Origin of the sequence: Streptomyces sp. CAU 1734, assembly GCF_039888735.1 — a bacterium.
Classification (GTDB): domain Bacteria; phylum Actinomycetota; class Actinomycetes; order Streptomycetales; family Streptomycetaceae; genus Streptomyces.
Genome location: NZ_JBDQQP010000019.1, coordinates 1 through 115,343, shown reverse-complemented (window position 1 = coordinate 115,343; position 115,343 = coordinate 1). Strand labels below are relative to the sequence as shown.

101 protein-coding genes, 1 pseudogene and 4 CRISPR repeat arrays (1 of these 106 running past the window's edge) are annotated in these 115,343 nt (G+C 69.2%); of the genes and pseudogenes, 55 read left to right on the top strand and 47 right to left on the bottom strand.

From position 1 onward, the window contains the following. Both AAFN69_RS29995 and AAFN69_RS29990 read right to left on the bottom strand, forming a co-directional pair. On the bottom strand, positions 1 to 995 hold the 5' portion of the coding sequence (locus AAFN69_RS29995) for a hypothetical protein (RefSeq protein ID WP_347732019.1). It extends 175 nt beyond the left edge of the window; only the first 995 of its 1,170 coding nucleotides appear in the window; it begins with the start codon at positions 993 to 995; its stop codon lies off the left edge, out of view. Between the two features lie 242 nt (positions 996 to 1,237). Then, complete coding sequence (locus tag AAFN69_RS29990) at positions 1,238 to 1,675, bottom strand: hypothetical protein (protein ID WP_347732018.1); 438 nt, start codon at positions 1,673 to 1,675, stop codon at positions 1,238 to 1,240. Between AAFN69_RS29990 and AAFN69_RS29985 the strand changes: the two genes are divergently transcribed. Further along, positions 1,653 to 2,273 carry an SMI1/KNR4 family protein gene (locus AAFN69_RS29985; protein ID WP_347732017.1) on the top strand — a complete coding sequence of 207 codons (621 nt, stop codon included), beginning with the start codon at positions 1,653 to 1,655 and terminating at the stop codon, positions 2,271 to 2,273. The genes AAFN69_RS29990 and AAFN69_RS29985 overlap by 23 nt on opposite strands. Before the next feature lie 273 nt (positions 2,274 to 2,546). Here AAFN69_RS29985 and AAFN69_RS29980 read toward each other — a convergent pair whose 3' ends face one another. Continuing rightward, a complete protein-coding gene (locus AAFN69_RS29980; RefSeq protein WP_347732016.1) occupies positions 2,547 to 3,434 on the bottom strand; it encodes a helix-turn-helix transcriptional regulator in 888 nt (295 codons plus the stop codon). 143 nt (positions 3,435 to 3,577) lie between these two features. Here AAFN69_RS29980 and AAFN69_RS29975 point away from each other — a divergent pair, with 143 nt between their 5' ends. Next, positions 3,578 to 4,357 carry an NAD(P)H-dependent oxidoreductase gene (locus AAFN69_RS29975; RefSeq protein WP_347732015.1) on the top strand — a complete coding sequence of 260 codons (780 nt, stop codon included), beginning with the start codon at positions 3,578 to 3,580 and terminating at the stop codon, positions 4,355 to 4,357. On the opposite strand, the gene AAFN69_RS29970 is transcribed toward AAFN69_RS29975, so the two are convergent. The 16 genes from AAFN69_RS29970 to AAFN69_RS29895 all read right to left on the bottom strand — a co-directional run bounded on the left by AAFN69_RS29970 (position 4,354) and on the right by AAFN69_RS29895 (position 17,142). Beyond that, positions 4,354 to 4,479: a hypothetical protein gene (locus AAFN69_RS29970; protein WP_347732014.1), complete on the bottom strand. Its 126-nt coding sequence runs from the start codon at positions 4,477 to 4,479 to the stop codon at positions 4,354 to 4,356. The two genes, AAFN69_RS29975 and AAFN69_RS29970, sit on opposite strands and share 4 nt — an antisense overlap. A gap of 192 nt (positions 4,480 to 4,671) precedes the next feature. Beyond that, positions 4,672 to 5,433, bottom strand: a complete 762-nt coding sequence (locus AAFN69_RS29965) for a hypothetical protein (RefSeq protein WP_347732013.1) — start codon at positions 5,431 to 5,433, stop codon at positions 4,672 to 4,674. A 211-nt stretch (positions 5,434 to 5,644) separates the two neighbouring features. Further along, on the bottom strand, positions 5,645 to 8,194 hold the full coding sequence (locus AAFN69_RS29960) for an FtsK/SpoIIIE domain-containing protein (RefSeq protein WP_347732012.1): 2,550 nt from the start codon (positions 8,192 to 8,194) through the stop codon (positions 5,645 to 5,647). A gap of 165 nt (positions 8,195 to 8,359) precedes the next feature. Continuing rightward, entirely contained in the window at positions 8,360 to 8,878 is a 519-nt protein-coding gene (locus AAFN69_RS29955) for a hypothetical protein (RefSeq protein ID WP_347732011.1), read from the bottom strand. A gap of 44 nt (positions 8,879 to 8,922) precedes the next feature. Next, a complete protein-coding gene (locus tag AAFN69_RS29950; protein WP_347732010.1) occupies positions 8,923 to 9,417 on the bottom strand; it encodes a hypothetical protein in 495 nt (164 codons plus the stop codon). A gap of 2 nt (positions 9,418 to 9,419) precedes the next feature. Beyond that, positions 9,420 to 9,788 (bottom strand): hypothetical protein, encoded by a 369-nt coding sequence (locus AAFN69_RS29945; RefSeq protein WP_347732009.1) that lies wholly within the window; start codon positions 9,786 to 9,788, stop codon positions 9,420 to 9,422. Between the two features lie 299 nt (positions 9,789 to 10,087). Continuing rightward, positions 10,088 to 10,351 (bottom strand): hypothetical protein, encoded by a 264-nt coding sequence (locus AAFN69_RS29940; protein WP_347732008.1) that lies wholly within the window; start codon positions 10,349 to 10,351, stop codon positions 10,088 to 10,090. 60 nt (positions 10,352 to 10,411) lie between these two features. Further along, a complete protein-coding gene (locus AAFN69_RS29935) occupies positions 10,412 to 10,696 on the bottom strand; it encodes a hypothetical protein (RefSeq protein WP_347732007.1) in 285 nt (94 codons plus the stop codon). Further along, entirely contained in the window at positions 10,681 to 10,884 is a 204-nt protein-coding gene (locus tag AAFN69_RS29930) for a hypothetical protein (RefSeq protein WP_347732006.1), read from the bottom strand. The genes AAFN69_RS29935 and AAFN69_RS29930 overlap by 16 nt, the downstream gene beginning before the upstream one ends. A gap of 102 nt (positions 10,885 to 10,986) precedes the next feature. After that, on the bottom strand, positions 10,987 to 11,151 hold the full coding sequence (locus tag AAFN69_RS29925; protein WP_347732005.1) for a hypothetical protein: 165 nt from the start codon (positions 11,149 to 11,151) through the stop codon (positions 10,987 to 10,989). Between the two features lie 193 nt (positions 11,152 to 11,344). Then, entirely contained in the window at positions 11,345 to 14,536 is a 3,192-nt protein-coding gene (locus tag AAFN69_RS29920) for a hypothetical protein (RefSeq protein ID WP_347732004.1), read from the bottom strand. 144 nt (positions 14,537 to 14,680) lie between these two features. After that, on the bottom strand, positions 14,681 to 15,058 hold the full coding sequence (locus AAFN69_RS29915) for a hypothetical protein (RefSeq protein ID WP_347732003.1): 378 nt from the start codon (positions 15,056 to 15,058) through the stop codon (positions 14,681 to 14,683). Positions 15,059 to 15,251: 193 nt separating this feature from the next. Next, positions 15,252 to 15,407, bottom strand: coding sequence for a hypothetical protein (locus tag AAFN69_RS29910; protein WP_347732002.1), 156 nt, complete (start codon positions 15,405 to 15,407; stop codon positions 15,252 to 15,254). Further along, the gene (locus tag AAFN69_RS29905) at positions 15,404 to 15,619 is read right to left on the bottom strand and encodes a hypothetical protein (RefSeq protein WP_347732001.1); all 216 of its coding nucleotides are present in this window, start codon (positions 15,617 to 15,619) and stop codon (positions 15,404 to 15,406) included. The genes AAFN69_RS29910 and AAFN69_RS29905 overlap by 4 nt, the downstream gene beginning before the upstream one ends. Before the next feature lie 204 nt (positions 15,620 to 15,823). Further along, positions 15,824 to 16,159 (bottom strand): hypothetical protein, encoded by a 336-nt coding sequence (locus AAFN69_RS29900; RefSeq protein WP_347732000.1) that lies wholly within the window; start codon positions 16,157 to 16,159, stop codon positions 15,824 to 15,826. Between the two features lie 581 nt (positions 16,160 to 16,740). Continuing rightward, complete coding sequence (locus AAFN69_RS29895) at positions 16,741 to 17,142, bottom strand: hypothetical protein (RefSeq protein WP_347731999.1); 402 nt, start codon at positions 17,140 to 17,142, stop codon at positions 16,741 to 16,743. A 262-nt stretch (positions 17,143 to 17,404) separates the two neighbouring features. On the opposite strand from AAFN69_RS29895, the gene AAFN69_RS29890 reads away from it, so the two are divergent. The 3 genes from AAFN69_RS29890 (at position 17,405) to AAFN69_RS29880 (ending at position 19,927) form a co-directional block, all read left to right on the top strand. After that, entirely contained in the window at positions 17,405 to 18,157 is a 753-nt protein-coding gene (locus AAFN69_RS29890) for a GntR family transcriptional regulator (RefSeq protein ID WP_347731998.1), read from the top strand. A 181-nt stretch (positions 18,158 to 18,338) separates the two neighbouring features. Then, complete coding sequence (locus AAFN69_RS29885; RefSeq protein ID WP_347731997.1) at positions 18,339 to 19,376, top strand: AAA family ATPase; 1,038 nt, start codon at positions 18,339 to 18,341, stop codon at positions 19,374 to 19,376. Continuing rightward, complete coding sequence (locus tag AAFN69_RS29880) at positions 19,373 to 19,927, top strand: guanylate kinase (RefSeq protein WP_347731996.1); 555 nt, start codon at positions 19,373 to 19,375, stop codon at positions 19,925 to 19,927. Before AAFN69_RS29885 ends, AAFN69_RS29880 begins: the two co-directional genes overlap by 4 nt. Positions 19,928 to 19,934: 7 nt before the next feature. On the opposite strand, the gene AAFN69_RS29875 is transcribed toward AAFN69_RS29880, so the two are convergent. Together AAFN69_RS29875 and AAFN69_RS29870 are read right to left on the bottom strand one after the other, a co-directional pair. Continuing rightward, on the bottom strand, positions 19,935 to 20,774 hold the full coding sequence (locus tag AAFN69_RS29875; protein ID WP_347731995.1) for a DUF1932 domain-containing protein: 840 nt from the start codon (positions 20,772 to 20,774) through the stop codon (positions 19,935 to 19,937). A gap of 4 nt (positions 20,775 to 20,778) precedes the next feature. After that, entirely contained in the window at positions 20,779 to 21,429 is a 651-nt protein-coding gene (locus tag AAFN69_RS29870) for an HAD-IA family hydrolase (protein WP_347731994.1), read from the bottom strand. A gap of 114 nt (positions 21,430 to 21,543) precedes the next feature. Here AAFN69_RS29870 and AAFN69_RS29865 point away from each other — a divergent pair, with 114 nt between their 5' ends. The 10 genes from AAFN69_RS29865 to AAFN69_RS29820 all read left to right on the top strand — a co-directional run bounded on the left by AAFN69_RS29865 (position 21,544) and on the right by AAFN69_RS29820 (position 36,996). After that, positions 21,544 to 21,852 carry a helix-turn-helix transcriptional regulator gene (locus tag AAFN69_RS29865; protein ID WP_347731993.1) on the top strand — a complete coding sequence of 103 codons (309 nt, stop codon included), beginning with the start codon at positions 21,544 to 21,546 and terminating at the stop codon, positions 21,850 to 21,852. A 952-nt stretch (positions 21,853 to 22,804) separates the two neighbouring features. Next, entirely contained in the window at positions 22,805 to 25,399 is a 2,595-nt protein-coding gene (locus AAFN69_RS29860; protein WP_347731992.1) for a hypothetical protein, read from the top strand. A gap of 784 nt (positions 25,400 to 26,183) precedes the next feature. Next, a CRISPR array of direct repeats spans positions 26,184 to 27,004; the repeat unit is 28 nt; unit sequence GTCCGCCCCGCCCGCGCGGGGGTCGTTC. Between the two features lie 60 nt (positions 27,005 to 27,064). Beyond that, complete coding sequence (locus tag AAFN69_RS29855) at positions 27,065 to 27,649, top strand: SMI1/KNR4 family protein (protein WP_347731991.1); 585 nt, start codon at positions 27,065 to 27,067, stop codon at positions 27,647 to 27,649. A 285-nt stretch (positions 27,650 to 27,934) separates the two neighbouring features. Next, positions 27,935 to 28,243: a transposase gene (locus AAFN69_RS29850; RefSeq protein ID WP_347731990.1), complete on the top strand. Its 309-nt coding sequence runs from the start codon at positions 27,935 to 27,937 to the stop codon at positions 28,241 to 28,243. Positions 28,244 to 28,284: 41 nt separating this feature from the next. Continuing rightward, on the top strand, positions 28,285 to 29,160 hold the full coding sequence (locus AAFN69_RS29845) for an IS3 family transposase (RefSeq protein ID WP_347731989.1): 876 nt from the start codon (positions 28,285 to 28,287) through the stop codon (positions 29,158 to 29,160). A gap of 2,134 nt (positions 29,161 to 31,294) precedes the next feature. Continuing rightward, the gene (locus AAFN69_RS29840; protein ID WP_347731988.1) at positions 31,295 to 31,474 is read left to right on the top strand and encodes a hypothetical protein; all 180 of its coding nucleotides are present in this window, start codon (positions 31,295 to 31,297) and stop codon (positions 31,472 to 31,474) included. A 776-nt stretch (positions 31,475 to 32,250) separates the two neighbouring features. Next, the gene (locus tag AAFN69_RS29835) at positions 32,251 to 32,802 is read left to right on the top strand and encodes a Uma2 family endonuclease (RefSeq protein ID WP_347732059.1); all 552 of its coding nucleotides are present in this window, start codon (positions 32,251 to 32,253) and stop codon (positions 32,800 to 32,802) included. Between the two features lie 1,360 nt (positions 32,803 to 34,162). After that, positions 34,163 to 34,434: direct repeats of the CRISPR family, unit length 28 nt; unit sequence GTCGTCCCCGCCCGCGCGGGGGTAGCTC. Between the two features lie 161 nt (positions 34,435 to 34,595). Then, a complete protein-coding gene (locus AAFN69_RS29830) occupies positions 34,596 to 34,922 on the top strand; it encodes a hypothetical protein (RefSeq protein WP_347731987.1) in 327 nt (108 codons plus the stop codon). A 163-nt stretch (positions 34,923 to 35,085) separates the two neighbouring features. Then, positions 35,086 to 35,556, top strand: coding sequence for a GNAT family N-acetyltransferase (locus AAFN69_RS29825; RefSeq protein ID WP_347731986.1), 471 nt, complete (start codon positions 35,086 to 35,088; stop codon positions 35,554 to 35,556). Between the two features lie 333 nt (positions 35,557 to 35,889). Further along, positions 35,890 to 36,344: direct repeats of the CRISPR family, unit length 23 nt; unit sequence GTCCGCCCCGCCCGCGCGGGGGT. Between the two features lie 187 nt (positions 36,345 to 36,531). Continuing rightward, on the top strand, positions 36,532 to 36,996 hold the full coding sequence (locus AAFN69_RS29820; RefSeq protein ID WP_347731985.1) for a hypothetical protein: 465 nt from the start codon (positions 36,532 to 36,534) through the stop codon (positions 36,994 to 36,996). 61 nt (positions 36,997 to 37,057) lie between these two features. Here AAFN69_RS29820 and AAFN69_RS29815 read toward each other — a convergent pair whose 3' ends face one another. The 3 genes from AAFN69_RS29815 to AAFN69_RS29805 form a co-directional block, all read right to left on the bottom strand. Further along, a complete protein-coding gene (locus AAFN69_RS29815; protein ID WP_347731984.1) occupies positions 37,058 to 38,311 on the bottom strand; it encodes a hypothetical protein in 1,254 nt (417 codons plus the stop codon). A gap of 1,831 nt (positions 38,312 to 40,142) precedes the next feature. Continuing rightward, positions 40,143 to 40,976 carry an endonuclease domain-containing protein gene (locus AAFN69_RS29810; RefSeq protein WP_347731983.1) on the bottom strand — a complete coding sequence of 278 codons (834 nt, stop codon included), beginning with the start codon at positions 40,974 to 40,976 and terminating at the stop codon, positions 40,143 to 40,145. A gap of 125 nt (positions 40,977 to 41,101) precedes the next feature. Continuing rightward, on the bottom strand, positions 41,102 to 41,851 hold the full coding sequence (locus tag AAFN69_RS29805; RefSeq protein WP_347731982.1) for a hypothetical protein: 750 nt from the start codon (positions 41,849 to 41,851) through the stop codon (positions 41,102 to 41,104). Between the two features lie 206 nt (positions 41,852 to 42,057). On the opposite strand from AAFN69_RS29805, the gene AAFN69_RS29800 reads away from it, so the two are divergent. From AAFN69_RS29800 to AAFN69_RS29760, 9 genes are all read left to right on the top strand, one after another. Beyond that, positions 42,058 to 42,591, top strand: coding sequence for a hypothetical protein (locus AAFN69_RS29800; RefSeq protein WP_347731981.1), 534 nt, complete (start codon positions 42,058 to 42,060; stop codon positions 42,589 to 42,591). Between the two features lie 202 nt (positions 42,592 to 42,793). Continuing rightward, positions 42,794 to 44,160: direct repeats of the CRISPR family, unit length 23 nt; unit sequence GTCCGCCCCGCCCGCGCGGGGGT. Between the two features lie 227 nt (positions 44,161 to 44,387). Further along, positions 44,388 to 47,369, top strand: coding sequence for a CRISPR-associated helicase Cas3' (cas3, locus tag AAFN69_RS29795; protein ID WP_347732058.1), 2,982 nt, complete (start codon positions 44,388 to 44,390; stop codon positions 47,367 to 47,369). Between the two features lie 75 nt (positions 47,370 to 47,444). After that, a complete protein-coding gene (casA, locus tag AAFN69_RS29790; RefSeq protein WP_347731980.1) occupies positions 47,445 to 49,193 on the top strand; it encodes a type I-E CRISPR-associated protein Cse1/CasA in 1,749 nt (582 codons plus the stop codon). Then, positions 49,190 to 50,317, top strand: coding sequence for a type I-E CRISPR-associated protein Cse2/CasB (gene casB / locus AAFN69_RS29785; protein WP_347731979.1), 1,128 nt, complete (start codon positions 49,190 to 49,192; stop codon positions 50,315 to 50,317). The genes casA and casB overlap by 4 nt, the downstream gene beginning before the upstream one ends. A 206-nt stretch (positions 50,318 to 50,523) precedes the next feature. After that, on the top strand, positions 50,524 to 51,750 hold the full coding sequence (gene cas7e / locus AAFN69_RS29780) for a type I-E CRISPR-associated protein Cas7/Cse4/CasC (protein ID WP_347731978.1): 1,227 nt from the start codon (positions 50,524 to 50,526) through the stop codon (positions 51,748 to 51,750). Next, a complete protein-coding gene (gene cas5e, locus AAFN69_RS29775; protein ID WP_347731977.1) occupies positions 51,750 to 52,535 on the top strand; it encodes a type I-E CRISPR-associated protein Cas5/CasD in 786 nt (261 codons plus the stop codon). The genes cas7e and cas5e overlap by 1 nt, the downstream gene beginning before the upstream one ends. Positions 52,536 to 52,539: 4 nt before the next feature. After that, positions 52,540 to 53,334, top strand: coding sequence for a type I-E CRISPR-associated protein Cas6/Cse3/CasE (gene cas6e / locus AAFN69_RS29770; RefSeq protein ID WP_347731976.1), 795 nt, complete (start codon positions 52,540 to 52,542; stop codon positions 53,332 to 53,334). Between the two features lie 496 nt (positions 53,335 to 53,830). Then, positions 53,831 to 54,331, top strand: coding sequence for a DUF6420 family protein (locus tag AAFN69_RS29765; protein WP_347731975.1), 501 nt, complete (start codon positions 53,831 to 53,833; stop codon positions 54,329 to 54,331). Between the two features lie 164 nt (positions 54,332 to 54,495). Then, positions 54,496 to 54,828: a hypothetical protein gene (locus AAFN69_RS29760; protein WP_347731974.1), complete on the top strand. Its 333-nt coding sequence runs from the start codon at positions 54,496 to 54,498 to the stop codon at positions 54,826 to 54,828. 1,217 nt (positions 54,829 to 56,045) lie between these two features. Here the strand turns inward: AAFN69_RS29760 and AAFN69_RS29755 are convergent. After that, the gene (locus AAFN69_RS29755) at positions 56,046 to 56,408 is read right to left on the bottom strand and encodes a hypothetical protein (protein ID WP_347731973.1); all 363 of its coding nucleotides are present in this window, start codon (positions 56,406 to 56,408) and stop codon (positions 56,046 to 56,048) included. 122 nt (positions 56,409 to 56,530) lie between these two features. Beyond that, positions 56,531 to 57,055 carry a hypothetical protein gene (locus AAFN69_RS29750; RefSeq protein ID WP_347731972.1) on the bottom strand — a complete coding sequence of 175 codons (525 nt, stop codon included), beginning with the start codon at positions 57,053 to 57,055 and terminating at the stop codon, positions 56,531 to 56,533. 666 nt (positions 57,056 to 57,721) lie between these two features. Between AAFN69_RS29750 and AAFN69_RS29745 the strand changes: the two genes are divergently transcribed. Beyond that, positions 57,722 to 58,042, top strand: coding sequence for a hypothetical protein (locus AAFN69_RS29745; protein ID WP_347731971.1), 321 nt, complete (start codon positions 57,722 to 57,724; stop codon positions 58,040 to 58,042). 92 nt (positions 58,043 to 58,134) lie between these two features. Here the strand turns inward: AAFN69_RS29745 and AAFN69_RS29740 are convergent, their stop codons facing one another. Together AAFN69_RS29740 and AAFN69_RS29735 are read right to left on the bottom strand one after the other, a co-directional pair. Continuing rightward, positions 58,135 to 58,935, bottom strand: a complete 801-nt coding sequence (locus tag AAFN69_RS29740) for a GNAT family N-acetyltransferase (RefSeq protein WP_347731970.1) — start codon at positions 58,933 to 58,935, stop codon at positions 58,135 to 58,137. Continuing rightward, positions 58,932 to 59,486: pseudogene (locus AAFN69_RS29735) on the bottom strand (N-acetylmuramoyl-L-alanine amidase); the annotation flags it as partial. The pseudogene AAFN69_RS29735 and the gene AAFN69_RS29740, both read right to left, overlap by 4 nt. A gap of 905 nt (positions 59,487 to 60,391) precedes the next feature. Here AAFN69_RS29735 and AAFN69_RS29730 point away from each other — a divergent pair. Next, complete coding sequence (locus AAFN69_RS29730; protein ID WP_347731969.1) at positions 60,392 to 60,523, top strand: hypothetical protein; 132 nt, start codon at positions 60,392 to 60,394, stop codon at positions 60,521 to 60,523. 152 nt (positions 60,524 to 60,675) lie between these two features. On the opposite strand, the gene AAFN69_RS29725 is transcribed toward AAFN69_RS29730, so the two are convergent. The 4 genes from AAFN69_RS29725 to AAFN69_RS29710 form a co-directional block, all read right to left on the bottom strand. Next, entirely contained in the window at positions 60,676 to 61,236 is a 561-nt protein-coding gene (locus AAFN69_RS29725) for a hypothetical protein (RefSeq protein ID WP_347731968.1), read from the bottom strand. Positions 61,237 to 61,263: 27 nt separating this feature from the next. Continuing rightward, the gene (locus AAFN69_RS29720) at positions 61,264 to 61,791 is read right to left on the bottom strand and encodes a hypothetical protein (protein WP_347731967.1); all 528 of its coding nucleotides are present in this window, start codon (positions 61,789 to 61,791) and stop codon (positions 61,264 to 61,266) included. Between the two features lie 478 nt (positions 61,792 to 62,269). Next, positions 62,270 to 62,881, bottom strand: coding sequence for a hypothetical protein (locus AAFN69_RS29715; protein ID WP_347731966.1), 612 nt, complete (start codon positions 62,879 to 62,881; stop codon positions 62,270 to 62,272). 580 nt (positions 62,882 to 63,461) lie between these two features. Continuing rightward, positions 63,462 to 66,743, bottom strand: coding sequence for a GDSL-type esterase/lipase family protein (locus AAFN69_RS29710; protein WP_347731965.1), 3,282 nt, complete (start codon positions 66,741 to 66,743; stop codon positions 63,462 to 63,464). A 342-nt stretch (positions 66,744 to 67,085) separates the two neighbouring features. Here AAFN69_RS29710 and AAFN69_RS29705 point away from each other — a divergent pair, with 342 nt between their 5' ends. Continuing rightward, positions 67,086 to 69,458 (top strand): helix-turn-helix domain-containing protein, encoded by a 2,373-nt coding sequence (locus AAFN69_RS29705; protein ID WP_347731964.1) that lies wholly within the window; start codon positions 67,086 to 67,088, stop codon positions 69,456 to 69,458. A gap of 188 nt (positions 69,459 to 69,646) precedes the next feature. Here the strand turns inward: AAFN69_RS29705 and AAFN69_RS29700 are convergent, their stop codons facing one another. Next, positions 69,647 to 70,222, bottom strand: coding sequence for a hypothetical protein (locus AAFN69_RS29700; protein ID WP_347731963.1), 576 nt, complete (start codon positions 70,220 to 70,222; stop codon positions 69,647 to 69,649). 494 nt (positions 70,223 to 70,716) lie between these two features. Between AAFN69_RS29700 and AAFN69_RS29695 the strand changes: the two genes are divergently transcribed. The 5 genes from AAFN69_RS29695 (at position 70,717) to AAFN69_RS29675 (ending at position 73,297) form a co-directional block, all read left to right on the top strand. Further along, positions 70,717 to 71,442 carry an HNH endonuclease family protein gene (locus AAFN69_RS29695; protein ID WP_347731962.1) on the top strand — a complete coding sequence of 242 codons (726 nt, stop codon included), beginning with the start codon at positions 70,717 to 70,719 and terminating at the stop codon, positions 71,440 to 71,442. Positions 71,443 to 71,671: 229 nt separating this feature from the next. Continuing rightward, positions 71,672 to 71,947, top strand: coding sequence for a hypothetical protein (locus tag AAFN69_RS29690; RefSeq protein ID WP_347731961.1), 276 nt, complete (start codon positions 71,672 to 71,674; stop codon positions 71,945 to 71,947). A gap of 26 nt (positions 71,948 to 71,973) precedes the next feature. Then, entirely contained in the window at positions 71,974 to 72,222 is a 249-nt protein-coding gene (locus tag AAFN69_RS29685; RefSeq protein WP_347731960.1) for a hypothetical protein, read from the top strand. Between the two features lie 38 nt (positions 72,223 to 72,260). Next, positions 72,261 to 72,632 (top strand): transglutaminase domain-containing protein, encoded by a 372-nt coding sequence (locus tag AAFN69_RS29680; RefSeq protein ID WP_347731959.1) that lies wholly within the window; start codon positions 72,261 to 72,263, stop codon positions 72,630 to 72,632. Between the two features lie 245 nt (positions 72,633 to 72,877). Then, a complete protein-coding gene (locus tag AAFN69_RS29675; RefSeq protein ID WP_347731958.1) occupies positions 72,878 to 73,297 on the top strand; it encodes a peptidase inhibitor in 420 nt (139 codons plus the stop codon). 919 nt (positions 73,298 to 74,216) lie between these two features. Here the strand turns inward: AAFN69_RS29675 and AAFN69_RS29670 are convergent. Together AAFN69_RS29670 and AAFN69_RS29665 are read right to left on the bottom strand one after the other, a co-directional pair. Further along, positions 74,217 to 74,885, bottom strand: a complete 669-nt coding sequence (locus tag AAFN69_RS29670) for a nucleotidyl transferase AbiEii/AbiGii toxin family protein (RefSeq protein WP_347731957.1) — start codon at positions 74,883 to 74,885, stop codon at positions 74,217 to 74,219. Continuing rightward, the gene (locus tag AAFN69_RS29665; RefSeq protein ID WP_347731956.1) at positions 74,882 to 75,250 is read right to left on the bottom strand and encodes a hypothetical protein; all 369 of its coding nucleotides are present in this window, start codon (positions 75,248 to 75,250) and stop codon (positions 74,882 to 74,884) included. The genes AAFN69_RS29670 and AAFN69_RS29665 overlap by 4 nt, the downstream gene beginning before the upstream one ends. 418 nt (positions 75,251 to 75,668) lie before the next feature. Between AAFN69_RS29665 and AAFN69_RS29660 the strand changes: the two genes are divergently transcribed. Further along, positions 75,669 to 75,878: a hypothetical protein gene (locus tag AAFN69_RS29660; protein ID WP_347731955.1), complete on the top strand. Its 210-nt coding sequence runs from the start codon at positions 75,669 to 75,671 to the stop codon at positions 75,876 to 75,878. On the opposite strand, the gene AAFN69_RS29655 is transcribed toward AAFN69_RS29660, so the two are convergent. Continuing rightward, entirely contained in the window at positions 75,850 to 77,082 is a 1,233-nt protein-coding gene (locus AAFN69_RS29655; protein WP_347731954.1) for a hypothetical protein, read from the bottom strand. The two genes, AAFN69_RS29660 and AAFN69_RS29655, sit on opposite strands and share 29 nt — an antisense overlap. Positions 77,083 to 77,229: 147 nt before the next feature. Next, positions 77,230 to 77,376, bottom strand: coding sequence for a hypothetical protein (locus AAFN69_RS29650; protein ID WP_347731953.1), 147 nt, complete (start codon positions 77,374 to 77,376; stop codon positions 77,230 to 77,232). Between the two features lie 203 nt (positions 77,377 to 77,579). On the opposite strand from AAFN69_RS29650, the gene AAFN69_RS29645 reads away from it, so the two are divergent. Further along, on the top strand, positions 77,580 to 77,807 hold the full coding sequence (locus tag AAFN69_RS29645; RefSeq protein WP_347731952.1) for a hypothetical protein: 228 nt from the start codon (positions 77,580 to 77,582) through the stop codon (positions 77,805 to 77,807). On the opposite strand, the gene AAFN69_RS29640 is transcribed toward AAFN69_RS29645, so the two are convergent. Beyond that, positions 77,765 to 79,627, bottom strand: a complete 1,863-nt coding sequence (locus tag AAFN69_RS29640; protein ID WP_347731951.1) for a zeta toxin family protein — start codon at positions 79,625 to 79,627, stop codon at positions 77,765 to 77,767. The two genes, AAFN69_RS29645 and AAFN69_RS29640, sit on opposite strands and share 43 nt — an antisense overlap. Positions 79,628 to 79,697: 70 nt before the next feature. Continuing rightward, entirely contained in the window at positions 79,698 to 79,955 is a 258-nt protein-coding gene (locus AAFN69_RS29635) for a hypothetical protein (RefSeq protein WP_347731950.1), read from the bottom strand. A 378-nt stretch (positions 79,956 to 80,333) separates the two neighbouring features. On the opposite strand from AAFN69_RS29635, the gene AAFN69_RS29630 reads away from it, so the two are divergent. Next, positions 80,334 to 81,080 carry a phage Gp37/Gp68 family protein gene (locus tag AAFN69_RS29630; RefSeq protein WP_347731949.1) on the top strand — a complete coding sequence of 249 codons (747 nt, stop codon included), beginning with the start codon at positions 80,334 to 80,336 and terminating at the stop codon, positions 81,078 to 81,080. 9 nt (positions 81,081 to 81,089) lie between these two features. Here AAFN69_RS29630 and tcmP read toward each other — a convergent pair whose 3' ends face one another. Continuing rightward, positions 81,090 to 82,256 (bottom strand): three-Cys-motif partner protein TcmP, encoded by a 1,167-nt coding sequence (gene tcmP / locus AAFN69_RS29625; RefSeq protein ID WP_347731948.1) that lies wholly within the window; start codon positions 82,254 to 82,256, stop codon positions 81,090 to 81,092. A gap of 67 nt (positions 82,257 to 82,323) precedes the next feature. Here tcmP and AAFN69_RS29620 point away from each other — a divergent pair, with 67 nt between their 5' ends. The 8 genes from AAFN69_RS29620 (at position 82,324) to AAFN69_RS29585 (ending at position 99,400) form a co-directional block, all read left to right on the top strand. After that, positions 82,324 to 82,662 carry a hypothetical protein gene (locus AAFN69_RS29620; RefSeq protein WP_347731947.1) on the top strand — a complete coding sequence of 113 codons (339 nt, stop codon included), beginning with the start codon at positions 82,324 to 82,326 and terminating at the stop codon, positions 82,660 to 82,662. A gap of 161 nt (positions 82,663 to 82,823) precedes the next feature. Further along, the gene (locus AAFN69_RS29615) at positions 82,824 to 83,168 is read left to right on the top strand and encodes a hypothetical protein (protein ID WP_347731946.1); all 345 of its coding nucleotides are present in this window, start codon (positions 82,824 to 82,826) and stop codon (positions 83,166 to 83,168) included. Between the two features lie 579 nt (positions 83,169 to 83,747). After that, a complete protein-coding gene (locus AAFN69_RS29610; protein ID WP_347731945.1) occupies positions 83,748 to 84,356 on the top strand; it encodes a sigma-70 family RNA polymerase sigma factor in 609 nt (202 codons plus the stop codon). A 7-nt stretch (positions 84,357 to 84,363) separates the two neighbouring features. Then, positions 84,364 to 85,089: a hypothetical protein gene (locus tag AAFN69_RS29605; protein ID WP_347731944.1), complete on the top strand. Its 726-nt coding sequence runs from the start codon at positions 84,364 to 84,366 to the stop codon at positions 85,087 to 85,089. Between the two features lie 404 nt (positions 85,090 to 85,493). Then, a complete protein-coding gene (locus AAFN69_RS29600; protein WP_347731943.1) occupies positions 85,494 to 87,065 on the top strand; it encodes a VCBS repeat-containing protein in 1,572 nt (523 codons plus the stop codon). 67 nt (positions 87,066 to 87,132) lie between these two features. Then, positions 87,133 to 90,888, top strand: coding sequence for a LamG domain-containing protein (locus tag AAFN69_RS29595; RefSeq protein ID WP_347731942.1), 3,756 nt, complete (start codon positions 87,133 to 87,135; stop codon positions 90,886 to 90,888). 187 nt (positions 90,889 to 91,075) lie between these two features. Continuing rightward, the gene (locus tag AAFN69_RS29590) at positions 91,076 to 98,026 is read left to right on the top strand and encodes a polymorphic toxin-type HINT domain-containing protein (protein WP_347731941.1); all 6,951 of its coding nucleotides are present in this window, start codon (positions 91,076 to 91,078) and stop codon (positions 98,024 to 98,026) included. 1,236 nt (positions 98,027 to 99,262) lie between these two features. Then, positions 99,263 to 99,400 (top strand): hypothetical protein, encoded by a 138-nt coding sequence (locus tag AAFN69_RS29585; RefSeq protein WP_347731940.1) that lies wholly within the window; start codon positions 99,263 to 99,265, stop codon positions 99,398 to 99,400. Between the two features lie 87 nt (positions 99,401 to 99,487). On the opposite strand, the gene AAFN69_RS29580 is transcribed toward AAFN69_RS29585, so the two are convergent. Further along, positions 99,488 to 99,865, bottom strand: coding sequence for a DUF6233 domain-containing protein (locus AAFN69_RS29580; RefSeq protein WP_347731939.1), 378 nt, complete (start codon positions 99,863 to 99,865; stop codon positions 99,488 to 99,490). Between the two features lie 5 nt (positions 99,866 to 99,870). Then, positions 99,871 to 100,227 (bottom strand): hypothetical protein, encoded by a 357-nt coding sequence (locus AAFN69_RS29575; RefSeq protein ID WP_347731938.1) that lies wholly within the window; start codon positions 100,225 to 100,227, stop codon positions 99,871 to 99,873. 395 nt (positions 100,228 to 100,622) lie between these two features. Here AAFN69_RS29575 and AAFN69_RS29570 point away from each other — a divergent pair, with 395 nt between their 5' ends. After that, positions 100,623 to 100,919, top strand: coding sequence for a hypothetical protein (locus tag AAFN69_RS29570; RefSeq protein ID WP_347731937.1), 297 nt, complete (start codon positions 100,623 to 100,625; stop codon positions 100,917 to 100,919). Positions 100,920 to 101,579: 660 nt separating this feature from the next. Here AAFN69_RS29570 and AAFN69_RS29565 read toward each other — a convergent pair. Continuing rightward, entirely contained in the window at positions 101,580 to 101,840 is a 261-nt protein-coding gene (locus AAFN69_RS29565) for a hypothetical protein (protein WP_347731936.1), read from the bottom strand. A gap of 68 nt (positions 101,841 to 101,908) precedes the next feature. On the opposite strand from AAFN69_RS29565, the gene AAFN69_RS29560 reads away from it, so the two are divergent. From AAFN69_RS29560 to AAFN69_RS29520, 9 genes are all read left to right on the top strand, one after another. Next, on the top strand, positions 101,909 to 102,235 hold the full coding sequence (locus tag AAFN69_RS29560; RefSeq protein ID WP_347731935.1) for an Imm21 family immunity protein: 327 nt from the start codon (positions 101,909 to 101,911) through the stop codon (positions 102,233 to 102,235). Positions 102,236 to 102,345: 110 nt separating this feature from the next. Further along, the gene (locus AAFN69_RS29555) at positions 102,346 to 102,864 is read left to right on the top strand and encodes a pyridoxamine 5'-phosphate oxidase family protein (protein ID WP_347731934.1); all 519 of its coding nucleotides are present in this window, start codon (positions 102,346 to 102,348) and stop codon (positions 102,862 to 102,864) included. A 320-nt stretch (positions 102,865 to 103,184) separates the two neighbouring features. Next, on the top strand, positions 103,185 to 105,431 hold the full coding sequence (locus AAFN69_RS29550) for a helix-turn-helix domain-containing protein (protein ID WP_347731933.1): 2,247 nt from the start codon (positions 103,185 to 103,187) through the stop codon (positions 105,429 to 105,431). A 12-nt stretch (positions 105,432 to 105,443) separates the two neighbouring features. Then, positions 105,444 to 106,004, top strand: a complete 561-nt coding sequence (locus tag AAFN69_RS29545) for an XRE family transcriptional regulator (RefSeq protein WP_347731932.1) — start codon at positions 105,444 to 105,446, stop codon at positions 106,002 to 106,004. 728 nt (positions 106,005 to 106,732) lie between these two features. Then, positions 106,733 to 107,320: a terminal protein gene (locus AAFN69_RS29540; RefSeq protein ID WP_347731931.1), complete on the top strand. Its 588-nt coding sequence runs from the start codon at positions 106,733 to 106,735 to the stop codon at positions 107,318 to 107,320. Between the two features lie 91 nt (positions 107,321 to 107,411). Beyond that, entirely contained in the window at positions 107,412 to 108,170 is a 759-nt protein-coding gene (locus AAFN69_RS29535) for a hypothetical protein (RefSeq protein ID WP_347731930.1), read from the top strand. Positions 108,171 to 108,808: 638 nt separating this feature from the next. Next, complete coding sequence (locus AAFN69_RS29530) at positions 108,809 to 109,258, top strand: DUF2199 domain-containing protein (RefSeq protein WP_347731929.1); 450 nt, start codon at positions 108,809 to 108,811, stop codon at positions 109,256 to 109,258. 333 nt (positions 109,259 to 109,591) lie between these two features. After that, positions 109,592 to 109,825: a hypothetical protein gene (locus AAFN69_RS29525; RefSeq protein WP_347731928.1), complete on the top strand. Its 234-nt coding sequence runs from the start codon at positions 109,592 to 109,594 to the stop codon at positions 109,823 to 109,825. Between the two features lie 5 nt (positions 109,826 to 109,830). Beyond that, on the top strand, positions 109,831 to 110,133 hold the full coding sequence (locus tag AAFN69_RS29520; RefSeq protein WP_347731927.1) for a hypothetical protein: 303 nt from the start codon (positions 109,831 to 109,833) through the stop codon (positions 110,131 to 110,133). 58 nt (positions 110,134 to 110,191) lie between these two features. Here AAFN69_RS29520 and AAFN69_RS29515 read toward each other — a convergent pair whose 3' ends face one another. Then, a complete protein-coding gene (locus tag AAFN69_RS29515) occupies positions 110,192 to 110,563 on the bottom strand; it encodes a hypothetical protein (RefSeq protein ID WP_347731926.1) in 372 nt (123 codons plus the stop codon). Positions 110,564 to 110,624: 61 nt separating this feature from the next. Further along, the gene (locus AAFN69_RS29510) at positions 110,625 to 111,188 is read right to left on the bottom strand and encodes a DUF6262 family protein (protein ID WP_347731925.1); all 564 of its coding nucleotides are present in this window, start codon (positions 111,186 to 111,188) and stop codon (positions 110,625 to 110,627) included. 282 nt (positions 111,189 to 111,470) lie between these two features. Here AAFN69_RS29510 and AAFN69_RS29505 point away from each other — a divergent pair, with 282 nt between their 5' ends. Both AAFN69_RS29505 and AAFN69_RS29500 read left to right on the top strand, forming a co-directional pair. Beyond that, complete coding sequence (locus tag AAFN69_RS29505) at positions 111,471 to 112,229, top strand: MerR family transcriptional regulator (protein WP_347731924.1); 759 nt, start codon at positions 111,471 to 111,473, stop codon at positions 112,227 to 112,229. A 632-nt stretch (positions 112,230 to 112,861) separates the two neighbouring features. After that, positions 112,862 to 113,590 (top strand): hypothetical protein, encoded by a 729-nt coding sequence (locus AAFN69_RS29500; protein ID WP_347731923.1) that lies wholly within the window; start codon positions 112,862 to 112,864, stop codon positions 113,588 to 113,590. A gap of 381 nt (positions 113,591 to 113,971) precedes the next feature. Here AAFN69_RS29500 and AAFN69_RS29495 read toward each other — a convergent pair whose 3' ends face one another. Beyond that, positions 113,972 to 114,436, bottom strand: a complete 465-nt coding sequence (locus tag AAFN69_RS29495; RefSeq protein WP_347732057.1) for a helix-turn-helix domain-containing protein — start codon at positions 114,434 to 114,436, stop codon at positions 113,972 to 113,974. 5 nt (positions 114,437 to 114,441) lie between these two features. Next, positions 114,442 to 115,218: a hypothetical protein gene (locus tag AAFN69_RS29490; protein ID WP_347731922.1), complete on the bottom strand. Its 777-nt coding sequence runs from the start codon at positions 115,216 to 115,218 to the stop codon at positions 114,442 to 114,444. Positions 115,219 to 115,343 lie beyond the last annotated feature (125 nt).

Sequence of the window (115,343 nt, the reverse complement as noted above, 5' to 3'; positions counted from 1 at the left end):
GGGTGGTCCGGGTTGTCCTCAAGGTAGTCGGCGTTGAGCGCGGGAGGACGGAAGCCGGCCAGGGCGTCGTGCCAGGAGGGGAGGACGATGGCCAAGGTCAGGGCCTCGGCGAGGGACTCCGCGATGAGGGAAGCCTGGCCCTCGGAGTCGGTGTAGAGGACGGGGCGGACGCGGCCGGAGCCGGCCGGGCCGCAGAGGTAGAGGGTGCCTCCCGCGTTGCAGCCGGCCACGGGCTCCACCGGCAGACCGGCCGGCAGGGCGATCGACTCGATGGGGTCGGTCCGCGTGAGGTCGAACTCGCCGTCGCAGGCGAGGTACGCCTCGACGTCGGGCTCGGCGGCGATCCGGCGGAGCAGGGCCTCGTCAGAGAGCACGGCCGGGTTGAGGCCGCGGGCGGCTTCGGGGGTCAGGGGGTGGCCCGCGAGGACGTGGCGGACGGTGTCGAGGGGGACGGGCCGCCCGTAGTCCTCCTCGAAGTGCGCCTGGACGGCCTCGGGGGAGCGATCGGTGAGGAGGCGGAAGAGGTACCCGGAGCCGTCCGGGTCCGGGCTGCCCGAGGGGAACTCGATGCCCGAGCCGGTGCGCCAGGCGCTGCCGCCGGTCTCCCACCACAGGCAGGCGGTGACCCGCGGGGCGCCGAGGCCCTCGTCGACGAAGGCCGGGTCGTCCAGGAGCGGGCGCAGCGCGGCGGGCACCTCGTCGATGACACCGGGCCAGACCTGTTCGTCGTCCGTGCCGTACGGGCTCATCTCCGACTCGTGGTCGAAGCCGCGGACGAGCACACCGGCCGGGGTGAAGAGGACGGAGAAGTCGTCACCCGAGCCGTTGTCCATCAGGGCCGCCTCCGTCCCAGGCCCCCAGGTGGTGGAGAAGGAGTAGCGGGAGAACCGCGGGTCGCGGCAGATCGCCTGGTCCAGCACGGCCAGCGCACGCAGGTACGCGCGGAGCTCGGCGGGGTCCGGGAGGAGGGCGGCGGTAGTGTGCACGGTGTCCATGGGCTCATGTAAGCAGCCGGCACTGACGTCCAGGGCGGCGGTTCGGTCACACCCGCTCTCTCACTCAGGGAACGAAAAGCCCAGCTCACGCAGGCGGGGCAAGCACATTGCGAGGCATTGCTCCACAGACGCGGCATCGGTTCGCACAAGGACGTCCTCGCGCAACGGCGCTCCACTGGCGACGAGGGTCCATGGCTTGTCCCTCTCTGCCATCCGCTCAGCGTCGGCCTTGAACAGCACCGTTACGTCCTGTTCAGCCAGTGCTTCCATGCGATGCCGGTGGCGACGGTGCGACTGCTGTCCGGCGCGGTCTGCCGGATCATGGCGACACTGGCCGCACCCCAGGTGATCCAGAGGGTGCGGGCGGCGGTGATGCGGATGAACCCGGCGACCAGGCCGACCAGGCCCGTGATCTGCCAAAGGGCGTACGCGGTGGCGGCGTCGACCGGGAGGCCCTGGGTGTGGGTGGTGAGGTAGGTGCGGACGGGGGGGGCGACCGTGGTGAGGACTGCGGCGGCGTCGGCGGCCAGGTCGATGACGAGCGCGAGGCCGACTGCGGCGGTCAGGGCGTTGATCCAGGTGGTTCTCCAGACATCCGGTGATGTCTCATGCGGGTGCGCCAGTAGAGTGGCGGCGGACGAGAGAAGAGATCCTCCGATGGACTCCCGGATATCGCGCATACGCTCCAAGCTGGCGAAGGTGCCGTACCAGGTGCAGCGCAGCCACTCGACGGGTGCTGAGCGCCACGCTTTTCGCCTTGGCCCGCGCATCAGTTCCGTGCAGGCGGACGTCTTCGAGGGCGAACACCACATCGAATTGCCGTTGGCCTACCGCGAGTTCCTGGTCGAGCTCGGGGGCAGCGGTGCCGGCCCCTTCTACGGTCTGCTTCCGCTGGAGGAGTGCAGGCTGTTCACCATGGACCGCCAACCGCCGGACGGCAGCCCGCGGGGATTCCATCACGTGAACCACCCGAACGCACTGCGAGGAGACCTGTTCCTCCACATCATCGAGATGGGCTGCACAGACCTGTGCCTCATCGGCGTGACTGGACCCCTCACGGGCCGCATGCTCACCGGTAACGCGGATGGCTTCTGGCCCCCAAATGTCTCTTCGGCCCGGGACTTCCTCTCCTGGTACGAACGCTGGCTGGACCACATGCGGGATGGCAAGGACAACGGCGCTCTGGGGCTCACCTCCCCAGCGACCGTCGCCAGCGCCCCCTGGGGCCCCCGGGCCAGAGCCCGGAACACTCTGTGGCCGCAAGCCGCAGAGCATTGAGGCAACCGAACTCGAATCCGGGGTGCGGGGCCGGGCGGCCTGTCCCGTCCCCGGCCGCCACGGGTGCGGTTCGGGGGCGGGGCGGGCGGTCGGGCCAGCCGTGGAATCGGTTGCGGCGGAAGACAGCGCGGCGGATGTTCACCGTGGTGCCGGCTGCCCCGGGATCGCTCCCTGCGCAGGGAGGGACGATCAACGGCTTGACCCGGCACGTCCCTGATCGCAAAGGAGGCTGGGCCCCAGCGTTCGGTGGAGGGCCGGCCTCCTGGATTCGGGCTAGCGGCCGCCGGACGGCCCCCGCGAACAGGTGTTTTCAGTCTCCGACGGGGTGCAATCGGCTTCGGTCTGCGCGTCATCGCTTTCCGCGCCCAGTCTCGCGAGCAGGCGCAGCCCGTCCTCAGTGGGGCTGTCGGGGGCCGCGGAGAGCACCAGTAGCTCCATGCCTGATTCGTTCGGTAGTGCGAAGTTCTCCTGGTGTAGTTCCAGCAGTCCGACCAGCGGGTTTCTGTACGCTTTGCGTCCGTGTGTGCGGGCGCGTACGTCGGCACGGGCCCAGAGGCGGCGGAAGCGTTCGCTGCCCATCGCCAGCTCGCCGATGAGCGAGGCCAGGCGGGGGTCCTCGGGGTACTTCCCGGCGGCCAGGCGCAGGTGCCCGACCACGTCGAGGGTGCATGTCTCCCAGTCGGCGTAGAGGCCGCGTTCGTCCTCCTCCAGGAAGATGTGCCGTGCGGTGTTCAGGCCCGGCATCGGCCGACCGAAGAGGAGCCCGGCTAGACGGTTGCCGGCGAGCACGTCGAGGCGGTGGTCCATGATCAGCGCGGGTGCATCGGCGACCAGGTCGAGGACGCGCAGCAGCTCCGGCCGCATCCGCCCTCCCGGTGCCTTCGCGAGGCGGCGGCGCTGCCGGGTGAGCCGGTGGAGGTGCCCGCGTTCGGTCTCGTCGAGGCCGAGAACGCGGGCGAGCGCGTCGAGGATCTGCCCGGAGGGCTGGGTCGCGCGGCCCTGCTCCAGGCGTACGTAGTAGTCGACGCTGACTCCGGACAAGTGCGCGACCTCTTCACGGCGCAGTCCTTCGACCCTGCGGCGACTGTCGGTGAGGATACCGACGGCCGCCGGGTCGATCTGGGAACGCCGGGTCCGCAGGAAGCCCGCAAGATCGTCCATGCCCCCAGTATGGCCTCGGCGCGGCAGGTGAGGGTGGTCCTGCCGTTACCAGGAAGTCCCGTCCGGCGGAAGCGGCGCCCCTGTACGACGCGGCTTCGGCGGCCGAGCATCCATGGCTACAGACCTTGTTGGAGGGAACAGCCATGAAGACGCTCATTGTCTATGCCCACCCCGAGCCGCGTTCGCTGAACGGCTCACTGAAGGGCATCGCCGTGTCCACTCTCGAAGCCGCGGGGCACGAAGTGCGGGTGAGCGACCTGTACGCGATGGACTGGAAGGCGGTGGTGGACGGGGCGGACTTCGGCGAGCACGCTACGAGCCCACTGCGGGTGGTACCGAGTTCGGCAGGGGCATTTGACGCCGGCGCGCTCACGCCCGATGTGGCGGCCGAGCAGGAGAAGCTGCTGTGGGCCGACACGCTGGTCTTCCAGTTCCCGATGTGGTGGTACACGATGCCGGCGATCCTCAAAGGGTGGGTGGATCGGGTGTTCTCCTTCCGCTTCGCCTACGGCGTCGGAGTGCACGACGAGACCCGGTACGGCGAGCGTTTCGGTGAGGGGACGCTGCAGGGAAGGCGGGCGATCCTGTCGGTGACCGTCGGGGGACCGGAGTCCCACTACACCGATCGTGGGATCAACGGCCCGATCGAGGACCTGCTGTTCCCGATCCACCACGGGATCCTGTACTACCCGGGCGTGGAGGTGCTGCCGCCGTTCGTGCTGTACGGCACCGACAAGATCACCGGCGGCGACTTCGAGGACGCCGCGACAGCGTGGAAGGAGCGGCTGCTGTCGCTGGAGACGACCGAGCCGATTGCGTTCCGGCGCCAGAACTTCGGTGACTATGAGATCCCGTCACTGCGGTTGAAGGAGGGCCTGGAGGTACCGGGCCGCAGAGGATTCGGCCTGCACGTGCGCGGTTAGCCGCGGGCGCGGTTCGGGGCTTCGGTGGCCGAGGCCGCCTTGCCGGTGAAGACGTGCACACCGTGCAGTGCGCGGTCGTTGGTGTGTATCGGGACGTCGACCTCGAAGTAGGGCAGGGGCATGACGCCCATCTCCTCCCCTGGTGGGTTGAGGGGCCACTGCGACCGCCCCGGGCTCCGGCAGGTGGCGGGGTTCGGGGCGGCACAGAGTGCGCTCAACTCAGGCGAGCGAGCGTTCAGCTGGCGGTCTCGATGCCGTCGCGAAGACGGTGCGCGCCCGGGCCAGGAGTGTGGGCTGGTCGGCGCCGGGGTCGGTCAGTGCGTCGGTGAGGTAGGTGACGGCGGCGTCCAGTTCCTCGCCGGCGTCCTGCCACTGGCCGATGCTGGATGAGGCGAGGATGTCGCGGACTTCTTCGACAGATCGATGAAGTCGTTCGGGGTGGTGCCGCGCTCGGGATGGTCTCCGATGAGGGCGGCGAGGTCGGCGGCGAAGCAGTCGCGGAGCGCGGCGAAGGTGTCGGCCTTGGTCTGGGCGGTCATGAAGGACTCCTTGTCAGTGGTCGAGCCGGATGGTGATGGGACGTCGGGGATCCCCGGCGCCGGTGGGATGGTGCGGCGCGGGCGGCGAGGCTGGCGGCACCGGCCTGGTGCCCGCCGTCCGGCTCGGCGTCCGGCTCCTGCCGTGGCGAGTTCGGAGGCCAGGTGGACGGTGGCGAAGCCTTCGTCGAGCAGTTGCTCGCGGGTGGGCGTCAGGTCATGGAGTTCGCGTACGACGTGCGCCCGGACCACCCGGTCGCGGGAGGCGTTCTGCGCCTCCACCGTGGCGAGCGGGATGTCGAACAGGACCGCGACGGCGGGGCGCTGCCAGTAGCGGGCGCGGGCCAGAAGTGCGTGAAAGAGCCCCTTGACGGTGTCTGTGCGGGTGATGTGGGCGGTGTCCTCGCCCTCCCGGGCGGGGTGGAGGGGGGCGCAGGGGCGGGGCAGTTGGCTGGCCGGTCGTCGGCCGGTCAACGGGTGCCAGAGGACGTGGATCCAGGGCCGGTGGCGTGCCGGGATGTCGTGGTGTTCACACTCCATCTCTGGTGACTGTGTGTGAGGTTGTATGGGGTGTTGGGGTTGTTGGGGTTGGGGCCGGGTGTATGGGTTGTCTGGGGCCCGGCAGGCGGGATTCCGTGGGGACTCCCTGACCCCAGACAACCCATACACGCAGGTCATGACCCCTTACAGGTGCGGCATCCCAGACGGGCCGTCTGGGATGCCGCTGTAGGGGTTGTCTGGGGTGCGGTGGTCACTTTCGGTATCGGTCGATGGCGGTGGCGAGGGTGTCGGCGTAGTAGCCGAGGCCGGGTTTGTCGGTGCCGGGGACGCGGAGCTGGCCGCCCGCCGGACGCTCGACGCCGACCTCCCGCAGGAGGCTGTTGAGGGTGATCCCGAGCTTGCGCGAGTCCTCGTGTCCGAGCGCCTGGGCGAGCGGTCCGGTGTGCATCCGGCCGCCGGCATCGAGCAGCGTCCGGTGTGCGCGCAGCAGCAGGATGGGGACGCCGTCGGCGGAGACGGCCTCGTCGTCCCCGGCACCGTCTTCGGTGCCGGTGTCGTCCTGCCAGTCCTCGGTCTCGGGGCCGAGCTCGTCGTCCAGGCCGTCCAGGCCGTCCGGGTCATCGCCGGGTTCGTCGTCCGGATCGGTGGGGGAGGCCGGTCGCGGTGGCGCGGTGTGTCCGGGAGGCGGGGTGCTGAGGTTGCGCATCGCGGCTTCGATCGGGTCGGCCCACTGCCCGCGCATACGGCCGGCCGTGGTGCGGATGCGGGTGATGGTGTCGATCAGCGTGAGGAGGTCGGGGCCGTCGAGCCAGAGAGAGCGGATGCGGCGGTAGCGGTCGGCGAGGAGGATGCCCATGCCCCGGATCGCCGGGTCGAGTTTGGAGGCGTCCCAGCCGGCCTTCGCCGCGCCCTGGGACAAGGCCATGTTGGACTCGGTGGTCTCGGTGACCCGCATCGCCCATTTCCAGGTGATGTTGCCGGTGACCAGGCGGGGCAGGACGCCGTCGTTGCCCTTGGTGACGACCTGGGTGGCGATGACGAGGATGATGCCGAACGCCAGCCCGCGGGCGGCGAGCGCGCTGAGCGCTTCCTTGATCGCCGGGCCGTGCTTGCGGTCTCCGGTGACGGCCGCGGCTTCGTCGACGACGACCAGTTCCAGCCCGCCGAGTTCGGCGATCAGGGCGGGGTCGTCGATCTGTTCCATCCCGTACCGCTTGAGGATCGAGGCCCGGCGTTCCAGGTCGGCGACCAGGGCCTCCAGCAGAGCGCGAGTGCGCTTGGCTCCCTTGGTGCCGGATTCGTCGACGAAGGTGGCGGCCAAACGCCTCCACCGGTCCTGCCCGGGTGCCTTGCCGTCGACCAGGCGCAGGTTCACCCGAAGGTCCAGCAGGGCTCCGGCGATGATGCCGCGCAGGGCCGCGCCCTTGCCGGAGCGGGAGGCCCCTCCGATCGCCAGGCTGGTGTCCTTGAGGACGAGGTTGACCAAAGCGCCGAAGGCGTCGAAGGCGACCGGGATGCCGTCGCTCCAGACATCGACCGCCTCCATGCCAGGCAGGGGAGAGGGTCGCGGGGCGGTGAACGGGTCCTGGTGGAAGGCCGCGACGGCGATCGTCTTGGCGTTGCCGCCGGCAGAGGCGTGGACCGGGTCCATGAAGAACCGCGCCCGGTCCAGTCCCATCTCCCCCGCGATCTGGCCCAGTTTGGGCAGGACGGTCTCTGCGGTCACTCCGTCGCCCGTGGGCAGGACAAGGTGGGCGAGCCACCCCCCGGGCACGCGGGTGATCGAGCCGGGCCGGGCGAGACGGACGGCGCCCTCGCTGATCGCTCCGGCGGCGAGCATCGCCTCGGTGAGCTGGTCGCTCTCCTCGCAAGTCAGCTCTCCCCCGGCCGGCCCGGCCGAGGCGTGGGTGGTCGAGGGGGCGTCGGCCGGTGTCCAGGACGCGGTGAAACCGGGCGCGGCAGCGACCGGGTTGGTGAACGCCGGACCTGCCGGACCGGTCTGGCCGGGGACGAAGGGAGTCGCCCCCGGGCCCGCTGCAACAGACGTGGGGGTGGCCGGGGCGGCGTAGTCGAGCTGGGGGACCTCCGGCGGGGCGGCGCGCCAAGTGCTGAAACGGCCCTTCGCCCAGCCGACGGCCACGAGTGTGCCCAGGATGCCGCCCAGCAGGCCGGGACCGCCGGCCTGGAGCATGCACCACCCGGCAGCCAGGCCGATCGCGATCGACTTCCACCGGCGGCGGTTGGCCATCCGCTTGCGGTGCCCGGCAAGCTCGGCGGCGGTGGGCTCGCGGTGCCCGGTGTAGGGCTGGGCCTCGATCTGCCGGATCCGCTCGCGCCACGCGGCAGCCTCCGAGCGCAGCCTCTCGGCATCCGCGCCAGCGCGCTTGTGGTCGCCCGGGCCTGCGTCGTCGGCGCTGCCCCCGGCCTGCTTCGCGTCGGCGGACTTCTCCAGCGCCTCTGCCTTCTCGGTCAGGCGCTGCGCCTCGCGGGCCTGTTCCTGCTGCCAGGTGGCGTAGCGGTCGTTGAGGAGGTCGGCGCGGACGTGGGCGTCGGTGACCAGGGTGCTGTCGCTGTTGAACCACCCCGACCGTTCGGCCACGAGGACGCGCAGGCCCTCGCGGACGGCGGTGATCTGGTGGGTGACGGCCGCGCTGAGGAAGGTGGCGGCGCGGCCGGCCGGGCCGGGCCTGCCGACACCGGACCCGGACTCGTTGCCGTCCGCGGCCGTGGTGGTGGTCGGCTCGTCGTCCTCGACGAATTCGGCGTCGAGGATGATCCGGTCGGGCAGATGGGGTGTCACGGTGCTCCTCAAAAGGGGGGGCGGACGGGCGAGGTGGCCGGGGCCGGGCGGTGACGGCCGTCCGCACACACCGGGGGCCGCCCCTGGCCGCCAGGGGCGCAGGAGCGGTGTGCCGGGGGTGCGGGCGGCCGATGGCGCCGGGAAACGGCAAAAAAAAAAGGGGGGTCAGCCGATGGCGCCGAGGAGCCGTGCGCCGAGGTTGTTGACGGCGGGGATCACGCTGACGGCCACCGCGCCGCCGAGGACGGCGGAGAGACCGAGCAGGACGCCGGCGACGATGCCGCGGGTGGCGAACTTCTTCTCGGCGGAGTTGATCGCCTTCCACAGGCCGAGAACAATGATGGTCAGGAGAAACATCAGGATGTTGCCCTCGGCGGACAGCTCGACCGGGGTGACGCGGACGCCCCGGGTGGTGTTCCCGCCGGTGACGCCCCACATCGCCAAGGATCCGGCGCCGTTGCCGAGCCACGTGATCGCTCCGGCGCCGAAGGCGATCAGGCCGCCGGTGCACATGGAGGCCATGCCGCCGTAGGCGACGCCGCCGGCGAAGGGGACGAGGGTCTTCCAGTCCTTCTTCTTCGACTTGAGGTTGGCCTTGAGCCAGTGGGCGAGGAAGTGGAGCGGGATGGCGAGACCGACGGCCAGGCCGCCGGCGGTCAGCGAGGACGCGGGGATGTTGAGCACGGAAGTGACCTCCGACGTGAAGTGGTGCGGAACGGCTGGGCGGGCTATTGGTAGGCGGCGGCGACCTGGCTGAGGAGGTGGTCGCCGAGAGCGTTGACGGAGGGCATGAGCGCCACGGCGGACAGGCCGGAGATGCCGCCCGCCAGGCCGAGGGCCGAGGCGGAGACGGCGCCGGCCGCGATCTGGCGGCGCAGCTGGTTGTCGCAGCAGCGCCAGGCCAGGACGACGACGAGGAGCAGGAGCGTGGTGGCCACGCCGCCGCCCGCGGTCATTCCCGCCGGGGCGGCGTCGGCGAGCAGGGCCTCGGTGCCGGTCATCCGGTCGCCGAGCGGATTGGTGGCCTCGGCGGTCAGCCAGTGCGCGGCGAGGCCGAGGAGGCCGCCGGAGCACAGGGCGCTGAGGAGGCCGATCAGCAGGCCGCCGCTCAGCGCGGCGGCGCCGGGCATCTGACGGCCGGTGCGCCACCAGCGTGCGGCGGTCAGGACGAGGACGGCGACCGCCAGGCCCAGGCCGCCGTAGGAGAGCTGGATACCGGTCACCGTCAGGCCCCCGTGAACAGGTAGGCGAGGGCGTGGATCCCGGCCGGGGTCAGGAAGCCGATCTGCACGACGTGCCAGGACAGCACCCGTACCGGCCAGCCGCTGCGCCGGTGCTTCATGCGAGCCCCCAGCTCACCGACGACGGCGATGGCGGCCGCGGCGTAGACAACGCCGAAGTGGTCGACGTCCAGTTGGCCGGTGACCGGTACCAGGAGCAGCCCAGTCAGGGCGGCGGTGCCGTTCCAGACCGGGCGCAGCCGGCTCAGAGAGAAGCGGGCCGGGGCGGTCTGAGTGGCGGGATAGAAGTGATTGTGCGTCACGTAGGTGACCGGCGGGGCCGCCACGTACACCGGGGCGGGAACCGTCGCCACCCTGCCGTCGTCCCCGCCGCCGCGCCACCAGTCCTGGGGCTCGGGCAGGCCCGGTCCTCCACCATCTGACGGAGGCAGCGGGGGAGGAGGCACGGCGGGCGGCCCGGCCGGAGGCGGAGTATCGCGCCGTGGCGGCGGGAGGAACTCATCCCCGCTCCCGGCCAGCGCGTCCGACGGAGACAGGGGAGCGGGCGGGACCGAAAGCGGGGGTGGGGGCGGTGCCTTACGGTCGTCGGTACGCTCCCCGGACATCTCGATCCTGGTCGGCTCGATCGGCTGACCGCCGCTGGAAGGGCTGGTCATCGCTGGTCACCCCCGGGCCGGTGCGCGGTGCGGCGGATGTGGGCGGTGTCGGTGCGGCCGTGCTGGTCGTGGTGGAGCCAGATGCGGACCCGCATCTCGTCCGCGCCAACACCCGCCACCAGAACCTGCCGGGTGCCGTGCGGGGTGAGGCGCGGGGGGAGTCGGGTGAGGGTGCGCGGCGCGGTCGGGGCGGTGGCGGCGAGGCGGCGCAGGTGCCGCAGGCGCCGGGGCCGGCGGATGAACAAGCGGCTGAGCAGCACTGAGAACTCCAGAGGGAAGACCGACCGGCCGGGCCCGTTGGGCCCGGCCCGGTGCAGGGGTCAGGAGGAGGCGCCCGTGAGGGTGCGGACGGTGACGCGGAATCCGCAGGTGGCGCGCAGCGGGCAGGTGTCGCAGACGGCGGCGGCCTCGATGCGGATGACGGGGGAGGCGTTCTCGTTCTCCGCCGCATCGAACAGAGCCCAGCGGCCGGTGCACGCGGCGGCGCCGTGGCGGGCGGAGCGGACCGTCTTGACGGCCTTGCGTGCCCGCCGGGTGCGGCGGGTCATGACCGTCTTCGCATCCGGCACGGGCCGGGGCTGGGGTGTGGTCACTGGGATCGCCACCAGCCGCTGCGGTCCTGGCGGCGGCGCTCGCCGTCCTCCCACGCCTGTCCCTGCCGGTCCACAGCGCGGGCGCTGCGGTGGTGGGCGGCGCGGCGCTTGCGGGCGGTCTTCTCGCTCGCGGACTCCCGCTCGCAATAGGTGGTGTCCGCCATCTGGCGGTCGTTGCCGATCAGGCCGAAAAAGGCCATGGTGAGGTGCCTCCTGAAGCAATTTCGGAGTGCGGAGGGGGTGCGTCGGCCGGGCCCTGGAAAGCGGGCCGGCGCACCCCCGGTTCATGCACGGCGGAACGGTCAGGCGCTGTTGCGGTCCGTCTCGATCCGGCTGGCGACCGCGTCGCCGAGCGCCTGGTGGGCGGCCTGGACCTGCGCCATCACGTCCGCCGGGGCGGCCGGACTGGTCTGGTCCGGGCCGGTGCTGCCGGAGGTCTCCGTGCTGGCCGAGTAGTTGTCACCCATGTGCTGCTCCCTTGTCCGGGGTGCGGAGTGGTTCCCCTGGTGCTGCGGCGGGCCCTGGAAAGCGGCCGCAGCACTCGGGTCGGCCTGGCGGCCGTCGCCATCCCCGCCCTGCTGACCGCAGGGCGGGGGTGACGACGCGGCGTCAGGAACGGTCCGGACCGCGCCCGGACCGTGTGCGGTCCGGACCGGTCGGTCAGAAGGCGGCGGTGCGCTGTTTGAGTGCGGCGGCGATCTGTCCGGCCCGGTCCGTGGCGATGGTCCCCCCGGCGGTCCGGACCTCGGCGGCGATGTTGGACCGGTTCAGCGGCAGGTCCTTGGACCGGAGCCGGTCCAGCGCCGTGCGCTCCAGGTCCGTGAGCGTGATGACGGTCCGGTCCGGACCGCCGCGCCCGGACTGGTCCGTCTCCAGGTCCGGGTGCGTACGCGGTCCGGACCGGTCTGCGGCAGATGCGGCCGGTCCGGAGTCGGCGGTGCGGACGGTCAGGCCGTGTCCGGCGGGGCCGGTCCCGGTGGCGGGCAGCGCCCGCGCGTTCCGGTCCGGACCGTCCGTCCGGTCCAGGTCAGCGCCGGTGTGGTGGTCCGGACCGGCTTCGAGTGCGAGCGCCGGACCGCTCTCACGGTCCGGACCGAACGCGGTCCGGACCGGCCCGTGGACCGCGTGTTCGCCCCACAGACCGGGGCGGACCGGACCGGCGTTGTGCGGACCGGGGTGGACCGGGCCGGCCGTTCGGAGGGTGTGGGACGGTCCGGACCGGTCCGTGCGGGTGAGGGTGAGGACCGCGGGGATGGCGGCCGGACCGTGATCGCCGGTCCGGACCCGGGGGACCACCACGCGCTGGAGGGTATGTCCGGACCGGACCGCCCTGCGGTCCGCGAGCTTTGCCCGGCGGACCGACCTGCGGTCCGTGAGCCGGACCTGAGCCGCGGTCCACGCCCGGTCCAGTGTGGTCAGCTCCGCGTCGGTGATCGCCAGCGACCACGCGGTCCAGGCGTGCTTCGGGTAGCGGAACCAGCGCACGATCCCGATGGAGGGCCGGGCGGTGGCGACCTTGCCGTCGGCGCGGAGCTTGCGACGGTGGATCAGGGAGGCGTACAGCTCCCACAAGATCATTCCCACGATGCTCATGGCGGCGAAGGCCACCGCCTTCGGGGTGAAGTGCCAGTAGGTGATCTGCTCCGTCCAGATCTCCTTCTTCGCGTCCCAGACCCGGGTGCCCTCCTCCGGCATCCCGGAGGCGTGCCAGTAGTTCATGACGGCCGCCCCGAGGGCGAAGATCCACGTGCTGATGCGGTAGACGGTGCCAGCGTCGGAGTCCTTGCGGGCCTGGTGGTACATCCACCCGACGAAAGCCGTGCTCAATTCCCATGCGGCGGCAAACAAGATGGTGAACGGCATGACCCAGCCGAGGATGTCCTCGGCAAACCCGGCCTGGCCCGTCCACGCAACGGCCATCGGGGCGGTGATCGGACCGACCACCATCAGCCGCTCGGCGTTGACCTTCACGAACTGTTTCACGCGGTCCGCGACGGCTGGCCTCCCGACACGATCCGCGGCCCGTAGCTCCCGGACCTTCGCCTTGCGGGCCTCCTTCGCGTCCCGGCGCTCCCCTCTGGCCTGGAGCTTGAGGCGCTTGCGTTCCAGTGCCCGCTCGGTGCGGTCGGTGGCGCGCTTCATCCGGGCGGCGGCCTCGGCAACCATGTCGTCGGCGGCCTTCAGCGTGACGTCCGCGTCCGCTTCCCGCAGCCGGGCCCGCGCCAGGGCCTGCTCGGCTTCCTCAAGGTCCGCGTCCCGCTTGGTACGGGCCGCGGTCAGGAGGCGGTCGGCCTCCTCACGGGCGGTGCGGGTCAGCCGCTCGGCGTCCTCGGCCGCCGTCGCCCGCAGCCGGCCGATGTCCTCCTTGGCCAGCGCGCGTGTACGAGCCGCGTCTGCACGGGACACCTCCCGCTCGCGGGCGGCGTCCTCACGCAGCTCGGCCGCCGCCTTCTCCGCACTGGCCTTCACCTGCGCGGCCTGGGCGTCCACGCTCTCGCGCACCCGGTCGGCCTCGCCCCGCGCCTGCTCCAGGAGCTGTTCGGCGTCGGTGGCCGCGCGGGCGCGGGTCTCCCTGACGGTGCGCTCCGCCGCCTCGAGAAGTTCGGTGCGCGCGGTCTCCGCGTCGGCGAGGGCCTTCGCCGCGGACTGCGTGGCCTCGGTGCGGACCCGCTCCGCCTGCGCGGCCGCCGTGGTGGTGACCTCTTCGGCCCGGCGGCGCGCGTCGGCAAGCAGCCGCTCCGCCCCGGCCGCGACCTCATCGGCCGCGGTCCGTGCCTCGGCAAGCAGCCGGTCGGCCTCGGTCCGGGCTGCGGAAAGCAGCTGATCGGCGCGGGCCGCGGCGGCCGCCGTCGCCTCATCGGCGTGCTGGCGCGCGTCTGCGCGCAGCCGGGCCGCGTCATCCTCGGCACCGGCCATCAGCGCGCCCGCTGCTGCCTGTGCCTCACCGCGGATGCGGTCTGCGTCGGCCCGGCATTCGTCGGCCGCGCTGTTCGCCTCTGCGGTGAGCCGCTGTGCTTCGGCGGCTGCGGACTCCAGGACGGTGCGGGCCCGGTGTTCGGCACCGGCGAGCAGCCGGTCGGCCCCGGTCCGGGCGGTCGTGCCGAGCTCGTACGCCTGGCGGGCTGCGAGGATCCGGTGACGGGTGGCCTTCTGGGCCGCTTCCGCGCGCAACACGCTGGCCTCCGCCAGCAGCGCGTCAGCCTGGCTCCGGGCCGCGGACAGGGCCCGGTCCGCGTCCTCGCGGGCGAGCCCGGTCTGCTCGGCGAGGGTCCGGGCGGTGTCGGCCACGAGGTCGGTGATGTCCGCCGCACGGTCCCGCGCGTCGGCCAGGTACTCGACGGCGCCGGCCCGGGCGGTGTCGGCGGCGTCCCGGGTGATGCGCTCCGCGTCGGCCACCACCAGGAGCGCCCGGTCGTGGGCGCTGTCCAGGAGTTCGGCCGCGCGGGCCTCGCCGTCGGCGAGCAGCTGCTCGGCCGTCGCGTCAGCCTCGGCACGGACTTGGTCGGCGTCGGACTGGGCGGCGGCCAGGAAACGGGACTGCTCGCTCGCGGCGGTCTCGGTGATCGAGGCCGCCTCGGTGCGGGCGCCGTCGAGCAGCTCGGCGGCTTGCTGCTCGCCGTCGGCGACGATCCCTACGGCGGTGTCGGCGGCCTGGTCGCGGATGTCGGCGGCGCGGTCGGCGGCGTCGGCCCAGACCGGGTCGGCCTCCGGGTACACCAGCACCGTCTCCTCGGGAGCAGCGGCCTGGGCGGGGATGGAAACCGGCGTCGAAGCCTTGGCGCGCGAGTTGCGGGGCTTCGTGGCCGGGGCGGCCTGGCGCTGGCGGCGGGGGGTGGCGGTCTTGGGGGCCACAGGCTTGTCCTCTCTTTTTTGTTGTGGCGCCTCCGTGCAAGAGGCCACCGTGGTTCGGTGTCGGTGGGTAGGGTCGTGACCAGGTCCTCCGGATCCCCGGCAGCTTGAATGCCGGGGATCCGGAGGGCCGTCTGCGTGAGGTGGTCAGTGCCGGGCGGGCAGCGTGCTGCTGTCCTGTCCGAGGTGCCGGCGCAGCCAGGCGACGGCGGCCGGGGTCATCGCCCCGGTGTCCGGCTCGCTCAGCGGCGCGGTGTCGATGTCGTGCATCGCGTCCGCCGCCGGGAGCGGCCGCATGTAGTCGGGGTCGATCCCGGCGCGGACGCGGCTGGCGCTCAGCTCCACCAGGTCGTAGAGGAGCTTGCCGGTGTCGGCGTGCCGCCAGGAGCGCTCCACCCGGCCGACGAACGTGTGGCCGGGCAGGCCGAGCCAGAACCGTTCGGCGTCTCGGACCAGGACCATGTCGCCCTTGATGTAGGCGGCTCGCGCTGTCGCGGCCTGCTGTGTGTGCGGCTGGTCGGCCATGTGTGTCCTTCCGTAGGAGTGCACCGGATCCGGGCATATCCCGGGCCGGAGGTGCGTAAAAGCCGGCCGCCCGTCAGGCGGGCGGCCGGCCGGCCTTCCAGTGGTGCAGGGAAGCGGACAGGAATCTGTGATCCGCTCCCGCCAGGCGGGCCCGGTCAGTCGCGGGCCAAGCGGCGGGGGAAAAGGCAGTTGGTCAGCCGAAGTTCGGGGTGCCGGTGTCGAGGCGGTTCAGGACTGCGGTCTCCAGCGCCTGATGGACCCCGGCGAGGACGGTGTCCACCGCAGTGCCGGAACTCGGGCCGGTATCCGCGTCGGGTTCCGGCACGGGGACCGTGCTGGGATCGGTCATGAGTGCTCCAGAGGTCGGGGCGGGGGATGGAGCGCGGCGACGCGATGTCCGGCGTCCCACGCCCTGGCGGCCGTCGTGGCGGCGAGCGCGAGCAGGGCGTGGGTGGCCGGGTGGGCCAGGCCGTGGAGGGCGATGGCCCGCAGCGCGTGGTGCTGGGCATCCCGCGCGGTGACGATGGGGATCAGCAACCGTCCGGAATGCAGAAGGCGCACGAGTCGCTGCTGTCGCCGGTGTTGAGGCAGTTGCAGTTCGGGCACGTCCACGATCCGAGGGCCCGGATGAGTCGACGGATGGTCGTCAGCATGGTGAGTCCTCTCGGAATCAGTGGTTGGGGCAGCGCTTGAGGTGGTCGTCGACCTGGTTACGGCACATCCAGCACTGCCATGCCAGGGTCGCCAGGCGGCGGAGCCGACGGTTCACCGGACGGCGGCTTCCGTGCCGGGGCGGGCCCACATCTCATCGAGGGTGCGCCGGGCCTGGCGGCCGAGACGGGCCGCCCGCCGGTCGCCGTCGGCGACGAGGTGCCGCACGAGACGGTGGAACCGGGCCTCGGGCTCCGGCTCGTTGCTGTAGCCGGTGCCGTCGGGGCCGCTGGTGTCCTCCTCTCGCTGGATGGCCTCTCCCGTCTCCCCGAACGTCGCCCCGGCTCGCACGCCGAGAGTGACCAGGGAAAAGGGGTTGGAGTCGCGGAGCGGGGTGCCGCTGAAGGGGGAGACGGCCGGAACCGGCCGTGAGAGCATCGTTGTCTGCACAGGTGTTCCTTTCGAGGGTTGGCCTGTGCGCGCCGCCCCGGGCTCCTATCCCAGGGCGGCGCACCTGTGTTCGGGGTGTCCTGCTGTACCCCCCGCGGGCACCAGACACGAATCGCGGCTGGTGCCCGCAGGTAGCGCAGGGCTACCTGGGTGGATGGCGCGGCAGCGGCTGCTCCCCAGCAGCCGCTGCCAGATCTCGGGGAGACGCGGACCGCGGGCCGTCCGGGAGATCCGTCCGGGCGGTCAGTGCGGTAAAGGTGTGCCGCGTCGTTCTTGACGTCGCGAGGGTGTCGACCCTCGCGATGGGTCTCCACTCATCCCCGGCCGGTGCATTCACGGCCGGTACTGCGGTGGTGGATGAATCACACTGTGGAGTTCTCAAAGAACGAACGCTTCCTTCGGACCCTTCCGAGGGCCCTCCGGGCGTTTCCGCCTGCTCTCGTCTCTGGGCTCGCGCCTGGCGTGGCCCGCCGACGATGGGTCGGTCTGCGCAGGTGGGGACCGAGATCCGGCTCCCTCATCCGGCGCCGCCAGGGGCGGTTCCGGGTGGGAGAGCCGGGTCCGCGAGGGACCCGGCTGAGCTATGCCGCGAGCGGCAAGGACGTGACACCGGCCGACGGTGTGATGCACAGGTGCGCGGCGTGGGGGAGGAGCACGTCGACCAGGAGCTCGCGCACCAGCTCGGTGATCGACGGGTCGGCCGCAAGGATGTCCCGCGCTGCCTCCCGCCGCGCCCTGGACTCCGCGATGACCTCGTCGCGGGCCTTGGTCTTGCCCTTCTTCACCGCAGCCGCGACGTCCCATCGGGCCAGCTCGTCCGTGGTCACCAGGCTGTACATCTCCAGCGGCGTTCCGAAGGCGATGTCCATGTCCACGTGGTCGAAGTTGGCGAGCGGCACATCGACCGCTTCCAAGAGCACGAGCGTCTCTGCGTCGAAGGTCTCGGTGGCGAGGCTGAGGGCGGGGTGGCGGGTGACGTTCATGGGGTGGTGCTCCTCTCTGACGTGCTGAGCTCGGAAGGCGTCCCGATGGCGAGTGGACAGAGCGAAGCAGCGCCCTTCGGCGCCCCCGCTCTCACCTCGTTAGCGAGGTTCGCATTGCTTCAGTACAGCGAAGCTCGTTAACGATGTCAAGGAGCACGTTAACGAGGTACGCTCTCCCGGTAACTTTGCCGTACGCCGAGACACCCTTGCCGGGTCCTCGATAGCCAGCCGCCGTAGGATCGCTAACGAGGTAGGGAGACGTATGGCGAGTGAGACGGGCCCGCAGCGGCCCAAGTACCAGCGGATTGCCGACGACCTGAAGGCAGCGATCGAGTCGGGCGAGTACGAGCCTGGCCATCGATTGCCAGGCGAGAGCGCGCTCGCTGCTCGGTACGAAGTTGCCGTTCTCACCGCCCGCCAGGCGCTCAAGATCCTGCGGATCGAGGGCTTGGTGGAATCGAAGAAGGGCGCCGGTGCCCGCGTCATCGAGTTCCGCCCAATCCGACGCCATGGCATCCAACGACTCGCGCGTGAGCAGTGGGGTGCTGGCAAATCCATTTGGTCCGCCGACGAGGAACGGCCCGTCACGATCGATGTCCGGGTCGACAGCGTGCCAGTCCCCGCGCACATCGCCCGCATGCTGGAGCTCGATGAAGACGAGCCCGTATGCGCCAGGTCCCGTCGCTTTGTGCTGGACGGTAGGCCGGTCATGCTCGCGACCTCCTACCTGCCTCTTGAGCTGGCCGAAGGCACCGCGATCATGCGTGTCGACACTGGAGAAGGCGGTACGTACGCCCGGCTCGCTGAGCTTGGCCACGGACCTATGCACTTCCGCGAGGAGATCCGCTGCAGACTCCCCGTCGCTGAAGAAGCCGAGGGACTGGCCATGCCCCTGGAGCGTCCCGTCATCAAGCTCTGTCGAACGGCCTACGACGCAGACCTCCGCGCGGTCGAGGTGAACGAAATGACCATGGACAGTGCGGCATACGTCTTGGAGTACGCGTTCGACGCCTGAGCCCTGGAACTCGCCCACTGCAACCCCTTCATAACTGCTCGCCGTGTGGGGGCCATCACACTCGCGCTGGGCATGACGCAACATCACAGCGGCTTGTCGAAGCCTGTGCACACCCGCATTCACGGGTTTTCAACATCCGCGTACACATGAGATTCGAGGCCAGCGCCCTAGGCTCGCGGCCATGACAATGACGGAGGGGCAGAGGGTGGGGAAGCACCGAGCGGGATGGCGGCCAGACCGGTTGCGTGAACAGCGCGAGGCTCATGGCCTGACGCTAGAGAAGGCCGGCGAACGCCTTCGCCAGGTGGCCGAGCAGGCCAGGCTCAAGGGCATTCCGGCGGCGAATCCCCAGACTTTGTGGCAGCACGAGCAGGGCGAGGTCTACCCGGGTCCGCATTACCGGCGTGCCTACTGTCTTCTCTATCGGGCAACCGAGCCCGACCTTGGCTTCCGCACCGCTCTGCCAGGTGAGGAGAGCTCCTTCAAGATCACGCCGATGGACGACCGGCTCAATGGCGCGCACGTCTTGGCCGTTGAGCGGGCGATTCACCGCATCGCGCCTGGCAGTGAAGAAGCTGACCACTTCGCTCTGCAGCAGCGGATCATCGATGCCTGGAAGCGCCGTCACACCGGCGGCGACCCGCATCGACCGGTACTGATCCTCGTCGGAGGGTACGCGGGCAGTGGAAAGACCGAGCTGGCCCGCTTCTTGGTGCAGCTCACGGGATGGCCATTGCTGGACAAGGACCCGCTGACCCGCCCGCTGGTGGAACGCCTCTTGGTCGCGCTGGGCGGCGACGCGAATGACCGGCACACGGATCTCTACCGGAAGAACGTTCGGCCGGTGGAGTACGACTGCCTGATGCAGGCGGCCATGGCAAACATCCGGTGCGGAATCAGCACGGTGCTGAGCGCGCCGTTCATCGCGGAATTGACAGATCCGGCCTGGATGCAGCGCTTGGCCAATCGCGCGGGGTCATTGGGCGTCGACGTCTTCCCGGTGTGGGTCCGCTGCGACGAGGAGTCGATGCGCGAGTACATCGGATTCCGCTCTGCGGCCCGGGACGCGTGGAAGCTGGCGCGGTGGGAGGAGTACATGGCCACGATCGATCTGGAGCTGCGTCCGGCGGTTCCGCACCTGGTGGTGGACAACAGGTTGGGGACTGCGGTGACCCTCGCGGACCAGGCCCGGCAGGCGATAGGGGCGATGAACGCGTGAAGCCGAAGCAGGGCGTGATCCTGTACGGCCCGCCGGCGGCGGGCAAGGACACCGTGACCGCCGCGCTCACCGAGCTGCACTCGAGGTACGCGCAGTTCGCACGGCTCAAGGTGGGGGCGGGCAAGGCCGCCGGCTACCGGATGGGCACAGCGGAGCAGCTGCGCGCACTGAAGGCCGCGGGCGACGTCGTCTATGCGAACGCGCGGTACGGCAACACGTACGTGATCGACCGGCCCGGCGTCGACGCGGCGTTCACGGCCGGGGTCCCCGTGGTGCATCTCGGCCAGGTCGATGGCATCCGCGCGCTGGTCGAGGGCTACCCTGCCGACTGGTCGGTGGTGCTGCTGTGGTGCCCGCGCGAGGTGACCGAGCAGCGGTCGGCGGGGCGCGGCGACAGCGACACCGCGGCGCGCCTGATGGCGTGGGATGCGACCCGTGAGGACTTGGACGCGCACCCGGGCATGACCTGGGACCTGACTGTCGACACCACGGCGGCATCTCCGCAGGACGCAGCGCGGCTCATCGAACAGCTGCTGGCGCAGCAGGCATGAGCGCGGGCTACGGCTGGGCGAGTCGGTCTAGGGCGTCGGTGAGCGTGAGCTCGCCGTCGTCCTTGGCCTCGTGCCACCGTGCCAGCGTGGACGCGGCCGCGCGCAGCATCTCCGACGGAAGGCCAGCGGCCGTAAGCGCGTCGGCGGCTTCCTCCAGCTCCGGGCCCCATCGCCAGGCGCGGGCTGCGGTCTTGGCGACGTACTGCGGCTCGGAAAGGTACGAGTCGGTGCGCCGTGAGGCGACCTCGATGAGCTCCTGGTCGACGCCATACTCGCGCGCCATCCCGAGGGCGAGCGCCACCAGCACCCGTGAGGTCTTCTGGAACGCGGCGTACGACAGCTTCAGCGCGGATGCCTTCCCCACCTCTGTGCCCAGCATCGCTGTCCGGACGGCGGTGCCCGTGAACAGCGCCTCGATGCGGGCGGTCGCAGCGGCGGGCCCGGAGAGGTGCAGGGTCGGCGTCTTGCCGCCAACCGGTGGGGAGCCGACGACGCCGCCGTCCACGACGGTCGCGGCCGGTTCGAGCAGCGCGGCGATCCGCTGTGCCCGCTCGGGATTGATGGCGTTCGCCTCCACGTATATCCCGGTGAAGGAGTGAGCGGCGACGTCGCGGGCCACGTCTTCGGCTGCGGCTGGCGGGCAGAGGCTGATGACGATGTCGCTGCGGTCCAGCAGTTCGGACAGCGCGCCCACGGGCGTCAGGCCGAACCGAGTGGCTCGTTCTACGGACGCGGCGCTGCGCCCGGTCTCGCACCAGAGGACTGCGTCAGCGTTGGTCGCGGCGCAGGCGGCGACGGCGGCGCCCATGCTGCCGGGGTGGAGGATGCCGACGGTCGGCTGGTCCACGGTGCTACTCCGGGGTCTCGTTGAGCAGGATGGTGATGGCGTCGGTGGCGTCATCGACGACGTGGTGTGCAGCGGGAAGTCCGTCGGGCCATGGTCGGCCGCGCAGCCAGATGGTGCGCAGGCCGGCTTGGTGGCCGCCTCCGATGTCTCCGATCGGGTTGTCGCCGATCATCCAGCCGCCGTCCGCGAGGCTCCGACCGCACCGGGTGGCCGCGAGTTCGAAGAGTCGCCGGTCCGGCTTGCGGATCCCAAGGTCGCCCGAGGCGGCGACGCCGTCGACCAAGTCGGAGAGACCGGTTCCGGCAAGTTTGGCGCGCTGGATGTCGCTGGCCCCGTTGGTGACGATGCCGATTGTCCAGGCGGCCGCGCGCAGGTGGGCCAAGCCCTCAAGGACGTCGGGGCGGCAGGTGACGGCGGCCGACATGAGGTCGACGTATTCCTGCCACAGATCCGCAGCCGACGCCTCCAGGCCATAGGTGTCCCGCAGCCGGGCGAAGTCGTTGACGGTCGCGCGATCGGCCAGCTCGATGCGCAGCCACAGTTCGGCGTCTGGGGAGAGAGCGCGGGATCGGCACAGGCGTGTCAACGCGTCGCTGAGCGCCGACTGCCGGTCGGCCAGCGTCCCGTCCAAATCGAAAAGCGCGAGTCGGTGCACGGTCCCGGACCCTACCGGGCGTCGGACGCAGCACCGTTCACGGCAGCGGCGCACCTTCACCGGAGATCAAATGGTGTATGTTTCAGAGATCGATCGATCATGGGAGCCTGCGCTATGTCCGACCCGGACCGCCTGAAGCGGGTTGATGCCCTGCTCGACGGCCTGGACGATGTCCTGCCGCCGCCACTCGTTCGCGCTCAGCTACGCCTCGCCGCGAACCTCACGCAGCAAGACATCGCGGACGCGGTCGGCGTGAAGCGCCTGGCCGTAGTGCGTTGGGAACTGGGCAAGAGCAACCCCCGGCGCCCGCAGCGCACTGCTTACATCCACCTGCTCAAGCGGCTCGCAGAGCGATTCCCCAGGGCCGCTGAGCTGAATGAGGGCACGCCGACGCCAGCCTCGGATTCAAGGGGGTCGGGGTGACGTAGACGCCACCGGCCGCGCGGCCATCTTGCGGACTGACAATCCGCTTCGGCCAGCGCGGCCCTTCACACCGACTGGGCGTGACACCTCAGTTCGGCTACTCAATCCCGGTTGACGCCGGTCCTGAGCTTCGGCTCATCGAGCCAGTTCATCTCTGTACTACCCCGCCTTCGACAAGCGGGTCGGCCCCCTGACAAGGGCCTTGTAACACCAGCACGACCCGGCCGCTGACAACGGCCACGTCCCGCCGATCTGCGGGGCCCCGTGACAGGGGCCCTGCGGTTCACCGAGATCAAGAGGAGAGGAGAAAACTCCCACCACCCGATCCAGGCCCGCCCTCATCTCACGAAGGGGGCGGTACCCGACACATCCACACATCCGGTTCGGCCGAGCCCAAGGGCTCTGGTCGGTCCAGCCATATGGAGAGCAGGTTGTTTCTCATAGTGCCTGAAGTGGTGTCCCCTTGTCAGCTTGACCTTGTCCGTTTCAGCCCTGTTCAGGCGCGGCGGCCTTCCCGTGTGACGGAATCGGCGTACGGTTCATCCACTTTTTTCCGTTTCATGCCGGAAGAGGGTTTTCCGGTAGGAAGCTACAAGCGGGGTGCTTTCGGAGGGGGCGCACCGGGCTCGGTCGCGGCGTCGGCCGTCCGGCTCGTGCACCCGCTCGCGGACGTCGTCCGCAACTCCGTCGGCGGGAGCTTCCTCGGGGGCGGCTTCCCGTGTGGCAGGACGCGATCCGAGGTTGTTGCCCGCCCGGCGGGAGGGACGGGGGCAATCGGAGCTCACCAGCTTCAGTCCACAGGGCTCCTGGTGCAGGGTCGTCGCGTGGATCAGGAGTCGAGCGTTTCGGCTGCTCAGAGGAGTGTCCGCCCCGGCGTGCAGACCGGCCCCGTGCAGACGCAGAAGATCGCCGCCCGTACGACTTCCGGTGCCCTCGCCGGGGCGGTGGGCCGGTGAGCGCCGTGGCGGCAGCGGCCGCACTCCCGCGGCCCCGTATTTTCGCCAGCGAGGCTGCGCGCCGTCGGCTGCGGTCGGTCCCGGATCAGGCCGGGCCGGTCGTGCCGCTGAAGGTGGGCAACCCGCTCCAGCTGACGGAGACGATGCGCACCCGGCTGCTCACCGCAGTACGCGCCCTGGTGTCCGACCCCGCCCTGGACGGGGCGGGTGACCCCGCGCGCCTGGCGGCGGTGGTGCTGATGGCGAAGGCTCAGGTCGCGAAGGACTACTGCACCACGATCACCGCGAAGGAGCTCGGTCGGTGGGTCGGACTGAAGCCGTCCCGGATCGCCCACCACGTCCTTCCGCAGCTGCGCGACCGTGGCGTGCTCGGGTCGAACGAGACGGTCAGCCCGGCTGGCAGAATGACGGGCCTGGAGTGCTGGGTGATCCCGATGTACCGGGCGCAGCACGGCGGGGACCGTCGGCACGCCTTGGCCCTGTCGCGGGTGGAACTGATCGTGCTCCTGAAGCTGATCGAGACCCTGTTCGCGCCAGGCTGGACGCACAAGGACGGCCGGACGACTCCGGCCGGGATGCTCGCGGACCGTACGGGGCGCGGGGCGGCGACGGACCGGCTCGGGCTGCTGCTTATGGTGCTGTCGTCGAACGCAAAGGGCTGGCTGCGGCTGTGCTCGGGCAGCGTGGACACCGAGCGGGGCCGTCCGGCGGCGACGGCTGCCCGGCTGCTGGGCTGCTCGCCGGCGGGCGGGGCGAAGCTGCTGTCCCGGCTCCAGGAGCAGGACGTGCTGTCGGTCGACCGGCGCGAGACCGTGTCGGGACTGAACACCCGTAGCCGGGTCCGGCTACTGCCGGTCGCCAGAGCGCACGGGATCGCCGTCCGGGAGGCCCGGAAGGTCGCCGACGCCATGTTTTCAGACCTCGCCGTTACTGCATCCGGAGATCATGAGGCGACGGTTGAGGCTGTGCCCCCTGTGGTTACTTGCGTCCGGGGCGCCGGGGCGGGCTTGGAGGCCGATTCGGCAGACCGCGCCGATGCTGCACACCTTCACGCCTCTCACGCTTCTGTGGTTACTCCCATCTTTTCCCTCTCGCTCTCTGGTGGTTTTTCCGGCGAATGCCGTGGTGCGAAGAGCCGTCGGCCGGAGCGCGTGTGCGCGGGCGAGGGCCTGGCCATCGACGGCCAGGCCGCCGTTGCCGGGAACGGCAAGCCAGTGGCTCAGGGCGGCCCGCTGCGCGGGGAAAAGCCGGGGGAGTCCCCCGTTGTTGAGCGGGTGGGGCAGCGGGCTGCCGGGGCTGGCGCCGGTGGCCGGCCGAAGGCGGGAGGGTGGGAAAACGCGCAGCAGCGGAAGCGGGGGGCCCTGCCTGCCGCTCTTCGTCTGCGGGTGGCTCTGGAGCCGGTGGCGTGGCTGTGGGAGCGGCTATCGGGGTGGCAGCAGGACCAGGTGGAGGCCGCCGCGAGGGCGGAACTGGCACAGCTGGCGGGCCTGGGAGTGGCGCCGGAGGGTGCGCCGCGGCTGCTGGCCGACCGGCTCACCAACCGGCTGGCGGAGACCGGCGGCGAGGCCTTGGTCGGCAAGCCGTTCCCGTGGCTGATCCGGCGGGGTCTGCCCCAGCGGCAGGCGTGCTCGCACCGCAAGTGCGACGACGGGATCCGGCTCGACACCGGGCAGGACTGCGAGAACTGCGCCAACGTCATCCACATCCGCCGCGGCTGGCGGACCCGGGCCGCAGCCGATGTCGACCGGGAACAGCCCGGTCTCGGTGAGAACGCACGCTCGCACGCCGTCGAGGCCCGCCTGCGTGAGTACGCCGCGCTGGAGGCGGAGGACTTCGCCTGGCGTCAGGAGCAGGCCCGCGCGGAACATACCCGGCGCGATGAGGCCCGTGCGGCAGCCGCTGAGAAGCAGGAGCGCGAACGCGCGGCCACGGCCGCCGCCGACGTGGTCCGCCAGGCGCTGGCGTGCCAGGACTGCGGGCGCGGCCGGTCGGCCGGGCTGTGCGAGGAGTGCGACCACCGCCGTCAGACCGAGGCCCTGATCGATGAGGCCGGTCTCCTCGCGGCGGCCGGGTCCGCCGATCTGAGCGACCCGGGCAGCATCGCGGCTGCCGTTGCCGGGGCCCGCACGGCCATCGGCGCCCGCAGCGCCGCCGCGTGGCAGGAGTTCCTGCAGATCACCGACGTGGCCACCCTGGAGGCCAATCCTCAGGCCGCTGAGGACGCGTACGCGTTCACCGCGTTCCAGGCCGCACAGCAGGCCGTCGGCGAGTACCAGGACGACGCTCTGGCGATGCTGGGCCGCGCCCAGGAGGCCGAGGCCGAGGCCCGGCGTGCGTACCAGACCGAGCAGAACCGGCGCTGGTTCCAGCGCAACCCGAACGGTGCGGACGCTGTTGCCGCGGCGACGAAGGCCGCCGATATGGCGAGGGAGCGTGCTGCCGAGTACCTGCTGACGGCACGGCTGAAGCAACTGCGCGAGCGGTCCGCCGACCGCACCGAGCAGACCGCAACCGTGTCGTGGACGGACCGGCTGCCCGAACTCGCCGCCCGGCCACTGGATGGCCACACCACCGGGGCGATGATCGCATAACCACCGAGCTGAGCCGCGTCGACCTCACCCGCCAGGCCCTGACCGTCGCCTGGGAAGCGACGAGGCCAGCTGGAACTCCCTGCCCCCGTCCCTGCTCTGTTTTGCTCTGCCGAGTAGGGGAACTGACGGCACAGCGGCCATCCGGATGGATACCGTGCTACAGAACCCGGTGACACTCACACCGACACAGACACCTGGGAGAGGGTTCTGAAGCATGTAAAGCAAAACAGCATGATCACGTGACAACACCCCAGGTCACGAAGTGTCGTCCCCGCCCGCGCGGGGGTAGTTCTTCCCCTTCCAGGACGCGGCCCGCGCCTTCGCCGTCGTCCCCGCCCGCGCGGGGGTAGTTCCGGCACGGCGCCACCGGCACCGGCAGCGGCCGGGTCGTCCCCGCCCGCGCGGGGGTAGTTCTCAGTGCGGTCAGAGAGCCGATGGTGAGCGACAGTCGTCCCCGCCCGCGCGGGGCTCGTTCGGCCGGTCGCTTCAGTCGCTGCCGGCCCGGTGGTTCGTACCCGCCCGCGCGAGTTGGCTCCAGGACGTCATGCTGTCGCCACCAGGCGATTTCCGTTCCGTGGGTCGATCGGCTGGCAGAGCTCGGCGCCGGCCCTCTGGACGACAACACCACCGGGACAGTGGCTGTCCGACCGGCGACTTGGAGACGAGTATTCGCCGAGTTCACTCCCAGGGAGTGCCACGGACGCCGGGCCCAGTAGGCTCGACCCGCGCAACCCAAGTGCATGAAAACAGCATGATCACAATGCAACACCCCAGGTCACGAAGTGTCCGCCCCGCCCGCGCGGGGGTCGTTCCCCGGACCACGTCGAGGACTTCTCCAGTCCGATGTCCGCCCCGCCTGCGCGGGGGTCGTTCTCCTGCGCGGCCCACAGCGGCAGCACGCGGCACGTCCGCCCCGCCCGCGCGGGGGTCGTTCCTGACGCACCATCAGAGAACGTCCGGCACACCAGTCCGCCCCGCCCGCGCGGGGGTCGTTCCATGCAGGTCAGCGAGGGGGAACCGGCCCGGAAGTCCGCCCCGCCCGCGCGGGGGTCGTTCTCGCCGCGGACCGCCGGTACAGCATCGTGAACAGTCCGCCCCGCCCGCGCGGGGGTCGTTCGGGCATCACCGCCCTTGAGCTGGCCGCCATCGCGTCCGCCCCGCCCGCGCGGGGGTCGTTCTCTGCATGTGCTCCTCGATGGCGGGCTCACGCAGTCCGCCCCGCCCGCGCGGGGGTCGTTCTCCGGACCGGTATGAAGGTGCTCGTCGGGCGGGGTCCGCCCCGCCCGCGCGGGGGTCGTTCTGCACCCCCGGCCGTCCGGGGTGCCCCTCAGGTGTCCGCCCCGCCCGCGCGGGGGTCGTTCGCGGCGGCGCGTGGTACCCGGCCCTCACCCATCGTCCGCCCCGCCCGCGCGGGGGTCGTTCGACGATCGCGAAGAATCTCGGCGCCCGCCTTGAGTCCGCCCCGCCCGCGCGGGGGTAGCTCCACGTCACGGTCGTACCCGGTGCGCACCGGCCCGTCCGCCCCGCCCGCGTGGGGGTAGCTCGGACACTTATGCCCGATCTGCCGCCGGGCAGCAGTCCGCCCCGCCTGCGCGGGGGTAGCTCAGTCGCGAAGAAGCGCCGAGCCTCCGAAGCAACAACCCTTCCCCACTACAGTTCCGGCTCGTGACCGATGCCACCCACCGCACTGCTGCGGACGACGACGCGCTTCTGGAGAAACTGCACGCACTCGCATGGGGCGCCGGAGGCGCAATCCCCTCCCGCAGAAGCCTCCCCGACAAGCCCTTCCCGCCTGTCACGCTCGCCGAAGTCGAGCACGCGGAACAGAAGCTCGGGTATCGGCTGCCCGAGTTGCTTCGGCGCATCTACACCGAGATCGGTGACGGAGGATTCGGGCCGGATGGCGGCCTAGCATCACTGATACCGCGCAGCATTCCGCACTGGCACGTCCAGGACTGGCACTGCGCAACCGCCGTCCACGACCAGCGGCCAGAATGGGGGCCACCGGCGTCGTGGTTCTTCCTGACGGGTGGCGGCTGCACCATGGAGTGGCACGTCTCCCTGATAGCGATCGACAACCCAGTGCTCCTCTGGGACGCCGACGGTTGGGAACCAGACTGGGGCCAGAACCCTCACGATGGCCTGCGCTACGCGGCACCGTCTCTGCGCCAATGGCTGTGGACCTGGGCGGATGGAAGGGACGTGTGGGACGAGGCGCTGGTGCAGATCAAGAAGGACGTCAGCAACTGAACGTGACCCACGCGGCGATCCCCATGGGCAAGGAAAACGCAGAGTAAGTCTGCACAGAGCACCCTCCTCACAGGTCGAATCACTTTGCGTTCCTGAGGTCACAGCCCCTTCTGAATGCAGAGATAAATCTCATGGGACACGCGCCCCCGGCCCGCCGGCGCTGGATGCTCGCTCCGCCTGCGCGGGGGTGGCTCCAGGACGATCGTGCTGTCGCCATGAGGTTCCCCCGGGATGCGGGAAGTGGTGACAGGGGGTCAGATGGGTGTCATGAGAGGAGCTCAGACGATGCCTGCACCGAGGAAATATCCGCCGGAGTTGCGTGAGCGTGCTGTCCGGATGTATCGCACCACCGAGCCGAAGCCGGTGATCCGGCGGATGGCCGAGGAACTCGGCGTGCACCACGAGGCCCTGCGGAACTGGATCCGTCAGGCTGAGGCCGACGCCGGTGAACGAGGCGACTTGCTCACGACCGCTGAGCGCGAGGAACTGGCCGTTCTGCGGAAGGAGAATGTCCAGCTCAAGCGGGCGAACGAGGTCCTGCGGACGGCCTCGGCTTTTTTCGCGGCCCAGCTCGACCCGACCCGGCCCAGGTAACCGCGCTCCTCGACGAGCACCCGCACCTGGGGGTCGAGCACGTGCTCCGGGAACTTCACATCCCCTCCACCACTTACTATCGCCGGCGCCGGGCCGAGTCCGAGCCGTGCGAGCGACGCCGGCGGGACGTCGAGCTGACGGAATGGATCCGCAAAATCCACGACGACTCCGGCGGGATCTACGGCTCCCCGCGCGTTCACGCCGTCCTCAGACGCGAGGGCACCCGCGTGGGCCGCAAACGCGTGGAGCGTCTCATGCGCCAGGCCGGCCTCGCCGGGATCAGCCCCCGTCGGGCCAAAGGATTCACCCGCCGCGACCCGAACGCGGAACTGGCCCCCGACCTGGTCGAGCGTGACTTCACCGCAGCCGTCCCGAACCGGCTCTGGGTCACCGACCTGACCATGATCACGACCCTGGAGGGCCCGCTGTGGCTCTCCGCGATCCGCGACGCGTTCTCCCGCCGGGTCGTCGCCTGGGAAACCTCCGCCCGCGCGGACGCGGACCTGGTCCTGACCACGCTGGAGTACGCCCTGGCCAGCCGCGAAGTCACCCCCGGCGAACTCATTCACCACGCCGACCACGGCTGCCAATACACATCCGTGAAACTCACAACACGCCTGGTCAGAGCCGGTATCCAGGCATCCATGGGCTCGGTCGGCGACAGCTACGACAACGCCCTCGCGGAGAACCTGTGGATGCTCATCAAGACCGAATGCGTCCGCGACCGCGTCTTCGCCACACGAGCCGAGGCAAACCTCGCGCTCTTCCGGTATCTCGACGGCTTCTACAACCCACGCCGCATCCAGAAACGACTCGGCTACCTCAGCCCCATCGAATTCGAGGAGAAGCACTACGCCAACCAGGCAACGACCGAACCAGTGAACCTGAAACCACGTCAACCCATCCCGACCAGCTAGTCAGCACCTCCCGCACAGCGGGGGAACCTCACCACCAGGCGAAGTCTGTTCCGTGGGTCGATCGGCTGGCAGAGCTCGGCGCCGGCCCTCTGGACGACAACACCACCGGGACAGTGGCTGTCCGACCGGCGACTTGGAAACGGGCACTCACCGGGTTCACTCCCAGGGAGTGCCACGGACGCCGGGACCGGTAGGCTCGACCCGCGCAACCCAAGTGCATGAAAACAGCATGATCACGATGCAACACCCCAGGTCAAGAAGTGTCCGCCCCGCCCACGCGGGGGTCGTTCCCCGCCCGTCTCCCACGGCCACTTGATGCGCCGGTCCGCCCCGCCCACGCGGGGGTCGTTCCGTCGAGGGGTTGGCTCCGCAAGCCCGGGCCAGGTCGTCCCCGCCCGCGCGGGGGTCGTTCGGTCAGGTCTGGGTCAGCCGCGGCCGTGGTGGTGTCGTCCCCGCCCGCGCGGGGGTCGTTCCCACGATGGTGTCGCCGGGGCGGGCGTAGTCGAGTCGTCCCCGCCCGCGCGGGGTGGCTCCAGGACGTCGTGCTGCCATCACTTGGCGAAGTCCGTTCTGTGGGTCGGCCGGCTGGCAGAGCTCGGCGCCGGCCCTCTGGACGACAACACCACCGGGACAGTGGTTGTCCGATCGGCGACTTGGAGACGGGTATTCGCCGGGTTTCCTCCCGGGGAGTGCCGCGGACGCCGGGCCCGGTAGGCTCGACCCGCGAAACGCAGGTGAATGTAAACAGCATGATCACGATGCACACCCCAGGTCACGAAGTGTCCGCCCCGCCCACGCGGGGGTCGTTCGGCGCGGCCGGGGTGCTCTAACACCCTGGTCACGTCCGCCCCCCGCCCACGCGGGGGTCGTTCGTGGCAGAAGATCGCGCGGGAGCACGTCGCCGCGTCCGCCCCGCCCGCGCGGGGCTCGTTCGGCCGGTCGCTTCAGTCGCTGCCGGCCCGGTGGTTCGTACCCGCCCGCGCGAGTTGGCTCCAGGACGTCATGCTGTCGCCACTTGGCGATGTCCGTTCCGTGGGTCGATCGGCTGGCAGAGCTCGGCGCCGGCCCTCTGGACGACAACACCACCGGGACGGTGGTTGTCCGACCGGCGACTCGGAGACAGGCATTCACCGGGTTCACTCCCAGGGAGTGCCACGGACGCCGGGACCGGTAGGCTCGACCCGCCAAACGCAAGTGAATGAAAACAGCATGATCACAATGCAACACCCCAGGTCACGAAGGGTCCGCCCCGCCCGCGCGGGGGTCGTTCGGTGGGGTCTCAGGCACACGATCTTTTCGAGCGTCCGCCCCGCCCGCGCGGGGGTCGTTCTCTCGGTCGCCTCGGTGGAGAGGTTCCTCCGCGGTCCGCCCCGCCCGCGCGGGGGTAGCTCTCGTTGCGCGCGCGTTGGTGCGTCAGTCATGCGGTCGTCCCCGCCCGCGCGGGGGTAGCTCCCTCGGCTGAGGGGCGCGGCGTGCACCAGCTGGGTCCGCCCCGCCTGCGCGGGGGTAGCTCCTCCATGATCTTTTCGTCCATTACCGGGTTCGTGTCCGCCCCGCCTGCGCGGGGGTAGCTCGTGCCGGTTCCCGTCCACTCCGTCGGCGTTGCCGTCCGCCCCGCCTGCGCGGGGGTCGTTCCTGCTGTGCGCTGAGGCGCAGCTCGCTGATGTGGTCCGCCCCGCCCGCGCGGGGGTCGTTCGCCCGGCCCCAGTCCTAGTCCTACCGCGTCGTCCCCGCCCGCGCGGGGCTCAGCCCAACGTGTGCCCAGTGCTCACTGATGTGTGACTGCGGGGATCCCCCCAGGAATCCGACTGCGACTCTGTGGCGAGCTTGCTGGATATTGCGTCTGGATAGCCGATAAATGGACAATCTTCACACATTCGAACAGTTCCGAAATGGGTGGATATAAAAGTTTCAGGTGAGCCGCTTAAGTGGCCAGCGAGCTAAGCAACATGCCTCAAGCCGGTAGCGAGCTTGGCAACGGGGTGGCTGACTACCGTTACTGGTTCGCCTCGCCGAGGTTCCAGCGCTCTAGGGTCGTCATCCCACTGGACGTCACCGGAGGCCACCTCATCCCAGGTGGCCTCCGGTGACGTCCAGCCACGATCACGGCACTAGACCAAAGGAAGGCACGTCCATGGAACCAGAGAGGTGGCGCGGCATCAGCGTCAAATGGACGCGCCCCGGTTTGCCCGATCTTGCTGTGGCCTCTGCTCTCTACTACCTGCTCAGTCTGCAGCCGGAGATTCCCGGGATCATCGCCAGCACCGTAGCTGTCATTTCACTTCGCTGCCTTCATTTGAGCCGAGTTGTCTGAAGGCAGTGTCAGGCCCGCTGGTGCTTCTTGAGCAGCGGCTCCTTCATGAGAGTTCTCCGCACCGACGGGCCTGACGTTCCTCCCTCACTCGTTACTCACCTGGCTTGCATGACGACCGCTTCAAAACGATGCAGAGTTGGGTCGTGTCTCTGCTGCACTCTGCCGCCCGGCAGACTGGTCCACGAAAATGATCGGAGAGACACTTCCGCCCCGCCCACGCGGGGGTAGCTCTCGGCTCACCTGCAACTTCGCAGGTTCAGAAGCATCGTCCCCGCCTGCGCGGGGGTCGTTCCACGACCGGCAAGTCCCGCTCGATGGCCTGCTCGTCCGCCCCGCCCGCGCGGGGGTAGCTCGGGACCACGGCCTGCGCCCAGTGAGGGCCCGGTATCCGCCCCGCCCGCGCGGGGGTAGCTCCCTGGCGATCGGCGGGGACGACGGCCTGTTCGTATCCGCCCCGCCCGCGCGGGGGTCGTTCTTGGGCGGTGTATGCCTCACGGGGGATGACAGGGTCGTCCCCGCCCGCGCGAGGGTCGTTCTTGACCCTGCGTTCAGCCGGCCACCACGGACGGGTCCGCCCCGACCGCGCGGGGGTTGTTCGCGGTTCTACACCTCCTGAAGGAGCCCCCATGAGTCGTCCCCGCCTGCGCGGGGTCTCCTGCGCGGAGACCGAGCCCTTCCACGGCCGGTATCTCGTTGCGGGGGACACCGGCCTTCTTTGCGAGGCACACTGGCTGTGCTGTCGATGAGGAGGTGGAGGAGTGAGCGTTGCCAGCTTTATGCACCACCACGGCCCCTGGACCGTCACTGATGTCCTGGCTCTGCCGGAGGACCGTTCCGTGCGATACGAGCTCCTGGGGGAGTCCCTCGTGATGTCCCCAGCCCCGGGCCTGCGACATCAGCGCGCCAGCTACCGGCTCCACGTCGCTCTCGACGCCGCCGCCCAGGCCGCCGACGCCCCGGTCGAGGTACTCGAGGCGATCAACGTCATCCTGCCCTCCGGCCTCGTCGTCCCCGACATCGTCGTCGCCGATGCCGGCGCGACCGCCGAAGACACCGTCAGCATCGACGCCGAAGCCGTCCAGCTCATCGTCGAACTCGTCTCGCCCGGCAACAAGACCATGGACCGCAAACTCAAGCCCCTGCTATACGCCGAAGCCGCCATCCCCCACTACTGGCGCCTCGAGTTCGACCCAGCCCCCCGTCTCATCATCAGCGAACTCGACAGCGGCCGATACGTCGAAAAGGCCATCGCACTCCCCGGGACCGTCACCCGGATCGACACCCCCTTCCCCATGAAAATCGATCCAGCCGGAATCACCCAGCAGTAGACACCCACCACAACAACCCGGCAACCGCCCCACAGCAGATAAAGCAAAACAGCATGATCACGCGACAACACCCCAGATCACGAAGCATCCGCCCCGCCCACGCGGGGGTAGCTCGACGCAATCGGCATGGGGCGTCGGCGAGAAGTCGTCCGCCCCGCCTGCGCGGGGGTAGCTCCCCATTCAGCGAGTTTCATGTTTCCTCTTTCCGGTCCGTCCCGCCTGCGCGGGGGTAGCTCGCCCCACGCGATCGGCTGAATCTGCCGGGTGCTGTCGTCCCCGCCCGCGCGGGGTCGTTCAACCGGCAGCCACCCCGACACCGCCGCCTGACCATCCGCCCCGCCCGCGCGGGGATGGCTCCAGGGCGTCGTGCTGCCGCCACTTGGCGAAGTCCGTTCCGTGGGTCGGCCGGCTGGCAGAGCTCGCCGCCGGCCTTCTTGACCACAACACCACCGGGCCAGTGGTTATCCGAACGGCAACTTGGAGACGGGTATTCGCCGGGTTCACTCCCAGGGAGTGCCGCGGACGCCGGGCCCGGTAGGCTCGACCCGCGAAACGCAGGTGAATGAAAACAGCATGATCACGACGCAAAACCCCAGGTCACGAAGCGTCCGCCCCGCCCACGCGGGGGTAGCTCCCGCACCGTCGTGCTCGGACTCGCCTCGCTCCAGTCCGCCCCGCCCACGCGGGGGTAGCTCTCCGTCCGGCCTCGTGCCGCCAGCACACCGGGCGTCCGCCCCGCCCACGCGGGGGTAGCTCGAGCACGGTGGCGTACATCCCGCTGGTGGCGGCGTCCGCCCCGCCCACGCGGGGGTAGCTCCGACGACGGCCTGATGCGCGAGTCCCGGGCGATGTCCGCCCCGCCCACGCGGGGGTAGCTCCTGCACGCGGTGGGGTCTCCGGGGCTCGACCCGGTCCGCCCCGCCCACGCGGGGGTAGCTCGACCTGGCTCATGAGGCCATCCGTCCGTTGAGGGTCCGCCCCGCCTGCGCGGGGGTCGTTCTCTTCGAGACCTGTGCTCACGAGGCCGGTCTCGGTCCGCCCCGCCTGCGCGGGGTCGTTCGTTCACGATCTTCCGGCCGGCGCCGACCAGCCAGTCGTCCCTGCCCGCGCGGGGCGAGACGGCATTGACCTCCTGGTGCTCGGCCCTCCACCGGAGAGGCGCCGGCCGGCTGCGATAGCAGCGAACACGCTGCTGTCCCGTCTGCTCCTCTGTATAGAGAAACTGACAGCACAGTGACCATCCAGATGGATACCGTGAACCCGGTGACACTCACGCTGGCACAGACACCTGAGAGCAGGCGGCCTGAAGCATGTAAAGCAAAACAGCATGATCACGCGACAACACCCCAGGTCACAAGGTGTCGTCCCCGCCCGCGCGGGGGTAGCTCGAGGCGGGTCGGGTCTCGGCCGGATGGATCACGGTCGTCCCCGCCCGCGCGGGGGTAGCTCCAGCTCACCGGCCGGCGGTCGGCCGGTGAGCCGGTCGTCCCCGCCCGCGCGCGGGTAGCTCGGGCGTCTACCCCGAGGCCGGGATCCAGATGTCGTCGTCCCCGCCCGCGCGGGGGTAGCTCCCGCACCATCGCCCGGGACATGCAGCCGCTCAAGTCGTCCCCGCCCGCGCGGGGGTAGCTCTCAGAATGAGGTCGTGAGGCGGCGAGGTGTATGGGGCGCCGTCGGTTGAGGCGGGGCCCTGTCGGGTCTTCCCTATTCTGTTCTGTCGCGGCTTGGCCCAGGACGGCCGTGCAGCCGTACGGGCTTGCCTGGCGGGCCTGGGCACCGTGCATAGTGTGCTGATGGATCAATTCGTGGGTCAGGGCCGCCTCGAGTGGTGGGCCAATCACTCGATTTGCCTTGAGATGTACGACATCGACATCACCGTCGCTGTCGACGCGGTCGGCCAGTGGCGGGCAACCGGCCGGCATGCCAGCGCCCTTGACCCGGCCCAGCGCGAGGGCTGGGAGTTCCTCATGGAGATGGATCCCCACTTCTCCATTGCGCTTCCCGGTGAGGACCGCAGAGGGATCATGGTGCGAGTCGTCGAGGCAGGGGATGGAACCCTCACGCTCACGGAGGCACCGGACTGGAACGGCTCCGGGAACGTCACCTTCGACCTCACCTGAGTGCAGCTCGCAAGGGCAGGAGACCGACTTTGCCACCCTGCCCACCGGTCGTCCCCGCCCACGCAGGGGTAGCTCGTTCACTGAGTGCATCGGTCTGTACACCTGCGATGGTGTGGTCGTCACGCTGGCTGCAGTGTTCCGGAGGAGACGAAAGGAGAAGCTGATGACGCCACCCGTTCCTGAGTATCTTTCACCGTTGCGGTGGTGGTGGATTCTGTTCACCACTCAGCGCCAGGAGGTGCGGTTCCTGTACTGGCCGCCGCGGCGTCCGGCCGGGCACCGTCGCATCCGGATGTTCGACCGCGAGGGGTACGACGTGGGAATGCTGGTGTGGATGGTGTGCGATGACTGCCGCGTTGGGAGCATCAACAAGATCTCCATCACGATCGAGCACCAGCGTCAGGGGATCGGCCGCCGGCTGATACGCCGGGCGCTCGCCGACGGGCCCGCCTACACGTGGCAGACCACTGGCCAGTCCCCGGAGGCGAAGCAGTTCTTCCCGGCGCTGGAGAAGGAGACCGGCGTCGCGTTCCCCGCGTACGGCGGGACGTGCGAGCATCTGGCCTCGCCGCCGGGCTACCGGCCACCTCCACCAGGTCGCCGCCCTGGACCGGTTCTGGAGCGGAGAATCTGAGTCAGCGCCACCCACGCAGGGCTCGTTCGCCGACGCCAGCCATGCAGCAGGATCGGCTCAAGTCCGCCCCGCCCGCGAGGGAGTGGCTCCAGGACGATCGCTGCGTCGTCCCAGGCGATGTCCGTTCCCTGGGTCGGCCGACTGGCAGAGCTCGGCGCCGGCGCTCAGGACGACGGCACCACCGGATCAGCGGTTGTCTGATCGGCGACTTGAAGACAAGCATTTGCCGGCTCCCGGGGCGTGCTTCGGACGTCTGCCCCGGTAGGCTCGACCTGCGGAACGCAAGTGAATGAAAACAGCATGATCACGATGCAACACCCCAGGTCAAGAAGGGTCCGCCCCGCCTGCGCGGGGGTAGCTCCCCCCGACTCTCATCAGGGAGGCACGATGGCGTGTCCGCCCCGCCTGCGCGGGGGTAGCTCCTGGAGGGCCACCCATCCGTAGCCGCACTCCGGGTCCGCCCCGCCCGCGCGGGGGTCGTTCGCAGAGCTACACGGGCGTCCAGCTCGACACGGCGTCCGCCCCGCCCGCGCGGGGGTCGTTCGATTCCGGGGATGGACGGGCCGGTCTCCCAGATGTCCGCCCCGCCCGCGCGGGGGTCGTTCCTCACCTTCGACCCCGCCGACGTGGGAGCGACGGTCCGCCCCGCCCGCGCGGGGGTCGTTCGATCCTCGCAGCGATCACCCACAACGACTTCGGGTCCGCCCCGCCTGCGCGGGGGTAGCTCGGTGTGCCTCTTCTTTCTGAGTGGATGAGGTACGTCCGCCCCGCCTGCGCGGGGGTAGCTCGTTGCTTTTGTCGCCGATCCATCCGGTGTTGTCCGCAGTCGCGAGGCTGGCAGCGGCCGGTGGCGCCGCCCGATGCGCGGGATCCATTTTGCGGTTGGCTTGTTCAATGGACGGTGCCTGGTCCGTCTTCTGGATAGGTTTCCGCGTGTCAGGCTCGCGATGCCGCGGCGCGGTTTGAGGGGATGGGATGGGGATTGTGGTGCAGCAGGTGAGTGTGCAGGTTTTGAAGCCTTTTGTTGATTACCACGGTCTTTGTCTGCAGGATGTTGATGATGTGGTGGTTCCGGTGAGGTGGCCGGAAGGCTGGAGTGCGGGAGAGTTTCTGGTGGCCCGGGAGGGTCGTATCGATCTGACCAGTGCTGGACATACGCACGAAGCGGTGATGCGGGTCGAGGTGTGGGATGGTGAGCCGCCCCGTGGGGGCGAGGTGTGGGATGAGACGGGGGAGGCGGAGCTTGTCTCGAGTGGTGGCGGTTTGGCTGTGTGGGGTGTGACGGGTCCGATTGAGGAGACGGTGGCCCTGGGGGAAGAGAGTGCCCGCTGGCGGGTGAGGGTTTGTTGTGCCGGGCGTGCGCGGGTGGCCGAGCTGGCGGCTGTGGATGTTCCCGAGGGGGTTGAGCGGTGGCTGGTGCAGTTCTGGCCGTACGGGTGAATCCTGGGGTGCCGGGCTGCTTGCGCCGGCAGGACGGCACCCCAGGGTTTGTGGTGCCGGTCTAGGAGATGACGACGATGAATCCGTCGTCCGAGTCACCCGGGCTGCTCTTCAGACCGTCCAGGACACGGTACTTGTCGTAGAATTGGGCCAGCATGTTTCCGCCGGCCTCATTGTCGCTCTTTGGTATCGGCAGAGCGGAGAAGTTGTCGGCCAGCGCGGACGGTTCATCCTTCTTCTGCGCCGCACCCTGGTACGTGGTGGCGAAGGGGAACTCGTCGCATTGCTTCGTTCCGCCGTCCGTGTAGTTCTGGCCCCAGTGCTGGACGCAGGTTCTCACAGCGGCCGCGCGGTTTCGTGCCCTGCGTTTCGCGTCGTGGAAGAGCCGGCTCAGGGGGCGTGCCACTTCGGATCCGGGAATGTTCTTGCGGGCGTTCACCGGTTTCGTCCCGCCGGGTGTTTTGAACGCTGTCCTGATGTGTTCGGCGACAGCCTTCTCTTTCGCTCCGGCCTTCGAGCTGTAGTGGAGGTAGCCGACGTAGGCGAAAGCTGCGGCGCCTTTCGTGGCAGGTTTCCCCTTGACGCCGTTGGCGTGGTGCAGGTATTTGGCGGCGTCCCAGCGGGGTGGCAGCATGAAGAGCCGTCCCTCCGTGGCCCCGCCGATGGTGTATCCGGGGGGAGCCTTGAGCTTGATCACGGGCTCGTACACGCTGAAGACGCGGTCGTCCTTCTTCTTCTTGTCTCCTTGCCCCGCATCGACGGTGACCGTGTGGTGGAAGCTCTTCAGGCCTTTGAGCTGGTCAAAGCTCAAGGCCTTCTTCGGCGTGTTTCCTCCGTGACGCATCTTGGCAGTGGAAGGCCAGGTTTGCGGATGCTTCGGCGTCGTGGTGATCATGAAGCCCGCCGTGGGCGCCGATCCCGTCTTGTTCATCTCGGTGAAGTGGTAGGTGTACTTGATCGTCCTGCTGTTCTCCGGAATGGTTCCGATGACCACGGCGATGAACCGGCTCTCACCTTGTGGTCGTCCATTACGCGTCCACACCTGGTGGAAGGAGGCGCCGGAGCAGGCGGCGAAACGGGACTTGATAACAAAAGGTCTGTCCTTGAGACCTTTGACGCATTCCGTCAGGGACATTGTCCGTGACGGGCCGGGGTAGACGATCCCGCCCGGCGGGGCCAGCGAATGGACGTCCCTCTCAGGCCGGGCCAGCGGTGGGGTGGCGGACGGTTCCTTGAGCAGTCCGCCGAGTGTCCGTGCCGGGCCAACGGTCTCCCGCGCCAGCCCCCGCACTCCGGAGCCGCTCTCGGCGGACACCTTCCGCAGCTGCTCCTGTGCCCCGGGAGACAGAAGCTCCCTGAACGAGGGAACCGCTGTGCCAACGGGCACGATGAACGACTCAACCGACCTACCGGCGCCCGGTGCCGCGCCCGCATGAGTCGCCGAGACCGGTAACAGGACCACCGCTGTTGCCACCGCGAGACTCCGCGTTCTTCTTCTTGCACGCATGTGTGCCCTCCCTGGTGATGATTCATCTGTTCGGATGCACGTCGGGGACGCTATCGAGCGAGGCGTACTCCGGCCTCCGCTGCCGTACTCACCCAGGACCAGGCACCTACTCATCCGGTTCCAGCCACCTGTGTACGAGCTGCCTCATCCCGGACGGTCTGCTCATCTCATGACAGCGGGGAATCCGGTCCGCCCCGCCCACGCAGGGGTAGGTCCAGGACGTCGTGCTGCCATCACTTGGCGAAGTCCGTTCTGTGGGTCGGCCGGCTGGCAGAGTTCGGCGCCGGTCCTCTGGACGACGACACCACCGGGACAGTGGTTGTCCGATCGGCGACTTGGAGACGGGTATTCGCCGGGTTTCCTCCCGGGGAGTGCCGCGGACGCCGGGCCCGGTAGGCTCGACCCGCGAAACGCAGGTGAATGTAAACAGCATGATCACGATGCACACCCCAGGTCACGAAGTGTCCGCCCCGCCCACGCGGGGGTCGTTCGGGCGCGGCGACCGTGACCGACATGGCCGCAGTGTCCGCCCCACCCACGCGGGGGTCGTTCGTCACGATCTTCCGGCCAGCACCGACCAGCCAGTCGTCCCTGCCCGCACGGGGCGAGACGGCATCGACCTCCTGGTGCTGGAACCCTCCGCCGGAGAGACGCCAGCCGACTGCGATAGCAGCGAACGCACTGCTGCCCCGTCTCTGCTCCTCTGTCTAAGGAACTGACAGCACAGTGACCATCCAGATGGATACGGTGTCACCGGCTCCGGAGACACTCACACCGGCACAGACACCTGGGAGAGGGTTCTGAAGCAGGTAAAGCAAAACAGCATGATCACGCGACAACACCCCAGGTCAGGAAGTGTCGTCCCCGCCCGCGCGGGGGTTGTTCCCCCGATCCGGCTCCGCCGGATCCGCTCTCTACGTCGTCCCCGCCCGCGCGGGGGTTGTTCTTGGGAGTCACTTCTTTTCGGTGATGGCGGCGCGTCGTCCCCGCCCGCGCGGGGGTTGTTCGCGGAATGGGAGGGTTGGCTCGGTGGAAGCGCTGTATGTTCTGGCTGGCGACTGAGTTGCCACCGGGCTCTTCCCGGAAGAGCGGAAGATCGCCACACTGGGGTGATGTCTATACAGCCCAGGGATGTTTCCGTGGTGACGACCGATACCGACGGTGCCGCACAGGGACGTCCCGTTCTCCAGAGCTGGCTGGTCTGGAGCGGGACACATGGAGACGTCGCCAGTTGCATAGGCCAGCTGCAGGAGCAGGCAGCCTCAGGAGGCGCTGGATCCGTCCTGGGTACAAGAATCATGACGGAGACGAATACACACACAGCGGCACCCCGGGCCGTCGACCGAATCGAAACCGTGGTGAAGTACCAAATGTATGGAACCGCTGTCATATACGGGTAGAACGGTCACTCTCGCCCGAAGCCATCGTCCCCGCCCGCGCGGGGGTCGTTCCCAGGCCGCGTTGGGCGCGCGGCTGACCATGTCGTCGTCCCCGCCCGCGCGGGGTGGCTCCAGAACCTCGTGCTGCCGCCACTTGGCGAAGTCCGTTCCGTGGGTCGGCCCGCCGGCAGAGCTCGGCGCCGGCCCTCTAGACGACAACCCCACCGGAACAGTGGCTGTTGTCGGGCGACATGGGAATGTCAGTGGCCCGCGACATCGAGCGCGTCAGTGGCATCTTGCAGAAGGGACTCCTCGCGGCGACGCTCGTACCTCCGGAGGTAGTCCTCGAAAGCCGGCACGTTGGTGACGCTGCGGCCGACAAGCTCGTACCAGGACAGCCCTTGCGTGTTGCACAGCTGGCATAGATAGCCGCGGACGCACTTCCCGCATGAGGGGCCGCGGGATGGGCAGCAGGCGCTGTCATGGTCGATGTGAAAGGCGTTGTCCCCTTCCTGCCACTGCCGCTTGCAGATGTCGCAGCGGTGGTCACGGGACTCACGGAAATCTCGGACTGCCTCCATCGACGGGAACTTGAACCGCTTCATGAGCACGTAGTCCGGCTGACAAGTGGCGCAGTAGGTCGACCGTCCGCCAAGCTGGGGCGACGAGCGGCCGAACTCTGCGAGGAGCTTGACGTCCTTGCAAGCGGGGCACCGCTTCAGGCCGGCTTCCAGCAGCAAATTCGCCTCATCCTGGCTGATCCGCAGGGTGAACAGGGGCACCAGCTCGCGGCCTCGATCGTCCTGCTGGTAGTGGGCGTTGCACAGCCCCCTGCCGACCGTGGGCAGACCGCACGGTGCGTTGGATTCTTCCGGCCCGGGCCCGGTGCAAAACTCCGGCATGGTCCGCCGCCGCTGCCGGATCGGGCGCAGGTCCTTGCCGGCCGCGCGCTGCTGATTGTGAGCGTCGCAGAGCTTGTTGGAGCGCGTAGGCCGTTCACATGGCGGGTACAGGGAGGACCCTGGCGGGAACGCCATGCATGTCTTGCCGACCATGATGGGAGCGGGCGGCTGAGAGGTCTGGATGTCCGTCACGGCCGGAGGGTATAGGGCAGGTCTGACACCGCACCCGCTGCATGCATGGAACGACGGCTCCGTGACTGTCGGGCGCAGAGTAGATGTCAGTGCGGCGCAGGGTTTCGTAAGTGGCGCGTCGCAGGTCAACTGCTCCAGCGGGCCACGATGGCGTGATCGACGCGGAAGAGAACGTCGCACTCCGCGCAGTACGCACTGCCGAAGACATAGGTCAGCTTGCTCGCGACTTCGTGCTGACCATCGGCGAGAGCACGCGCGTGAAGCCGCTTGGCCATCCCTTCCAAGGAGGGGGGGTCTGCGGGCTGCAACTCCCTACGGTGCCCAGCAGCCTCGTTCATGTAGAAGCCGCCGGTCGTTGAGAAGTAGCCGTACTCGCCGAACACCACGAAGTTCTCGGCCTCGCACACAGGGCAGGGAACCTCGAACTCCTCACCGCTGAGACCGTGGAGTTCCTCCCCCCACACCTCGACTCCCTCGAAAGCCAGCAGGGCTTCCAGCAGTTCCACATAGCGATCTGGACTGCCGGTCAGCGACGGATGGCGCAGTGCCCGCTCCACCAGCTCGATCAGCTCAGCGATCTCGGCAGCGTAGGCATCTTTTGGATCAGGCGTCCCGTAGGGCCGGTCGGTGCTGGCAACGATGGAAGCGGCCAAGAGCAAGGGCATGGTTCGGTCTGTAGCCGTCAACTGGCGCGCCTTCTTGGCGAGCGCGGGCAGGGCGACGTAGCTCGCGGGGTAGACCGTTCCTTGGTGGCACAGGCGGGACCAGAGCTCGTTCCACGCGGGACTCTCCGGATCGGGCCCGGCTGCCTTGAGGAGGCCGGGCACGTCTTCGGCGGTGCCGTAGGCATGGGTGAGCTGAGACCAGTCCGTCATAGGGCTGATCAAAGCAGACGCTTCCAGCATCAAAGACTGCACCCTGGTGTCGGGCGACGGGAGAGAGTCAGTGGTCGGCGGCGTGGCGTGTGGCAGCTCTGGGGCCTCTCTGGATCTTCGTGCTGTGGTGAACGCGGTGCTGGACGTACAGTGACGCGCGGGGCCCTGCGGTGAGGGCCGCGTGGGGAACAGGCAGGCTCTGCATGATGCGGAAACCGGACCGGACCGCCTGGTGGGAGCAGCTGCCGGCGGGGATCCGCGACCAGATCGACGGGTACGTCCTTCAGGACGCCATGCTCGCGGCGATCCGTGTCGTCGTCGATGTCGGCCTGGTCCGTGATGATGTGGGGGTCGGTACTGCTCAGCTCATCGTCGGCGACCGCTACGCCCACTACGGCGACAGGATCGCCCGTGCCCCGCACAGTCCGCTAGACCTGGAGTCCTTGGCCTACCGTGCTGGCGGCGCCGCTGGCCGCATCGTGGCGATCGAGGCGATCTGGGACGGCGACACCGTCCACGACTGGTTTGTGAGACTGCTGGCCATCACCGCCGAACCTGCGGAAGACCATCTGCTGGCCACCATCTACGCGAGCACGGCCAAGCGGTACCTAGGCGAGGACGAGGACGGTAGCCCACGTCATCCGGCGGCGACTGCCGCTGAAAGGGCTGGTAGCGGTCTGGCCGCCCACCTTTCGGTTCCCTTCCATTTCGCGAGTCCGGACACTCCGGACAGGGACTGATCGAGGCCGACCCACCTTCGTCCCACCCGTCCGCCCCATCTCTTCCTCCTGCATAGAGAAACCGGCGGCACGGGGCCATCCGGATCGATACGGTGCTACCAGATCCCGGCGACGCCAGCACCGGAGCAGGCACCTGGAGTGGGTCCTGAAGCATGTAAAGCAAAACAGCATGATCACGTGACAACACCCCAGGTCACGAAGTGTCCGCCCCGCCCGCGCGGGGGTCGTTCCTCCCGGGAGAACTGCTCCAGCATGTGGTTGGGGTCCGCCCCGCCCGCGCGGGGGTCGTTCGACCAGCAAGTTCGCGAGTGCGGGTGCGGCGGCGTCCGCCCCGCCCGCGCGGGGGTCGTTCGGCGTCCGCGACGCCAGCACGATCACCGCGAGCGTCCGCCCCGCCCGCGCGGGGGTCGTTCGGCGTTCATCCGCTGTGAGGGCCGGGGCTTTGCGTCCGCCCCGCCCGCGCGGGGGTCGTTCGGCCGACGGCACCAAGGAGGCCGACAGCTCCAAGTCCGCCCCGCCCGCGCGGGGGTAGTTCTTGTCGACACTCCCTCGCCGCATACCTGCCGGGGTCCGCCCCGCCCGCGCGGGGGTCGTTCCAGCCGGCCGTAGTAGTCGGGCTCCAGTTCGGTGTCCGCCCCGCCCGCGCGGGGGTAGTTCCTGTAGTGAGGGAGACAGACGGACTGACACAGAGTCCGCCCCGCCCGCGCGGGGGTAGCTCGCCCCATCTACGTCCATTGGTCGGGCGGTACCTGTCCGCCCCGCCCGCGCGGAGGTAGCTCGGATCCCATCAGGATCTGGACGCACGCTGCCGCGTCCGCCCCGCCTGCGCGGGGGTAGCTCTCTCGTGCCGGGGTGCTCGTACGGGGTTAAAGCGTCCGCCCCGCCTGCGCGGGGGTAGCTCTCTCGTGCCGGGGTGCTCGTACGGGGTTAAAGCGTCCGCCCCGCCTGCGCGGGGGTAGCTCGCGGCACTGTGCCCGTGCGCACCCCAAGGCGCGGTCCGCCCCGCCTGCGCGGGGGTAGCTCCTCGGGGAGGCCCCAGATGCCTCCCGCCGCCGCGTCCGCCCCGCCTGCGCGGGGGTAGCTCGCAGAGCGCCGATGGCCTCCGGCTGAGCATTCAGTCCGCCCCGCCTGCGCGGGGGTAGCTCTACGAGTGCACGAGCTCGGCTGGCTGGTCGTCGGTCCGCCCCGCCCGCGCGGGGGTAGTTCTCGACGCACACCTCATGGATCTCGCCGAGCTGCGTCCGCCCCGCCCGCGCGGGGGTAGTTCGTAGCCGCGGGGCCGGTCGCTGATGATGAGGCCGTCCGCCCCGCCCGCGCGGGGGTAGTTCCCGCGATCCGATGTCGGCACCCAGGATGCTGAGGTCCGCCCCGCCCGCGCGGGGGTAGTTCGGCACTCATCCGCCGACTCCGGTGACCTGACCTGTCCGCCCCGCCCGCGCGGGGGTAGCTCTCGAGTAGACCAGGGGACCGGAAATGCTTGGCAGTCCGCCCTGCCCGCCTGCGGGGGTCGTTCGCGCTGGGATTCGATCAAGACTGGAGTTGTCCGGTCCGCCCGCGCAGGGGTCGTCTTCGGACATGCCCCCGCGGCGCCGGAGCGGTCAAGTCGTCCCCGTCTCTGTGGGCTGTCCAATGGGCTGTGCGGCTTGTTGCGTTGGGTGTTGATGGGCTCTGAGCTGTGGTGATGTGAGTGGTTGGGGGCGTTGTCAGTGGTGGGGCGTACAGTGCCCGGCATCTGTCGGAGCGGTGCGCGAGGGGGTTTGGTCCGGGTGGATGCCGAGGTTTCGGTTGTTGGTCTGATGGGGTCGATGGGGCTGGCGCCGGAGGTGGTTGGGCGGTTGTCGGTGTTGTGGGGGAAGTCGGCGGCGCGTAATGGGGGGCGGACGCATCTGTTATTGGGGCATCTGTTGGATACGGCGGCGGTTGCTGAGGTGATGTGGGGGGAGTATTTGGCTCCGTCGTTGCGGCGTCGGCTGGATGAGGTGAGTGGGGGGCGTGGTCGTGAGTGGTTTATGTGGGTTTGTGGGATTCATGATTGCGGGAAGGCGACTCCGGCTTTTCAGTCGCTGGATTCGGTGGAGGCGGGTCCGGTTGTTGCGGCGGGGTTGACGTGGGGTCGTTGGCCGAAGTCGAAGCGGTGGCGGCACGATGTGGCGGGTGGGGCGTTGCTGGCGCCGTTGTTGCGTGAGGCGTGGGGGCGTGAGGCGGCTGGGTGGGTGTGGCCGTTGGTTGCTGGGCATCATGGGGCGTTTCCGTCGGCGGGGAGTCTGAAGGCGCCGGTGGAGCTTCAGGGGCGTGGTGAGGGGTGGTTGGGGGTTCAGCGGAGTTTGGTGGATGTTTTTACTCGTGCGGTGGGTTTTGAGGGTTTGGGTGCGGTGTGTCCGGTGGGTGGGTTGCGGAGGGCGGAGCAGTTGGCGTTGTCGGGTTTGGTGGTGATGGCGGACTGGATTGCGAGTGACAGTTCGTGTTTTGAGGGGTTGGGGGAGATTGGGGAGGTGTCGTTGGCGGGTGCGCGGCGGCGGGCGGTGGCGGGGTGGTCGAAGTTGGGGCTTCGGGGTGGTTGGGGTGTTTTGGGGGTTCCCGGGTCGGCTGTGGATCCTCTGGTGCGTTTTGGTGTGGTTCCCCGGGCGTCTCAGGTGGATTTGGTGGAGCGGGTGTGGGGGATGCCGGTTCCGGGGCTGGTGGTGGTTGAGGCGCCGATGGGGGAGGGGAAGACGAAGGGGGCGTTGGCGGTCGCGGAGGTGTTGGCGGCGCGTTTTGGGTTGGATGGTGTGTTTGTGGCGATGCCGACTCAGGCGACGAGTGATCCTATGTTTGCGCAGGTGGTGTCGTGGGTTGAGTCGTTTGATCCAGTTTTGGTTGATCAGGTGGCGTTGTTGCATGGTAAGCGGCGTTTCAACGCGCAGTGGCGGAAGTTGTGGGAGGGGTACGCCGGTGCGGGTGGGCAGGAGTGTGCTGCGGGGGATGAGTACGGGGCGGTGGATGAGGATGACGAGTTCGGGTGGGAGGCGGATTCGTGTGGGGCGGCGGAGCGGGAGGGGCCTGTCCGGTGGTTTCTGGAGAGTAGGCGCGGGTTGCTGACGGGTTTCGCGGTGGGGACGGTTGATCACCTGTTGTACGCGGCGACGCGGACGCGTCATGTGATGCTGCGGTTCGCCGGTCTTGCGGGCAAGGTCGTGATCGTGGACGAGGTGCATGCCGCGGATGTGTATATGCGGCAGTTCCTTGTCGAGGCGCTGCGGTGGCTGGGGCAGGCGGGGGTTCCGGTGGTGCTGTTGTCGGCGACGCTGCCGCCGGTGGTGCGGCAGACGCTGGTGGACGCCTACCTGTCGGGGGTGACGGGACGGGTGGATGGGGTGGAGGTGGTGCCCGAGCCGGCGGGGTATCCGTCGGTGACGTCGGCGTACGCGATGGACGGACGTGTGGTGGTGGAGAGTTCGACGGAGGCGGTGCCGTCGTGGCGTGCGTCGGTGCGGGTGGGGGTGGAGTGGCTGCCGGATGTGTCCGTGGAGGGTGTGGCGGTGGCGGACGCTGTGCGGGAGGCGGTGGCGGACGGCGGGGTGGCGCTGGTGGTGGTGAATCAGGTGGACCGGGCGCAGAGCGTCTACAAGGCGCTGGTCGCGGGCGGCTTTGACGGGGAGCTGGTCCTGCTGCACGGACGGCTGTGTGCGGCGGACCGTGCCGAGCGGACGGAGCGGTGTCTGCGGCTGATGGGTCCGGAGGCGGGGGCGGAGCGGCCTGGGCGGATGGTGGTGGTGGCGACGCAGCTCGCTGAGCAGTCGTTCGATGTCGATGCTGATGTGCTCGTCACGGATCTGGCGCCGGCTGATCTGCTGCTGCAGCGGGTGGGGCGGTTGCACCGGCACGAGGGGACGAGGCGGCCTGCTGGGCTGGCGGTGCCGCGGGTGCTGGTGACGGGCGTTGCGGGCGGTGGATCAGGGCTGCCGGTGTTCCTGCCGGCGTCAAAGGCGATTTATGGGGAGTGGGCGTTGTTGCGGGCGGCGGCTCTGGTGGCCGAGGCGGCGGGCGCGCTCCCTCCGGTCCCGGATGCGGATGCCGGTGAGGACGGAGGGCCGGGCAGCGGACCGGGATGGAGTATCCCGGAGCAGGTGCCCGGTGTGGTGGCGCGGGCCTATGGCGAGTCCGGGGTGTGCCCGGCGCCGTGGGATGTCCGTGAGCGGGCCGCCGAACAGGTATGGCTGGAGAAGCAGGCAAAGCGGGCGGCGAAGGCTCAAGACTTTGTGCTGACGCGGCCGCGTGAGTGGGCGTCGGAGACGCTGGCGGGTCTGCACTACGGAGGGGCGCACGGTGTGCGGGGCGAGGAGGAACTCGACGCCCTGGTCCGCGACGGTGAGCGTTCGGTGGAGGTGGTGGTCGTCCGTCGGGTGCGGGGCGGGTACGCGGCGCTCGGCGGGGGCCGGCTCGGGGCCCATGGTGAGGTGGGGGAAGCGGAGGTGCTGGAGCGGGTGCTGGGCGGGCTGGTGAGGCTGCCGTTGAAGTTGACCGAGGTGGCGGAGGAGGAGTTGCGGGCGCTGCCGGGGTGGGCGGTGGATCCGTGGCTTCGGTATGCGAGGGCGCTGGTGCTGGAGGAGGACGGCTGGGCCGTGCTGGGGCCGTTCCGGGTGGGGTACGACGAGGTGCTGGGTCTGGTTGTGGAGGAGATGCAGACCCCCGCGGTGGCGGGGACGACGTCCACAAGCAGACAGGAACACCCCTGCTGCGCAGGGAGACCGGAGGCGGTTGGCGACCGTACCGGGTTCAGTTGGCGGCAGCGGGTCTGACGGAGCGGGGTCACCCGATTGGGTGCACTGTCTCTGATTCGGATGCAACACCACAAGCAGACATTGAAAACTTCGATGGACAGCGGGCGCCTTCGGGGCCGCCCGGCGTCCGCCGGCGCTCGACGGCACAGGGAGAGAAGTACAGCGGTGAATGGTGATCTTGTGCGGGATGGCTGGTTACCCGCCATTGGTGTGGATGGCGGCCGGTCCGCCGAAGGGATTCTGAGTGTGCTGACGCGGGCGCATCTGATCCGGCGGCTCGAGCTGCCGGACCCGATGATGCTGCCCGCGGTGCTGCGGCAGGTCCTGCTGCCGGTGGTACTGGACGCGCTCGGTGCGCCGCGGACTCCGGGGCAGTGGGCGGAGCGGTTCGAGCGGGGTGGTTTCACGCCGGAGGAGACCGGCCGGCTGGAGGACTATCTGGGGCCGCGGTTCGGTGACCGGTTCCGGCTCTTCGACGAGGCCCGGCCGTTCGCCCAGGTCGCGGGTCTGGAGGCGGTCAGCGGGGAGACGAAGTCGTCGGTTGTGCTGGTGCCGTCGATCGCCTCGGGGAACAATGTGCCGCTGTTCAGCTCTTTCAGTGAGGCGGACGAGCTGGACCTGACGCCCGCGCAGGCAATGCTGTGGCTGTTGCATGTCCAGTGCTGGGACACGGCGGCGATCAAGACGGGTGCCGCCGGGGATCCGGCGGTCGTGAAGGGGAAGACCACAGGCAATCCGACCGGGCCGCTGGGGCAGCTTGGTGTGATCGTGCCGGCCGGCCGGACTCTGTACGAGACGCTGCTGCTGAATCTGCCGATCATGCCGGACGGCCTGGGCCCGGGCGACCGGCCGCAGTGGGCCTGGGACGAGCGCCGGGCGCCAGCGGCGGGGGAGGATCCGTCCACCGCGCGGTGGTCTTCACGTCCGGTGTCAGGGCTGCTGGACCTGATGACGTTCCAGTCCCGCCGGGTCCGGCTGATCCCGGAGGAAACCGGTGACGGGCCCCGGGTTCGGCGGGTCGTGCTCTGCGCGGGGGACCGTCTGGAGAGCACCCCGCAGGAGGAAGTGCACACCGCGTGGAACCACGCGGCCAAGCCGAAGGCCGGGCAGCCGGCGCAGCGCCCTCGCCGTCACGTGTCGGGTAAGGCTGCATGGCAGGGCCTGGCTGCACTGCTCGCCCTGGATCTGCCCGCCGACGGCAACGGCCCGACCACCTCCGCGCTGCTGCGGCAGGCCGGTGACCTGAGCGCCGAGGACTATCTCGCGGCGGACTACCCCCTCGGTGTGGAGATCTGCGCGCTGGAGTACGGCAACCAGAGCGCGGTCGTCGAGAACGCCATCGCGGACAGTCTTCCGCTGCCGGTCACCGCGCTCGTCGCCGGGAACCCGGACGTGCGGGAGGCCGTCCTGGGCTGCGCTGCCCAGGCCGACCAGGCCGGCCGAGCTCTGGACCGCTTTCACGCGGATCTGCGGCGGGCGGCGGGCGGTGATCCGCTGCCCCGGGACAAGGGGGAGCGGCCGTCGCTGCGGTTTCTGCATGCGGTGGACGGGCGGATGCGGCGTCTGCTGGCCGGGCTGCGCACCGTCGGTGAGGACTGGGATCTGCTGGAACGCGGGCGGGAGGCGTGGGAGCTGACCTTGTGGCAGGAGGCCGGCCGTGAGACGGGGCAGCTCCTGGCCGCTGTGCCGCCCCGGGCGGTCGTGGGGCGGGTGACCCGGGAGAACAACAAGGAGACCGTTCACCGCAGCGGCCGGGCCGAGATGTGGTTGTGGAAGACGCTGCGGGAGGCGCTGCCCCGTGCGGCGGACGCACACGGTGACGGCAGGGGTGAGGCGGCGTGACCACAACGGGCAGCGGATCCGTCCGCCGGCTGCGGCCGTATTTCTGGGAGACGTTTTCTCCCGGGCAGCCGTACGCGGCCAGGGATATCGCCGCGCTGAGGGCGGGCGTGGGCAGGGAACCGGGAGCCGTGCGGGGGATGCGGCGTCTGTATCGAGCGCAGGTCTTTGATGAGGACCGGGCGGCCGGGCAGGAATCTGCGGGCCTGGCTGCTGAGCACGTCGCGCTGACCCTGTTCGGTGTGCACCAGCAGGGCCGGCCGCGGAGCGTTCACCGGGCGGGGGCCGGCTTGGGTGCTGCCTGCCGGGTGTTGCGCGGCTGTGGGCAGGTCAGCCCGATTGCTGTCGATCGGCGTATGGAAGCCCTGGCGGGTTCACTCAGTTCCGAGGAGCTCGCTCACCATTTGCGGCCGCTGGTGCAGTTGCTGCGCGGTGCCGGTATCGGGCTGGACTACACCCGTCTTCTGTTCGACGTGCGGGCGTGGCAGCAGACGGAGGCGGAGCAGAACCGGCGGGTGCGGGCCTGGGGTTTGCAGTACAGGGACCTGGCCCGGACGGATCCCGGTGCCCCGGGGCCGCATCTCGGGGCTTCCGGGGAGGAGTGTTCCTACTGGGAGCGGTATACGCCCGGGGCATCCCGCGCGGCCGCCGAGCTCGCGGCACTGCGGGCCGGGGCGGACCGGGAGGCGGGGACAGTTCCCGCGATGTGGAATCTGTACCGGGCGGAGGTGAGCCCCTATGAGCAGAGCACCGGTGCGCTCGGGAGCCGGCTGGTCGCCGAGCACATGGTGCTGGTCCTCTTCGGTCTGCATCAGCACGGCCGGCGGAAGGTGATGCATCTGCCGGGAATGGGGCTGGGTACCGCGTGTGGGCGGCTGCGGGATTCGGGGCGGGGGAGTGCGGAAGGCCTGGAGCGGCGCTTCGGCAATGTTCTGACCGCCGTGGACGGCCATGAGCTGGGACGCCATGTGCGTGGCCTCGTGTCTCTCCTGCGCGTGGTGGATCAGCCTCTCGACTACAGCCTCCTCGAGAGGGACCTGCTGAACTGGGATGTTCCCGGTAAGCAGGCGGCGATCCGCAGCCGGTGGGACCGGACATTCCACTTCACCGGTTCTCCCTCACGCTGAGCCTTGCCTCCACCGCTGCGCGGAGCACGCCGCGGGCGCCGGGGTGTCCCCTGCCGGGCAGCCTGGTCGTGGCGATCCGGCCGGCGCGCCCATCCGGCTGCACCTCGGGCCGTTCGGGAGCGCCCGCTCCCCGGAAGGCCCCGTGCAGCCGCACCACCACCATCGTCGAATTACCAGGTCACAGCATCTCGTTGAAGGAGTTCATCATGAGCACACCCACACTGTTCGTCGAGGTTCACATTCTGCAGAGCCTCCCGCCTTCCAACATCAACCGGGATGATTCGGGCACTCCGAAGCAGGCCCTGTACGGGGGCGCGCGCCGGGCCAGGGTTTCCTCCCAGGCGTGGAAGCGCGCCACGCGTATGCACTTCGCGGCCGGATTCCCCGAGGCTGACCGGGCCACCCGCACGAAGCGGATCGGCAGCCTGCTCACCGGGCGGCTCACCCAACCCGCCGCCGAGGGCGGCGCCGGCCTTGCCCAGGACCAGGCTGACCGCCTGGCCGGCGCTCTGCTGGCTCCGCTGGGCATCACCCAGTCCGCCACCAAGGCGAACCAGTCCGCGTACCTGCTGTTCTTCGGCAAGCGACAGCTCGATGACCTCATCGCGCTCCTGGAGGGGCGGGCCGCCGGACTGGCCGCGCTGCCGGACAAGGAACTCAAGGAGGAGATCGGCAAGCTCGCTGTCGTCCAGACGCTCTCCAGCGGGCACCCCGCGGAAGTGGCCCTGTTCGGCCGTATGGTCGCCGACCTGCCCGCCCTCAACGTGGACGCCGCGGTACAGGTCGCCCATGCCCTCTCCACCCATGCCGTGCGCACCGAGTTCGACTACTACACGGCGGTCGACGACGAGAACACCGAGGACTCCGGCGCGGGCATGATCGGCACCGTGGAGTTCAACTCGTCCACGCTCTACCGGTACGCCGTACTCGGCGTCCACCAGCTGCGCGACAACCTCACCGCCCCCGACGCGACCCTGGACACCGCGGTCCGCTTCGTGGACTCCTTCACCCGGTCCATGCCCACCGGGCACCAGAACACCTTCGCGCACCGCACCCTCCCCCAACTGGTGCTCGTGACCCTGCGCACCGACCAGCCGGTCAACCTCGTATCCGCCTTCGAGCAGCCCGTCACCGGAGCGAGCGGCCTCGCCGCGGAGTCGGCGGTCAAGCTGGCGGCCGAGCTGGACACCATCGGCACCTCCTGGGGATCCGTACCTGCCCGGACCCTCTCCACCCACGCCCTCCAGGGCGACAAGCTCACCGAGGCCTTCGGCCTCTCCGTCCCGTTCCCCGCCCTCCTCGACTCCCTGCGCGGAATCCTCGACAGCTGGCTGGCCAACGGCCGCATCCCGGCCGGCAATCCGGCACCCGGCGACGTACCGCCGGCACGGGACGGCGCGGCACACACCACGACCGCGGCGCAGGACTCCTGATGACGGAATCGGCCGTCCTCGTCCTCCGGCTGGCCGGACCCCTGCAGTCCTGGGGCCGGCCCTCCCGGTACAACCAGCGCGAGACCCACCACCAGCCCACCAAGTCCGGCGTCCTCGGACTGCTCGCCGCAGCCGAAGGACGTCCCCGCGAGGCGCCCATCGGCGACCTCCTCGGCCTGCTTCTCGGTGTCCGCACCGACCAGCCCGGCAGCATGCTGCGCGACTACCACACCGTCAGCGACCACCGCGGCCTGCCGATGCCCTCCAGCCAGGTCAACGCCAAGGGCATCCAGAAGAAGACCAGCCCGGCCAAGCACACAGGCGTCACCAAGCGCTACTACCTCCAGGACGCCGTTTTCACCGCAGCCCTCCGCGGACCCGCCCCGCTCCTGGAAGCCCTCGAACACGCAGTCCGCAATCCGGCGTTCCCGCTCGCCCTGGGACGCCGCTCCTGCCCGCCGGCCGGACGCATCAGCATGGGCCTGTACCCCGACAGCACGCTGGCGGACGTGCTGAGCGGCGTTCCCTGGCAGGCAGCGGCCCATCACCGGAACCGGACCCGGAGCGCGCGCGTGACCCTGGCAGCCACCATCGAGGACCCCGACGGCGAACACAGAATCGACGACACCCCCGACACCTACAACCTGCGCACCGGAACGATCTTCAGCACACGCACCGTGAGCCACACCTCGATCACCATCCCCACCGGGCACGACTCACCCGCAACCCAGTCCAACACCGACCCGGCCTCCGGCCACGACCCCTTCGCCCTTCTGGGCTGGTGACCACATGCCCTACCTGTCGAAAATCGCCCTCAACCCACAGCGCCGGAACGCCATCACCTTCCTGGCCAACCCCCACCGCCTCCACGCCACCATCCTGGCCGGCCTCGCCGTCCAGCCCGTCACAGAACGCGTCCTGTGGCGTCTGGAGAACGACAACCCGCACCGCGCCGAGCTCCTCGTCCTCACCGACAGCCGCCCCTCCTGGAACCACATCGTCGAGCAGGCAGGATGGCCCGGCGCCGACAACAGCGCACCCCTCATCGCTGATTACACCCCCCTGCTGAACAAGATCACCCCCGGACGGACGTTCGCCTTCCGCCTGACCGCCAACCCCGTCCAGTCCCTGCGGAAACCCGCGAAACCCAGCCCCGAACAGGCCAGCCAGCCCGCCGAACAGGACGCCGAACCAGGCACCGCCCCAGAACGGAACATCCGCGGCCTCCGCGTGCCCCACCGCACCGCCCAGCACCAGCTCCACTGGCTCCTCGACCGCACCGAACGCCACGGCTTCACCATCCCTCCCACAGAGGAACCCACACCGCCACCATCACTCGGCCTCGGCCGGCCCGGCCCTCCCGCACCCGCCGTGTCCCTCACCGCCCGCGACATCCTGCGCTTCAGCAAGCGCCCGAACGGCCCCCGGCTCACCCTGTCCACCGCCACCTTCCAGGGCCGCCTGCGCGTCACCGACCCCGACCTCCTGCGCCGCACACTCCTCAACGGCATCGGCCCGGCCAAAGCCTACGGCCAGGGACTTCTCACCCTCGCACCCCTCACCCAGGAAACCGCCCATGCCTGAACCACGGTGAAAAGCCCGCCCCCAGGACGTGCACCGGCTGGAAGACCGCATCTCCAGCATCTACGCCGACCGCTGCCACATCGACCGCGACGACAACGCCATCGTCCCGGTCAACAACCACACGTCGTCCACATCCCCGCCAGCTACCTCGCCGTACTCCTCATCGGCCCCGGAACCCGTATCACCCACGCCGCCGTCACCCTGCTCGCCGACTCCGGCACCACCCTGTGCCTTCGCCTGCAGTCGGCGGGCAAGGGCCGAGACATGCCGTACGGCAGGCGGTGACAAGCCACCATGGACCTGTATCGCACGCCGGCCCCAGGAGAACCAGCCCGCAATTCCGTGCTCATCAGCGGCTCAAAAAGGAGCACCCTCAACTTGCCGCCGGCTCGCGGCTGGGTCGGCCCGCTCGGTGTCTGGCGCGCCAACGACCATCAGGAGATGACGAGGGCCAGGAGCACCGGATCGCTGTCGACCGCATGAAGGAGAGAACCCCATGACGAGTAAGCCCCCCGGTGCCGCCGGTCCACACGCCGGGTACGACAACCTGCCCGTCCTGCACGGCACCGACACTCGCCTGCCGCTGCTGCACCCGTACGCTGTCGTGACCGTCGGCCGCTACGTCACACCGGGCGGAGGACGGCTCACCGTACGGGAATCCCGCGTGCATCTCCAGATCACGCTCGACCACCTCGGTTGCCCGGCCCAGCTCACCGAAGAGAAGAATGCCCTCTTCAAGCGGCTCGGTCTGGCCGCAGAGGGGCACTGCCTGCACGCCGGCTGCCGCCACCCCGCCGCCGACACACAGGCGGTACTGCGCTCCTTCCAACTGCGCACCGGCAGCATCGACCTCACCACCTTCGTCCGGGCCGCACTCGCCATCGAACTCGGCGATAGCCGCCCCACAAACCTGCTCCTGCAGGCCACGGAAGCGTTGATCGGCCCCGTACGCCGGAAAGACCCACAGACCGAGGAAGGAGAGCCCAGCAACCGTTAGGCCTGTGAGACCAACGAACCTGAGCCTCCCCACCCGCGCGGGGCGTTCCCGGCATGCGGTCCAGCAGCTCCTCGTCTGCTGATGCGCCCCGTCCACGCGGGGACGCTGGACGGTTCCGAGAGCCCGTTCTCTCCGAGCCTGGCCGGTGAGGGATGATCTCGAGCATGACCGAACCGGAACCCGACCTGCTCTCACGGCTGTGGAAAGAGCACCTGCGCACGCCATTCCCACCCCACATCCGCGGCCGGGAGTTCACCCACGACGGCATGCTGTTTGACATGGTGCTGCTGGACGCGGATATCGCCGGCTGTGTCTCCTCGACGCTGTCGGGGCCCCTTGACGAGCAGCGCCAGAGAACCCTGCTCGTCTGTCTCGCTGCCGTCGAGGCGGTCCTGCCGTCGATCGATGACGAGGACGGCGCGATCGAGTACTACGAGCGCTTGCGGCACATGGCCGCACTGGCCGTCAAAGCCGGGAGCATCTCCAAAGCCCCGTAACACCGGGCGGCGCGGGAAGTGCATCAGCCAACGCCGCACCTCCGCTGAAAGAGCACATCATGGCCGCCCGCGCGGGGATAGCCCTCGCTTATGGATGTTCGGATGTCCCCGCGCCCACAGGGCGGGACGGATACAACTTGCTGATCTTCAAAGCCCATCGAAGAGGCGCTGGCCCGGCCAGCCCGATGGAGATGGCCCTGCTGCCTGTCTCTACTTCTCCGTAATACGGGAACCGGCGACACAGTGGCCATTCGGATGGGGATACCGCGTGCTACCGAACCCGGTGACATCCCTGCACAAACACGGGGGCACGGACATCGCCATGCGGGATCTGCAGGTGGTGTGGAGCCAGGTGATACAGGCCGCCGCCCGCCAGCCCGCGGTCTGACCGCCCGGATTCTCCGTCACTTCCTCCTCCCCGTCGCGGCTGCGGAGGGCAGTCGGACGATGGGCGGTCAGGCTCCGGCGGAGCCTTGCGCACCCGAGGGTTTTGGCCGCCTCGTCGGGGTTGCCGAGCGCATCGACCAAGAGCTGGGCCTGGTCGACACGAACTCCGGCAGCCCCAGGAACGAGACTGCCGCACCGCGACCATCGCCGGTGCCGTGGTCCGCTACTACGTCACAGGCGGCCTCGACCTGGTCGTCACCGCCGTCCGCATCCTCCACAGCCACTGACCGCACCCCCGGAGGCCCGGACCCGGCTTCGGAGCAGTGATCGGCGCGCTGGCCACCGAGCAGCCCGGCCGGTTCGCTCAGGTGTTCTCACCCGAAGGCTCTGGCGTTCAGTTCAGCCATCTGCCGGTGGTGGGCTTCGTCGGCGGTGCGGCCCCAGCGGCTGCTGTCGTAGTGGATGCCCGTTCCCGTGACGGGGTCGACCAAGTCGATGATGCAGGTGCCGTGCTCGAGGTCGCAGAGGCATGTGCACCGCTTGTGACTAACCTGCCAGCCCGCCCCGGTGGGACCGGTCGCCCAAGCGGAGGATGAAATCGGGATGGGGCGGACCGTCAGGCCGACATCGATGGTGAGCCCCTACCGGCCCGGCATCGCCCTGACGGACCTCCGTGCCCGCAGCGTCCTCGGTGGACAACCGCCTCTCGGGAAGTCCACCACCCAGGGCTAGCCGGGAGGCGGGGGCGGAGGAGGTGTGGTTGGCGGTGTCTCGGTCCCGTCCCCTGGTCTGGTCCGTCAGGTGGTTATAGGTGTTCTCCCCGGAAGCGGTCAGTACGAGTCGTCGAGCCGGTCAACGAGGAGTCGGAGCTCGCGCGCTCGGCGCCGGGACATGCCGTGGACGACGGCGTCCAGGAACTCCCGCGCCTCGAAGGGGTTTCCGCAGCATTCCCATATACCACAGCTGCCGTTCTCGTACTCGCTCCAGAGTTTGCGGTACGGCTGGCGCACGAACTCCTTCCACAGTCTCAGGGAATCAGCTGTGACGCCGGGCCACAGGAAGTTGCGGCTTCTCTCGACCCTGGCGACTTCGGCGCGGGCGGGCGCGGACAGGCCGGTGATGGTGACGCGATGGGTGAGCGGGTGCCGCTGCCACTGTTCGGCGCGGACACGTCCGGGCCGTCTACGCGGCATGGGCCTTTCTGGAGAATGTCATGGAGCAATCCTCGCAGAGACGGCCGCTCCACGGCATCTGGGTTACCGGGGTGCTGCTCGCTGGCTTCACTGCTGGGTCCTGCTGCGGTACTGCTTCGTTCTTATTGGGTCATTGCCGGGGGCATGCAGCGGGTCTCGGGGTAGTGGCCGTTGACGTTTGCCCAGGCCCGGGCACTGCTGACGACTCCGGTGACAAAGGCGGTCCTGCCGATCCAGATGCCGTAAGTGCTGCCGTTGGCCTTCACCGCCGGGGACCCGATCGGCAGCTGTCCCACGGACAGATGGGCAGGGCCGGCGAGCCGTTCGAGTACGGGCCGAACCTCCGACGGGCCGGTCCTGCCCTCCCGGCGCAGCTTCTCCAGCGCCTGTCCGACGTCAGCGGCCTTCCGGCGGCCCTGTTCCTCGTCCTGGGGACTCATCTCGCCTGGTAGCCGGGCGCGGCTGTTGTCGGCGTGGTTCGGCGGGGTGTCGGGCCCCGGCGTCTCCCGGCCGGCGGGACGGGGGCCCGGCTCCACGGACGCTTCGGCGCTGTCCCATTTGACCAACAACTCGTCCTGGGACACCCCACACCCGGTCAGAGCGAGCCCGGCGACCAAGACGGCGACGGTGAACTTCCGCGAAGACATGGGCCCATCCTCGCTCTCCGGTGCCGGCAGATCATGAGCACCGGTACTCATCTTCGTTCCGAGCCGCGCTGTGGACCGCACGGAGCCCGCCCCGCGCTTCCTGGTCAAGGGGGGCGACGGTTCCGTCTGCCGACGGGTGCTCTGCTGCGGTTCACTCCGCGTGGGCGGGGACAGCGTGCACGACCGGGCAGTGCGACCCCGCCTTCGCGGGAAGAGGCTGTCGGGCGTGGTGCAGCCCATCGACAACCGGTTCACCCCCGCAGGTGCGGGGAGTCCGCTGCCCGCCAGGTCGCCACCGCGGATGGGGGCCACCCGAGCGCGGGCGGGGCTGAGGTCAGGGCAGCGAGTTCAGCGGCCGGCGGGGTGCTGTACGTGTGTCCGGTTCAGGCCAGGGTCGCGGCGGCGGCTGGCGGGGGTGCCGGTTCCTGGCCGGGTCCGGTTCGGGCAGGCGGCTCACTCCGCCTCCGCCAGGACCTCGGTGCGCGCGGTTTCGGCGTCGGTTAGGAGCTTCGCGGCAGTCCCGGCCCCCCGGCCCTCACCCCGGCCCAACCTGGGCGCATTCGGGTCACGCCGGATCTCCAGCAGCACCAGCCGCTCCGAGACACTGCTGAGCTTGTGCTTTAACCTCCAGTGCTTCTCAGGGTCTGTTGGATGTACGGTGCCGTGATGACAGATGGGCTGTACCCACGACTTGCGGATGCGTTCCCAGCGCTTGCCGTCGAGATCGCTGAGCTGCTGCGTGCCGAGGGCGATTCGCTGGCTGAGGTGGTCGCCGACCTGCCCTATCACGGCCCGTGCACCTGTACCGCAACATGCATCAACCTGCTGACTGCGCCGTTCGGTTCGTCGGGTTCCACGATGATCCAACTCGAACGTGACGGCATGGATGTCATCTGGCTGAGCTTGGATCCATACCGGACGACCATCACCGACATTGAGGTGCTGGACGGCCGCGATCTCGGCCCAAGCGTTCAGCAATCCGGTTGACCATGTGTCTTTCGCTGTCCGCCGGACGTCCAAGGGGGCGTCGCCGCGGTGCGTGCCGTGCGGCACACGGAACGCCCGGGACGGTCGGCGGATCAGTCCCCGAGGGCGTAGAAGCGGATCGGCGAGTTGGGGGTGAGCCCGATCCGCCGGTACACCGGGGCGCCGGCGGCGGTCGCGTGCAGGACCGCCCGGGTCGATCCGGTCGCCCGGAACCCCTCGTGCAGGGCCCGGCGGGTGACCGCCTCGCCGTAGCCGCGGCGCTGCCACTGCGGGTCGGTGGCGACCAGCGCCACGAACAGCCGACCCTCCGCCTCCACCGCGGCGGCACAGGCCACCGGGACCCCCTCGCGCAGCGCCAGGTAGGAGTGGGCTGTGTCGGTCCACAGCACGGAGCCGAGGAGTCCCTCGTGGACGCTCTCGGCGGGGAGCCCGTAGGCACGGGCGTTGAGGTCCGCGTACGCCCGCAGGTGTTCCTTGGTGCGCACCCGGGCGAAGGTCAGGTCGTCGTGGATCGGCTCCGGCAGCGGCAGCACGTCACCGGCCATGCCCGCCCCGGAGAAGGCGTACCGCAGCCCCGCTCCCTCGGCCGCCGGCTCCAGCGCGGCGCGGGCCGCCTCGTCGAACATGTCCTCGAAGAGCCACAGGAAGCCCGGGCGTTCCTTGGCGCGCATGACCTCGGCGGCCTGTCCGAGCCGCCGTTCCAGGAGCGCCGCCCCGGTGCCGGGCCCGGTGAGGGCGACGCAGTTCCAGAAGGGGAACTGCGAGTCGGCCCAGCGCACCGCGAGGCCCGGCAGGTCGCGCACGTCCCCGCTCGCGTCCCGGTCGAGCACCACCCGACGCCAGACTGAAGCGAGCTGTTCCACCGATTCGACGGACTCCGCAGGAACGGTCACCGTGTACTTCTCCAAGTGTCGAGACGTGCGCCTGCTGCCGACCGGTCAACACCCCCGGTGCCCCGAAGGCCCGGGTCGGTGTCCAGGGCACCGGGCACCTCCACGTGCCCGGTGATGTGTTCGCGGTCCGGCGGATGTCGTACCGGACATAGATCCGCGCCGCCAGCCGGGCCGACGCGGCGTACATGGGGCCGGTGAACGACGAGGGCCGGTGCACCCACCCCTTGTACTCGATGCCCACACTGCGCTGGTTGTAGTCCCGGTTCCCCGCGGGTAGCCCACGTCCAGCTCCCGGATCATCTGTGTGACGTGCCCGTCCTTGCGGACGATGTAGTGCACGGCGGCCCCGTGCCCCGGGTCCTGAAACCGCCCGCACGGCACTGGCGAAGCCGCCCTGGTGACATGGATGACCCCCCGGTCGACCCGGTAGTCGCCGGGGCGGTCCGCCCCGGCGCCAGTTCGCCGAGGACGCCGCGACCCAGCGGGCCTCCGTGAAGTCGACCTCACCGGCCACCCGGGGCCGGGACACCCCCCGGGGCGCGCCACCACAGCCCCCTCCCGCCGTTCCGCCACTCGGCACCCATGGGATCGGGACGCCCGTCCGGAACGGTCGCGGAGTGACGCGGGAGTGTTCCCGGCTGATCCGGCGAGTGAGTCGAGGCAGAATGATTCCCCGCACCGGTGCCGCGCCCGCCCCGGCCATGGACGATGCCGACCGGAAGCCACCGCTGGCCCTGTCGGAAGGCCGCGGCCCGGCAACACCAGGGCCGGTGACCATCCCGATGCCGATACCTCCTGTGGTGCCGCCCGGCCGTATGAACCGGACCCGGCAGCCCGACCTCGAACTCCCCGGCACCATGCGTCTGCGCCCCTGGGCGGAGGCGGATAGCCGGCCCGGCGCCCGGCCCGCTTCCCGGTGCACGAGTCGAGCCAGTTCTTCCATGCCTTGTCGGCGTCGATGAGCGCCGACTGGAAGGCATAGGTGGAGACCTCCGCCCACCACGGGCAGGGCCGGGCCGGACCGATGCTCCCCGCCGGCCAGTCCGGGCAACTGCGGCCCGGTTTGATTCGGTTGAGATGCTTCTGGATCTCCGCTTTCCTCGGCACCCGCACCGTGACCCGCTTGCGCGCCTCGGCCTCGGTGAGACCGGTGTCGACCAGGGCCTGCACCTCGCCCCGCCACTGCCGGTGCGCGGCGACCTGCACCCCCAGGGCGTGATTGAACGCCCACCGCGCCGCCCCGGCGTGACGGGCCAGACCCTCCGCCTGGGCGGGGGTGGGATCCAGCGTCAAACGGAACGCACGGAGCACTTCCCTGCGCACGAAGACCACCACCCCTTCGGACGAGCCCCTGCACGGCCTGCCCCGCCGCCCGGGCGCCGTCCGGATCCGCTGCCGGAACGCAGAGCGGACGTCCTGCGGCCTCGTATCCCCGCATCGACCTGACCCCTCAACGGTGGGCGGCCGAAGGGGGAGGACGCTGCGCCATGGGCGGGAAAACGTCCTGGCCACGCTCGTCGACGGCCAGAAGGTGCGGATCCCGGCGACGGTCGGCGAGCTGGCGCTTCGGCCGCTGGGCCGGGGCTGAAACCATCCTGCTGCTGTGGTGCGAGATGCGCGTCCAGAATGGCTCGGGTCGCGGCAGGGGCAAGATCGGCCGCGATGGGCCAGCCCGCCTGGATCAGTGAGATGGCGACCTGGAGATTGACGAATCGCTGGGAGACGACCTCTGCGGGCTCGTCACCGTCCAGGAGGTCCAGGAGGACGGTCTGCAAGTCCGTCTTCGGCAGTGCGTGGTCCGTGATCGTCGAACATGGAGTTGCGCGGCCGGCATTTCGCGCTGGAGGGCGGGAGGACGGCGGGCGGCCTGGCCGGGGGCATGGGTTCGTTCGGGGCGTCGGTCATGTCTTCCCTGCGCAGGATGATGTCGTCGAGCAATTCCTCGTCAAGGATCTCTCTGCCGCTGTCCATCGCTTCCCGGGTGCCGTCCTCGATGAGCCGTCCGAGCAGTCCGACGACGCCGCCGGTGCGGCGTATCAGGTACCCGGGCATGGTGCCGTCGGTGAGCATGCCCCTTCTCGTGTTCAGCAGCCGCAGATGCTGCTCGACCCCGTCCAGGTGGTTGACGAAGGCTTGGATCTGCTTCGGGGTGGTGTAGCGGAAGCGGTCGAGTTCGATCAGCTTGAAGCGGTGCTCTGTCTGTGTGATCTCCAGGCCGTGGATGCGGGTCCTCCGCGCACCGTCGGTGTGCGCGGAGGCCGGGCGGTCACCCCAGGCTTCCGGTCCCGGGTTCGTGCCCATCACCTGCCGCCGGGCAGAGGCCTGCCGCTACACGTTGATGGCGCGGAACATCTGGGCGAAGTTCCCCAGGTCAGGGTTGACCATGACCAGTTCGCCCTTGTTGTTGCATATGCACTGGATGGCTTTCCGGGTGGAGTAGTTGACCAGATTGACGTACTGGGTGGTGTCGTAGTCCACCCACCACTGCTCGTCCTTCGCCGCGTTGCATTCGACGGTATGGGGCTTGGCCTGCCCCCAACTGTGCGTGTAGGCGAGACAGCGCCCGGTCTCCGTGCTCTGGAGCTGCCAGCCTCGTGAACCGCTGTACACGATCCACTTCTGGTACGGATTGCTGTCACCGCAATCATGGGTGTACGCGTCGCCCCACATGTCCGAGTCGAGACACTCGTTGTACGCGTACATCTGGAACCGTATGGTCACGGGGTTCGCGGAGGCCGGGGACGGCGCCAGGACGATGGTCGCGCAGAGGGCGACCACGACAGCACCGAGCCGGGCTCCGAGACGCGTCAATCTTCTTCGCGTCGGCGCGGGACGGTGGACGGAAGGCTCGGACATGTGGGGGCTCCTTCTGGCTGGCGGGGGTACGGGCGGCATGATTGCCGCGCACCTCGTTCAACGGTTGACATGGCTGCGACACCGCTTGGGTGACCGGCGTACCGCGACGGTCCGGGACGTGTTCGTCGTCTACTACGTCGCCGAGGCCGCACTCACCGTCACCGCGGTCTGGCTCGTCCCACCGCCCTGACCGCCGGCCTGCCAGGACATGGCATGGAGAAGGGGGCGGGCGCCGGGAATCAGGGACATGGAGGAAGCACGGGTGAGTGACACACCAGGCAAGCAGGCCGTGGTTCACGGCCCACGGGAATCCATAGCGCTACCGGGGGCGGAATCGGTCGATCGGGCCTGCCGGGCTGCAACCGAGGGGGTGCCTGCCCCGCCCCGTCCTTTCCCTCCTGCCCGGCTGGAGCTGGCCCCGGACCGGCGCCACCGCGCCGCGCCGGGCCGGGGTGTGCACGTGGTGCAGAGGCGAGTCCTAGAGCGAGTGCACATTGAAGGAACTGGCATGGTCGTTCATGAGGCCGAGCCAGGAGGTGGAGGCGGTGTAGGACCGGGCCTCGCCCTGGTGGCTGGCGTGCTGATAGAGAGTGACCTTGCAGCCCGGTATGACCACCACGGAGCTGACGATGTCGTTGAAGTCGTGCAGCTCGTAACCAGCAAGCAACCACTTGTCTTTGCCGGCATTGCAATTCAGATAGCTCTGGAGGACGAGGGTCCGGCCCCTGTAGCCCCCGTGTTCGTAGAGGACACCCTGGACGTACTGGGGGTCCGCGATGCGCGCGTCCGGCGCCCCGCCGCCGTTGGCGGGGGCGTTCAGGCGGGTAAGGAAGTCCTTGTCCCCGGCGGCCCGGCGTGCGGTTGGGGCGTCGGCGACCCGTCCACCGGTCGCCGCCTTGATGGCCTCCCGGAACGACGGATAGCAGGCGGCCGTCCCGGTGCCGAGGTTGGCGACGCAGTTGTCCCCGCCGCCCGCCGCCCCGGTCGGGGCCGGTGCGGCGGACGCCTGGGCGGGTGCCATCAGGACCGCCACACACGCCGCGGCCACCAGCCCGGCCGCGCCCGTCTTTACTCTCGTTCGCACACTCATGTTCTCTCCTCGTCTCCGGCAGCGCCGTATGGCGCCGGCCCCCTCTTTTTGCCGGAGTCGGCTCGTGCGTCCGGCCGGGGGTGCCTGGACCGAGTCGATCACCGGCGCCAGCGTGATGACCAGGCAGAACAACCCGCAAAAGTAGGGGTGCGTGATACTTCTGCCAGACCAGTCACCCCTCCGGTACGGGGGCACACATCAGGGGGCCTGTACGTGAAACGCCCGATACCCGGGGAGTTCGGACGGCGGCTGCGGGAGCTGCGCCTGCGCGCGGGGCTCAGTCAGGAGCAGCTCGCCGAAGCGGCGGGGGTGAGTGTGCGGGCGCCGGCCGACAAGGCGGTGTCCTGTTCGGACCGCTGCCTGGTGCGTGCCTGTCGCCGGCGGTGGGCACGCCGGCCAGGCCCGCGAGCAGCGCATGGTGGCGCTGTTCTTCTTCGCCCTTCCCGGGTTGTGATCAGGGCATGGTGGGCGGGTTCTACGCTGCTCAGCGGGTGTCCGGTGAACAGCGTGACGGGCCCCGGCATGTGCCGGGGCCCGTCAGGGATGGATGACCGGGCTTGCAGGGCCCTGGGCGAACAGGTCAGATACGGACGCGGTTGGCGGGGCTGCCGGTGCCGGTGGCGATGATGCCCCGGCTGGTCCACCGCACGGAGCCCTCGGGGCCGGGGGTGTTCTCGTAGGCGGTCAAGGCCCCGTTGGGGGCGAGGATGAGGTAGTCGGCCCGGTTGTCGCCGGTGATGTCGGCGAAGCGGACCTGTTCACCGGTCCACTGGGTGGAGCCGGTGGCGATGTGGCCGTGGTACACCCACGTGACCGTACTGGTGGTGGTGTTGAGGTATGCCTGGGTCGCGCCGTTGTCGTCGACGATGAGGTAGTCGGCCTTCGGGTCGCCGCCGATGTCGGCGAAGCGGACGTCCTCGGCGGTCCAGCGCGGGGATCCGGTGGCCACGCTGCCCTGGTCGTTCCATTTCACCGTACCGTCGGCGGCGGTGGTGTGGATGAAGGCGCGTACCGCGCCCCGGTCGGAGACGATGAGGTAGTCGGCCTTCGTGTCGCCGCCGATGTCGGCGAAGCGGACCTGGGTACTGTTCCAGGCGGTGGAGCCGGAGGCGACCGTGCCGATGTCCCGCCAGCCGCCCCGGCCGTCGCCACCCTCGTTGATGAAGGCACGCACGGCCCCGTTGGGGGCGAGGATGAGGTAGTCGGCCCGGTTGTCACCGCCGATGTCGGCGAAGCGGACCTGCTCCCCGGTCCACTGGGTGGAGCCGGAGGCGATGACGCCCTGATCGGCCCACTTGACCGTACCGTCGGCGGTGGCGGAACTGGTCCAGGCGCGGGTGGCCCCGTTGTCCTGGACAGCGAGATAGTCGGAGCGGCCGTCGCCGTTGATGTCGACACGGTAGTCGCCGGCAGCTGCAGGAGTGCCCGTGCCGGGCGGGGCGGGCTTGACGGTGACGTCTTCGTCGATCCACTTCTTGCGGGCCGCCTCGACGATCCCGCCGTGGAATGCCCCGGCCATCTTCCGGTAGCCGCGGTCGTTGGGGTGGAGGTTGTCGTCGAGGTCCGCCACTGTCAGGCTGCCCATGCTCACCTGGGTGATGCGGTAGCCGCGCTGGGCACGGTCGGCGACGATGCCGGGAATGGCCCGGTTATAGGCGTCCACCCTCGCCTGCACTGTGCGGTCGGCCGCCGGGACCAGCGAGGCGACCACGATCGCGGTGCTCGGTGAGGAGGTGTGGATCTGGTCGATCAGCCCGGCCAGCCGCTGCGGCGCGGTGTCCGCCTGGTGGTTGCGGTTCATGTCGTTGGTGCCGATGTGCAGCAGCACCAGGTTCGGCTTCGCCTCGGCCATCCAGCGCTCGATGTTCGCGGAGATCTGGTCGATACGCCACCCGGAGTGCCCCTCGTGCCGGGTGCCGTCCGCGTCCCGCATCGACCCCACGAACTGCACACTGGGTGAGTCCTTGGCCAGCATCTGAGCGAGCGCAGGTCGGTATCCGGTACGTCCATCACTTCCCACGCCGAGGGTGATGGAGTCGCCCAGAGGCATCACCGCCAGCTTCACAGACTGCCCCGGAGGCACTCCCGGCACCGAGGGAACGTCCCCTCCGACGGGAATCTGGTCATACCGGTCGGAGATTTCGTCGAGAACCATGAGCGGACTGCCCGCAGCCGACTCCCCGCGACGGCTTCCCAGAGCCGCGCCGGTGAAAGCATTCAGGATCTGGCCTCCCACGACCTGCCACGACATATCTTGTATCTGCTCTGGAGTGCTCTCGGCGGTCGGGCAGGCGGCGACGAGAGCAAACGCCACCACTTTCGCCCACTGGCGCAGGCACTTGCCCGTCATCCGGTTGACCAGATACATAGCGCCTGCATACTTCGCCGTGCGGAGTACCCACTGCCCCGTGAAGCCACCCACGTCGCCGGGCGGGATCCCCGTGACCACGTACTCGTTTGAAACCTCCGCTACGGGCAGACCAGTAGCGTTGTTCTGGAGGGACAATGCCTGGTCAGCACTCGCACGGAACCCAGCCGTGCTCAAGTGGTCGAGGTCGACGGTGCGGATCGACCAGTGTGTGGCGCCTTCGGGCACCACACCGGGCTCATGGGCCCACAGACGGTGATCCGCTCCCGACATGGCAAGGAGCCTGCCCTCGAAATTGCGGATCGTATCGCCGTCCCTGCGCCACAGGAAGGAGTCAGGCATGAGCTCAGGAGCCGGCACGACCAGACTCCCCACCGTGCCGAGGTGTCCCGACGCCACTCCCAGTCCGGTGGCGTAGTTCACCATGGTGAACCAGTCGTGGCCCCCTTCGGTCGTGAAGAAGTTCAGGGAGTACAGCTGGGAGTGATCAAATCTGAAATGCTCCCCGCGCGGGGTCAGCCGCTCCCCGCGTCCGGTGATGGCGAGATCGGTATGCCGATTGTGAAGGGCGACGAATTCGGGCAGCGCCGCGCTGCCTCTGGCACTGCCGAACAGTACCGCCCGGTGATCACTTCCCGACCCCAGAGTCCCGGTCCTCTGCCAAGCGGGCTGAGATGTGGACGCGATCATGTAATCGAGGGTTCCCCCTCCATTCTGCGTCGGCCCCGACGGGGCATAGACCCTGGCGCCCAGCCGGGCGACCGCCTGCTGACCTTCAGTCGTGGGTGTCCCGCCGCCGGCATGAATGTAGTAGGACGGGTCCCGATTGAAGTCGCCCACTACAGCCCAGTTCCAACGCCCCCCGGCAGGCCGCGGGAGCCCGTCGACCGCGTCGTGGACCGCCTGGACCATCAGGTCGCCCCTGTTCGTAGTCACCGCATTCGCGTGATACGTGGCGTACGCCATGTGGTGGTCGCGGTCCAGGAGGACGAGGGAGTCACGAGAGCTTCCGGTCGCGGAGACGCTCAGGGCATTCCAGGCCCGGGTATGGGTGACCATTCCCACCGGGAGGCCACTGTGCCCGCGCATCCGCAACAGATAGAGATAGACGAACTGATCCTGTCCGTGCCGGCCCAGGTTCCACCGGTACTCCGTGACCAGAGGGGGAAGAGCGGGGAGGAGCTGGCCCGCCCCCCGCTGGTGGTTCGTATAGTTCTCAACGATGCCAGAAGCGCGATCCGGTGGCGCCGGAATGTACGCATCGCCCGGTCCGTTCGGCATGGTGAACGGCACCTCCTGCAGCGCCACCACATGATGCCCTCGAACCAGGTTCTCCACCCGGCCCGACCAGACCATGGACGACCTCTGCATGTTCTGGGTTGCTATCCATGTATTCGGCACATCCGGCAGTGCCACCGCGGTGGTGGCGGCGAAGACCGTGATCAGGCCCGCCAACAGGGCCAGTACCGAGCCCAGAGCGGACAGCCGCAGCACACCCGGCCGAAACCCTGGCCCGGCCCGGCCGTCCGCCGGTGGCCGCCTCCGCCGGAGGCAAAAGCTCCGCCAAGTGCCGGCAGGCAGCCAGCCCCAGGGCAGTGGAGGTCTGGATCTTGCGTCAGAAGGCACGGAAGCACCCTTTCGTCCGGCCCCCAACGCAAGCGAGCAAGCCCCATCGAGGCGGGTCATCCGGTCAGGGGCGCATCATTCCGCGCCGAGTCCACCAGCGGAACCACAGCCGTCACCAGGCAGAACGACCCGCAAAAGTAGGGGCTGCGCTACTTTTGCGGGAAGATCAACCACCCGTTGTCGTATGCGGGTTGACCAGGGAGTAGCCCCATGACCGGAATGCCCGGTGGTTTCGGACAGCGGTTGAGGGCTTTGCGGCTGGGTGCGGGGCTGAGCCAGGAGGAGCTCGCCGAGGCGGCGGGGGTGAGCGTGCGGGCGCTGGCCTATATGGAACGAGGCCACACCACGGGGCCGCAGCGCCGCACCGTTCAGGCCCTGGCCCGTGCGCTGGGCCTGGACCCGGACGAGTCCCACTCCCTCGAAGCGGCGGCCGCTCCTGGCCGGGGCCGCCCCCGGCTGCCCACCGGCACGGCCCCGGGCTCGGCTCCGGCAGCCGCCACCGACCCAGTTGCGGCCGCGAACGCGGGTTCGGTTGTGCCGGGGATTCTCGCGCTGCCACAGGCCGTCGGCGACTTCACCGCCCGCGGCGACGCCCTCGCCACCCTCAGCACCCTGGCCGACACCCCGCCTCCGACCACCTGTCCGCCCGTGGTGGTGGTGACAGGCCAGCCCGGCCTGGGCAAGACGGCGTTCGCCGTCCGGGCGGCCCACCACCTCGCACCCCGTTTCCCCGACGGGCGCCTGTATCTTGACCTGCGCGCCATGGACCCCGAACCCGTCCCGCCCCGGGAAGCCCTGGCCCGGCTCCTGGCCGTTCTCGGCGTCGCCGGACAGGCCCTGCCCCAAACCGTGGAGGACCGGGCCGGCCTGTTCCGCTCCCTCACCGCCAGCCGCCGTCTGCTCCTGGTCCTCGACAACGCCGCCGACGAAACCCGGATACGCCCCCTCCTCCCCACCACCGGCACCACACTCACGATCGTCACCAGCCGCAACAGCCTCGCCGGCCTCGAAGCCGTCCACCGCGTCGAACTGCCGCTCCTGCGGCGTGAGGAGGCGGTCGAACTCCTCACCCGCGTCATCGGCCCCGACCGGGTGACCCAAGAGCCGCAGGCCGCCCGCGACCTGGCCGACCAATGCGCAGGACTGCCGCTCGCCCTGCGGATCGCCGGACAGCGCCTCGCCGCCCGCCCGCAGGAGACCCTGGCCAAACTCGCCGCCCTCCTCGGCCGGGAGGAACGCCGCCTCGATCTCCTCCAGGCCGGCGACCTCAAAGTCCGCGCCGCGTTCGCCCTCTCCCACCAACAGCTCGATGACACCTCCCGGCGGCTCCTGCGCCGCTGTGCCCTCGCCGCAGGCCCCGACTTCAGCCCCGAGACCGCCGCCCTCCTCACCGGCATTCCGCTCCGCGACACTCAACTGGGGCTGGAGGAACTCTGCGACCGCGGGCTCCTCCAGCCCCATCCCACCACCGAGCGCTACCGCTTCCACGACCTCCTCCGCCTCTTCGCCGCCGAACAGCTGACCGCCGACGACACCCCGGCCACCCAAACCGCCGCCCTGGACCGCACCACCGATTGGATGCTCGCCCGCGCCCGCGCGGCCGCCCTCCACTTCGACGCCGAACACCACACCACCCCCACCGGCGACCCCGACCCCCCAACCGCACCCACAGGGCGCGACGAGGCACGCTCCTGGCTGGAGGCCGAACGCGACCAGTGGCTCGCCGCCCTCCACCATGCCCACCACGCCGACACCGCCGGATGGCACCGCCAAGTCGTCGACACCGCCGAGGCGATGCACTGGTTCTCCGACCTCACCCAGCACTGGCCACAGTGGACCGACGTCTTCCAGCACTCCGCCCACTCGGCCCGCGCCCTGGGCAGCCCGCGTGAGGAGGCGACCCATCTCAACTACCTCGCCTGGGCCCACAGCATCTGCGCCCACAACCCCACCGCCGCCCTCGAAACCGCCAACCGCGCACTCACCACCGCACAAGCCTGCGGCGACCGCCTCCAAACGGGCTGGGCCCTCGGATACGGAGCCGGCGCCTTGCGCCGCCTCGGCCGCACCGACGAAGCCATCACCCGCCTCCGCGCCTCGGCCGCCTGCCACCACGACAACCCCACCACCCAGGGCCGACTCGCCGAAGTCACCACCCTCAACACCCTCGGCGAAACCCTCCGCCAACACGGCCACGCCGACGAAGCACTCCAACACCACCTCCACTCCCTGGAAATCTGCCGAAGAGGGATCCCCGGGCTCTCAACCCACCTGCTCGCCGTCTACCGGGCCCTCACCCTGCGGCAACTCGGAAGCGACTACGCGGCCCTCGGCCGCTGGCAGGAAGCCGAAACCCCCCTGCGCCAAGCCCTCACCGCCTTCGACCAGGCCGACTCACCCGCACGCAGCGGACCCGTCCAGCTCGAACTCGGCCGCACCCTGCGCCACCTCAACCGCCCCGACGAAGCCCGCACCACCCTCACCACCGCCCTCCACACCCTCACCACCCACCACCACCCCCTCCAAACCGAAGCCGCCACCGAACTCCACAGCCTCACCCCAGGGCAGGTACACACAGAGTGACGCGGGTAGCCACCTCCAAGGCCGCGCTGGCCAAGCACTACTGGACACCGGACCGGCGGGCGGACGCCGTACCCGTGGTGGACGCCGGGGCCGCGCGGAACGCACCGGCGGTGCCCCTTCCCCCGCGCGACGCGCACGGTTCCTCCCGCCGGCCGGGAGGAACCATGGACAGGGCGGGCGCGCAGGCCTCAGGCGAGAAGGAACTCCTCCCATGTGTCGATGGTGCTTGAGCGTGCCTGGAGCACCCCGTACCAGCCCGCGTAGCCGTTGAGTTCGGCGGCGAGGTACAGGCCGTTCGCTTGCGACTGAAGCGCGTAGCGGCCGGACCCCGGGTTGTACAGCAGGGTGAACCGCTCCCATGCGTCGACGGTGGCCGAACGCGCCCGGATCACTCCGTAGTACATGTCCGGCCAACGGAGTTCGGCCGCCGCGTACAGGAGGCTCAGCCGGGATCTGATCGCGAAGGAGGCGGTGCTCGCGTCCCACACCAGATCGAACTGCTCCCACAGGTCGGCGGTGGTGGAACGTGCCCGGACCCATCCGTACTGGTCACCGTTCCAGTTCTGCTCGGCGGTCACGTACCGGTTGTTCGCGGCGGAACGGATCGTGTGGAACCCCGCGACCGATCCGTCGGAGCCGTCGACGACGGTCCACCCGGCCGGGGCGGCCGCCGCGGCGGGCCGGGCGCCGGACGGCGGAGCGGTCACCAGGCTGATGCCCAGCAGGGACAGCAGCAGAGTCAGGGTCATCAGAGAACGTTTCACGGCATTCCTTCCGGTCGGAGGATCGCGGGCGAGCGGGACGGCCCTCCGCGCGAGCCGCGCGCTTGAGGATCCCGGCGCGGCCATCCCACCTCACCGCGCTGGAGCGCCGGACGTCGGCCGCTGGGGCCTCGGCCCCGCGGTGCGTGCTCCGGACAGCCGTCGACCGGAACGCACCGCATCGCGCGGCCCGGGACCCCCGCCCCCGGGCCGCACGATCCGGCGTCACCCCGCCATGGGCGGCGGGGGAGCACCGGGAGATCCCCTCGCGGCGTGCCGCTGGAGAACGACGCATAGTCGAAGCCCGCCCTGCCGCATGAGAACACCGCAGCCGCGCACGCGATGTGTTCGGCCGGCCCCGGGGGCGCCGCCGTTCTCCGGCAAGTCCGAGCCGTACTGGACCGGACTACAACGAGAACAGATGACCTCCTGTCACCACCGTCCACTCGCCTGGGAGTATGAGGCTCAATCGCTGTCTCACTCTTCGGAGCACGACCATGATTCGCCGCTGCCTCATGCCGATTGCCGCCGCGCTCCTTGTGTTCCCGATGGCCGGCTGCACCGCGCCACCCGCCGAAGACGACACGAAGCCCGCCACGCCGGGCTCCAGCGCGCCTCCCACGCCGTCCGGCGTGGCCGGCGGACCCGCACAGGGAGGCCTCTCGCTCGCGGCCGCCGTCGCGAGGATCCAGAACGGGGCGGAGAAGCGGGACGGGTACGAGCGCGACAGCTTCAAACACTGGGTCGACGACGACGGCGACGGATGCCACACCCGGGCCGAAGTCCTCATCACGGAGGCCACGACGAAACCCGGGCAGGGCGAGCGATGCGCCCTGAGCGGCGGCGTGTGGAGGTCGTACTACGACAACATCGAGGTCACCGACGCGCGCACGCTGGACATCGACCACATGGTCCCGCTCGCCGAGGCATGGGACAGCGGAGCACACGACTGGACGCCCGAGCGCCGCCAGGCCTACGCCAACGACCTCGGCGCCGAGCCGTCACTCGTCGCCGTCACCGCGAAATCAAACCGCTCCAAATCCGACAAAGACCCGGCCCAATGGCTCCCGCCGGCCGGAGCGGCTCACTGCAGATACGCCGCAGACTGGACCGCAACCAAACTGCGGTGGAAGCTGACCGCCGACGAGAAGGAACGCGCCGCACTGCTGAAACTCGCCAACACCTGCCCCGACACAGCCGTGGAATACGAAACCGCTCCGTGACCGCCGAGCCGGCGAGACCGGCCATGGTGTCACCAGGCCACAGGAAACTGCGTCTGACAGCTTTCATGACGAGACAAGTGACGGCAGCACGTGGAAACGGTCGCTGCCCTCAGCGGCCGGCGACTCCGCAGGTCACGTCTGCCGCTGGCCAGTACAAGGACCGTGGCCGGGTCAGATACCCGTCACCGATTCACACAGCTCCAGGTGAAGCAGAGAGGGTGAGCTCGGTATGCCACTCGCCGAGCCGACGTGGCGGGCCCACGTCGGGGGACGGCTGGTGGAGATCCCCGCGACGACAGACGCGGTCCGCGAAGCCCTCGCCGACGATCCGGAGCGCCTGGCGGAGTTCGAGGCGCAGCTCGGAAGCACTCCGGCTCTGGAGCGTGCGGCGCTGGTGGCGGCGTACGCGCTGCCGCGGCAGGCGTGGGACGAGATCGACGCGTCCATCGAGCGGGTGACTTCTCTGGCGCACCCCGCTGGACGACCTGGACAGCACGGCTGGTGACGCCGGTGCGTCCGGGCCGGGGCGACGTGAGCCGCTACAGGATTCAGTACTCCGATCAGGCCCTGGCCCAGCGGCGGTCCATGGACTCCCCGGTCCGCGCCGCGGTCGATGACGGGATGCGCCGGCTCTCCACCGACCCGTACGGGCAGGGATCCATCCCCGCACCGCGCGGCCAGGGCAAGGACCGCCGGATGCTCACCCAGCCGAAAGCCATCGTCATCCACTGGATCCACGCCGACGTCCTGGTCATCACCGCCGTCGACATCATCCACTGAACACCGCAGCGGACGCGCCGGTCCGGCTGTTCGAGCGGATGCGGGCGATTCCGCACGCGACCGACGGCGCGCACACGGCCGCTGAACTGCTGACGGTCGGCCGCGGCGACTGTCTCGGGAAGGCCGGCGCCCTCGATGCGGAGTTCCGGTCGCTGGGGTACCCGGTAAGGAAGGTCCGGTCGCTCTGCTGTCTGCCCGGCCGGCCGGTGGAAGTCGCCTTGCTGCGCTCCCGCGAGGATGTTCACACCGCCGTCGAGGGCAGGATCGGCGGCCGCTGGACACTGGCCGACGCCACCCACGACCCGCGGGCCGTGACCGTCCTCCTCGGCCTGGTCGACGAGTGCGCGTCCGCCGATGCTCTCGATGCGGCGGGCGACCGCCGCGCACCCCGCACACCGACCGGTGACTGACCCGGCGGGCGCGCTCCAGCCACGTCGAGGCCGGGACCGCCCCCGGGCACGGCGAAGTGCCCCTCCCGTGCCGCAGCGCGAGAGGAGGTGGCGTCGGAAGAGTGTGCGTAGGGCATCTGTTCTGACGGTCTGTCTGCGAGTAGGTTCTGGTGCTGATCAGGCAGATTGGCCGGATTCGGATGCGGAGTCCGAGTCTTGGCGGGTCGTCCGTGCGTGCCGTGTCGTGCCTGTACCGGGAGGTAGCCGTGAACCTGCGCCGCAAGATCGCTGTACTCGTCTCAACGCTGGCCCTGTCCGTCAGCGGTGGTGTCCTCGCCGCCCCACCCGCCGCAGCCGACGAACCATGCGCGTCCACCAAGCTGTGCCTTTACCGGAGCACCCTCTTCCGGACGATGGAGCTCTCGACCGGCAGCGTCAGCAACTGCTGGTGGTTGGAAGACTACAACTTGGGCGACTCGTGGTCCGGGATCAAGTCCTACCGGAACAACCTGGGGGTCAAGGCCACTATTTGGTATTACGACTTCGGCAGCACCCGCTGGGAGCCTTCAGCGCGGGCGACCATCGGCGTGGGGGGCTTCTCCAGCGACACCACTTATGGCAACCACGCATTCGCCGAAGCCGAGGCGGTCTGCACCGGAAGTGCAACCCCCCAGGTTTATTTGTGACCGCTGATCACTACTGATCCTTTCGAAGGTTCGGTGGGTGTGGAGGGGTGGATGGTCAGGCCGGTGTGGGCGGGGAATGACCATGGCAGTCGGGGGTTGGCGTTGACGCGGTGGATGCCTTGCTCGGTGGCGTCGGCGAGGTGGTCCCCGGCGGGGGTGGCCGGCGAGGTAGCTGCGGCGGCGTCTGGCCGGCCCGGCGCGGCAGGCGCGATCCACTACGCGGTCGCGGCCGAACTGTGGCTGCGCCAAGTCGCCAACAACCCCGCCAACTGTCCGTCTTCGGCGGAAGGGGATGGCCGTGCGGCTGCGTAGAGGCGTGCATCCGGTCCTGACCGAGCCGGCCGCGCAGAGGCAGCTCCCCTGCCGAGGAGACCGAGGAGCGCATGGTACGAACACCGATCCCACCGCTCAGCGATGGCCTCGCGTGTACGGACTCCGCGGTGAACACCCGAGGACTGGTCCGATCCAGCAGCGCAGCGGTACCTCGGACACGCACAGGTCGGGAGTGTCCACTTGGGGCGTACGTGTGGGGCTAGTTTTCGGGAAGGGATCCAGATGCCTGCCCCAACGGCCGGCCATCGCTGTCTTGATCATGCGGTGCTGCGTAGCCGGCACGCCGCCCAGGCTCAAGAGGACACGCGGCACCAAGATGCCTGCTGGTGCGATTCGATCCGGTCTACGGGGCCGCGCGCTGGTCAGCGGCGTGAGTGGGCACTCAGCGGACCTTGCTGCGGTGGTAGGCGACCATCTCAATCTCGTGCCCGGGTCACAGAAGTCCAGCCTGTGGGTCACCTGCCGCACAGAGGGCCCCAGACTGTGGCAGCCCCACGTCGACGTCCCGCCACTGCCGGGTCGCACTGGTGGAACCGAACGCTCTTGACTCGACCGCTCCCTCCAATGCTTTGCGAGGGTTGGAATCTCACTCGTCGGAGTGGTCGTCGTGGTGGAGTCGGGTGTCGAGGTCGGTGGCCCAGGCCAGCGCCCATGTACGGAGACCGTCCGTCTGTTCGGGGGTGAGACCGTAGTCGGCATAGTCCTGGTCGTCCCACCATTCGGCTCCCGCGAGGCGGTCACGCAGGTCGTGGAGGCTGAACTCGAAGCGGGCGTGGCGCCGGCCGAGATTCTCCAGCTCCGCGGTGGAGCGGTGCCGCATCGCGGCGTGGACGTCGATGAGGTCGCGGACCGCGCCGCGGTCCGCGAGCGCGCGGACCTTGGTGCCGATCACGTCGTCGAGGGCGAGGACGGGGCCGTGTTCTGTGACCGTCGGTGGTGCCCAGAAGGCTTCCTTGAGGACGTCGACCTCGCACTCCTCGCCCGTGGCAGGGTCGGTGGCGATGAGCCGGCCCGACAGTGGGCTGGACTCGATGTGCCGGACGCCCCAGCCGCGCTGGGCCAGACCGTCGCCGACCGTGCGGATGATCTCGTCGATCGGGGCCGGGTTCTCGGTGGCGACGTCCAGGTCCTGCGAGAGCCGGTCGACCAGGCCGTGTGCCTGGACGGCGTACCCGCCGGTGATCACGAGCGGGTAGGGCGCGCCGATGGCGAGGACGTCGGCCAGGAGCCGGCGGTGGAGTTCTGTCAGGTTCACGCGGCGGTGGTGGCCGTCGCGGCGGTGAGCTCGGGGAAGGCGGCTTCCCAGACGTGCCTGATCGGGCGGCTGATCAGGGTGCGCAGCACAGGCCACTGCGCGATGAGCAGATCCCGGTTCAGGAACTCGATCAGGTCCTGGCGCTGTCCTTCGGCCAGGACGGTGCGGTACAGGCCCATCCGGGAGCGCGGCTGTTCCAGCCCGTAGGAGCGGCGGCCCGACCAGACCACGTGCAGCGGCAGGTCGACCGTTCCGTGACTGGGACCGGCCAGGTCTTTCAGAGACGCCGGCATTCGCTGTGCGTACTGCGCACACAAGAGCTCGAACGCGTCCGGTACGGGAAACGAGAGGGGCTGCACGGTCATGCCCCCAGTATCGCCCGGCAGGCCGGTCGGGCGATACGCCATCCCGAGTTCGGGAAGGTGACCTCTACCGCGTACTGGCTGCGGAGAGCAGAGTGAAGCTCGTGGGTCCCGCGAGATGGCCATACTCTGGCCGGTTGACCTGGGAATTTTCCCATGTCCGCGACCCGGCCTCGCCGTCATGGGTGGTCCATCACTGCGTCACGTGCCGCAGTGGTCCGGGGGGGTATTGGTCCCGTTGTGGGCGTGTTTCACCGGGCGGTACTGCATCTGGTGGCCGCGATATCGGGGGAGCATCTGATGACCGTTGCTCTTCGTGTTCAGGCGAGGCCCCGTGTGCCCGAGGACCTCATCGCACAGGGCGCGATCACTTGCCCTGACCCGGCGCAATGCGAACGCTCTGCGGATCGTGCGCGGCGACATGGCCGCAGTGGACATCCGGCTGATGGCGGTGGAAGAGGGGCTTGACGGCTCCGTCGTCGAGCACCGCAGGACTATCAAGGTCATCGGTCAGCGCTCGGACGGTCTGGAGCAGAAGATCGACGGTGTCCTCACCGAGCGGCGCAGCGTGAACGCGACCTTCGTCGAGCTGTTGCCCACGCTCAAGGGCAGGGGCCCCGACGCACGCTGATTCTCTTCTTCGCACGGCTGTGGGCCTGCCACAGCCGTGAGCTGCGGGTGAAGCGGTCCGGGGTCAGGGCGAAGGGTTCATGCGGGTGCGGCGGGCGGTGACGAGAGTGTGCCGGCGGTCTCGTACAGGTTCGTGGCCGTCGAGCCAGTGGACGATGGGGCGGGGCGGGTGGGGGAGGTTGCCCATGGCGGCGGCGATGTCGGTGAAGTAGGCGAAGTCGCCGCTCGTGGTGAGGGTGTGGAGCCGGTCGATGAGGTCGGCGAGGTTCTGGTGTTCGCCTTGGACGGCGTGGTGGAAGGTGAGGGCGATCTCCAGGAATCCGGTCAGCCCATGGGAGTCCGGCGTCGGTGACCTCTCTGCGCAGCCGGTGCGAGCGGCCGGGGACGTCGGATCCGGTGTCCCCGGCGTCTTTGACGAGAGCGGCGATGTGGGCGAGGAGGGTGGTGGCGCGCTGGTCGAGGGGTGCGAGGAGCTGGTGGGCGAGGTCGAGCTCGTCGTCGGCGCGGACGGGGTCGGCGAAGGCGGTCGCGAGGGCGAGGCGGATCTGGATGATGGCGCGCTCGCCTGCGGCGTCGTGCTGTTCGGCTTCGGCGCGGGCGGCTTCGAACGCGGCGATGGCCTGGTCGAGATTTGCGTGGGGCCAGTGGATGTCGCCGGCGACGCGGTGGTGTCGGCCTTTCCAGCCGAGGGTGGGGACGGCGGCCAGGGCGGTGGGGAAGTCTCCGGAGATCCGGTCCAGGTTCGCGAGACCGCGGCGGGCCTTGGGTGCGAGCCGACCGCCGGCGTCGGCGACCTGCCGCATCCCGTCCCGGGAGGCGCCGGTCCGGCCGAGGTCCTTGTGGGCCTTGGCCCGGTAGTACAGGGCCAGCGCGGTGAGCTCGCCGTCGAGGAGACCGGTGTCAAGGACGGCCGTGATCCGTTCGGCGGTGCGTGCGCGGTGTTCGTGCTGGCGGCGGTCGATGGCGGTCAGCAGCTCGGCCAGGGCATCGGCCGGTGTCTCCAGGCCGGTGCCGTCGCCGCCCGCGCCGGACGCGGTGGCGTCCTGGCCTCCATCGCCGCCGGCCCGGGTACCGGCCGGGGCGAGGGGCTCCCAGATGGAGTCGTCGGTGTATACGTGGGCGGCGTCGGTGAGCCAGCCGAGATCGGTGAGACGGTGGTCGCGGGCCAGGCGCAGGCCCTGGCGCAGGCACGCCACGAGCAGCATCCGGCTCGGCGCGGAGGCAGTGGCCGAGGTCCATTGCTCGCCGAGGGCTGCCAGGGCACGGCCAGCGACCTGGTACCAGTCGGCCGGGGTCCAGTGGTCCTCGGTCCGGTCGTCGCGGAGGGCCGTGCGGATCGCGCCGTGCAGGTGCTATGGCCACAAGGCGTAGGGGTTCTCGGAGACCAGCGGCCTCTTGGCGAGCCAGCGGGCCGGGACCCGGAGGTTGAGCCCGGCGGCGCGGGTGGCCAGGTCGAGGTCGAAGGCGCCGGCGAGCGCGAGCCGGATCGTGAGGATCACGCGCTCGAAGCCGCCTTCGACGAGGAAACAACAAAAGGATCGTTGTCGGCCGTGGCCAGAAACCAGTCCACCACCGGCCGCATCGCTGTGTCCGTCAGGATGCCGCCGGCGCGCCCCGTACGGCATAGGTTGATTGTTCTCGTGCACGATCCGGCATCTCCCTCCCCCCACCGCCCCCTTCTTGCCCTGGCCCTGTCAACACGGTGGCCTCCGAGACTGTGGGGCTGGTGATCGCCTGGTACGGAGAGCGGATCCGCGCCGAGCGGCGCTCACCCGATTCCGCCCCTGAGCGGCTGGACCGGCTGATCGCCCAGTACCGCGCATGCGTGCGGGGCCGGGAGCGGCTGGAGGAAGCCGCGCCCGAGGAGGTCGCCCGCATCAGCGCCCTCTACGCGGCCCGGCTGAAGGAGCTGGACGCCGGCGGGTCGTAGCCGAAGCCGGCGTCTGCGCGGGCCATGGGGAGCGCGGCCACCGGGGCGGGACCGGGAAGCCGCCGTGGTTGCAGATGGCCGGGCATCAGCGGCCGTGCCAGGGAGGCGATCTGCTCCACATCGCCGCGGTAGTCGGGCAGTTCGGCCCGAAGGCGGCGCTGTACGGTCCAGAACCTCGCGGCCTCCTGATCGGTGTAGGGCCGCATCTGCTCGGCCAGCAGTGCTCCGGCCGCACTCGCCGCAGGTGGCCGGCCGCCCCGTGAGACGGGTCCACTGTGGTGCAGCACGCTGCCGTCGCGCCGCAGCACCATCACCGAGTCGGCCACCATCGCCTGCTCGGCGGCCGCCACCGCCTCGGCGAGCGCGGCGAAATGGGCATCGTGCCCGTGGGCGGTGGTGAACCGGCCCAGGCCGGTGAGCCGTCGCACCTGGGCGCAGCGGTCGGCGGTGCCCTGGCGGGAGTCCGCCGCACGCACAGCCAGGACGACTAGCTCCACCCGGTAGCCCGCCTCCCGGTACAGCAGAACACTGTCCAGGAACCCGGCCGCACTGGAAGGGGCGATCTCGACGACCACGTCCCCGAGCCGCTGACGTACGTACGCCTCGGCCATCGCCTGCCAGGCCCGGTAGTCCGGCCGGATCCGGGCACCTGCGGTACGCGGCTCCTCCTTCAGCAGTTCGAGGTAGTCCGGATGGGCAGTCTTGAAGTCGTCGCCGCTGATCCGCGTCGGCCGGCCGCGCAGCGCGCGGCGCAGCGTCGGCGTCATGCTGGACTTGCCGGAGCCGGGCTGCCCCATCACGAACACCGCTACCGGCCGCTCCTGCCAGGTGATGCCCTCCAGGAAGGACGGGGCGATGAGCACATCGAAAATCCAGCGGTGCTCTTCAGCGGAGAGCCGGTGGTAGTCAACCCCGGGCGCCTCTGGCCGGGGCTGGGCCACACGCCGGACGGGCTCGGCGAGCGCGGCGGCCCGCTCGGCGTCACGCCGCACGGCCAGCGCCCAGTCCCCGGGCAGCCGCGGGTCGTGCGCACGCCGGTCGGCATCCGCGAGAGCCCGGCGGAAGACCCCGGTCTCCGCCGCGCTCCACGGCCGTAAGCGTTCGACGAGCAGCGCCTCGCGCGCACCCGGCGGGCGGTCCCACCGGCCTTCGGGCGTACGCCTGTTGGTGTACAGGACTTCGCCAGCGCGCCGGACCACGGTGACCCGGTCGGCCAGACACCCGGCCTCCACATCGGCGAGGGCGGCGGGCAACGCGGCCGCGCACGCATCGTGATTGCCCCACCCCACATACCGGGCCCGGCCCTCCTCGGCCAGTCGCAGATACCGGTCCAGCACACCCAGCTGGGACACGGCCTCGGGCACGGCCAGGGCCACAACCTCGATCCGGTACCCGGCCCGGCGCCAACCGGCCAGCGAAGCCCGCCACCCCTCCGGATCCCCCAAGGCCTCCTCCACCACCACGTCATACCGCCGTGTACGGGCATGGGCCTCGATCTCGGCCTGCCAGCGGTAGGTCTCCTCCCGCACCCGCACGCCGGCCGTCCGCACATCCTCCGCCAGGAAGCCGCTGTAGTTGGGGTGGTGGGCCTTGTACGCGTCGCGTTCCACCCGCACCGCACCACCACGCTGGTCAAGGGCTGCGTGCACCAGATCCATGACCAGGGTCTTGCCGCTGCTGGCCTGCCCGGCGACGAACACCACTACCGGGCGCCCCTGGCGGACCGCGTCCTTAGTCAACACGGAGGGGATGAGCTGGGCCGGAACCCCGTCGCTCGCCCCGCCGGGCAAGGCCACCGGCACGACGTCCCTCTCTCCCACCAAACCTCCTCGACAACATGGAACGGCGCACAAAAGCCTCTCACCTCCTGGTGGAGAGCGATTACGCGGACTACTTCGGGGTGTTGTCCTCTGTGGCCGGAAGGGGGATCTCCTTCCGGTCGTCGGTCCAGTTGTAGAGCCACTCCTTGCGGACCACAGCCCGGTCGGCCCAGGGGAAGAGCCCTTCAGCCAATCCCAGGACCCGTTCCGCAAGCGTGTCCAGAGCCTTGTCGACCCGCGCCCCGTGAATGTTCTTCTTCAGCGCACGCGGAACGTGGAACTCGAAGCTGATCCGCAGAACCCGCGGCGTCCCGTCTCCCTCAGCCATCTCCGTACCCCTCGCATCCATCTGGCCAAAAACCAATAATCTCACGAAGGATCGAGATATTCACGAAGTTGGCAAACTTCTTTGAAGTCTGCACTGCCCTTGATCGTCGGCTTCAGGCCGAGGCCGCCAGTAGATGGCAGGCAGCCCGTCCGGGCTGCGAGCGTTTCTCGCCCGTCTGCGGCTGGCCCGAAGCTGGCGGTCTGCCGCGTAGATATGCGGAGCGGTGAGACCAACTGGCATCAGGCTGATACGCGATGCAGACGGTGGTTGGATGGCCAGAGTTCGGCGCTCTGACGGCGCCCGGTCGCCCGGCCGCCTGGGCGGGCCAGTGGACAGCCGGCTGATGTGGGAGTGAGACGCGACAGGGAGAGGGCAGCTGTGGCTGACCGGAGTTCGATCGAGTGGACAGAAGCAACATGGAACCCGACCACGGGGTGCGACCGAGTGTCCTCGGGGTGTGACAACTGCTATGCGCTGACGTTGTCAAAGCGGCTGAAGGCCATGGGTGCGGCCAAATATCAGAATGATGGTGACCCGCGGACGTCCGGTCCGGGTTTCGGACTGACGGTGCATCCGGATGCGCTGGACGTTCCGTACGGATGGAAGAGCCCGCGGACGGTGTTCGTGAACTCGATGTCCGACCTCTTCCACGCCAAGATTCCGATCGGCTTCGTGCGCCAAGTCTTCGAGGTCATCGCGAACACCCCGCAGCACACCTACCAGGTGCTGACCAAGCGGGCCCGGCGCATGCGGCAGGTCGCGGGCCGGCTGGAATGGCCGCCGAACCTGTGGGTGGGGGTCTCGGTGGAGACCGTGAAGGAACTGCCTCGCGTGGACGATCTGCGGCAGGTACCCGCCGCCGTCCGGTTCCTGTCCTGTGAGCCACTACTGGGGCCGCTGGACGGGCTGGACCTGGAAGGCATTCACTGGGTGATTGCCGGAGGAGAATCCGGCCCACGTCACCGGCCGCTCGACGAAGCCTGGGTGACACAGATCCGCGACGCCTGCCAGGACGCCGATGTGGCGTTTTTCTTCAAGCAATGGGGCGGCCACACGCCCAAGGCGGGCGGCCGCACCCTGCAGGGCCGTACCTGGGATCAGAAGCCCGTTCTCACGGTTGTCTGACCCCTGCCTTCACCGGGGAGGTTCGACGACCAGTTCGTGCGTCTTCCCGCCGATGCCCGTGCTGGCCGTCCTGCCGCTCTTGTGCAGCAGCTTGACGGCATTGCGCGCGGCGGGTTCGGTGACCTGACCGTAGTAGTCACCGAACACCTCCAGGGTGTGGTTGAGCAGTTTGAACGGCCGCTGCTGCTGCCGGTTCAGGATCCGCTCGATGTTGTCGGCGATCACGGGCAGGGCCGCGTCGGCCACATCCTGCGGATCCGGGCGGATCATCGAGGCAACGGAGAACAAGGCGCCCGGGTCTTCCTGCTCCTCTTTGTACTCCAGACCTTCCCACCAGGCATTCCGGGCCCGCGCGACACTGTCGCCAAAGAACCACAACCCGTGCTCACTGCGGGTACCGAACACGAGGTGATAGACAGCCTTTTGCTCTGGCTTGCGTACGACGGGAACAGACTGCACGAACATGCCCGTCCTCTCCGCCAGCCGCTCGGCGTACTGGGCCGCGACAATCTCGTCCGCGTCTGCCGCTACCGGTTTGTCAGGACGAAAGTGCTCCCGCCACCATCGACCGCCACATGCCTCATCAAAGCGCTCAGAGGACCGCTCAAGACCCTTGGCGGAATGAGCATTTCCACCCAGGCGGCGGACCGCATCCATGCTGAAATTCATCAAAAACTCGGTCGGCTGCCAGAGATTCCCGGACGCGCGCCGCTGGTTCAGCGTCTGCACGATCCGGTCGAACGGCAACCCCAGACCACACGGATCAAGGAACAAGAACAGCGGAAGTCCTCCGGCCGCTCGCAGAACCTGGTCCAGCACGCCATCCACATCGCCGTGGTGCACGCGGGCATCCACGCCCTGGGCACGGTATTGAACCGCCACCCGTTCCAGCCGGGCCACAGACTCCGGTTTCTGCTCCACGAAGAAGCAGCTCCACCGCAGCGCGTTCTTCGCCTGGTGATGGGCGGCCACCTGCATCGCGATCTCCGCGGAGCCGGAGTCACCGCTCTCGTAACGGCCCTCGCCCGCGTAGCCGTCCAGGTACACGACCTGGTGGCGCCCGCGCGAGCCGGTCATCCCGCCGAAGCGCGGAATGTAGTGCGCCAGCAGTTTGTGTTTCAGCACGCTGGGTAGCGCCTGCGCCGCCCAGTACTCCTTATCCGTTCCCGTTGACATGTCCTTCTCCCCCCATGCCTTCGTTGAGATAACTGATACTGGGGTGACAAGTGACATTCCGTAAAGAGTGCTGAAGCATCGAAACGCCGATCAAAGCTGGGCTGCGTCGGCCGCGCCGCCGCCCGCCACGGCTTCGGCCACACTCCAGGACCTCGGCAACATCGCCCTACGCGTCCACGAACGCGGCACCTGCGGAACCGGAGCCATCGCCGCCGTATGCAACGCGGACCGTACGGCCGCCACCGACAGCTACCTGGTCGACACCCCCGGCTGCCGGTTTCGTATCGCCGTGCTTCCCGACGACACCATGTATCTGACCGGTCCCGCCGCCATGGTCGCCCAAGGCACCGTCCACCTCACGACCTTCACCGTCGACATGGACACAAGCATCACGGTCGCCGCATGAGACGGACCCTGCGAGCGGTTCGCCCGTTCACTGACCGAACCGAGAAGCCCGGGCTCCGCCGTCCCATCGGCAGGGTCCGGGCCTCTCGCGCGCCCGGGCCGGCAATACGGGGCGTCGGCGTTCGCGGTGTGGTCCGTCGGGGCCGGGGTGAAGCCGGGGTTATGGCGAGTCCCCGGCTGGTGGTGTATCCGCCCGATGAGCGCGGGTGGCGGCGGGTGCGCTGGGACGGGCAGATCCTCGTCACCGCCTACAAGGTGTCCGATATCGCGGTGTTGCTGACGGCGGCCGGGATGACCGACGCGGAGGACCTCGACCTGACAGACCCCACGGTCGTGGAGTGGCGCGGCGGCGGGCCGGAGACCTGGGCCGAGTCCTCGCCGTCGGCGCCGTGCCGCTGCTCTTGGTCCACGGGGAGAAGTCGGGGCGCGCAGCCGGGCCGTGAAGGCCTGCGGACCCGGCTGTCGCGGCGTGACCGTTTCCGGCGCCGGGGTCCGCTACTGCCTTAGTGAGCAGACTCAGCCTGATCGTTGACGTCGCCTGTGTTCATCCGGGATGCCCGCACGTGAGCTGCATCACACATAAAGTGTTCGAATGATTACACAGAGTCGCAGAATCGTTGGTTGATTATGCGATGATTTGCCGGTAGTGCAGGTCACAGGCGTGCCACACGGGACCCCGCCCTCAATGGGTGCACCAGTGAACTCACGTACGGTATTAATCGTATTCGGAAGACTACCTTCCGTTAATTTTTCGTGGTCAGAGCGCTGCACGTTCTGACCGGTCTTAGCGCTTTCCTGATCCGCAGGAGCAACGAAGCTCCAGACGCCCAGGCGGCCCGACAACGGGGTCGGACCACCCGGGCGTCGGTGATCATGAAGGGCTCGGACCACGTTGAACTACGAAGTCACCGGTCTCGTACCGGCTGCGGCCGCAGCTGTGCGCGCTCTCGCCCCCCACGCGCGAAGTGTGCTGCGACGCCGCCCGGCCGCGGAAACCCGAGGCACAGCGCCCCAGGGACAGCGACCCGGCCCTCTCACCGGCAAGGGAGGGGCCCTGTGACCCGTCAGCCCCTTCCGGAACCCGGCATGACCTCCGAAGACGACTACCCGCCCGCCCCCTACTGGGCCATGCACGCCCAGTACCACCAGCCCTGGCTCGAATACACCACCGTCCAGCTCGGCAGCGACAAAGACGCCCAGGACCTCGTCGACGACCTGTTCGTCTACCTCGCGATCATCTGGCCAGCCTTCATACAGAAGGAGAACGTCGGCACCTACGCCTGGCGGCTCCTCAAGGAACGGGTCGCCGGCGAACTCCGGCTCCAGGGGCGGGACCCCGCAGCAGCCGAGACTCTCGCGTTCGAACGGGCGATCCGCGCCGCCACGACACCGATCCTGGACGACTTCCGCACCCGATTCCGCACGGAATACACCCTCACCCCCGAGTTCGAGGGGCAGATTACGGAACTCGAGGACAGTCTGCGGCTCTTTGCCGCAATGGCACGCCTCCCCGAGCGCCAGTTTGATGTCATGGTGCTTCAGTACGCCCTCGACTTCGACACCCGGACCACCGCACTGGTCATGGGCATCAAGGAGTCAACAGTCCGGTCCACCAGCCGGACGGCCAAACTCCGGCTCGCCACAGACCTGGGACTGACGATCGACGAAGACGAAAACGCCGACGGGGAGGAGTGACGAACCCATGCGCCGTGCACCGCGCAACCTCGAAGAAGCCCTGAAACGAGCCAAAGTCTTCGAGGGCCGCTACACCCCCGAACACCTGGCGCGCTCCCGGCAACGCATCACCGAAAAACTCAGCGAACTCCGCTGGATCCAGCAGCTGGCCACCGGAACAGAAACCCCGCCGGACCCCCACCCCCCAGCAGCCCTCCACGAACGCGCGGCCCACGACCTGCGCGCCCTGTGCCAGGGCATCATCCGGGACGCCGACGCCGCCCGCCGGATCGCCCGCTTCGACCAGGCCCTCGATCCCGGCGGCGCACTGGCCTTCGCCTGCCTCCTGATCCTCGCCGACCAGCAGGCCGGCGCCCAGTTCTGGCTCCAGTTCGCCGCCGGCGCCGGCAACTCCTCCGCCGCCGTGTGCCTCTACCTCCTCCACCTCTCGCGCGGCGACCTCCGCGACGCCGAACACTGGGCACGCCAGACCGCCGTACTCAACGACGACCCCTGCCAGCCCCGCCACTACGCCCCCATCGCACACAGAGTGCTCAACCCCGGAGAACCCCCGACCATGGGAGTCGCGGTCCACATCTGCCTCCCCCAGGACAGCACCACGGTCTCCGAGGACGCCGTCCGGACCACCGTCCAGACCCTGTCCGTCGACCAGGTCGACGGACTCGGCCCCATCCACCAGCCCAGCCCCCACCTCGCCCACCAGCTCAAAACCCTCGTCGCCACCACCCCCTGAAGCAGCAACACCTCTGTCGCTGGGGCGGGAACCACCTGCTCCCCGCCCCAGCGGCTGAAGGACGGGAACCGACAGAACCGGGATCAGCCCGCCCTGGAGCAACACAGGCACACGTTCGATCACCACGCCCCTGCGTGCGCGGTGGATCCGTGGCCGCAAGGATCTTGGGCGATGGTGGAGCGCGTCGCAGTTTCGATGTCCAGGTCCGGACTTCACGCTGCCGGCACGGCAACTCGTAGTTGGCAGCTCAGGTGCGGTTCCCCGCTCCACCAGGCGTGATGATGTTGTAACCGCCAATTGAATGTACACCCCACTGAAAGTCTTGCTTCGGGTAACCGGGACTCTGCATGATCGTTTCTGCTCGGCCATGTGGTCGACCAGTCGACATATGGATGGGCAGAGCTGTGTCCAAGGTGGGGAAATGGCCGCGTGCGGTCGCCGTCTGCGCGCTCGGCGGCTTGATCGCCGCTGGTGTCAACGTCTCGGCGGCGGGCCCGGCGAAGGCCGCCGCCGTGTGCAAGGGCGGTGTGGACAGCGACTTCAACGGGGACCAGGCGCGTGACACGGTCATCGCCGACCCGGAGGCAACCGTCTCGGAGAAGGAGCGCGCCGGGCTCGTCAGGATCGTCCTCGGCAATAACCAGGGGGTCGTCGAGCTTTCCCAGGACTCGCCCAACATCTCCGACAGCGCCGAGGCGGGAGACCGATTCGGTTTCTCGCTCGCCGTGTACGACGCGAACCGGGACGGGTGCAGCGATCTCGCGGTCGGTATCCCGTACGAGGACATCGGGACCGTTCAGGACGCCGGGTTCGTTCATCTCCTCTACGGCTCACCCGACGGCCTCGGACAGGGCACTGTCAGCGGCAAGGGCTTCCGGCAGGGCAGTGACGGCTGGGTTGGGGAGCATCTGGAAGCCGGTGACCTGTTCGGCCACTCTCTCGCGGCCACCAAGTCGAGCACCGGCATCGAGTATCTGATCACGGGATCCCCGGGAGAGGACGGCGCCGGCATGCCGGACATCGGCATGGTCGTCGCCGTCCACGGCCCGGCGTACACCGTCACCCGCTTCACCCAGGACAGTATTGGTGTGTGGGAAAGCGCCGAAGCGTACGACCGCTTCGGGTACTCCCTGGCCGCAGCGGGCAACTGGTTCACCGTCGGCATTCCAGGCGAATCAATGGACCAGCGCAGAGGCGCGGGTGCGATCTCCGTCTTCAAAGCGTCGATCAACACCGACGGCATTCCTGACCCCGCATGGGGGTCAGGGCAGGCCCGGACGGGGATCGGTGACAGCGGGGCCGAGACAGGTGACGCGTACGGCACCTCGCTGGCGATGGTCGCCTGCTGCCCGAATTCTGCCTCGCCCACCACGCCGCTCGAGGCCCTCATCGCCGTCGGGGCCCCGGGGGAGGACGTGGGCGATGTATCCGACGCAGGCGGTGTTCAGATCGCACAGGTGACCTCGGCCGGAGGCGCGGCCCTGCACTCCTGGATCACTCAGGACTCACCCGATGTAGAGGGCATCGCCGAGGCAGGCGACCGGTTCGGCCAGTCTCTGGTCGTGGCCAACCAGGATGTCCTGACCCAGCCATCGGCGAAGAATGCCCACCTGGCCGTGGGTGCCCCGGGCGAGGACTCGGGCGAGGACGCCGGAGCACCCGTCACGGATGTCGGAGGTCTCGCCCTGCTGCCTCTCATCGGTCCCCCCGGGACGGGCGACGTCTGGCTCGAGGCCGGTGCCGGCGTACCCACCACACCGGCTGACCACCTGCTCACCGGAGCGAACCTCTTCGCCACGCGGGGCGCCGTCTACCTCGGACTGCCCTATGCCCCGGCCACCGACCGCGCGGTCCACTACTACCCGTGGACCACTCCCAGGGGCGGTCCCTTCTCGACCGCCCCATCCCAGAGCTGGCGGCCCGGCGGAGGCGGCATTCCACTCGACAACAAGGCGTTCGGCGCGGCCATCCACTGATGTCCCGGCCCCTGGGGGCGCCATCGACAACGTGCCAGTGCAGATGAACAAGGGTGGGGAACAAGCAATGTCCAGGAGCGTGCGCCGCCGAGGCGCGTGGACGGCGGGCGTCGCGGCAGTGGCGACCGTCATGCTCGTCACGAGCGGCCGGTTCGGCCCCGGTGATGCCGACGGCGGTGCACAGCTCGTCAGGGACGGGCTGACGACCGGTGCGGTCAAAGCCAGTCAGGCCCAGCTCAAGGCTGCGGTCGCCCACGGCGTGCCCACGGAGGCGGCCGCCCAAGAGGCAGCCGCCCGGGCAAAGGAACCTGTCGAAGTCACGGGGCTGCGCGAAGAGCGCCGCACTGTGGTCGCCAACGGCGACGGCACCTTCACCGCTCAGGAGTTCCTGGAGCCCGTACGCGCACTGCGCAAGGGCCGCTGGCAGCCCATCGACACAACACTGGCCAAGTCCGCCGACGGCCGGTGGCGGCCCGCGTCGGCCACCGTGGACCTCACTGTCTCCGGCGGCGGCACGGGCCCGTTTGCCTCGGTGAGGAAGGCGGGCCGCGAGTTCGCCCTCACCTGGCCAGGCCGGGCGCTGCCCGCCCCCGTGGTCAGCCGTGACACCGCCACGTACGCCGAAGTACTGCCCGGCGTGGACCTGGTCGTGCGAGCCGAGTCCGAGGGCTTCGGCCACTTCGTCGTCATCAAGACGCCCGAAGCCGCCGCCAATCCGGACCTCGCCCGGATCGACCTGGGGCTGCGCACGGACGCCCTGACTGTGAGCAAGACGGCGTCGGGCGACATTCAGGCTGTTGACAGTCAGTCCAAGGGAGTCGTCTTCGAAGCCGCCGCGCCGGCCATGTGGGATACCCCGGCGGCCGCCTCAGCCGCGCGGCTGAGGCCTGGAACGGCACCGAACCGCGTTTCAAAGGCGACCAAGGCAGCCGCTGCGGCACCTGCTCCGACGGGCCCCACGGCTGACGGCCCCCCGCTCGCCCCCGCACCCGACGCCACTGTCGCACCCGTCGGTTTCGCTGTTGGCAAGGACTCCCTCACCCTCATTCCCGACGCGGGGCTGCTGGCGAACCCGGCCTCCTTCCCCGTGGTCATCGACCCCACGGTGAGCAGTCCCGCCTCCGCGTGGACCTCGATCATCAAGGGCATGCCCAACGAGCAGAACTGGAAGTTCACGGGCAACGAGGGCATGGGCAAGTGCCCCACCGACTACAGCGCCAAGTCCTGTGACGGCATCGACACCCGCCGGCTGATGTACACGGTTCCCCTCACGTCGTACCGCCCCGACATGACGATCCTCAAGGCCACCTTCTCGGCCCGGGTCGCCCATATATACGGCGCCACTCCCACCGCAGAGCCGGTGCGTCTTTACCGCGTCGGCAACAAGGACTTCGGCATCTCGTCCTCCAGCAGCTGGAGCAACACCAGCGCCCTGTGGGACACCCATCTCGCCACGGTCGACAAGGCCATCCAGCCCAGCTCCTGCAGCACGCCTCCCAACCTCAACTTCGAGTCCGCGGAGACCGGAGCCCTCGCCAAGGACGTGCAGGCGGCCGTCAAGGCCGGCTGGGCGAAAATGACGTTCGGGCTGCGCGCCGCCGACGAGAGCCGGTTCGCCGAGTGGAAGCGGTTGTGCGGCAACGCGCACCTCTCCGTCACCTACAACCGGCCCCCCGCCGTACTGACCGCGAGCAGGCTCTCCAGCCTGCCCGGTGGCGCCTGCAACACCAGTACCGCCGGTGTCAGAACGAGCCGCCTGCCTAAGCTGTACGCCCAGCCCAGCGACCCGGATCACAGCTCCGCCGAAGCGGAGCCGGTGAAGGTCGAGTTCAAGATCTCCTGGACTGACGCCTCAGGCGCGGCACAGTCCTACCCGGCCACGACCAAGTCGGCATCGCCCGGCGCGGTGTTCCAGCATCAGGTGATCGCCCCCAAGGGGAAGATCATTCCCGACAACACCGTGGTCAGCTATTCCGCCCGGGTCAGTGACGGCGCCGTGTGGAGTGGTTGGAGCCCCACCTGCCGTTTCCTGGTCGACGCGAACGTGCCCGGGGCTCCGCTCGTCGACTCCGAGCAGTTCCCCGCCGAGACCGACGGCTCAGGAGTGGGCACGATGGGTGAATTCACCCTCTCGCCCAACACCGAGGACCGCTTCGACGACCGTGTCACCAAGTACGTGTACGACTTCGACACCGACAATCAGCCTGCCGCGACGGTGACCCCGTCCAAGGTGGGCGACCCGGTGACGGTGCGGTGGACCCCTCAGAGCCGCGGCGGACACAAACTCTTCGTCACCTCCTACGACGGAGCGAACAACGCCAGCGAACCGACGACGTACTTCTTCGGCGTGGTCGTCGGCGCACCCGCAACCGCCCAGTGGGCGCTGGACGACGCCACGAACGAGACCAGCGCCCGTGACATGTCCGGTAACCATGCTGCCCGGCTCGGTCCCAAGGTCGCCCCCGGTGTAGCCGGCAACGGCACGGCCGCCGATGTGGTGATGCAGTTCGACGGATCAGCGGACTCCTGGCTGGAGACGGACCGCCCCGTCCTCAACACCGAGCGCGGCTTCTCGGTCAGCGCATGGGTCAAACCCGATGCCCTGAGCCGGGACATGACCGTCGCCAGTCAGAACGGCACGGGCGAGCCGGGCTTCCGGCTTGGGTACCAGGCGGCGAAGAAGACCTTCGAGTTCGCGCTCCCCACTGCCGACGTTGCGGCCATGGACGAGACCACACTGGTGACGACGGCGAACCGCACCTGCCCCGGCAGCACCTCGCAGCCGGTGTGTGAGAAGCAGTGGCGGCACCTTGCCGGTGTGTACGACCCGGGTGCGGCCAAACCCCTCAAGCTCTACATCGACGGAGAACTCAAGGCCGAGGCGGACCATCCCCTGCCCTGGCGGGCTCACGGCACCTTCCAGATCGGCCGGGAGCGGACGAAGACCGGCTACCGCGCCAACTGGCACGGTCAGCTCGCCGACGTACGGGTCTACAACCGGGCCACCACAGCGGACGAGGCGAGGAAAATGGTCGCGGCCCGATTGGACCGCCTCGGCTACTGGAACCTGGACCAGGTGATAGACGGGACATCATCGTTCCCCGCGGCCGGTGGAGGACAGCCCCTGGTGATGGGCGGCGGCGCGGTGTACACCCAGGAGACCGTGATGGACGTCATCGAGGGCAACACCCTCATGATCAGCCAGGATGACCAGGGGCAATTGTCCGACGGCGGCCGTCTGACTCTGAAGGACAGCGGTCACGCCGCCACCGCGACGGCACCCCTCGCCGGCACCGGCAGCTTCTCGCTGACGGCCCGCGTCCGGCTCTCCAGCAGGAACGCAACGACCCAGCAGGCCCTCCTCTCCCTCCCCGGTGACACAACCAGCCGCTTCGTGGTCCGCTTCACTGCCGCGCCAAGCGGCGGCCGCGGCCACTGGGAGCTCGTCGTCCCCGGGAACGACAGTGCCGACACACCCGCTGCGGTGGCCCGCGCGTACGCGGACGGAAACCCCGACGAAGGAATCGGCCAGTTCATCACGGTGACCTACGACGCCCTGACCCAGCGGCTGAGCCTGTACGTCGACGGGAACGCAGCCGAGCCGGTCGCCGGAGCACCGGAACGGGTCTCGGGCCATGTCGACGGGGTCGCCATGACCTGGCCGGCGACCGGTGGACTCCAGGTGGGCCGGGCCCGTACCGCCGCCGGCACCTGGGGCGACCACCTGGCCGGAGAGGTGGACGACATCCGCCTATACAACGGTGTCCTCGACAGGCCGACGATCGGACAACTCCAGGACGTGTACGTCAAGCCGCATCTGTAGCCGCTCGCGTACCGCCCATCGCACACCGCCCACCACCCGGTGGCCGCTCGTAAGCGGCCACCGGGTGTGACGCGACTTTTCCTTCACCCCTCTGCCACGGGAGTCCCGCATGCCCGCACGTTCACCACGCCCGCGTTACCCAGGCGGCTCCAGAGCCGTCGCGGCCCTCGTGCTGACCTTGTCGACCGTGCTCACGGCATCGACAGTGCAGGCCGCGACGGCCTCCGAAGCGACGGGCCGCGCCTACCAAGCAGACAAGCCCGGATTCGAAGACCCCGCCAAGACCACACCCAGCAAGGCGAAACCGCGGCCGGCCGACGCCACGAAGAACGCTGCGGTGCCCGCCCTGGACCCGGCACACTGGCCCACCGCAGGCACTGCCTCCGCCGATCTGACAGCAGGGAAGACAGCGACCATCCGCCCCGGAGGTCTGCCCGTCACCCTCACCACCCCCGTCGTGCCGAAGAACAACAAGGCGGGCAGGGCCCAAGCCGCCTCCACCACCCCTCCCGGCGCCCCGGCCGCGAAGAAGGTACGGGTCGAGATCGTCGACCAGTCCCGGGCACACGCGGTCGGCGCGAGCACCCTCCTCAAAGTTACCCACGAGGGCACCGCGGCCACGGCCAAGACCCGTATCGGCCTCAACTACACAAGCTTCGCCGAGGGCCACGGCGGCGACTACGGTGCCCGGCTCGCCCTCTTCCAGCTCCCGGCCTGTGCCCTGACTGCCACACCCGGCTCGAAGACATGTCCCCAGGCACCGGTCCCGCTGCGGACGGTGAACGACGCCGAGAAGAAGACGCTGGCCGCAGATATCCCGGTGGGAACCGGCAGGAGCGCGCCCCTGCTGGCGGTGGCCGCCACCGCCAGCTCTTCGCAGGGCTCTTATGACGCGACCCCGCTCGCCCCCTCCGCCACCTGGAACGTCTCCCCGTCCTCCGGCGGCTTCAGCTGGTCGTACCCGATGGAGGCAGTTCCCACCCCCGGTGGCTTCCAGCCGGATATCGGCCTCTCGTACTCCTCTCAGAGCGCGGACGGCAAGACCGCGATCACCAACAACCAGGGCTCCTGGATCGGTGAGTCCTTCGGGTACGAGGCGGGCTACATCGAGCGTCAGTACAAGGCATGCTCCGACGACGGTCACAAGACTTCCGGCGAGCTGTGCTGGGCCCACGACAACGCCACCGTCATGCTCAACGGCGAGTCCGGCCAGCTCATCCTGGACGACAAGACCGGCGAGTGGCGCATGGTCAACGACCTGGGCTGGAAGTTCGAGAAGTTGACCGGTGCCGTGAACGGCGACGACGACGGCGAGCACTGGAAGGTCACTGCCGACGGCACCGAGTACTTCTTCGGGCTCAACCGCCGCACCGGCTGGACCAGTGGCAAACCGGAGACCAACTCGACCTGGACCGTCCCCGTCGCCGGCGACGACAGTGGCGAGCCCTGTCACAAGGCGGCCTTCGCCGACGCGTGGTGCCAGCAGGCCTGGCGCTGGAACCTCGACTACGCCAAGGATCGCAACGGCAACACCATCTCGTACTTCTACGAGAAGGAACTGAACGCCTACGCCCGCGGCGGCAAGACCGATGTCAATGGCACCGCCTACACCCGCGGCGGCCACCTGGAGCGCATCGAGTACGGTCAGCGCCAGGACGAGCTATTCACCGCGGCGGCCCCGGCTCGTGTGCTGTTCACCACCGCCGAGCGCTGTGAGAAGACAGCCGACTTCGACTGCGCTCCCACGAAGTGGACGACGGCGAATGCCGCCCGCTGGCCCGACACCCCGTTGGACCGCTACTGCGCGGTGAACACCAAGTGCACCTTCAGCCAGGCCACCCCGTCCTTCTTCACCCGCAAGAAACTGACCGGGGTCACCACCCAGCTCCGCACCGGTGCCACCGCCTACGGGGACGTCGACGCCTGGCACCTCAAGCACCTCTTCACCGACAACGGTGACGGCTCCAAGACTCTGTGGCTCTCAGAGATCCAGCACGAGGGACGGGCAGGCGGCGGCAGTATCAAGCTCCCCTCCGTCCAGCTCATCGGCAGGAAACTGGACAACCGTGTCGACGTGGTCGGCAACAACCTCTCCCCGATCATGCGGTTCCGCCTGCACACGGTGCTCAGCGAGTCGGGCGCGCAACTCGATGTGACCTACAAGCCCGCCGACTGTACGGTCGCCTCGCTGCCCGCGCCCGGAGCATCCGTGAAGCGGTGCTACCCGGTCGTCTGGGCGCCGCCCGGATATCTCGACCCGATCACCGACTGGTTCCACAAATACGTCGTCGCATCAGTGCAGCACTCCGACCGCACCGGTAAGAGCGACCCGATGGTCACCGAGTACGACTACCTCGACGACGCCGGCTGGCGGAAAACGAAGCCCGACGGCATCACCGACCCCAAGTTTCTGACCTGGGGACAGTGGCAGGGCTACGGAAACGTGCGGGTCACCACTGGGAACGGCCAACAGCAGACCTCACGCATTGAGCACACCTATCTCAAGGGCCTGAACGGTGACGAGAAGGCCGACGGTAGCGCCCGTACCTCGTCCGTGACCGACTCCGACGGCACGCTCCACACCGACCGTGAGGAATTCACCGGCTTCGAGCTGGAGAAGGCCGCCTATCAAGGCGGGAAGATCGCATCAAAAACGATCACCACACCCTGGTACCACTCCACCGGCACCCAGACTCGCACGTGGGACGGCAAGAAGGTCGTCATCGACGCGGGCGTCACTGCCGCTGAAGAGACTCGCGGATTCACCGCTCTGCCCGGCGACGACAAATGGCGCAAGTCGATGTCGAAGACGAAGCTGGACACCGCCGAGGGCGTGGTCGGGCGAGTCAAGGAGGTGAACGACCTCGGTGACCTGCTCAACACCACCGACGACACCTGCACGCGCACCGACTACGCCGACAACCCGTCACTGAACATCCGGTCCCTGCCGAGCCGAGTGGAGACCGTCTCTGTCGCCTGCACTGTCACACCGCAGCGTGCGACCCAGGTCATCAGCGATGACCTGACCCTGTACGACGGCAAGAAGCACGGAGAAGCACCCACCAGGGGCCTGGTGACCCAGTCCGAACGGCTGATCGCCCATGACGGAACCACACCCAAGTATCAGATCACCAACACTACGACGTACGACTCCGACGGACGGCCAGTCAGCCAGACCGACGATCGCATTGCGGCCGCCGACGGCAAGAAGGCGACCACCTCGTTCACCTACACCGAAAACCACGGCCTCGTCTCGACAGGCACCGCGAAGAACGCCGTGGGCCACACCGTCACGACCGAGTACGCCCCCGCGTGGGGGCATCCCTCAGCCCGTACCGACACCAACGGCCGCCGGGTCGACTACGAGTACGACGCGCTCGGCCGACTGACAGGGGTGTGGCAGCCCGACCGTCCCAAGGCTGGCAATCCGCCGGACATCAGGCACAGCTATCTGATCCGTCAGGACAAGGCCTCAGCCATCAAGACGGAGAAGGCGAGCAGCAGCGGTTACAACCCGCCGGAGTACCAGCTCTTCGATTCGCTGCTCCGCCCGCGCCAGCACCAGACCGAGGGACCCAACGGCACGCGCATGATGGCCGACGTCTGGTACGACGGCCACGGCAGGATCGCCAAAACCAACGCCACCTACAACGCCCTGGGCACACCCTCCGACGAACTGGTGACGACTCCGGACGGCGAGGTCGGAGCCCAGACCCGCAACGTGTACGACGGCATGGGACGGCCCACCGCCGTAATTTCCGCCATCGCCGGCCACGAGCAATGGCGCACCACGACGAGCTACGACTCCACCGCAGCAGGCGACCGCATCCACAGCGACCCTCCGCCCGGCTCCATCCCGACCACATCGCTCGTCAACGAGGCCGGTCAGGTCACCCAGATCCGGCGCTTCGAGGGTGCATCCCCGGTCGTCAGCGGGCCGCTCGGCGCACACACCAGCACCAGCTACACCTACCGGCCCGCCGGGCAGCTGGCAACTGTTACGGACGACGACAACAACATCTGGTCGTACGCGTACGACCAGCTCGGCCGCAAGACCAAGACGACCGACCCCGACGCCGGAATCACCGAGGTCACGTACGACGCCGCAGACAGGCCGACGACCGTCACAGACCCGCGCGGAAAGTCCGTCACCACGGCGTACGACGTGCTGAGCCGCCCGCTGACCACCCACGACGGTCCGGCAACCACCAGCCCCAGGCTGACGGAAACCAAGTACGACCGGGCAGGTGCTCACGGATATCCGTACGCCTCTCACCGCTACGTCAGCGCGGACAAGTACTTTGCCGCCACCGTCGTGCGCTTCGACAGCCTCTACCGGCCGATTCAGCAAGCGATTCAGATCCCCGACACGGAAGGCGCGCTCAAGGGCACGTACCTCTACACCACCACCTATAACCCGGACGGCACGGTCAAATCGACCGGCTTGCCCGCGATGGGTGGTCTGCCGCAGGAAACCCTGGTCACCACCTACGACGACCTGCAACGGCCGACCACACTCACCAGCGCGAGCAACAACTACGTCACCAACACGGCCTGGACGCCGACCAGTCAGCTCTCCACCCTCACGCTGAACACCGGCGGCAAACAGTCCGAACAGCACTTCTTCTACGAGAAGGGCACCGATCGGGTCGAACGCCAGCTGGTGACCGTCGAGGGCATGGCGCGCGCCGCCAAGGATGTCCACACCTCGTACGACCTGTCAGGCAACGTCCTGTCAGTCGCCGACACAGCGGACACCAGCACCCCATCGGCTCTCGACGTCCAGTGCTACGCCTACGACGGCCAGCGCAGACTCACTGAGATCTGGACCCCTCAGGCCACGGCGGCGACCGCAGCCGGGTCCGGCACAGTCGGCATGGCGACACCCGAGTACGCCGGCAGCACGCCCACAGCCTGCACCTCGGCCGAACCCGGCAACAACCCGCTCGGCGGCCCGGCGCCGTACTGGACCTCGTACTCCTTCGACAAGATCGGCAATCGCAGCAAGGAGATCCGCCACGACGTGGGCCGGGTGGCGTCGAAGGACATCGTCCGGACATACACCTACTCTGACGCGAACCAGAACGGCACGACGAAGGAGACAGGTGACGGAGGCCCGCACGCCGTCACCAAAGTCACCGAGAAGTCCGTGACGGGGCCGCAAGACTCGTTCTTCTCCTATGACGCCTCCGGCAACACTGTCCAGAGGAAGATCGGCGGCGACACCCAGACCCTGCGGTGGAACTCCGAAGGCAAGGTCGACGAGATCACCGAGCCCGACGACGAGACGACCCCGGACAAGGACGAGTCGAAGACGACGACGTTCCTCTACGACTCCGGGGGGAACCGCCTCAAGCGCACAGACCCGTCCGGCACCACCCTCTACCTCCCGGGCGCCACGGAACTCCACCTTCCGGCAGGCACGGGCACCACGACCCAGGGCACCCGCTACTACAGCCACGCCGGCGAAACCGTCGCTGTGCGCACCGCAGGCAAGGTCTCCTTCATCGCAGCGGACAGGCACGGTACAGGTGACCTCGCCATCGACGCCACCACCGGTGCGGTCACCCAGCGCCGCACTGACCCGTACGGCAACCCGCGCTCGGGCGGGACTCAGTCGAGTGCATGGCCGGGACAGAAAGGCTTCGTGGGAGGCACCATTGACGCCGCCACGAGCCTGACGAACATTGGGGCGCGCCAGTACGACGCGGACCTGGGCAAGTTCATCTCCGTCGACCCGATCATCGACGTGAACGACCCACAGCAGATGAACGGGTACTCATACGCGAACGACAACCCGACCACCTATGCGGACCCGACAGGCCTGGTGCTCGGATGCGGTGGTCCTTATGAGGACTGCCCCTCCAAGCCCGGTGCACCGAAGAAGAAGAAGCCGTCAAAGGGCGGCGGTAGCGGTAGTGGCCCTGGGAAGGAGGTAAACAAGGCCCAGAAGGATGTCGACAATGCCCAGCAGTCACACAACAACGCCAAGCAGAAGATGCAGAAGGCAGCAGACGCGCTCGGCAAGGAACTTTTGGACCAGCTCGGCGTCACGGCAGCTATGGACTGCATCTCCACCGGCAACCTGAGCGACTGCGGCGAGACACTTCTCAACGTCGCGAGCTATCTGGTCGGAGCCAAGGCAGTTCAAATCGCCGCTGGCGGCGTCGACATAAGACGACCTTGGGAAGCTCCCGGGAGGATCAAGCGCAACGTAGGACTTCTCGGCGACCTCGTCTTCGGGCTCAAAGAAACCTACGACACCTCCAAGAAGCTCGACCGGGCCAAGGACAAACTTGCGGCAGCCAAGGCGAAGGAAACGAAGAGGAGGGAAAAGGAAAAGTGCCACAGCTTCCTGCCCGGCACTCTGGTACTCCTGGCCGACGGATCAACGAAAGCGATCGAAGACGTCGAACCGGGCGATGAGATCACCACGACCAACCCCCAAACGGGTAAAGAGGTCGTCCGCAAGGTCGTCGGAACCATCGTCACCGAGGACGACAAGAATTTCGTCGACCTCACCATCACTACGGATGGCGTGGAATCGTCCCTGATCTCCACCACGACCCACCCTTTCTGGGTCGAGGCGGAACGCGAGTGGATCAGGGCCGGCAAACTTAAGCCGGGTATGCACCTCACCACCCCTAGTGGTTCGACCGCACTGGTCGAAGGAACACGCTACTTCGAGAAGCGCCAGCGCACGCACGATCTCACCATTGGCGACCTGCATGCATACTATGTGCTGACGGGAGTCACTCCACTCCTCGTTCATAATTGCGATGGCGGCTTCAAGAACCCCGTTTCCCCGGGTGAGATAACGGAGCTGAATCGTCAATTTGGCGGGATGGTCGCGGAGCGCGGATCTCCTGGTAATGCATTGCTCAACGCAAGTCGCTATGACAGCTTCTGGGAGAAGTCCGCTGTGATAATCAGAGACATTGCCGGCGCCCACATGTTCGACAATGGAAATAAGCGAACCGCTCATGCCACAGTGTCTCTACTAATGGAGCGCAACGGCATCACTAGTGGGCCAAATTCGGATGATTTGTGGAGCGTTATATCTCGAGTAGCCACGCCTAGAAGATCAGGTCACAGCATGGACGTCGGGAAGATTGCCTCGATGTTGCGAGGGTACTGAACGGGAGCGATAATGGTGGATATCGAGCTACTCATGGATCAACTGGGAAGGGTTGGCATCACTGTCCTCCTCAAGGTTGACCACGAGCGAATGCATTCGGGGCACAAGCCCTGGACGATGGTAATGTCAGGCCCGGGATTGGGTGAACGTGGATTGATTCGCACGGACGCACCCACCCTCCAGAACTGCCTGAAGTACTGCATTCGAGAGCTGAGTACGTGCCCCGGCGATTGGGACTGGCTGAAGTTGTATTCGTAGCCACATAGAGGTCCCGCCAGAATTGATTCTGGCGGGACCTCTGGCGCTTCTGACGTCAGTAGTGAACAGAAGCGTCGAGGGTACCGGGGCTCTGCGATGAGCCGCGAGGGTTTCGCCACGGGCGCCGGGAGAGCCTGCTCCGTCGGGGTGTCGGCCCCACCGGGCATTCTCCAGTAAACCGCCGTTACCTCCGCCAGGGCCCCACTTCACAAGGACAGCAAGAAGGCCATATCGGCCTCTTACGGATTCACCGCCAGAGGAAGCGGCAACCGCTGGGAGTGCGACGGTGTCATCACCAGCGGCCCGATTGCCCGCCTGACCATCATCGGCGTCACCGCCCGCGCCGAGCGTGGCCCGGCCGGTGCGCTGACGCCAGACGCCGGGATATCGACGGCACCGTCAGGGCCTTCTGCCGCAAGGAGACATCCTGCCCTGGCAGGGTCGATCACCGTCTGGCCGGAAGCAGTGCCTGCGGTCGGATGCCAGGGGAGGGATTCTTGCCCCGTGGAAACAGGAGCCAGCGCCCGCGGGTTCGGTCTGTCGGGACCGGGCCAAAGCCGCTTCGCGACAAGACTGCCGCTGATGGTCTACCCGACCGCTGGGCTCGGATGGATGGCGTCGGGTGCGCCAGCCCGGAGATCTGGCCCGAGTCCCCGCCGTAGGCCGATTCCCGCCCATCCGGTGGCGGGTTCTAGGACCATCGGCACATGTTGTGATGTGCATCACTCGCTGGGTGATTGAGGGGGTACAGGGCGGGTGGTTGACCGTTTGACCGGGTTCCGGCGGTCCAGGTCAGAGGTGCGGGCGAGGGGTGCGTGGAAGAGGTGACCGACGACAGGGGGAACATCTGTCTGTTACTAAAGTTGTGCGGTGCGTGAGATTGGTTGGGTCTGGTGTTGCGCATCCGGGCCCTGCCATTCGTCTTTGGTGCAAAGGGCGTACACCGGCGCACTTCCGGGACCGCTCCCCGGGGAGGGGGTGCGGATCCCCACACTCGTCCGGCGCACCACCCGCCACCGCCGCATCGCCACCGCGCACCTCCTGCGCGGCGCCTGCTACGGCCTGGGCACCAGCGCCGTCACCCTCCTCGCCGTCTGGGCCGAGCAGTACATCTGACACCCCGTTTGTGCCCGCGCCGGACCGTCGGCGGACACCACGCCGGCCTGCCACCGCCCGCGCCGCCCGCGCCGTGGCTGGGCGTTGTCAGTCGACAAAGCCCAGGGCGGTGTCGGGCTTGCAGTCGGGGCAGGCGGGCAGCCCTTCGGCGAGTGCGCGGCGGGCCTCATCACGGGTCAGGGACTTGCTGCCGGGCGCGGGGATCCAGCACTCGCCGGTGTGCAGGCCGATCGGCCCGGCGATGCTCTGCTCCACCAGCCAGTCGGGGGCGGGAGAAGACGGGCCCAGTGTCCCGGCCGGGGTCGGCCGCGGGCCAGGGCGTCCGCGGTCCGGCCAGGGGGAGCGGCGGGACAGGTGCTGTTCGGCCTCGCGGATCCAGCGTTCGGTGCGGTCCAGGTCCTGGATCTGGACGCGGCGCAGGAAGTACAGCCACTCCAGCCGCTCGGCGTCGGACGGCCCGGGCACAGAACTCAGCCCGCCGGCGCCGCAGGCCCGGCGCCGGTAGCGGTGCGCTTCAGCTCCATCCGGGCCTCCACCAGAGCCGGCCCGGACAGAGTCCGCCAGAACGGGTCCGCCGTCACCCGCTCGGCCAGCTCCAGCAGCAGCCCGCGCAGCCGCGCCACCTCGGCCTTCTGATGGTCGGTGTAGCCGGGGGAGTCCGGCATCCCGGACCGCCGGTCACTGTGCAACTGCTTGTCCCCCTCCCAGCCCGGCGCCGGCTCCACCGACCACGGCAGCTCCCGGCACAGCTCCGCGTACTCGGCCCGCGCCCGGTGAAGGCGGAGCTGCGCGTCGCGGAGATCTACGGGGAAGTCGGTTTCAGCCATGACTCAATAGTATGCATGTTCGAATCAGTGTCCCCGCTGAGGCAGGTCCGGCTGTCGCTCCGGCCCCTCTGGATGCGGCAGGCTGTCTGTGTCACCGGCATGATCTTTTCTCTGAAGCCGGCACCGTCCGGGCACGTGCCTGCGGGGCGGGCCAGAGCGGTGGAGCGAGCGGTCCAGCTACCCGGCCCCGCGTACGACGTCACCCCCTCCCGGCACTGCGGTATCGGGTCGGGCGGCGTGTCACCCGATGGAGTGGCGGCCGGGGGATCCGGGCGGTCCGGGCCCGACACTGAGAAATGCCGCTTCCGTCAGCCAGGGAGAGAACCCGATGAGTGCCACCCGCATACCGCCGTCGGCAGCCGGGTCGGGTCCGCCGACCCGCTCGCCGTACCCACGTGAGTGAGCCGTACGGCGCTGAGCCGGAGGGCTGGCCCTGCCTGCTGTCCGCCGAGGCCAACGCCCTGCTGGGCGACGTCTCACTGTCAGCCAGTGTGTTTGGCGCGGTCATCGCGGTGACCGTGCAGATCAATGAGACCAAGGGGTATGTGCCGGGCAGCACCGCCTCGCCGAGGTGGCCCCAGCAGCGCCGTGTCCCGCTCGGGCCGGACGGATCCCTCGGCGTGGCCGAGTACGTCATCGTCGCCGACGCTGACGAGCCCCACTGCGTGCTGACCCGGATCCAGCTCTACTGAACCGGCGGTCCGGGCCGTGGCCGCCGTGGATCCGGGCCCGGGGGACGACCCAGCTCGCTGGTTGGCGCCTGTCTTGTGTGCCGGGGTTGTGGGGTGGGCACCGGGCCTGGCGGCCCGGTCCGGCGGTGCGTCGCCTCCGGAGGCCGGATCCTGCCCGGTCGGGGCTGGACACCGTGGCGGCCTCCTACTGGCGACCCCTCCGCTTCGCGCAGGGGCTGCGGGCTGCGCCCTTGCGCGAACCCCCGGCGGGCTCCTCCGGACCCCCGCCCGCCGGGGGCCTGGTCCCGGTGGTGCCGCTTCGTGCGAACGGGCGCTCTCCGGAGGAACTGCAAACAGCCGGCCGCGCGAGGTAGACGGCCGTTCCCAGTGCGGGCGGCGGACAGCGAGGACTTTCACGGCCGGGACGGAGAAGCGAAGCCTGTATGGTGCTCTCCGCTCACAGCCGCCCGGAGAGCTCGTGGGTTGCCAATGAACTCGCCGCTGTCGTGGGACTGGTGGGCAACCGCTGGGGCCTTGTGGATGTCCCACAGCGGGCCCCGGCCGCCGCACGCTCGCCATCCAGGCTGCCCCTGTGCGAGGCCTGCGGCTGAACGGAGGGGCACCTCGCGCAACCGCGGTGACCGTGGCCGCACCAGTTCGGGTCCGGCGGGTTCGCTGCCATCACCCGGGCGGACACACACACCTCCCAGGCCCGGCGAGGGAGCGGGCGGCTTCCTTGAGCGCGACGCGGGCGGCGGGAGTTCCGGCGGAGGTGTCCCAGTAGGGGTGGGCGGCGATCCGGGCGGAGAGGGTGAGGAGCCGGCGGCGGTGCGCGCCCGCGCCCGACGTGCTGGTCGCGGTCTCGGCGAGATGCCGGTAGGCGCGGTACCAGGCGGTCTGGGTCTCCAGGAGGTCGGTGGGGAAGGTGCGCTGTCGAGCCATGGCCAAATTAGATCGCATGTTCGATTTTCAACGCAAAGGCGTGGCGTACTGTCCTGTGTCATCGAACTTTGAGCGATTGCCACCGAGGTTTGAGTGGTCGGGGGCCGACCCGGCTCCGGCTTCCGAGCGGTGTCAGTGGAGGGCGGCAGACTTCGTGCTTCCTGCCGAAGAAGCGGGTGTTCGTTCGGCGGCTGGCTGCGTACTACGAGGCCGAGGTGTTCACCGCAGCCGAGACGGTTCTGGCCGATCCGGACACCATTTGGGAGGACAGCGGACTGCGGGGCACCGACGGCCCGGCAGTGTTGATGGATTCGGCCGAAGCGGGCGCCGATAGGGGAGTGGGCTATTCCGACGGGAGCCGGCCGGATCAGTTGGTGTCCTGCCGAGTGGTGTAGCGGGTCGGGGGTCGAACGCGCGGGTGTCTGCCCGGGGCGTGCATCCGCTGTCGGCGCGTGCTTCGTTAATGACGACAGAGGGTGTCGGGTTTACGGCCGACGATGGACGTATGCGCGAAACCCCAGAAGAACTCGACGAGCTCCAGTCCCTCCTCGACTCCTCCCTTTCCGGCTCGACCGCACACCTCCGCTCGATCGTCGAGGGCCGCACCATCACGGCGGCGCAGCTCGCCGGGGTCCTCACCGGCATGTGCACGCTTGCCCTCTCCACGGTGACCGCAAAGGGCGAACCGCGGATCAGCGGCGCCGACGGGCACTTCCTGCACGGCCGGTGGCACTTCGGCACGGCTCGCAACGCCGCCAAGACCCGTCATCTCGCTGCCCGTCCGGCCGCCAGCGTCGCCCACATGCGCGGCGAGGACCTCGGCGTGTTCACCCACGGCACGGTGGAGGAGCTGAACCCCGAGGACGCCGAGACCACGGCCGACTGGCATGAACTCCGCGCCTACTTGAAGGACTTCTACGGCGACGACGCCTTCGACTGGAACCGCGAGGTCGTCTACTACCGGCTCAACCCGCACTGGATGACCGTCTACGCCCCCGACCTCGACAAACTCACCGGCACGTGACGCCGGGCCCGTCGACGAGGGCCCGCACCTGCGCGTACGCGGGTGCGGAGCCGGTCGACGGCACGCCGTCGCGTACCGCAGGCGCCGTGGCGACGGCCTCGCCCAGCGCCCTCCGGTACAACAGCGACCCGAGGCTGCACCGCGCGATCGAAAACTGTCGCTCCTAACGCTCGGCCCCGACCACTCAAAGTTCGATGGCACAGGATACGTACCCCGCGGGCGTCGGCATGGCACCATGAACGCTATTCGTACGGCTCACGTACGCTATTCGTACGCGAGAAGTGCGTTTCGCGAGGTATGCTTCGGGTCGGAGGTGTTTCATGTCCGAGTTGTTCGACGCCGTCGACGCCCTGCTCTCGTCGCGCGCCGTTCTCCCGCCGCCGGCGGAGCGGAAGCGTTTGCGTGCCGCGCACGGTCTGACGATCGACGAGGTGGCGGGCGCGCTGAAGGTGCGCCGGGCCACCGTGTCCGGGTGGGAGTCCGGTAAGACCGAGCCGCGTCCGCCGGAGCGCGACGCCTACGCCCGGCTCCTCGACGGGCTCGCCAAGCTCTACCCCGCAGCCCCGGCGGAGGCCTCTGGCGCCGTGGCAGTCCCGGCCGCGTTCACTGGCGCGCCCGCTCCGGAGGAAGTCGAAACTCTGCCTACAGGCCCCGCCCCCGAGGCTGCGGTCATGACTGCGAACGAGAACACACGGACCCCCGCCCCAGCTCCCGCCGCCGCTGCTCCGGTGGCCGCGTCCCGCCCGGCGAGCACCACCAGGAGCGCGTCGACGTCACGCCGTCCCGGCGCGAAGAAGGCGGCCCCGGCCGGGACCCCTGCGGGCGGCGCCGACCCGCGGTTCGAGAACGGACCGCTGGCGGTGCTGGATGTCGAGGACGGGAAGGTGCTGGCGTACTGCGTCGGTGGCCTGGTCCTGGACGTGGCCGCCAAGTCCCTGCCGTCCCTGGTGGACTGGACGCTGAAGGAGGCGAAGCTGGGTGCGCCGAAGCTGTCCGGGCCGGGCAAGGACGCCGATCCGCTGATCGTGCTCACCGAGGCCGCGCTGGAGCGCTACAGCCTCCCGGCCGCGCTGACCGAGGAGGAGCGGATCGCCGGCAGGCTGCCGGAGGGTCACAAGGTCATCAAGCAGCTGGTCCGCGCGCAGTGGAAGCTGACGAAGCGCGGCTTCGGTCCGTGGGCGCGGATCTACCGCCCCGCGACCGGGTCGGAGCGGGCCTGCGTGCAGCTGTGCATCCCGTCGTGGAACGCGCTGGACACGCGGCACTGGGGCGCGGCCGGGCAGCTCCAGGCGCCGGAATTGGCCCGCGTGCTGGGCGTGTACGCGTCCCGGGTGATGACGCCGCGCGGCTCCACGGCCGTGACCGGTCTGGAGCTGATGACCGCGCTGCACCCGGCGACCCGGGCCTCCGCCCCGGACGCCGACGGCAAGCGCACCTCGGAGCACAACCCCGGCTCGCTGGGGAAGGACCCGGTCGACCCGATGAACTGGCCGCCGTGCGAGGTCCCCGACGGCCACCCCGTCCTCGCCGATCTGCCCCGCTTCCACGTGCGCGGGCCAGCGGAGAAGCTGTTCGAGGAGGCGTACGACTGGGCCCGTCCGATGACCGACGCGGAGTGCACTCCGCGCCACCTGGTCGGCATCGACGTCAACATGGCCTTCGCCGCCGGAGCCAACGGCCTGAACGTCGGCCTCGGAGAGGCCGCGCACGTCACCAAGCCCGTCTTCGACCCGAAGCTGCCCGGCAGCTGGCTGGTGGATCTGAGCCACGTCGACCTGTCGAAGGTAAAGGTTGGCAAGGAATGGGTAGAGCTGGATGGCGGCCTGCTGCCGAGCCCGTTCACGCCGAAGGGTGAGCGCCCGGCCGGCCCGGCCTGGTACGCGACCCCGACGGTGGCGTACGCGGTCGAGCTGGGCTACGAGGTGCGCCCGACCGAGGCGTGGGTGCGGTACGAGAACGGCCGCTACCTGGACGGCTGGTACCAGCGGCTGCGCGACGCCTACCTCGCCACGATGGCCGACCTCGGCGTCGACCCCGACCTGCCGCCGGAGGACTTCCTGGCGGCGATGAACGGCTACAAGGCCCGCGACCCCGAGCTGGCGATCGTCGTCTCTGCGGTCAAGGCCACGGTGAAGGGCGGCCTGGGCAAGCTCCGCGAACGCCCCCGCGGCGAGAACTGGCGGCCCGGCCAGCCATGGCGCGCCCTCGCACGGCCGACGTGGCGGCCGGACATCCGCGCGGCGGTCATCTCCCGCACCCGCATCAACCTCCACCGCAAGATCGTCAAGCACGCGGCGTTCACCGGCCAGTACCCCATCGCGATCCTCTCCGACTGCGTCGTCTACGCCTCCCACGGCGAGACCCCGCTGGACTTCCTGCCCCACCGGGACGGCAAGCCCCTCCCGGGCGGGTTCAAGCTCGGCATCAACCCCGGCCTGGTCAAGCACGAGGGCACCCAGTCCGTCCTGTGGGGCGAGGAAGTCCGGGAAAAATTCAACGCCCCGGAACTCAACCTCGCCCGGTACATCAAGGACGGCCAGATCACCGACACCGACAACGGCGAGTAGGAGAACACGTCGATGAACAGCGAGTTCGGCGGCGGCCTCGACCAGGCGGTCCACAAAGCGTTCACCCGCCCCGCACCCAAGACCGCCGGCGCCCGGATGCGGTACCTGGTCAAACAGCACAAGGGCACCAGGGCCGTCGCCCAGCTCCTCGGCGTCTCCCAGCGCACGGTGGAGCGATACGTCAAGGACCAGATCAAGAAACCCCGCCCCGAGCTGGCCGCGCGCATGGAGCGCGAGGTGAAGGCCCGGTGGCAGCCCCAGATCAAGGCGAAGGCCCGCAAGAAGGCAGCCACCACCGGCGGCATCGTCGTCGACATCCACGCCCGCATGGGCTACACCGCCCCCATCGGCTCCACCGACGAAAGCCGCATCCGCCACCTCACCGTCGCCCTCCCACCCCGGCACGCCGCCCGCCTCCTCGACGCCCAGGACCAGGGCGCCGACGAGGGCCGGCTGCGCGAGCTCACCGCCGAGGCCCTCAAGGAGACGTACTTCCAGGACAACGGCGGCCGGGCCGGGTCCCTCGAAGAGGTGCGGATCACCGACGTGGTCCACCTGGACTTCGAGCTGTAGCCGCCGCGCCCCGAACAGCCCGCGAGCCCCGGACCTGCCCTGGTCCGGGGCTCGCTCGCGTATCTGCGGGGGAGCAGATCGTCCTGCTCAACGACGTTGACGCGGGGCGGTCACCCAGCGCCCGCACCCGGATCCGCGGAAGGCTGGCCTTCCTGCGCGGCGAGGGCCGCGCCGACGAAAGCTCGCACGAGCGCGGCAGCCTCGGACGTCGTGACGTCCTTCGTCCAGTTGCCGGTCACGTGCCGACCGCTGCACTCCAACTGGAACCGGTGGACCCCGTGCGCGTGCTCCAGTTCGCGGGCGTACGGCTGTCGTCGGCACCGGCTGCGGGTCGCGCTCCGGGATGTCGCGGTAGACGGGGAGCCGGACGTCGACGACGTCGTCCAGGCGCACCTCCATGTCCGCGAAGACGCGGCCAGCGGCGCGGATGTCGCGTTCGTCGTACGGCCAGCGGCTCTTGTGCTTGTAGCAGCGCACCGCTACGTCGCCGAAGAAGACGTAGCCGTGCTCTCGCAGCCTGGGCATGTGGAGGAGCTCGTCAGGATCCAGCGGGACTGCGGCGTGCTGCGTCAGGTCCGCGAAGAGGGAGCGTGCGTACTCCCCGCTGATGGGCATGGCCGGATGGTGGCAGCCGCCGCTGACAACGCCTCCCGGACCGGGCCTCGGCGCTGGTCCACGGCACCGAGGCCCGGCCGCTGTCCACAGGGCGCCCCGGATCCACTGCCGGGATGAGTAATCACGAGCAGCAGCCGGCACCGCGCCGAGGCAAGGTCCTTGAGGCCCTCGCGCGGGCGGAGCGGAAGGTCTTCACCCGGCCCGCGCCGAAGTCCGCCAATGCACAGGTGGAATTCCTTCTCACGCAGATGAAGGGGTCGGCCAAGGCCGTGGCGGAGCATGTGGGCACCTCAACCCGCACGATCGAGCGCTACCGTGCAGGGAAGCTGAAGAAGCCGCAGAAGCGACTCCGGGCCGCCCTGGCGGAAGCGACCGAATCCGAGTGGCAACCCCAGGTCAGAGCACAGGCACGCGCCCAGGCGGCCACCTCCCGGGGGATGATGGTGGAGGTGACCGCGTACTTCGGATTCACCTGCACCGGCAGCTCGGACGACGGCCGCGAGCGCCACATCACCACGGACATCTCGCCCACCTACGTGAAGCAAATCCTGGCCCTCCAGGAAGCCGGAGCGACGGAGGAGGAACTGCATCCCATCGTCGCGGAGGCCATCACCGAGTCGTATTTCACGGAATGGGGAACGCGGGCCGACGGACTGCGAGCGAATTTCACGGCGGTGACCTCGATATCTTTCCGGTTCTAGCTCACCCGAAATTCCGGCCTGCTATAAACCTGTCCAGGGCCGTCACGGCCGGATATCCAGCTTCACCGTTGCCGCGAGATGGGAGACCTCTGTGAGCACCCCTCTTCCCCGGTCCAGCCAGCGCCCGCGCACCCCGACGACCGGCGCGCCCGCAGCCCGTCGGGGGTTCGACGGGGCGAAGGTCGGCCGGTCGGCGGTGCAGCGGCGGGCCACCGGCATGACGGCCGACGAAGCCGCCGCCGCGCTGGAGAGCGCCGAGTGGATGCAGCACCTCGACCGCGACCGCGAGGACCTGGCGGGCGATACGCGCGGCCCGGCCGAGATCGCCGAGTGGCAGCGCATCACCGCGCTCCTCCGCTCCGCGGGCGGCGTCTACGACCCGGCCGCCGACGCCGTCGTCCAGGACGAGCTCGCCGCCGACCGGCGTGAGCAGGAAGCCGAACAGCAACGCCTCCAGGAACAGCAGCAGCTCGACGCCCGCGCCGACCACCTCGCCGAGCTCGCCGCGTACGGCCGCCTCGACCGCACGGTGGAGAGCCGGCCGGGCGACGAGGACGCCCGCGACGTCATGGCCCGGCGCGGCGACTACCACGCCACGGTGGTCGACGGCTGGCTCGCCCGCGCCCTCGCCGACCGCTCCGGCCACTACGCCGACCCCGCCGCGCGCACCACCGCCGCCGGCTCCCTGCCCGTGGAAGTACGCGCCCACGCCGCCCTCGCTCTCGCCCTCGGCGCCGAGGGCGAGAGCGAGGGCGAGATGGAGGTCGCGGGCCGGCTCGCCCCGGCCGACCCGGCCGCCACCCACGCGCTCGCCGCCTGGATCACGGCCCGCAACCCGGGCACCCGGTGAGCACACCCCCTCCGCGCCTCTGGGAGATGACCGCGCGTGACCTCCCAGGCTCCCAGCTCAGCGTCGGCGAGCTGGGAGCCTGGGAGCCCGAATATCCAATTCAGGCCGTATGTCTGGGAGGTTGACCCGCGTTTCCTCAGGAAACCGAAGTTCTGGGAGGTGAGCTGGGAGCCTGGTAGGTACGAGGGCGCGCCCCGCTTCGTTTCACTGAGGGTTAGTCACACTGTCACGGTCCCCGTGTCACGGCGGCCCGGAATCGCTGTCACGCCGAGTGTCACGCTGCCGGGGCCGCCCTGCAATCACGGGCCCCGGGGCCCGTTCCGGGCCCTCTCCGCAGCGTGACACCCTCCTCTTGGCGCTTTCTCCCCGTATCGCTGCGTGACCGTCCACAGTGTCCTGTCTCAGCGAAGATTCACCGGTCTCACTGAAGATTGACGACCGGCCTGTTCGTCTCATCGAAGTTTCACCAGACGGTTGTCGAGCCGGGTCTGGATCATGGCAGCAGGGTGCCACCAGCGGCTTCGGCTGTGTTGGACGGCCTGGGATAACCCCGTACAGGTGCTCACTAGAATCGCGCCATGGCTAGTGATCTCGGTTTCACGTGCTCATGCTGCGGCGAGCACCACGCAGAGCTCCCCATGAGCTACTCGACCATGGCCCCTGACGTGTGGGATCCCAGCTTCGAGAGCGATCCGGACAGCATGCTGTCGTCCGACCAGTGCGTGATCAAAGGCCAGCACTTCTTCATCAGGGGTCTGATCGAGATACCTGTGATCGGCAGCCAGTACGTCTTCTCATGGGGCGTCTGGGTCTCCCTGGGCAGAGACAATTTCGCCCGTGCTCTTGAGGTATGGAACACAGAGGGCCGCGAGTCCGAGAAGCCCTACTTCGGCTGGCTCAGCACCGAGCTCGCGCTCTATCCCGAGAGCACCAACAACCTGAAGACCAACGCCCACACCCGGCCGGTCGGCAAGCGCCCCTTTATCGAGCTGGAGCCCACCGACCACCCGCTCGCCGTCGAACAACGCACCGGCATCACCCTCGGTCGCGTGCGTGAGATCGCCATGGCCGTGCTGCATCCGGCCTGAGCCACACCAGTAGGGACGGTCAAACCTTCCGTGAGACCGGTCAAGCTTCAGTGAGACGGGACACACAGTTAGGGGCCACTCCGGCGCCGCCACCCTGATCTACACCGCCCACGCCGCCTCGATCCAAGAAGCCACGGCGAAGGTCCAGAAGCTGCGCAGTGCACCTGCGCCGAGCCGGGCCTCGGCCGGCGGTGCGCGGGCGAACCGTGGTGCGCCAAGGTCGAAGCAGCCGCGGCCGCGAGCCCCCTGCCCGGCTGAACAGAGCGGTCCCACGGCCGCGGTGCGGCCGATACCGTGGTGACACACGCCCGCTCCGTGCCCTGGAGGCCCTCGATGAGGGAACAGCCGGCCCCCGCCCCCGCGGCCCGGCAGCAGCTGGAGCCCGACGCCGCCGACGGACTGCGCGCGTATGCGGCCCGGGCCCGCGCGGACGCCGACCGGCTCGCCGCGGTCCTGGAGGACATCGCCGCCAACGGCCTCCCTGCGGTGGAGGGGTGCACGCGGTGGGAGGAGCTGCGCGAGCAGCACCTCGGCCGGCTCACCGCCCAGCGTCCCACCGCCGCCTGACCCGGATGACACCTCGCCACTCCCCGCGCCGGGCCCGGATCGTGTTCAGCGACGCCGCCGCCCGCCAGCTCGACGCACTCACCACCGAGCACGAGCTTCATGCCCTCGACCGCGCCCTGGTCGCGCTCTCCGTCGACCCCGACCTCGGCGACCCCATCCCCGGCAGCGACACCGCCGGCCCGGAGCTGCGCCAGTACACCGACGACGTCGAACAGGTCCGGGGCCTCTACTTCGTCACCGTGCTGCGCACCGTGGTTATCTGGGGTTCGCGGAGCGTATCCGCGGTTCCGGCCGGTATGGGTGTGTGAGGGACGTGAGTCACGGGACGCTTTGCCCACTGATCATTTCAGGGTGAGGCTCCACCGGTCACTCGTCGTCGAGCCGCTGAAGAATCTGCGTGAAGTCACCAGCATCGAGCAGGCCTACGAGCACCTGAGTGATGCTCTCGATGCCAGGTTCCCGAACGATCAGGCCATCAGAGCACCAGAAGTAGCGACCGCCCAGCTCCTCGCCGGTCTGGGACCACCTCTTCATCAATCGCTCGACCTCAGCGAGAGTGAACACCGTCGCGCTCCAGCGGGAGCCGTCTGCAGCCAGCCGCACCTCGACGTCAACGTTGCAGACGGCATCCAGATCCTCGCCCGCGCTGGGCAAGAACGACGCCTCGAACTGCTCTGTGCGGACGCGGTACCAAGGTTCATCCCAGCCCTGGTCGACCTCGTTGCCTGTGTTGGTCATCCGGGGAGTATCTCGGTCCGCCTAGATGTACTCAAATGGGCCTTCCTGCTTGCGCATCGCGTCAACGGCTCTGGTACCGGATCATGCGACGGAGACTGGTGCGGGCGGCGGCGAGGTCGCCTTCAAGCTCGGCGACTCGCTGCTGGAGTTCCGCGTTCTGGGTGGTCGCCTGCCGTTCCGCGGTGGACAGGCGCAGGTTCTCCTCGGTGAGCTCATTGACGCGGTCGACCAGATCGTGGTTGCTGAGCTGTTCGACCTGCTGCCCGAGGTGAACACGGGCCTGTTGCCTCAGCTGGTCGTTCTCGGTCCGGAGCCGCTTGATTTCCTGGCGGGCGAGAAGCAGGTCGGTCTGCTCGCTGGCGGTAGAGACCTTCCGTCCGCTCTGCTGGTCGTGGTGGCTATGGGCGGCCTGACGGGCCCGCGCCTGGTCGATGCGTTCACGCAGGCCAGGGGCATAGACGAGCCAGCTGGAGACGCCCGCCTCGCGGGCGACCGTGGCGAAGGTGATGCGCCGGTTGTCGTGGAGCATGTCCTGGACGGCTTTGAGGACGCGTCCGCGTTTGTCGGCGCTGTCCCGCTGGCGTGCGGCTTTGAGGATCTCCGCGGGTGTCCTGGAGGGCTTCATGGATGTCTCAGCTGGGGATCGGGGCTCTCCTTGCTGGCTCTGCTCACGAGAGACACGACAGCGTTTCTCCAGGGATTCGGGAGGCACCTGGACCCTGGGCAGGGCACATTTGTTCACGAGTTCTGGCAGCAGGCGGAGACTGGTCCGCCGGCAGTGTGCGCCGTGCCTGTTCGATTGCGAGGATCCTTGGCTCGCGGGGTTGAAGTTGCCGTTGCGGCAGCTTCTACCGTCGCGACCAGGGCCGGAGAAACCGGCCCGGCGACACACGTGCAGGGAGTCGTGATGGACTGGCCGATCGAGGAGGTCGCCCGGATGTCGGGCGTCACCGCCCGGACTCTGCGCCATTACGGCGAGACGGGCCTGCTGCCGCCGGCTCGGATCGGGGCCAGCGGGCGCCGCTACTACGAGGAGTACCAGCTCCTGCGGCTGCAACAGATCCTCGTGTTGCGGGCGCTGGACGTCGGGGTGCCGGAGATCGGCCGGATCCTGTCGGAACAGGTAGATGAGGTGGATGCCCTGCGGGGTCACCGCCGGCGCCTCCTCGCGGAACGGGACCGGCTCGACACACTGGCCGGCACCGTTTCCCGCACGATCGCCGAACTGGAGCAGTCCAGGAAGGACGGCAACCCCATGACCATCAACCGCCCGGAGAACCTCTTCGAGGGTGTTCAGCCCTCCCAGTACAAGGAGAACATGAGCGACTTCCCCGACCTCGCCAAAGAGGTCGGGCGACGTGCCGGCGCGATGAGCCAGTCCGACGCGGACGCCGCGCACCGTGAGCGCACCGCGCAGATGATCCGGCTGGCCGAACTCATGGCGGCAGGCCACCCGGCCGACGCCGACCCGGTCCAGGCCGAGATCGATTCCCAGTACCGGGCACTGACCGCACTGCGCGCTGTCTCCGCCGAGGACTACCGGGCCATCGGGCGCTCCGTCGTCGACAACGAGACGTGGCGGGCAGCATACGAGGCTGTCATTCCTGGCCTGGCGGCGTACCAGCGCGACGCCATCGAGGCGTACGCGGCCGCCAGGCTGAACTGAGACACGACCAGCCGCCATCCGGGAAAGCCCGATGGCGGCTGGTCGTGTCACGGCGAGCTAGCGATGTTCGATACACAACAAGCGACAGATCAGAACGGTAGATAACCATCGTGGTGGTCGCGTACATCGAGACCTGACCCGCCGGCCGCGCCTGCGGCCGCACCGGAACGCAGCGCCCCGGAACCGCCCGTCCGGGGCGCTGCTGCGTCCCCGGCCGCCGACGGCTCCGCCGGGTTCGAAGACGGGTGTGATCGACGGGACCGTCGTCTTCACCGTTGAGTTCAGCACCGGCACCTGGTGCACCGGTTGCTGCTCCTGGTGCTGCTCTTCGTGGTAGTGCCGGTTGGGCAGCGCTGCTCTGCTGGCCGGGGTGCTGCGTGGTGCCGGAGAGCGTTGACACTAGGACTGCTCGGCCCGGGCGGGACAAGGGTGCTGCTCGTGCAGCCCGGTGCAGCGGCCTGGGTGCTGCGAGCAGCAGCTCCTTCTCGTCCTGGTCCTGCTGCCTGTGCACCCGGGCCGTTGCAGCGGAGCAGCACGGTCGGCTCCGCGCCCGGGGCAGCGCCGTGGTCCCTGGCCGGGCGGACCGCCGAAAGAGGCCCGGAGTGCTGCCGCCGCACGGCATAGTGCAGGGGGTGACCACCACTGCGGATCTGCTCGATTTACCAGCCCGTCGGCGCCGCCACGCGCGATTCATCGCCGCCCTCACCACGATGATCGGTGCCTGCGCGTCGTCCGCCGGCGACGTGTACGGCCCGATCTCCCAGGCGGACTCCGGACAGGACGCCGTGCCCGTCTCCCTGCTGCAGTGCGTGCAGCTCAGCCTGTCCGCGCAGCTCTTGCTGGACCTGGCGGTGGAGGAGGACGCGGCCCGCTGGCCGGAGGACGTCAGGCCAGCTCGGGCCGTGCCCCGCCGTACGTTCGCCGAGAGGTGCGCCGAGTTCGGGCCGCAGCGGGCGGTGAAAGGGGGCGCGCCGGTGCCTCGGTCCGTCGGCGCGGTCCCGGCGCACAGAGTGCCGTCGGAGGGCAGGGCGCTGTTCGAGGTTGGAACCCTGGTCTGCGAGCGGTGGACGGACGATCCTCAACAGGCCATCGCCCGGGTGGAGGAGGCCGTCGCCACCGGCGCGTTCACCGCGGGCGAGATCCTCGACGAGGCCGCCGACTGCGCGGTGACGGTCGGACTGCTGACGCTGGACGGCGCGCGGGGACAGAGCGATCCGAGCATGGCGGCGGAGCACTGCCTCCTCGCTGTCCGGCACTTCGCCGTCGCGGTCGCCCTGGCCAGCGCCGACCTCGACATCGACATCCCACACCACCGGACCCGCGCCAGGGAGACCGGCCTCCGGGACGCTCGGAGCGGATAGCCGGCCACGCCTCCAGTCCCTGCCGATGCGGCCGAGAAGCGCTGGACGCCCCCTCCTCAACCGGCAGCACCAGGGGCAGCAGCTCGGCGACGCCCTGGTCCTGCTGCTTGCGCGCAGTACTGGAGCAGCGGATCAGCACGGCCGGTGCTCCGGGGTCGCTCAAACAGGTCGCACTTGCGGTTTCCCCTGGCGGGGAACGATGTACGCGCGTTCCCTGCGGGCGGACGGCGGTGTAGGCGAGCTGGAGCCAGCCGTTCTCGGCGGGCCGGCCGATGCTGCGCGAAGGGCTGGTGGTGCTCAAGCCGGCCCGCCTGCTCACGACAGCGGTGCCGGACCCTGCGGGCGGGTGCGGCACCGCTGTCGTGAGGCGGGGGATCAGGCTCAGCCGACGGCGTGAAGTGAGTTGCGGCGCTTGGCGTCGGCGGCCTTCTTCGCCGCTGCTGCCGCAGCCCGCTTCTTGCGCTGCTCGGCGAGCTGGTCCTGGTAGGCCGTGACGGCCTTGTGGTAGTTCGCCACGTAGTTCCTGCTGTCCAGGCGGTCCGCTTTCGGCATCATCTTGACGGCGTCGTGGGCGTCCTCGGGGGAGGAGTAGCCAGCCAGCATGGGATTGATCTGGTAGACGCCGTTGCGGACCTTCTTGACGAGTTTGGCCAGCTCTAGGCTGCGCAGTGCGGCGTTCACGCTGGGGCGGCTCAACCCGAGCAGTTCACCGAGGGTGGCCTGGTCCATCGCGATACGCCCTCCAGGCTCGCTGAGCGCCCGGAGCTTGAGGAGGGCGCGGTAAGCCGCGGGGGGCAGATCCAGGTCCGAGAGAAGGCCGTCGGCGTTGGTCGCCGCCCACTTCATGCCGCTCACTGAGCTGTTCCCCTCTCCTGGCGCTGCGCGCGGGCAAGCCGGCGGGCAGCGCGGTCTTCGACCCTCTTGGTCCTCAGGGCCTCGATCTCTTCGCGCATGTGCTCCAGCGACGGGAAGCGCACCAGGTCGGGCAGGCTTTCGTCTCTGCGGATCTTCGAGATCATCTTGTCTTGGTCGACCTGAACATAGTCGGCTTCGACGAGTTCTGTGCCTGGGATGAACTCTGCTACACGGTACGAGTAGGGCGGGTTGAACTGGTAGATGCCCCGGCGGACCTTGAAGACGATGCCGTGAGACATGATTTCACCGAGGGCCTCATTGATCTTCCCTCGGTGCACGTCCAAGACCGTGGACATCTCTTCCTGAGTCAGCCGGATCTGCCCGCCGGCCTTCTGGCAGGCGATCATCAACAGGATCAGCCGCAGCGGCAGGGCCTCACGGAAGTACTGCGCGATCAGGAAGAAGAACTCCAGCGAGTCCATCGAGAACGCCTTAGGGCGCTCCGGGGTGTCGTAGAACTCCAGTTGCTTACGCTCGCTGCTCAGCGACAGCTTCCGGCGGGGGTAGCGGCGGGCGACCGAGTCCAGGTCCTCCACCGGCTCGACCGGCCGGGACCACGCCCGCACCTCATCATCGGCGGGCAGCTGCGGGCGCGGCGCCCGCTTCGGTGCGGGACGGCGGCGCTGCGGCTCGGATGACACGAGGCTGCTCTCCACTTCGCTGATCTTGGACGGCAGCAGTATGTCAGCCTCACCGACACTTATGTCGGCCACGCTGACATTCCCGCGTGTTGTGTCCCCTCAGGGGGGACACAACTCCACCTCCGAACCCTCAGCGGACCGGCTGACGGGACACTCTTCGAATGTCGGCCTCGCTGACGTTTCGCCCTTCAAAGTGT

Coding starts and splice junctions, on each gene's coding strand:
- AAFN69_RS29910 (WP_347732002.1), bottom strand. CDS start 15,407: ATGACCGATCCCAGCACGGTCCCCGTGCCGGAACCCGACGCGGATACC.
- AAFN69_RS29545 (WP_347731932.1), top strand. CDS start 105,444: ATGAACAGCGAGTTCGGCGGCGGCCTCGACCAGGCGGTCCACAAAGCG.
- AAFN69_RS29980 (WP_347732016.1), bottom strand. CDS start 3,434: ATGGACGATCTTGCGGGCTTCCTGCGGACCCGGCGTTCCCAGATCGAC.
- AAFN69_RS29515 (WP_347731926.1), bottom strand. CDS start 110,563: ATGACCAACACAGGCAACGAGGTCGACCAGGGCTGGGATGAACCTTGG.
- AAFN69_RS29540 (WP_347731931.1), top strand. CDS start 106,733: ATGAGTAATCACGAGCAGCAGCCGGCACCGCGCCGAGGCAAGGTCCTT.
- cas7e (WP_347731978.1), top strand. CDS start 50,524: ATGAGCACACCCACACTGTTCGTCGAGGTTCACATTCTGCAGAGCCTC.
- AAFN69_RS29750 (WP_347731972.1), bottom strand. CDS start 57,055: ATGTCTTCGCGGAAGTTCACCGTCGCCGTCTTGGTCGCCGGGCTCGCT.
- cas3 (WP_347732058.1), top strand. CDS start 44,388: ATGGGGTCGATGGGGCTGGCGCCGGAGGTGGTTGGGCGGTTGTCGGTG.
- AAFN69_RS29520 (WP_347731927.1), top strand. CDS start 109,831: ATGACACCTCGCCACTCCCCGCGCCGGGCCCGGATCGTGTTCAGCGAC.
- AAFN69_RS29925 (WP_347732005.1), bottom strand. CDS start 11,151: ATGGGTGACAACTACTCGGCCAGCACGGAGACCTCCGGCAGCACCGGC.
- AAFN69_RS29890 (WP_347731998.1), top strand. CDS start 17,405: ATGGCGAGTGAGACGGGCCCGCAGCGGCCCAAGTACCAGCGGATTGCC.
- AAFN69_RS29635 (WP_347731950.1), bottom strand. CDS start 79,955: ATGGCTGAGGGAGACGGGACGCCGCGGGTTCTGCGGATCAGCTTCGAG.
- AAFN69_RS29835 (WP_347732059.1), top strand. CDS start 32,251: ATGCACCACCACGGCCCCTGGACCGTCACTGATGTCCTGGCTCTGCCG.
- AAFN69_RS29550 (WP_347731933.1), top strand. CDS start 103,185: ATGTCCGAGTTGTTCGACGCCGTCGACGCCCTGCTCTCGTCGCGCGCC.
- AAFN69_RS29745 (WP_347731971.1), top strand. CDS start 57,722: ATGACAGATGGGCTGTACCCACGACTTGCGGATGCGTTCCCAGCGCTT.
- AAFN69_RS29695 (WP_347731962.1), top strand. CDS start 70,717: ATGATTCGCCGCTGCCTCATGCCGATTGCCGCCGCGCTCCTTGTGTTC.
- AAFN69_RS29510 (WP_347731925.1), bottom strand. CDS start 111,188: ATGAAGCCCTCCAGGACACCCGCGGAGATCCTCAAAGCCGCACGCCAG.
- AAFN69_RS29505 (WP_347731924.1), top strand. CDS start 111,471: ATGGACTGGCCGATCGAGGAGGTCGCCCGGATGTCGGGCGTCACCGCC.
- AAFN69_RS29915 (WP_347732003.1), bottom strand. CDS start 15,058: ATGGCCGACCAGCCGCACACACAGCAGGCCGCGACAGCGCGAGCCGCC.
- AAFN69_RS29555 (WP_347731934.1), top strand. CDS start 102,346: ATGCGCGAAACCCCAGAAGAACTCGACGAGCTCCAGTCCCTCCTCGAC.
- AAFN69_RS29575 (WP_347731938.1), bottom strand. CDS start 100,227: ATGGCTGAAACCGACTTCCCCGTAGATCTCCGCGACGCGCAGCTCCGC.
- AAFN69_RS29655 (WP_347731954.1), bottom strand. CDS start 77,082: ATGCTGCTCGTGGCGTGCCTGCGCCAGGGCCTGCGCCTGGCCCGCGAC.
- AAFN69_RS29975 (WP_347732015.1), top strand. CDS start 3,578: ATGAAGACGCTCATTGTCTATGCCCACCCCGAGCCGCGTTCGCTGAAC.
- AAFN69_RS29725 (WP_347731968.1), bottom strand. CDS start 61,236: ATGGGCACGAACCCGGGACCGGAAGCCTGGGGTGACCGCCCGGCCTCC.
- AAFN69_RS29565 (WP_347731936.1), bottom strand. CDS start 101,840: ATGGCTCGACAGCGCACCTTCCCCACCGACCTCCTGGAGACCCAGACC.
- AAFN69_RS29760 (WP_347731974.1), top strand. CDS start 54,496: ATGACCGAACCGGAACCCGACCTGCTCTCACGGCTGTGGAAAGAGCAC.
- AAFN69_RS29800 (WP_347731981.1), top strand. CDS start 42,058: ATGCGGAAACCGGACCGGACCGCCTGGTGGGAGCAGCTGCCGGCGGGG.
- AAFN69_RS29805 (WP_347731982.1), bottom strand. CDS start 41,851: ATGACGGACTGGTCTCAGCTCACCCATGCCTACGGCACCGCCGAAGAC.
- AAFN69_RS29615 (WP_347731946.1), top strand. CDS start 82,824: ATGGCGAGTCCCCGGCTGGTGGTGTATCCGCCCGATGAGCGCGGGTGG.
- AAFN69_RS29825 (WP_347731986.1), top strand. CDS start 35,086: ATGACGCCACCCGTTCCTGAGTATCTTTCACCGTTGCGGTGGTGGTGG.
- tcmP (WP_347731948.1), bottom strand. CDS start 82,256: ATGTCAACGGGAACGGATAAGGAGTACTGGGCGGCGCAGGCGCTACCC.
- AAFN69_RS29970 (WP_347732014.1), bottom strand. CDS start 4,479: ATGCCCCTGCCCTACTTCGAGGTCGACGTCCCGATACACACCAACGAC.
- AAFN69_RS29715 (WP_347731966.1), bottom strand. CDS start 62,881: ATGAGTGTGCGAACGAGAGTAAAGACGGGCGCGGCCGGGCTGGTGGCC.
- AAFN69_RS29495 (WP_347732057.1), bottom strand. CDS start 114,436: ATGAAGTGGGCGGCGACCAACGCCGACGGCCTTCTCTCGGACCTGGAT.
- AAFN69_RS29965 (WP_347732013.1), bottom strand. CDS start 5,433: ATGGAGTGTGAACACCACGACATCCCGGCACGCCACCGGCCCTGGATC.
- AAFN69_RS29755 (WP_347731973.1), bottom strand. CDS start 56,408: ATGCCGCGTAGACGGCCCGGACGTGTCCGCGCCGAACAGTGGCAGCGG.
- AAFN69_RS29820 (WP_347731985.1), top strand. CDS start 36,532: ATGGGGATTGTGGTGCAGCAGGTGAGTGTGCAGGTTTTGAAGCCTTTT.
- AAFN69_RS29680 (WP_347731959.1), top strand. CDS start 72,261: ATGCGGGCGATTCCGCACGCGACCGACGGCGCGCACACGGCCGCTGAA.
- AAFN69_RS29705 (WP_347731964.1), top strand. CDS start 67,086: ATGACCGGAATGCCCGGTGGTTTCGGACAGCGGTTGAGGGCTTTGCGG.
- AAFN69_RS29990 (WP_347732018.1), bottom strand. CDS start 1,675: ATGCGCGATATCCGGGAGTCCATCGGAGGATCTCTTCTCTCGTCCGCC.
- AAFN69_RS29830 (WP_347731987.1), top strand. CDS start 34,596: ATGGATCAATTCGTGGGTCAGGGCCGCCTCGAGTGGTGGGCCAATCAC.
- AAFN69_RS29885 (WP_347731997.1), top strand. CDS start 18,339: ATGACAATGACGGAGGGGCAGAGGGTGGGGAAGCACCGAGCGGGATGG.
- AAFN69_RS29865 (WP_347731993.1), top strand. CDS start 21,544: ATGTCCGACCCGGACCGCCTGAAGCGGGTTGATGCCCTGCTCGACGGC.
- cas5e (WP_347731977.1), top strand. CDS start 51,750: ATGACGGAATCGGCCGTCCTCGTCCTCCGGCTGGCCGGACCCCTGCAG.
- AAFN69_RS29610 (WP_347731945.1), top strand. CDS start 83,748: ATGACCTCCGAAGACGACTACCCGCCCGCCCCCTACTGGGCCATGCAC.
- AAFN69_RS29850 (WP_347731990.1), top strand. CDS start 27,935: ATGCCTGCACCGAGGAAATATCCGCCGGAGTTGCGTGAGCGTGCTGTC.
- AAFN69_RS29660 (WP_347731955.1), top strand. CDS start 75,669: ATGGCCGCAGTGGACATCCGGCTGATGGCGGTGGAAGAGGGGCTTGAC.
- AAFN69_RS29530 (WP_347731929.1), top strand. CDS start 108,809: ATGAGCTACTCGACCATGGCCCCTGACGTGTGGGATCCCAGCTTCGAG.
- AAFN69_RS29690 (WP_347731961.1), top strand. CDS start 71,672: ATGCCACTCGCCGAGCCGACGTGGCGGGCCCACGTCGGGGGACGGCTG.
- AAFN69_RS29720 (WP_347731967.1), bottom strand. CDS start 61,791: ATGTCCGAGCCTTCCGTCCACCGTCCCGCGCCGACGCGAAGAAGATTG.
- AAFN69_RS29840 (WP_347731988.1), top strand. CDS start 31,295: ATGGAACCAGAGAGGTGGCGCGGCATCAGCGTCAAATGGACGCGCCCC.
- AAFN69_RS29595 (WP_347731942.1), top strand. CDS start 87,133: ATGTCCAGGAGCGTGCGCCGCCGAGGCGCGTGGACGGCGGGCGTCGCG.
- AAFN69_RS29985 (WP_347732017.1), top strand. CDS start 1,653: ATGGACTCCCGGATATCGCGCATACGCTCCAAGCTGGCGAAGGTGCCG.
- AAFN69_RS29765 (WP_347731975.1), top strand. CDS start 53,831: ATGACGAGTAAGCCCCCCGGTGCCGCCGGTCCACACGCCGGGTACGAC.
- cas6e (WP_347731976.1), top strand. CDS start 52,540: ATGCCCTACCTGTCGAAAATCGCCCTCAACCCACAGCGCCGGAACGCC.
- AAFN69_RS29665 (WP_347731956.1), bottom strand. CDS start 75,250: ATGACCGTGCAGCCCCTCTCGTTTCCCGTACCGGACGCGTTCGAGCTC.
- AAFN69_RS29895 (WP_347731999.1), bottom strand. CDS start 17,142: ATGAACGTCACCCGCCACCCCGCCCTCAGCCTCGCCACCGAGACCTTC.
- casA (WP_347731980.1), top strand. CDS start 47,445: ATGGACAGCGGGCGCCTTCGGGGCCGCCCGGCGTCCGCCGGCGCTCGA.
- AAFN69_RS29525 (WP_347731928.1), top strand. CDS start 109,592: ATGAGGGAACAGCCGGCCCCCGCCCCCGCGGCCCGGCAGCAGCTGGAG.
- AAFN69_RS29605 (WP_347731944.1), top strand. CDS start 84,364: ATGCGCCGTGCACCGCGCAACCTCGAAGAAGCCCTGAAACGAGCCAAA.
- AAFN69_RS29930 (WP_347732006.1), bottom strand. CDS start 10,884: ATGGCCTTTTTCGGCCTGATCGGCAACGACCGCCAGATGGCGGACACC.